This is a genomic window from Actinoplanes lutulentus (genome assembly GCF_003259845.1).
Taxonomy (GTDB): Bacteria; Actinomycetota; Actinomycetes; order Mycobacteriales; family Micromonosporaceae; genus Actinoplanes; species Actinoplanes lutulentus.
The window spans coordinates 1-115,343 of sequence record NZ_QLMJ01000025.1 but is presented as its reverse complement, the minus strand read 5'-3'; the positions used below and the strand labels follow the sequence as shown (position 1 = coordinate 115,343).

Genomic DNA, 115,343 nt, shown 5'->3' with positions numbered 1-115,343 from the left:
AGCGCCGCGAGCGGCTGGAGCACGTGGGCAAACGAGACGTTCTCGACATCGAGGTGCTCGGCGCCAAGGCCGCCCGGGCGATGATCGACTCAGGTGCGCTGCACGACGAGGGCGACCTCTTCGGCCTCACCGAGGATGATCTGCGCCGGGTCCCGTTCTTCGTGAAACAGAACGGCGATCTCAGCGCCAACGCCGGCAAGATGCTGCAGAGCCTGGCCGAGGCGAAATCCCGCCCGCTGGCGAAAATCCTGGTCGCGCTCTCGATCCGGCACGTCGGCCCGACCGCGGCCAAGGCACTGGCCGTCGAGTTCGGCTCGATGACGGCGCTGGAGGAGCTGCTCGCCAGGACAGCCGCCGAGCCGGCGATCGTGGAGGCCACAGCGGAGGCAGCGGAAGCCGTGCGGGCCGCATCGTCTGAGGGTGGTTCGCCTGACGCCTCGTTGGCCGAGGGTGAGGCGGCCGAGGGTGAAGCGGCCCAGGCGGAGGCGGCCGAGGCTGCCGTGGCCGCGGAGTCCGCGAAGCGGAAAGCCAAGGTCGTCGACCCGCTCGCCGCGGTCACCGACGTCGGCCCGATCATCGCGCACAGCCTCCGCGAGTGGTTCACCGTCGACTGGCACCGGGAGATCGTCCGCAAGTGGCGTGACGCCGGGGTGAGGATGGCCGACGAGCGGGTCGACACCGGTCCCCGCCCACTGGCCGGTCTGACCGTGGTGGTCACCGGCACGCTGAGCGGCTTCACCCGGGACCAGGCGTCCGAGGCGGTGACCTCGCGCGGCGGCACGGTGAGCGGCTCGGTGTCGAAAAAGACCGGCTTCGTGGTGGTCGGCGACAACCCCGGCAGCAAATACGACAAGGCGCTCTCGCTGAAGGTGCCGGTTCTCGACGCGGCGGGCTTCACGGTTCTGCTGAGCGACGGGCCGGACGCCGCCCGGGAGGTCGCCGAGCACGGCTGATCGGCCGTAACCCAAACGGGGGATTTAGGAGCATTCCCGCGTCTGGCGCCTTATGCCGGTTTAGTTACGCATAGGTAGTTTAACCTAGAAAGCGCCATGTGGATCTATGGTGTAGTCGATCGGTGATCGAGGCCATCATGGAGGTCGCATGGATGCCGCTCGCCTGCATATCGCCGGCTATGAGGCTGCCGTTGGTCCGTGCGCCGACACAGGCCCCGAGCAACAACAACCGGCCCCGGTCACACCGGGGCCGGACGCCACACGTCTGGACATTCACTGCTTCGACCCGGGAAAGCCGGAGCCGGAGCGGCCGGACAGCGCCCGCCCGCTGACCGGGACCCGGCGCCGCCGCACGATCGTCATCACCGCGATCGGGTCGGTCGCCGGAGGGCTCGTGCTCTGGGCCGCCGACCCCGGGGCGTTCGCCGGGCTCCCGGCCGCCTTCTGGGTGATGGCGGTCCTCGCGCTCATCGCGGACGCCCGGCCCTACCTGGTGCCCGGCCGCCGGGCCAGCGCGATCATCCTGCCGTCGATCTGCTTCACGTTCGCGATCCTGCTGGCGTGGGGCGGTCCGCCGGCTCTGGCGGTTCAGTTCGCGGCGGTCACCGTGGCCGGCGTACGGCTGCGGCATTCCGTCCGCCGGACTCTGCACCTGGCTCTGCAGCACGCGGTCGCGCTCGGTGCCGCCGCGGCCGTCGCTGCCCTCACGTCACTGCGCATCGGGCCGGAGGACCTGGCGGCCGGCCCGAGCTGGCACGATGCCGCCCTCACCTGCGCCACCGCTGCTGCCTGGATCGCGGCACGGTATGCGGCAGCGGCTGCCGTACGCCGCTGGACCGTCGACAGCCGGCCGCGCATCCACCGCCGGCGCGGGCACGCCGACCTGCTGGCCACCGCGGCACTGCTGCTGCTCGGGCCGATCCTGCTGGTCGCCGCGGTGGTGAGCCCGGCCCTGCTGCCGCTGGCCCTGCTCGCGCTGCACGCCGTGCACCGGATGGTCCGCTGGGCCGGTGAGTCGGAGCGGGCCGCCCGGTTCGACTCGCTCACCGGGCTGCCGAACCGCCGGGCGTTGCAGGCCGCGATCGCCGAGCGCTCCCCGGATCGGCGCCGCGCGCTGCTCCTGCTGGACCTGGACCGATTCCGTACGGTCAATGACGCTCTCGGCCACGGCGCCGGCGACCGCCTGCTGGCCCGGGTGGGCGACCGTCTCGCCGCCGTGGTCCCGGCACACGACCTGGTCGTCCGGCTCGGTGGCGACGAGTTCGCGGTCCTCGCCACCCGGGTGGAGGGCCCGGCCGCGGCCCGGCGGATCGCGCAGCACCTGTCCGAGGCGCTGAGCCGCCCGTTCCCGCTGGACGGCACGCCGGTGGAGCTGAGCGCCTCGATCGGGATAGCGCTCCAGTCCGGCCGCCGTGATGCCGGGACGCTGCTGCGCGAGGCCGAGGCCGCGATGTACGAGGCGAAGCAGCGCGGTGACCAGCTCGCCGTGCACGGCCCGGACGCGGCCCACCACTCGCCGGACCGGCTGGCGCTGCTCGCCGAGCTGCGCACGGCCCTGCGCAAGGACCCGGCCGACGACGGGATAGTGCTCTTTTACCAGCCGCAGATCGCGATCGCGACCGGCGAGGTGACCGGGGTGGAGGCACTGCTGCGCTGGTGTCACCCGCGGCGCGGAACGGTCGGCCCCGAGGAGCTGCTGCGGGCGGCCGAGCCGACCCCGGTGATGCGGATGCTGACGGCCCGCGTACTGGAAGAAGTGATCATCCAGCTGGCGCAGTGGTGCTCGCAGGGGCGGCCGTTGCGGGCCGCGGTCAACGTGAGCGCCCGGGACCTGCACGCCGGCGACATCGCCGACCGGGTCGGCGCCCTGCTGGAGCGGTACGCGGTCCCCGCCGAACTCCTCCAGCTGGAGATAACCGAGAGCGCGCTGATGGCCGACCCGCACCGGGTGCTGGAGACGACGACCCGGCTGAGCCGGATGGGCGTGGCGATCTCGCTGGACGATTTCGGCACCGGGTACTCGTCGTTGCAGCACCTGCGCCGGCTTCCGCTCGCCGAGGTCAAGATCGACAGGTCGTTCGTGCTGGGCATGGCGACCGACAAGGGCGACGCGGCGATCGTACGCTCGGTGGTGGGTCTGGCCGAGGCACTCGGCCTGCGCGCGGTCGCCGAGGGTGTGGAGGACGAGGCGACCTGGCGGCTTCTGGCCGCGGCAGGCTGTCACACGGCGCAGGGCTGGTTCCACGCGCGCCCGATGCCGGCGGCCGATCTCGCCGAGTGGCTGGCCCGGTACCGGCCGGTCCAGCCCCGGAAAATAGACTCAGGCAAACCGTCGAAACTATGAGGGGGCAGGATGGCCGCCATCTCCCGCGAAGAGGTAGCGCACCTGGCGCGCCTGTCGCGGCTCGCCGTGACCGAAGAGGAGCTTGATCGATTCGCGGGTCAGCTCGATGTGATCCTGCAGTCGGTCGCCCGGGTCGGTGAGGTGGCGGCGGATGACATTCCGCCGACGTCGCACTCGGTCCCGCTGACCAACGTGTACCGCGAGGACGTCCCTGCACCGAGCCTCACGCAGGAGGAGGCGCTCTCCGGCGCGCCCGACGCCTACGAGGGCCGCTTCCGGGTTCCGCGCATCCTGGACGAGGAGGACTGATCGTGACCGACCTGACCAGGCTGAGCGCGGCGTCTCTCGCCGCCAAGATCGCCAGCAAGGAGGTGTCGGCGGTCGAGGTGACCACCGCTCACCTCGACCGGATCGCGGCCGTCGATCCTCGCGTCCACGCGTTCCTGCACGTCGACCGGGAGGGCGCTCTCGACGCCGCCCGCAAGGTCGACGCCGGGGAGATCACCGGCCCGCTGGCCGGCGTTCCGATCGCGGTCAAGGACGTGGTGACGACCAAGGGCGTACCCACCACCGCCGCCTCCAAGATCCTTGAGGGCTGGAAGCCGCCTTATGACGCGACGATCGTCGAGCGTCTGAAAAAGGCCGGCATGCCGATCCTCGGCAAGACCAACATGGACGAGTTCGCGATGGGCTCCTCCACGGAGTACAGCGCGTACGGCGCCACGAACAACCCGTGGGACCTGGGTCGCATCCCGGGCGGCTCGGGTGGTGGCTCGGCCGCCGCGCTGGCCGCTTACGAGGCGCCGCTCGCGATCGGCACCGACACCGGTGGCTCGATCCGCCAGCCGGGCGCGGTCACCGGAACCGTCGGGGCGAAGCCGACCTACGGCGGCACCTCGCGGTACGGCCTGATCGCCTTCTCCTCGTCGCTGGACACCCCGGGCCCGTGCGGCCGGACCGTCGAGGACACCGCTCTGCTGCACTCGGTGATGGCCGGTTACGACCCCCGGGACTCGACGTCGATCAACCAGCCGGTGCCGGATGTCATTAAAGCCGCCCAGCTCGGCAAAAATGGTGACTTGTCCGGCGTCAAGCTCGGCGTCGTCAAGGAGTTCGCCGGCGACGGTTCCGAGCCGGGCGTCCTGAGCGCCTTCAAGGACTCGCTGGAAGCCCTGGTCAAGCTCGGTGCCGAGATCGTCGAGGTCTCCTGCCCGAACTTCCAGTACGCCCTCCCGGCCTACTATCTGATCGCCCCCAGCGAGGCGTCCAGCAACCTGGCCCGCTTCGACGGTGTGCGGTACGGCCTGCGCGAAGGCGACAACGGCAGCCACTCCCTCGAAGAGGTCATGTCGCTGACCCGCGAGGGCGGCTTCGGTCCCGAGGTGAAGCGCCGCATCATCATCGGCACCTACGCGCTCTCCAGCGGTTACTACGACGCGTACTACGGCCAGGCGCAGAAGGTCCGCACGCTGATCACCCGGGACTTCCAGTCCGCGTTCGAGCAGGTCGACGTGCTGGTCTCGCCGACCACCCCGTTCGTGGCGTTCCCGTTCGGATCCCGGACCAGCGATCCGTACCAGATGTACCTCGCCGACCTCTTCACCATCCCGACGAACCTGTACGGCGGACCGGCCATCTCGGTGCCGTGCGGTCTCTCCGAGGGCCTGCCGGTCGGCTTCCAGATCATGGCCCCGACGATGGCCGACGACCGGATGTACCGGGTCGCGGCAGCGCTGGAGTCCGCCGTCGGCTCTTTCACTCCTCCGGAGCTGTGAGATGACATACGAAGAGATCCTCACCAAGTACGAGCCCGTGGTCGGCCTGGAGACGCACGTCGAACTGGGCACCAGGACCAAGATGTTCTGCGGGTGCAAGACCGACTTCGGCGCCGAGCCGAACACCCAGACCTGCCCGGTCTGCCTGGCCCTGCCGGGTGCTCTGCCGGTGATGAACCGGGCCGCCATCGCGGCGACGATCCAGATCGGCCTCGCGCTGAACTGCGACATCGCCGAGTGGTGCCGGATGGCCCGGAAGAACTACTTCTACCCGGACATGCCGAAGAACTTCCAGACCTCGCAGTACGACGAGCCGCTCTGTGTCGAGGGCTACGTCGACGTGGTCGTCGACGGCAAGGAATACCGGATCGGCATCGAGCGGGTGCACATCGAGGAGGACACCGGTAAGACGCTGCACGTGGGCGGCGCCACCGGTCGCATCCACGGCGCCACCGAGTCGCTCGTCGACTACAACCGGGCCGGCATCCCGCTCGTCGAGATCGTGACGAAGCCGGTTCCCGGTCTCGGCTCGCTCGCCCCGGAGATCGCCAAGGCGTACGTGGCCGAGCTCCGCGACATCGTCCGCGCGCTCGGCGTCTCGGACGTGCGCATGGAGCAGGGCTCGATGCGCTGCGACGTGAACACCTCGCTGAACCTGCCGGGTGAGGAGTGGGGCACGCGTACCGAGACCAAGAACGTCAACTCGCTCCGCTCGGTCGAGCGCGCGGTCCGCTCCGAGATCATCCGCCAGGCGGCGATCCTGGACGACGGCGGCAAGATCTTCCAGGAGACGCGGCACTTCCAGGAGACCACCGGCGACACCCGCTCGGGCCGCTCCAAGGAGACCGCGACCGACTACCGCTACTTCCCCGAGCCCGACCTGGTGCCGATCGCACCGGCGCCGGAGTGGGTGGCCGAGCTGAAAGCGGCGCTCCCGGAGAAGCCCAGCGTGAAGCGGGCCCGCCTCCGCGAGGACTGGGGCATCTCCGAGGTCGACATGCAGTCGGTGGCGAACGCCGGCGCGGTCGAGCTCATCGAGGAGACCATCGCCGCGGGTTCCTCCGCGGCCGGCGCCCGCAAGTGGTGGATGGGCGAGCTGGCCCGCCGCGCCAACGAGCTCGACGTCGACCTGGCCGCGGTCGGCGCGACCCCGGCCCAGGTCGCGGCGCTGCAGAAACTCGTCGACGCCGGCAAGCTCAACGACAAGCTGGCCCGCCAGGTCCTGGAAGGCGTCGTCGCCGGCGAGGGCGACCCGGCCGAGGTCATGGCGTCCCGAGGCCTCGAGGTCGTCAACGACACCGGCGCCCTGACGAAGGCCGTCGACGAGGCCATCGCCGCCAACCCGGAGATCGCCGCGAAGATCCGCGACGGCAAGGTGGCAGCAGCCGGCGCCCTGGTAGGCGCCGTCATGAAAACCACGCGCGGCCAGGCCGACGCCAAGGCCGTCCGCGACCTACTCCTGGAGCGCCTCGGCGTCTCCTAACCCTTTCGGTACGCCCAACCGCCCGGTCCTGACTCCTTCAGGACCGGGCGGTGGCATTCCCGCCGGGGTGAGTGGCCGTCTGATCGCAGCGGGCAGTGAGCTGGGCGTTTGTGGGAGCGTTCCCAATGTTCACGTTAACAGCTGCTTGATCAGCTGAAACCTGCAACAAAATGCAACTGCGTCCTCTCTTGACCAGGGTATTTGTGAGCGACAACATCGATGAACGTCGGTCCCCCGAAATCCCCTGGAAATGTGCCCGCTTCCCCGGCGGGCAGAGAGGAACGACCCCATGAGTACGCCAGGAAGACGACGACGCTGGATGGCTGTGGCTGTCACGGCGATCACCACGGCGGCGCTCGGTGCTGCCGGGCTCGTCACGGCTCAGCAGGCGAGCGCCGCAAGCATCGACCTCAGTGCCTACTACGTGTTGAAGAACCAGAACAGCGGCAAGGTGCTCGACGTCTGGAACTACTCCACCGCCGACGGCGCCGTCATCAACCAGTGGACCCAGAACAACGGCGACTGGCAGCAGTTCAAGTTCCTCGACATGGGCAGTGGCTTCTACCGCCTGCAGGCCAAGCACAGCGGCAAGGTCCTCAACGTGCAGGGCGCCTCGACCGCCGACGGCGCGCAGGTCATCCAGTCCAACGGCGACCGGAACGCGACCAGCCAGCAGTGGTCGATCCAGGACATCGGCAGCAACATTCAGCTGATCAACCGGAACAGCGGCAAGGCCCTGGAGGTCTTCGAGTGGTCCACGGCCGACGGCGGCAACGTGGTCCAGTACGCCGACCAGAACTTCGCGAACCAGCAGTGGCAGCTGATCAAAATCGGTAGCAGCGGTGGCGGCACCGGCCCGACCACGCCGTGGCCGAGCGAGACCGGCAGCGTGAAGGTGGACGCCACCATCGCGGTGTCGTCGAGCGGCCTGGACGGCGGCAACAAGCGCTACTACGGCATCGGTGACGGCGGGCAGAGCGAGAGCCAGGACCCGATGTTCAAGCTCGCCAACGGCGCCACCCTGTCGAACGTGATCATCGGCGCTCCGGCCGGTGACGGCGTGCACTGCGACGGCAACTGCACCCTGCGCAACGTGTGGTGGCTGGACGTGGGCGAGGACGCGGCGACGTTCCGCGGTGGCAGCTCGACCGTGGCCACCGTCGACGGCGGCGGCGCGAAGTCCGCCTCGGACAAGGTGTTCCAGCACAACGGCGGCGGCACCCTGACCATCAAGAACTTCCAGGTGACGAACTTCGGCAAGCTGTACCGGTCGTGTGGCAACTGCTCGACCCAGTACAAGCGGACCGTGGTCATCCAGAACATCCGGGCCACCGCACCGGGCACGTCGATCGCCGGGATCAACACGAATTACGGCGACACCGCGACGCTCAGCGGGATCACCATCGTGGGCGACAGCTCCAAGAAGATCTCGATCTGCGACCGGTACACCGGCAACAGCAGCGGCAACGAACCCACCAAGACCGGATCGGGCGCGGACGGCACGTACTGCCGGTACTCGTCCTCGGACATCACCTACTCGTAACCACTGACGGCGACGGAGTCGGGCTCTCCTCCGGGGCGAGCCCGACCACGTTGCGCTGCATCTCCACGTTCGACTGGCCGGTGCCGCCCAGCTGGATGTCGTCGTACGCCTTCAGCTCTTTGTTCTCGTCGAAGTAGAGGACCGACAGCGTCAGCGGGGTCGGCTCCTCGTTCTCCAGGCCGCGCAGGCCGGCGCCGCCGGTCGAGCCCTCGATCATCAGGCGGGTGGTCATCAGTGGCTCGGCGACCGTCGCGGAGGGTGCCGGAGCGACCGAGGCCGACGCCGACGGGTCCGGCTCGGGTGCGACCGGCGCCGGCAGGATCGAGACCGACCGCTGATGTTTGTGACCGGCCAGCACCAGCGGGACCAGGCCGGACAGCGGCTGCGCCATCCCCGGGTCGTGGACCAGCGCGATGTCGACCTTGTTCGTGGAGCCGCGGACCGTGGTGGCCAGGGCCTCGCCGGCGACGGTGAGAAGCTCCGGACCGGCATCGTCGCCGGCCTCGTTGGTCTCGCTTTTGTCCGGGGTGAACTGCGGATCGCCGATGCCGGCGATGGTCAGGCCGTCGACCGTGGTCACCGCGTTGTCGAGGACGACCGCGTTGCTCTGCCGGCCGACGGCGGCCTGGATCGCGGACGAGTCGTGGTTGCCGCGCACGTAGATGTACGGCACCTGGATCGACGGGATCGACGAGACGTAACCGGTCTCGGCGTCGCTGCCCCAGTCGACGATGTCGCCGGTGTCGATCACCGCGTCGATCTCGAAGGTCTCCACGACCGTGCGGATCAGGCCCCAGGAAGCCGGGTTCAGATGCAGGTCGGAGACGTGCAGCAGCCGGGTGGTGTTGCCGGCCGGCTCGTAGACGGGCAGCGTCGAGATCGTCGCGTAGACCCGGCTCACGTTGCCGACGATCGCCTGGAGCTGCTCGGCGTACCGGCCGTAGTTGTCCGCGATGCGGCGCGCGTCACCGACCACGGCGGGCGCGTTGACCAGCAGTCCTTCGTACCGTGGCTCGCTGATCGCGTCCGGTCGCAGCGTGCCTGCCGCGAGGCCGAGGCTGCCGACCGAGACCACCAGGGCGGTGACTCCGGCCGCCGCGGTGCGGCGGACGTCGCGGAAGATCAGCGCGGCGCAGAGCAGCGCGCTCAGAACGGCAAGCCCGAGGGTACGCAGACCGAGGCGGGACACTCCTGCGGTGACCTCGTCGACCGCCCGGTCACCGGCTGTGGAGATCGCCGACGGGTTGTCGATGAGCGCCTCGGTGCGGCTCTGGTCGAGCGATCCGAGGGCGACCTTGAGATGCAGCGGGCCGCGATGGCTGTCCAGATGCAGGGAGCCCAGCGGCGGGATGTCGACCTCGGTGCCGCCGTGCACCGACGGCTTGATCGACATTTCGGCGCTGAACGGGCCGACATTGATGCTCGTCTGCGCGAAGAGCATCACGCCGATCATCGCGCCGATCACGCTGACCAGGCCGACCGCGGCGCCGACCCGGATCCGCCGGCTCCACTTGTTACGCCACATCCGGCCGGTGAAACGGCCGGCGGTCCCCAGGTGACGGGCAGCAGTGCCCAGGCGCCGGCGCCACACTGGCGCCGGCGGAGCGTTTTCCGATGTCATCGAGGGCTCACCTGCCCGAATCCCCGTCCGGTGAAACAGCCATGGGCGTCAACTCCGGCCGGCGCCGCCGTCCGAGAAGACCAGCCTGATCAGCCGGTCGTCCTCGGGGCCCGGCTCGCCGCCGTCCTCCTGGTTCGACGTGCTGAGCCAGAGCGAGCCGTCCGGCGCGGCGACCAGGGCGCGCAGCCGGCCGTACTCCTCGCTGAGCAGCTCCTGCGGGGTGCCGAGAACCGTACCGTTGGCGGTGACGGAGAGCAGGTAGAGCCGCTCGCCGACCAGGCAGGTGGTGGCAACGAGGCTGTCGACGGCGGCCACGCCGCCGCAGGCCGACTCGGTGGACGGCCAGAAGACCATCGGGTTTCGCAGTTTCGTGTCGGTGCTGTCGCCGTCGGCTTTCGGCCAGCCGTAGTTGCCGCCCTTGGCCACCACGTTCAGCTCGCTGGTCAGCGGCTGGGTGGTGTCGGTGGCGAACAGCCGGCCGTCGCCGTCCCAGGCGAGGCCCTGCACGTTGCGGTGGCCGGAGGACCAGACCGTCGAGTTCTTCACCGGGTTGCCGGTGGCGGGCTTGCCGGCCGTGGTGATCCGCAGGATCTTGCCGCCGAGGCTTTTCGGGTTCTGCGCGAGGGTGCCGGTGGGTGTGCCGTCACCGGTGCCGACGTAGAGGAAACCGTCGGGGCCGAAGGCGAGCGCCCCGCCGTTCTGATCGGGGGAGCGCGGGATGCCGGTCAGGATCGGCTGCAGCTTGCCGCCGGCCAGCTTGCCGACCCGGTTGTCGCGATCGGTGGAGTAATAGACGTACAGCGTCTTGTCGGTGTCGTAATCGGGGGAGACCGCGATGCCGAGCAGGCCGCCGTCGCCGGAGGCGCGCACCTCGTCGAGCCGGTCCAGCTCGCTGACCTTGAGACCCTCGGCGTCGGACTCCGGGCCCACCTTCAGAACGCGGGCCGTGTCGCGCTCGGTGACCACGGCCGAGCCGTCCGGCAGGAACGCGATGCCCCACGGGACCTCGAGGTCTTTCGCCAGGACGGTGAGCGCGGCCTCCCGGTCACCGGAGTCCTGGCCGGAGGTGGGCGCGGCCGAGGGCCGGGAGAGGTTGGGTGGTTCGCCGGCCTGGTCCGGTCCTGGCGGTCCGAAGCTGCATCCGGTGGTCAGCACCAGAACGGCACCGACCGTCGCGACCGCGGCACGGCGCGAGCGGGAACGCACGACCAGACCACCCCCTCAGGCTCTTGCCGACCAGGGTAGCCGTGCGGGCTGAGAGATCCCGGAGATCATTGATCCGTCGTGGCGGTGTCGCTGCCGACCCGGTGGCCGCCGGCGGCCAGCACGAGCGGAAGGTTGTTCTGGGTGACACCGGTCAGCCGGATGACGTTGCCGTTGTCGAGCAGGGCGGAGACCCGGCCGTGGGTGTCCGGGGCGAGCTCGGAGATCCGGCTCCACGGCACCCGGCTGCCGCCGAACAGGGCGCGGACCCGCAGCTCGTCCGGGTAGACGTCGGTGCCGGCCCGATAGGTCCAGATCAGCACAGCGAGTGGGATCAGCAGAATCGGGGCGAGAGCCCACGACTGGCCGGCCACCGGGAGCGCGCCGACGAGGGCGATCCCGGCCGCGACGAGGACGGCGCCGGATTTACGGACACGGAGGGCGGGACGACTGGACACCCGTCCATCCTCCCACCACGACCCGGGGCCGGACCGGCAGCATCGCTCGATTTGACCGCTGTCGCTGGATGGCAGACGATTCCGTTCATGGGACGGCGTCACACCGGCCCGTAACCCGATCCGGGGACAGTCGTTGACTCCGGTGCAGTTCCTCGCTTCCATGACCCCCACCTCGCCGGGGCTCACCGACCCTGCGGGGGAACACCGCAGAGGACACCCGTGGCTGTGTCGCACCCCGCGCCGGCCCCGCCCTGGATTCGCGCCCGGGCGGTACTGGTCACTGTGCCGAGCGCCGCTGCCGTGCTGCTCGCGGCCGGCGCCGCCGGCCTGCTGCCGGCTTCGCTCGCGCTCGCCTGCGCGGTGGGTTGCGCCGGTCTCTTCGCTGCGGCTTCCCTCTTGGGTACGGCATTAGCGCTGCACCGTGCCGAGCAGGCCTTCGCATCGTGTCGCGGCGCTGGACTGGTCGGCATGGGCACCCTCGTCGCGACCGCCACCGCCCTGGTGCCGTGGTGGAACCCGCCGGACGCGACCGGCTGGCTCACCACCGGCCTGGCCGTTGCCGCCTGCTGTTACGTGGCCGGCGTCTCGCTGCTGCCGGGCGCCGCACGCAGCTGGCCGGTCCGGCTGCGGCGGGCCTTCGACGGCGCCGGCCTCGGTGTCAGCCTGAGCTTCGCGGCATACCTGGTGCCGGGCGTGGCGACCCGGCCCGCGGCGGTGCCGGCCATGCTGATCGCGACCGGCGGCGTCGCGGTCGTCACGGTGGTCGTGCTGCGAGCGCGTCCCCGGCCGCGCCCGGCGATGTGGTGCGGCGGCGGCGCGGCCCTGGTGCTGCTGGCGCTCGGCGCAGTGGCCGCGCTGGTCGACGCGGGCCAGAGTGGTGCCGGCCAGAGTGGTGCGGGGCAGGGCGGTCCTCTTCTGGCGCTCGCCGGACTGCTGATCATCGCCGGGATGACCGCCTCGGCGCTCGGCGGTTCCCGGCGCGACATCCCGCTGCCACCGTTGGAGCCGCGCAACCCGGACCAGTACCTGGCGAGTTACCCACTGCTGGCGATCCCGGCGGCGGTCGGCGTGGTCGCGGCGGTCTGGCACTTGGTGACCGTCCGCCGGTTCGACAACCAGGCGATCATTTTCGGTCTCGTGATGGTCAGCGTCCTGGTGGTCCGCGAGCTGCTGGTGGTCCGCGACATCCGCCGGTACGCCGGCCGGCTCCGGATCGCCGAAGCGCACTTCCGTTCGCTCGTCGCCGGCGCGACCGATCTGACCCTCGTTCTCGACGAGCGGCTCACGGTCCGCTGGCAGTCACCGGCCGCGGCCCGGCTCTTCGGCCTGCGTGACGACGAGGTGATCGGCCGCGAGTTCAGCGACCTGATCCACCCGGAGGACGTCGCGGACGCCCAGGCGGTGATCGCCTCGGTCCTGGCCGGCGAGCACGAGGGCGGACCGCCGGTGCTGGTCAGCGCCCGGATGCGGGACGGCGCCCGGCTCTGGCGCGACACCGAGTCCACGATCTCCGACCAGCGTGCCGTCCCCGAGGTGGCCGCCCTGGTCGTGCACGTACGCGACGTCGGCGAACGCGTCCATCTGGAACGCACCCTGCACCGGCTCTCCTATCTGGACCAGCTGACCGGCCTGGCGAACCGGCGGGCGCTGATGCGCGACCTGCTGGCGCACCGCCGCCGTCCCGGTATGCGGGGCAACCTCATCGTGATCGACCTGCACGGGCTCGCCGAGGTCAACGACGCCCGGGGCCGCGAGGTCGGCGACGCCGTGCTGGTCGAGGTGAGCCGCCGGATCAAGCAGCTGATCGGCGAGGAGGACGTTGCGGCCCGGCTCGGCGGCGACGAGTTCGCGGTGCTCACCACGGAGTCGGCCGTCCCGGCGTACGCGCTGGCCACCCGGGTCGTGACGGTTCTCGGTGAGGCGTACCAGCTGCCCGGCGGGTCGGTGGACCTGCACAGCAGCGTCGGCCTGGCCGAGCTGGCCGGCGGCGCCGACTCCGACGAGGTGCTCCGGCACGCCGACATGGCCCGGCAGCGCGCCCGCCAGCTCGGCGTGAACCGGGTCGAGTGGTACGACCCGGACGTGGAGATCCAGCTGCACCGCCGGATGGAGCTGGAGCAGCAGCTGCTCGGCGCGGCCGGCCGGGGCGAGCTGGACCTGGCCTTCCAGCCGGTCACCGGGCTGCGTGACGGCCGGCCGGTCGGTGTCGAGGCGCTGCTGCGCTGGCGGCACCCGGACCTCGGCACGATCCTGCCGGAGGAGATCCTGCCGATCGCCCGGGCTCTCGGCATCACCGCGGAGCTGGACGAATGGGTGCTCGACGAGGCCTGCCGCAGCCTGACCGCCTGGGCCGGCGGTGACGAGGACTTCTGGCTCTCGGTCAACGTCGGGCCGCGCGAGCTGCTCACCGCCCGCTTCCCGGAACGGGTGGCGACCACCCTGAAACGGCACGGCCTCAACCCGGAACGCCTGGTCGTCGAGGTCGCCGAGACGTGGATCGCGGAGGACGTGCCGGCCATCGTCGCGGCCCTGTCGGGCCTGCGCAAACTGGGGGTACGCGCGGCGCTGGACGACTTCGGCGCCGGGCAGACGTCGCTGTCCCACCTGCGACGGCTGCCGGTCGACATGCTCAAGCTCAGCCAGTCCCTGATCACCGGCGGGCCCGGCTCGGTGCTGGACGTGGTGGTCAGTCTCGGTCGCCGGCTCGGCCTGGAGATCGTCGCGAAGGGCCTGGAGACCCAGGAACGCGTCGACCGCGCGGCCGCGGCCGGCTGCCGTTACGGCCAGGGTTTCGCTCTGGCCCATCCGGCACCCGCCGAGCGCATAGAGGCCTATCTGGACAGTCATCGCACCGGCTAAGTCCGCGCCATCTCACCGGTTACAAGGCAATCGCCGCGGAGCGAAGCGGAGCCAGCCAGCTCAGCGTGGGGGAGCGGTGCTTCCCCGGGGTGTGAGGTGGACGCGGCCGGCTTCGACGTTGCCGACGCGCTTGCCGTCGATGGCGTTGAGGAGTTCGCGCGCGGCCTGGGCGCCGTAAGCGGAGATGTCGCGGCTCAGCGCCGTCAGCGGTGGGTGGACCAGGCTGCAGAGTGGTGAGTCGTCCCAGGCCACGATGGACAGATCGCCGGGAACCGAGAGACCCATCTCCTGCGCGACGGCCAGGCCCGCGACCGCCATCACGTCGTTGTCGTAGATGATCGCGCTGGGCCGGTCGCCGCCGATCAGCAGCCGGCGGGTGGCACGGCTGCCCTCCTCGCCGGTGTAGTCGGCGGGCACGGTGATCGTGTTGTGCAGGCCGAGCGAGGCGCAGATGTCGTCGAACGCCTTGGTACGCACCTGGGTGTGCAGCAGATCGGGCACACCACTGACCCGAGCGATCCGGTCGTGTCCGAGAGCGACCAGGTACCGGACCGCCTCGGTGATCGCGCCGGCGTCGTCGGACCAGATCTGGGCGATGCTGCCCGTGTCGCCGGGGCCGCCGATCACCACGGCCGGTAGCTGCAGTTCCTGGAGCACCGGGATGCGCACGTCGTTCTCCCGGATGTCGGTGACGATCACCCCGTCGATCCGGCGCTCGCCCCACCAGCGGCGATAGACCTCGACCTCCTGCTCCGGGGTGGCGACCACCTGGAGGGTCAGGGCGTACGACTGCGCGCCGAGCTCAGCCTCGAAACCACTGATCAGGCCCATGAACCACGGTTCGATCCCGAGGATCCGGGCCGGGCGGCACAGGGTCAGGCCGACGGCACGGGCGCGGGCGCCGGAGAGCGCACGGGCCGCGCTGTTCGCGTTGAAACCGATCTCCTGGGCGATCGCGATGATCCGTTTCCGGGTCGCTTCGGAGACGCCGGGCTGGCCGTTCAGCGCGTACGAGACAGCGCCTTTCGACACGCCCGCCCGCCGCGCTATGTCGGCGATCGTGGGCCGCTTCACTCGATCTCCTCTGTCCCCACCGCTGCCGAGCTTATCGGCCGCTGAACAGCATCTAACGGAGTCCCTCGACCCGTAGCAGAAGCTTGATCGGTTCAGTGTTACGGCACTCGATGTGTCATGTAAACGGGTTGTCCGTTTTTACCGGGTTTTCGAGCCTTGGAATCACCGTTGTAACACGCTATTGACACTCCTCGAATCGAGGCTTACCGTTCCACCCACTTACCCGGTTCAGTGATGTAGCTCTCCTTGTTGGAGGTTTCGATGGGACGTTCGGTACGCCGCGTGGCGGCCGTGGGACTGGTGGCCGCCCTGGCCATCTCGGGCTGTAGTGGCCAGAGCCTGGAAGGTGGCAACGATGATGCGGCCGCCGGACAGGTCTCCCTGAAGATCAACTTCTGGGGCGACATGGGCCTCGACAAGCTCAAGGCCAAGTACGAGGCCGAGCACACGAACGTCAAGATCGTGCTGAACTCGGGCGAGTACAACGCCCAGCACGAGGACCTCCAGAAGAAGCTGGTCGCCGGCTCCGGCGCGCCGGACATCTCCGCGGTCGACGAGGGCTTCATCGTTCAGTTCCGCAGCCAGGCCGATCAGTTCGTCAACCTGGTCGACAAGGGCGCGTCGAGCTACGAGTCGAAGTACCTGGGCTGGAAGTGGAAGGCCTCGCAGTCCGCCGACGGCAAGCAGATCGGCCTCGGCACCGACGTGGGCGGCCTCGCCATGTGTTACCGCACCGACCTGTTCAAGGCGGCCGGCCTGCCCACCGACCGTGAGTCGGTCTCCAAGCTCTGGCCGACCTGGGACGAGTTCATCGCCACCGGCCAGAAGTACACGAAGGCGACCGGCAAGAAGTTCGTCGACTCCGGTACGAACCTGTTCAACCCGGTCCTCGCCCAGCAGCCGGTCGGCTTCTACGACGACCAGGAAGCCCTCCAGATGGAGGGTGGGCCCAAGGTCGCGTTCGACACCAGCATGAAGGCGATCGAGGCCGGCATCTCGGCGAACCTCGCCAGCTTCCAGCCGAACTGGGACCAGGGCTTCAAGAAGGACCAGTTCGCGGCCCTCGCCTGCCCGGCGTGGATGCTCGGCCACATCCAGGACACCGCGCCCGACCAGAAGGGCAAGTGGGACATCGCGTCGATCCCCGGCGGCGGCGGCAACTGGGGCGGCTCCTGGTGGACCATCCCGAAGCAGGGCAAGAACGTCGACGAGGCGTACAAGTTCGTCGAGTGGCTGATCCAGCCCGAGCAGCAGATCGAGGTCTTCAAGACGGTCGGCAACCTGCCGTCGCAGCCGGCGCTCTACAAGGACCCGGCCGTCCTCGACTTCAAGAAGGAGTTCTTCACCAACGCCCCGACCGGCCAGATCTTCGCGGCCACCGCGGAGAACCTCCAGCCGCAGTACCTGGGCAAGAAGAACGGACCGACGCGGGTCGCCGTGGAGAACGTGATCACCCGAGTGCAGCAGGGCGGCCTCAAGCCGGACGCGGCCTGGGCGGAAGCAGTCAAGGCAGCCGACAAGGCGTCCAAGGCCTGACATCCCGGTAGGCGAGACGGTCTCGGGCCGTCTCGCCTCCGCTTTGCTGAGGAGTACGCCGTGTCGCTCACCGAGATCCGCCCCGCCCCGCCGGGCCAGCCGAAACACGCGCCGCCGCCGCGCGCGAAGTTCTGGCTCTACCGCTTCGACACCAAGACCGTCCCGTACCTTCTGATCGCGCCGTTCTTCCTGCTCTTCGCGATCTTCGGGCTCTTCCCGATCGTCTTCAACGCCATCGTGGCGCTGCGTAACTGGCGACTCGACGAGCCGGACGAGCGAGGCTGGGCCGGCTTCGAGAACTTCTCCCGGCTGCTGACCGACGAGGACTTCTGGAACGCGCTCGGCAACACCTTCGGGATCTTCGTGCTCTCCACGATCCCGCAGCTGCTCATCGCGTTGATCATCGCGAACCTGCTGAACCGCAAGCTGCGCGGCACCACGTGGTGGCGGGTCGGGATCCTGCTTCCGTACGTCACACCGGTCGCCGCCTCGACCCTGGTCTTCGCGATGTTCTTCGCCCGCGACTACGGCCTGGCGAACTGGTTCCTGTCGCTTGTCGGCTTCGGCAACGAGAACCCGATCGACTGGCGTGCCGCGAAGTGGAGCAGCTGGATCGCCATCGCCACGATGGTCAACTGGAAGTGGATCGGCTACAACGCGCTGCTCTACCTCTCCGCCATGCAGTCGATCCCGAAGGACGTCTACGAGGCGTCCGCGGTCGACGGCGCCGGCCCGTGGCGTCAGCTGTGGCAGATCACCGTGCCGATGATCCAGCCGGTCATCCTCTTCACCGTGGTGCTCTCCACCATCGGCGGCCTGCAACTCTTCAACGAGCCGATGCTCTTCGACGAGAACCCGGCCTCCGCCTCCGGTGGCTCCGACGGCCAGTTCCAGACCATCGCCCAGCTCATCTACAAGGTCGGCTGGAAAGACCTCAACCTTGGGTACGCGGCCGCGATGTCCTGGGCGCTCTTCCTGATCATCCTGATCGTGGCCGCGGTGAACGCGCTCGCGACCCGTCGTCTCGGAGGCGACAAGTGACCAGCCTGGTGAACCGCGCACCGCAGGAGACGCGCGGTAATTGGAAGACCTATGCGGTCCTCGCCACGTTCATGATCCTCTCGGCCTTCCCGGTGTACTGGATGTTCGTCATCGCGACGAGCACCGACGAGAAGGTGATGGGCTTCCCGCCGACCGTGATTCCCGGCGACCAGCTGCTGGTGAACCTCAGCGAGGTCTTCGGGATGCAGGACGTGTTCTTCACCGCGTCCCTGATCAACAGCGTGATCGTCGCGGGCGTGGTCACCCTGACGACACTGTTCTTCTGCTCGCTGGCCGGGTTCGCCTTCGCGAAACTCCGCTTCCGCTATCGGAACGCGCTGATGATCATCGTCATCCTGACGCTGACCGTGCCCAACCAGCTGGGTGTGGTGGCGCTCTACATCCTGATGAGCAGGCTGGAGTGGAACGGCACGCTGCTCGCCGTCATCGCCCCGGGCCTGGTCAGCGCGTTCGGCGTCTTCTACATGCGACAGTTCATCGGGCACGCCATCCCGGACGAGCTGATCGAGGCGGCCCGGATCGACGGCGCGTTGACGCTGCGGATCTACTGGACCGTGGTCCTCCCGGCGATCCGTCCGGCGCTGGCGGTCCTCGGGCTGCTGACCTTCGTGGCGACGTGGAACGACTTCCAGTGGCCGCTGATCACCCTGAACGGCACCGACTTCCCGACGTCGATGGTCGCGCTGTCCGACCTGGCCAGCGGAAACTACGTGATTTACCGGCGGGTGCTGGCGGGCGCGTTCGCGGCAACGGTCCCCCTGGTGATCCTCCTGCTGATCGGCGGCCGCCAAATCGTCCGCGGAATCATGGAAGGCGCCCTGAAGTAACACCTGCTTGTCGAGCCGGGTCCTGCTGCGCGGGGGTGCGAGGAAGGATCCAGTCCGGCCGGCTCTCACTGTGATCGCGTTGTTGGGCTCGCTGTGGTCGCGCTGTTGGGCTCGCTGTGGTCGCTGTCGTCGAGGCAGCGTTGGTGGCGGTGGCAGCGCCGAGCACCTGCCGGGAGCGCCAGCCGGCCCGGCTGGCGCTCACTTTCGCGGTGGTGTGTCGAGGCGGGACGTGGTTGGAGCCTGCAGCCGACACGGGTGGCCGGTTTCGGGCGCGGGTGTCGAGTTCGGGTGTGAGTCGAAGCTCAAGTCGACACTTGTGCCCGTCCGGCCGGCGGCGATCTTCGTAGCGTTCGTTTGTTGCCGGCGCTCGGGCGGCCACAGATCTTGTGAGCTTGTGCCGTCATGCCGACCGCAACCTCACTAGGTCGCTTCGCGGGGGCTGGTAGGGCACCGCGGAGGCAGTGTTCTTGTGAGTTTGCGCCGCTATCCCGACCGAAAAGTCACTAGATCTCTGTGGGTGGGTGGGGGCGCACGGTGGGCGCTGGGCGTGGGTGGGCGGGGGCACACGGTGGGGTGCTGTGTGGGCTGGGCTGGCGTGGGGTGGGGAGTTCGGGCGGTGGGGGTTTGGGTGGCCTAGGGTTGGTTTGTGGCTACGCCGGAATTCATCCTGGAACTGCGCAAGCACATCGGGCACGCTCCGTTGCCTCTGCCCAGTGTCACCGCTGTCGTTTTTGACTCCGACGGACGGCTGTTGCTGAATCAGCGCAGCGATGATCGGCGGTGGTCGTTGCTTGCTGGTGTGCTGGAGCCGGGGGAGCAGCCGGCCGCTGGGGCCGCGCGGGAGGTTTTCGAGGAGACCGCTGTCGACATCGTCGTGGAGCGGATCGTCGCGGTCGAGGCGTTGCCCCTGCACACGATTGGCAACGGGGACCAGGTCTATTGGTTCGAGACCGTTTTTGCCTGTATAGCCGTTGGTGGGGACGCTCGTGTGAACGACGACGAGTCGCTCCAGGTGGCGTGGTTCGAGCCGGGGGCGGTGCCGGTGCTGAACGAACGGCAGACGCGATATCTGGCGATGGCTCGGGACGATTCCGCCCCGCCGTTCTTTGTTGCTTGACCGTGTTTATGGGGCCCGGTCACGCGTACCCAAGAAGAAGTAAGCGTGACCGGGACCGCCTGGAATGAGTTATTCGGGGACGCGGCGGTAGGCGCCGTCGCTGGCGCTGGTGGCCATCGAGGCGTAAGCGCGCAGCGCGGCCGAGACCGGGCGCACGCGGGTGGCCGGGGTGTAGGGCTTGGCGCGGCGTTCTTCCTCGTGGCGGCGCTGGGCGAGGACGTCGTCGTGGACGTTGAGCGTGATGCTGCGGCCGGGGATGTCGATGATGATCTCGTCGCCGGTTTCGACCAGGGCGATCAGGCCACCGGACGCCGCCTCGGGGGAGACGTGGCCGATGGAGAGGCCGGACGTGCCGCCGGAGAAGCGGCCGTCGGTGATCAGTGCGCAGGCTTTGCCGAGGCCGCGGCCTTTGAGGAAGCTCGTGGGGTAGAGCATTTCCTGCATGCCGGGGCCGCCGCGGGGGCCTTCGTAACGGATGATCACGATGTCGCCCTCGACGACCTCTTTGCCGAGGATGCCGGTGACCGCGTCGTCCTGGGATTCGTAGACCCGGGCCGGGCCGGTGAATTTCCAGATCGACTCGTCGACGCCGGCGGTTTTCACGACGCAGCCGTCGGGGGCGAGGTTGCCGAAGAGGATCGCCAGGCCGCCGTCGACCGTGTACGCGTGCTCGACCGACCGGATGCAGCCGCCCTCGCTGTCGGTGTCCAGTTTTGCCCAGCGATTGCGGGTGCTGAACGGTTCGACGGTCCGGACGCCGCCGGGGGCGGCGTGGAACAGTTCGAGTGCCTCGGCCGAGGGTGACCCGCCGCGGATGTCCCACTTGTCGAGCCAGGCGTCCAGGGACGGCGAGTGCACGGAGCGGACGTTCGTCTTCAGCGAGCCGCCACGGTTGAGCTCACCCAGCAGGGCGGGGATGCCGCCGGCCCGGTGAACGTCCTCCATGTGGTACTTCGGGCTGTTCGGCGCGACTTTCGACAGGCAGGGCACCCGGCGGGAGATGGCGTCGATGTCGGAGACGCTGAAGTCGAGCTCGGCCTCGCGGGCCGCGGCCAGCAGGTGCAGGATCGTGTTTGTCGAGCCGCCCATCGCCACGTCGAGGGCCACCGCGTTCTCGAAGGCGTCGCGGTTGGCGATCGAGCGCGGCAGGACCGACTCGTCGTCCTTCTCGTAGTAATCCTTGGCGATCTCGACGATCAGCCGGCCGGCCTCCTCGAAGAGGGCCTTGCGGGAGGCGTGCGTCGCCAGCGTCGAGCCGTTGCCGGGCAGCGACAGGCCGATCGCCTCGGTGAGGCAGTTCATCGAGTTCGCCGTGAACATGCCGGAACAGGAACCGCAGGTCGGGCAGGCCGACCGCTCGATCGTGTCCAGCTGGGCGTCGGTGACGTTGTCGTTCGCGGCGGCGCTCATCGCGTCGACCAGGTCGAGTTTCTCGTGCACGATGCCCTCGATGGCGACCGTCTTGCCGGCTTCCATCGGGCCGCCGGAGACGAAGACCGTGGGGATGTTGAGCCGCAGCGCGGCGATCAGCATGCCGGGGGTGATCTTGTCGCAGTTCGAGATGCAGACCAGGGCGTCGGCGCAGTGCGCGTTCACCATGAACTCCACGGCGTCGGCGATCAGCTCGCGGCTCGGCAGCGAATAGAGCATGCCGGCGTGGCCCATCGCGATGCCGTCGTCGACCGCGATCGTGTTGAACTCGCGGCCGACACCGCCGGCCGCGGCAATCGAGTCGGCAACGAGGCCGCCCATGTCCTTCAGGTGCACGTGCCCCGGTACGAACTGGGTGAAACTGTTGGCGATCGCGACGATCGGCTTGCCGAAATCGTCGTCAGTCATGCCGGTGGCGCGCCACAGGGCGCGCGCGCCGGCCATGGTGCGACCATGGGTCGAAGTCCGGGAGCGCAGCTCAGGCATGACTCCATACTGCCACCGGCTTCTCAGGAAATCGCCAAGGACGTCCACAGCGCGGGACGCCAGGACTGGTCGGATCGACGAAGATCGGGCAGAGTGTGTGCGTGCACTCACCGTCCGGTATGGAGCTGGCGGGTCTGGCCGGCTTGCTCGCCGCGGTGCCGGCGGTCGCCTATCTCAGGCAGTCCGGACGCCGGCACACGGGCGCGGCGCGGCGTGCGCACCTTCTGCTCGCGGCCGGTGGCGCGCTCACCACCGCGGCTGCCCTCGCCGGGCTGGCCAGCACGGTGCTGATGGGCCATCAGCATGATTCCGCGCACACCCAGACGCTGGCCACCATGGTCGCCATCGGGATGGGCATCGGCACACTCACCCTGCTGGCCGGGGCGGTGGCGCTGCCCGGCGCCACCCGCGGCCCGGCCGCCGCGCTGCGGCACGTGCTCGACGGCCTGGTGATCTCCGCCGCGATCTGGTTCGTCGGCTGGGTGCTGGTCGCCGAGCCGACCCGGATCCTCGGTGACGCCACTCCCGCCGAGTGCGCCGCGATACTGCTGCCCGCCGTGCTGGTGGCGCTCTCGCTCGGCCTGACCGCCGTGCTCGCCCTGCACGCGCACCGGCCCCGGAGAAACACGGTCCGGGTCGCCATCGGAGTGAGCGTCGTCTCGGTCGCGGCCGCGCTTCTCTCCACCGGCATATGCCGCCAGGACAACGGGTTCGCGCTCTCCAGCGTGCTGTTGCTCACCGCCGGGCTGATCATGGTGGCCCTCGCGGTCCGCGCCGCCGACCGGCCGGTCGAGGTGAGCGGCGACGTGCTGGAGCGCGGCGGGGGATACGTCGTGGTCCCGATGGTCGCCATGATCGGAGCGCTCGGTCATCACCTGGCGGTCGGCGGGGTGATGGACGCCTACGGCTACTTCGGCATCAGCATCGAGGGCCTGGCCCTGGTGGCCCGGCAATATCTCGCGCTGGACGACGTGCGGAGGTACACCACCCAGCTGCGCCAGCGGGAGGCGCACTTCCGCGAGCTGGCGCACACCGACCCGCTGACCGGGCTCGCCAACCGGCGCGGCCTGCAACGGGCGCTGCGCGCCTCGGCCGAGAACGCCGTCCTGATCGGCATCGACCTCGACGGCTTCAAGACGGTCAACGACATGCGCGGCCACGACGTCGGCGACAGCGTGCTCACCGAGGTCGCCGCCCGGCTGCGGCGCAACCTGCTGGACGGCGACGTGGCGGCCCGGCTCGGCGGCGACGAGTTCGCGGTGCTGATGCACGGCGACGCCGACGAGGCGATGCTCGCGGCACATCGGCTGCTCGCGGTGCTCGGCGAGCCGTACGAGGTCGACGGCGGCTCGATCTTCCTCTCCGCCAGCCTCGGCGTGGCCGACACCGGCGAGCTGCTGCGCGACGCCGACCTGGCCCTGCGGTACGCGAAACAGCGCGGCAAGAACCGTGTCGAGCGCTACCAGGCCGGATACGACGAGCTGCTGCGCCGCCGCGGCACCCTGCAGGGTGAGTTGCGGCACGCCATCGACCGCGACCAGCTGCGCCTGGTCTTCCAGCCGGTGGTGGCCCTGCCGTCGATGCGGCCGGTCGGCGCCGAGGCGCTGCTCCGCTGGACCCACCCGGAGCTCGGGGCGGTACGCCCGGACGAGTTCATCCCGGTCGCCGAGGAGTCCGGCCTGATCAACCGGATCGGCGCCTGGGTGCTGGAGCAGGCCGTCGTGCAACTCGCCGAGTGGCTGGCGAAGGGGCACGACGTCTGGGTCTCGGTGAACCTGTCACCGAAAGAGCTGCACAACGCCGATTACGCGGCACAGGTCGCCGACGTGCTGGCCGAGCACAGCGTGCCGCCGCAGCGGCTGGTCCTGGAGGTGACCGAGCACGCGGTCGCCACCGACATGGAGGAGCTGGTCCGCCGGCTCGCCGAGCTGCGCGAGACCGGGGTGCGGATCGCGCTCGACGACTTCGGCGCCGGTTATTCGTCGCTGACCCAGCTGCGGACCCTGCCGGTGGACATCCTCAAGATCGACCATGCGCTGGTGGCGGAGCCGGAGTCGCGTACCGGGACGGCGGCGCCCCTGGTCGACGTGGTGGTCCGGCTCGGGCACCGGCTCGGCCTCGAGGTGCTGGCCGAGGGGATCGGCACCACGGCCCAGCGCGAGGTGGTCGAGGAAGCCGGCTGCCGGCTCGGCCAGGGCTCGCTGTTCGGCTGGGGAGTGCCGGCCGAACACTTCGAATCCCGGCTGCGAACCCTCGTTCCGGTGGGCCGCCGGCCGCTTCCGGCGCCACGTTCCACTCCGCCGAGTGACGCACAAGCGCGCAGTCAGGTGGTACGCCTCGGACCAGGGATGCGGCAGGTCAGAGCACTGTTGCCGAGTGACCCGGCGTTCCGGACTGATCAAAATGTGGGATCTGTTGACTCAGGCCGTGAGATCGGGCAAGGTTAGCCGCATGTGCTTCGCGTCCCGAGTACTTATCTGAGCGCACTCTCCGCAACAGGAGGGTGCGCTAGGTCCCGTGCATTGGCACGAGGGCCTTTTTTGTTGCTCGAGTTTCCGGACGCCGACTTGTAAAGGCCTGAATTGCCATGACGAGACCCACTCCCGAATCACTGGCCCATCGAGCCACCCCGGCCACTGTGGCGGCGGCCGCGAACACCGCCCCCGCCGTCATCGCCCCGGTATCCACCACCGGCGCAGGCGCGCTCGTCCGGTCGCTCGAGGCGCTCGGGGTCGAGGTCGTGTTCGGCATTCCGGGCGGGACGATCCTTCCGGCGTACGACCCGCTGTTCGACTCCAAGGTCCGGCACATCCTGGTCCGCCACGAGCAGGGCGCGGGTCACGCGGCCACCGGTTACGCGCAGGCCACCGGCAAGGTCGGCGTCTGCATCGCGACCAGCGGCCCCGGCGCGACGAACCTGGTCACGGCGATCGCCGACGCGTACATGGACTCGGTGCCGATCGTTGCGATCACCGGGCAGGTGAGCCGGCCGTACATCGGCACGGACGCCTTCCAGGAGGCGGACATCCAGGGCATCACGCTGCCGATCACCAAGCACAACTTCCTGGTCCAGACCCCGGAGGAGTTGCCCCGGATCCTGGCCGAGGCGTTCCACCTGGCGTCCACCGGCCGGCCCGGCCCGGTCCTGGTCGACATCCCCAAGGACGTGCAGCAGGCGCAGACCACGTTCAGCTGGCCGCCGACGCTGGACCTGCCGGGTTACCGCCCGACGCTGCACCCGCACGGCAAGCAGATCCGCGAGGCGGCCCGGCTGATCGCCGCGGCCAAGCGCCCGGTTCTGTACGTCGGCGGCGGTGTGCACAAGGCCGGCGCCACCGACGGGCTGCGCAAGCTCGCCGAGCTGACCGGCATCCCGGTGGTCACCACGCTGATGGGCCTCGGCGCGTTCCCCGACTCGCACCCGCAGCACCTGGGCATGCCCGGCATGCACGGCACAGTTCCGGCGGTCTACGCGTTGCAGCGCTCCGACCTGCTGGTCACCCTCGGCGCCCGGTTCGACGACCGGGTGACCGGTCAGCTGGACTCGTTCGCGCCGGACGCCAAGGTGGTCCACGCCGACATCGACCCGGCGGAGATCGGCAAGAACCGGCACGCGGACGTCCCGATCGTCGGCGACGCCCGGCACGTCATCGACGAGCTGATCGCGGCGGTCTCGGCCGGCGCGGGCGGCACCGAGCAGTACGCGGCCTGGTGGAAGACGCTCAACGAGATCCGCGAGCGTTACCCGCTCGGGTACGACGAGCCGACCGACGGCAGCCTCGCCCCGCAGTACGTGATCGAGCGGATCGGCGAGCTCGTCGGCCCGGACGCGATCTACGTGGCGGGCGTCGGCCAGCACCAGATGTGGGCCTCCCAGTTCATCAAGTACGAGAAGCCGGGCACCTGGCTCAACTCGGGCGGCGCCGGCACGATGGGTTACGCCGTCCCGGCCGCCATGGGCGCGAAAGTGGCCCAGCCCGGCACCGCGGTGTGGGCGATCGACGGCGACGGCTGCTTCCAGATGACCAACCAGGAGCTGGCGACCTGCGCCCTGGAAGGCATCCCGATCAAGGTCGCCGTGATCAACAACGGCAACCTGGGCATGGTCCGGCAGTGGCAGACCCTGTTCTACGAGGGCCGTTACTCCAACACCGTGCTGGGCACCCACAAGCACCGGATCCCGGACTTCGTGAAGCTGGCCGAGGCGCTCGGCTGCGTCGGCCTGCGCTGTGAGTCGAAAGACGACGTCGACAAGATCATCAAGCAGGCCATGGAGATCAACGACGCGCCGGTGGTCATCGACTTCACGGTCGGCGAGGACGCCATGGTGTGGCCGATGGTCGCGGCCGGCACGAGCAATGACGAGATCATGTTCGCCCGGGACGTGCGCCCGACGTTCGAAGAGGACGACCTGTGATGACCAACAAGCACACGCTGAGCGTGCTGGTCGAGAACAAGCCGGGTGTGCTCGCCCGCGTGAGTGGCCTGTTCTCCCGCCGCAGCTTCAACATCGACTCCCTTGCGGTCGGCGAGACGGAGAACCCGGACGTCAGCCGCATCACGATCGTCGTCAACGCGGACTCCTCGCCGCTGGAACAGGTCACGAAGCAGCTCAACAAGCTGGTGAACGTCCTGAAGATCGTGGAGCTGGACCCCTCTCAGTCGGTCCAGCGTGAGCTCCTGCTGGTCAAGGTGCGTGCCGATCGGGCGCAGCGCAGCCAGGTGCTCGAGACCGTCGAGCTGTTCCGGGCGCGAGTGATCGACGTCGCTCCGGACACCCTGACGATCGAGGCCACCGGTAATCCCGACAAACTGGATGCGTTACTGCGCGACCTCGAGCCGTACGGCATCAAGGAGATGGTGCAGTCGGGCCTCGTGGCCATCGGCCGCGGATCCCGCTCCATCACCACCGGCCCCGCGCTCCGCGCCGCCTAAGTTCTAGACACAGAGAAGAAGGAAGTTCATGACCGCGGAAGTTTTCTACGACGCCGACGCCGACCTGTCGATCATTCAGGGCAAGAAGGTCGCCGTGATCGGTTACGGCAGCCAGGGTCACGCGCACTCGCTGTCGCTGCGTGATTCGGGCGTCGACGTGGTGGTCGGTCTGAAGGAGGGCTCGAAGAGCCGCCCGAAGGCCGAGGAGCAGGGCCTCACCGTGAAGACCCCGGCCGAGGCCTCCGCCTGGGCCGACGTGATCATGGTGCTGGCGCCGGACACCGCGCAGCGCAAGATCTACACCGAGTCGATCGCCCCGAACCTGACCGCGGGCAAGGCGCTCTTCTTCGGCCACGGCCTCAACATCCGCTTCGGCCTGATCGAGCCGCCGGCGAACGTCACCGTCGCCATGGTCGCCCCGAAGGGCCCGGGCCACCTGGTCCGCCGCCAGTACGTCGACGGCAAGGGCGTGCCCGCCCTGGTCGCCGTCGAGCAGGACCCGACCGGCGAGGGCCTCGCGCTCGCTCTGTCGTACGCGAAGGCGATCGGTGGCTCGCGCGCCGGCGTCATCAAGACGACCTTCAAGGAAGAGACCGAGACCGACCTCTTCGGCGAGCAGGCGGTCCTCTGCGGTGGCACGGCGGCGCTGGTGCAGACCGGTTTCGAGGTGCTCACCGAGGCCGGTTACGCCCCGGAGATCGCGTACTTCGAGTGCCTGCACGAGCTCAAGCTGATCGTCGACCTGATGTACGAGGGCGGCATCTCCCGGATGCGGTACAGCGTCTCGGACACCGCCGAGTTCGGTGACTACGTCTCCGGCCCCCGCGTGATCAACGCGGAGACCAAGAAGGAGATGCAGGCCATCCTCGCCGACATCCAGTCCGGCGAGTTCACCCGCCGCCTGATCGCCGACGACGAGGCCGGTGGCCCGGAGCTGGCGAAGTACCGCGAGCAGGGCGCTGCGCACCCGATCGAGATCACCGGTGCGAAGCTGCGCGGGATGATGAGCTGGGTGGACCGCCCGATCACCGAGACCGCCTGATTCTGAAGAGTTTCAGGAAGCGCCCGGCCGGATTCCCGGCCGGGCGTTTCCCGTGAGTGAACTGAACCGGCCGTAGCGCCCCTCCGTACCATTCGGCATCGTCAATGGCGACGATGCCTGGATGGAGGAACCATGACTTCTGTAGTCCTGGTAACCGAGGAACTGGCACAGCCCGCACTTGACCTGCTCGCCGTGGACTTCGAGGTCCGGCGAGCGGATGGAACGGACCGGCCGGCGCTACTGAGAGCGCTGGCCGAGGCCGACGCGGTGATCGTTCGCAGTGCGACCCGGATCGACGCGGAGGCGCTCGCCGCCGCGACCCGGCTGCGCGTCGTGGCCCGGGCCGGCGTCGGTCTCGACAACGTCGACGTCCCGGCCGCCACGGCTCGTGGAGTGCTGGTCGTCAACGCGCCGACCAGCAACATCGTCTCGGCCGCCGAGCAGGCGGTGGCGCTGCTGCTGTCGGTCGCGCGGCACACCGCGACGGCGAGCGCGACCCTCAAGGCAGGCGCCTGGCGGCGCTCCGCCTTCACCGGCGTCGAAGTGCATGGCAAGACCGTGGGAGTGGTCGGTCTCGGTCGCATCGGCGTCCTCTTCGCGCAGCGCATGGCCGCTTTTGGGGTACGCCTCATCGCGTACGACCCGTACGTCCAGCCCGCCCGTGCGGCTCAGCTCGGTGTGCACCTCACCAGCCTGGACGAGTTGATCCGGGAAAGTGACTTCATCTCGGTGCACCTTCCGCGTACCCCTGAGACCTTGGGTTTGATCGGGGAGAAGGAACTCGCCGTGGTCAAACCGGGGGTTCGCATCGTCAACGCGGCCCGTGGCGGCCTGGTCGACGAGAAGGCCCTGGCCGAGGCGCTCGCCGACGGCCGGGTGGCCGGCGCCGGGCTGGACGTCTTCGAGAACGAGCCGCTCACCTCGTCGCCGCTGTTCGCCTTCGACAACGTGGTGGCCACGCCGCACCTGGGCGCCTCGACCGTGGAGGCGCAGGACAAGGCCGGCCTCGCGGTGGCGCAGAGCGTCCGGCTGGCGCTGCACGGCGAGTTCGTCCCGGACGCGGTGAACGTGCGGGCCGGCGGTGCGGTCGACGAGGACGTACGCCCTCTGCTGCCGCTCGCCGAACGCCTCGGCCGGGTCTTCACCGCCGTGGCCGGTGGGGTGGCCTCCCGGATGACCGTCGAGGTACGCGGCGCCGTGGTCGCCCACGACGTCTCGGTCCTCGAACTGGCCACCATGAAGGGCCTGTTCGCACCGGTGACCGCCGAACGGGTGACGTACGTGAACGCGCCGCACGTCGCCGCCGACCGAGGCGTCGAGCTGGAGCTGTCGACCGCCGAGGGCGAGGAGACCACGCTGATCACGGTCCGCGGCGCGATGCCGGACGGCGGCGTCGTCTCGGTGGCCGGGACGTACGCCGAGACGGCGAAGCTGGTCGAGGTGGACGGGTTCGAGCTGGACCTGGCGCCGGAAGGCGCGCTGTTGTTCTTCCGGTACCAGGACCGGCCCGGCGTGGTCGGCAGGATCGGGACCACGCTGGGCCGGGCCGGTGTGAACATCGCGGCGATGCAGGTGGCCCGCAGAGCGGCCGGTGGCGAGGCCCTGATGGCCCTGCGACTGGACTCGCTGGTGGAGCCGGACGTGGTGGCCGAGGTGGCCGCCGAGATCGGCTCGTCGCGGACCGCCCTGGCCGACCTCTAGCTCGCCGCTCGCAGCGGCGGTGGGTACACCGTGCCGTCCTGGAGGTCGAGCAGATCCAGGTTGAGTTCGGCGGCCAGCCGCTCGATCGTCTCCAGGACCACATCCGGGCAGCCCTCGTCGAGCCGCATCTGGATGTGGTCCGCGGCGGCGTGCAGCGGAGCACTGGCCCAGGGTGATCCGGGCGCCGTCGCCCGTGGCCCCCTGTCCGGATAGGTGCTGGTCAGCGCGTCGTAGAAGGCGACGACACGGGGATCGGCGGGTCGCTGCGGGTGGTCGCCGCGGGCGCATCGGGCATTCGCGTCGCGTACGGCTTCCGGCGCCGACGACGGGGCCATGGCCCACACCACTAGGTCGAAACTCACCGGCGCATGGTGCCACCACCGAAGGGCTGGTACGCGGAAACCGTGGGCCGACACGCGGGGGCGCGTCTTGCATGTCTTTGGTCCGCATCGCTAGCGTTGTCCTTGCCGCACGACTCGGGTGGATCCGTCTTCGGGTGATGTGATCCGTCGCAGGGTCGTGTGTGTGAATCTGGCGGGACCGAACCACGTGTACTCGTCGCAACAACCCCTGTGCCGTTTGCCGCGGCCCAGGGGTTGTTCGCTTCCCCCCTGGTTGGCTTTTCACTTTGTGGGACTGGCGTACCGTGTTTCGGGACACCGGGCTACGGTGTCCCTGGTAGGTCGACAGTTGGGGAGTTTGACGTGAGCGTGTCGCGGATCGCAGTGGTCGCCGGTGACGGCATCGGGACCGAGGTCACCGCGCAGGCTCGCAAGGTCATCGACGCGGTCCTCCCCGGCGTTGAGTACAACGAGTACGACCTCGGCGCCCGCCTCTACAACCGCACCGGCGAGGTTCTGCCGAGCGCGATTCAGGACGAGCTGGCCGGCCACGACGCCATCCTGCTGGGCGCCATCGGCGACCCGAGCGTCCCGCCGGGCATCCTCGAGCGCGGCCTGCTGCTGAAGCTGCGCTTCGACTTCGACCAGTACGTGAACCTCCGCCCCTCCAAGCTGTGGCCGGGCACCTCCAGCCCGCTGGCCGGCGTCAAGCCCGGCGAGATCGACATGGTCGTGGTCCGCGAGGGCACCGAGGGCCTCTACGTCGGCGCGGGCGGCGTCCTGCACAAGGACACCCCCGCCGAGATCGCGACCGAGGAGAGCCTCAACACGCGTTATGGCGTGGAGCGCGTCATCCGGGACGCCTTCAACCGCGCGCAGCGCCGGGACCGCCGCCACGTCACGCTCGTGCACAAGACCAACGTGCTGACCCACGCCGGCAACCTGTGGTCGCGCGCGTTCGCCGCCGTGGCCGCCGAGTTCCCCGAGGTCACCACGGAGTACCAGCACATCGACGCCGCCAGCATGTTCATGGTGAGCAACCCGCAGCGCTTCGATGTCGTGGTGACCGACAACCTCTTCGGTGACATCCTCACCGACATCGCCGCTGCCGTCACCGGTGGCATCGGCATGGCGGCCAGCGGCTCCGTCAACCCGGAGCGCAAGTACCCGTCGACCTTCGAGCCGGTCCACGGCTCCGCGCCGGACATCGCCGGCAAGGGCATCGCCGACCCGGCTGCCGCGATCCTCTCCGCGGCCCTGCTGCTGGAGCACCTCGGCCGCCTCGACGAGGCCCGCCGAGTAACCGAGGCGGTCGCGGCTCATGTCGCGTCCCGGACCCCGGGCGCGTCGCTGCGTACCGCCGAAGTCGGCGACCTGGTGGCCGCGGCCGTCTGATCCGGCCCGGTTTCTCACCCAGCCCGCAAGGGCTTCCTCACCCGTGCGGTCATTGAACTAACGACCGTTCGGGGTAGATTTCATGCGCGGCACTACGGGTGCCCTCGCATGCCCTGATCTTTTCTGCAGAAAGCAGGTCTCCTTGTCATGAGCGGTGGTGACAACCTCGAATTCGAGATCCGTCCGAACCCGGCACCCGTAAGCGACGCTGACCGCGCCGCCCTGCTGGCCAACCCCGGTTTCGGCCGCATCTTCACCGACCACATGGCGACCATCCGGTACGCCGATGGCAAAGGTTGGTACGAGCCCCGGATCGAGGCCCGCGCCCCGATTCCGATGGACCCCGCGAGCGCTGTTCTGCACTACGCCCAGGAGATCTTCGAAGGGCTGAAGGCGTACACGCTTCCGGACGGTGGCGTCGCGATGTTCCGCCCCGACGCGAACGCCAACCGGTTCAACCAGTCCGCTCAGCGGATGGCGATGCCGCAGCTGCCGGTGGAGACGTTCCTCCAGTCGCTGCACGAGATCATCTCGATCGATCGGAACTGGATTCCGCAGGGCGAAGAGGGCAGCCTCTACCTGCGCCCCTTCGCGTACGCGAGCGAGGTCTTCCTCGGTGTGCGCCCGGCGACCGAATACCTGTACCTGGTCATCGCGTCGCCGGTCGGCCCGTACTTCTCCGGTGGCGTCAAGCCGGTGACGCTCTGGGCCTCGCCGGACTACACCCGGGCGGCTCCGGGCGGCACCGGTGCTGCGAAGTGCGGCGGCAACTACGCGGCCGGCCTCTCCGCGCAGGCCGAGGCCGCCGAGCACGGCTGCGACCAGGTGGTCTACCTGGACGCGGTGGAGCGTAAGTACATCGACGAGCTCGGTGGGATGAACGTCTTCCTGGTCCTCGACGACGGCACCCTGGTGACGCCGCCGCTGACCGGGACGATCCTGCCGGGTATCACCCGCGACTCGGTGATCAAGCTGGCGGAACGCGCCGGCCGCCGCGTCGAGGAGCGTCCGATCAGCCTGGACGAGTGGCGCGAGGGCGCTGCCTCGGGCCGGGTCCGCGAGGCGTTCGCCTGCGGCACCGCCGCGGTGATCACCCCGATCGGCGTGATCAAGAGCGAGGACGGCGAGTTCACCGTCGCCGACGGCGGTTCCGGCGAGGTCACGATGGGCATCCGCAAGCAGCTCGTCGACATCCAGCGAGGCCGAGCCGAAGACCCGTTCGGCTGGGTGCATAGAGTTCTTTAAAGACCCACTTGGGTACGCGTCAGCGCGTTGACGCGTACCCAAGAAGGCTCTTAGGGCTCTAAAAGGTTTTGCCGCAGGGCAGTGAGATCGTTGTCGGTCAGGCCGATCTGCTTCGCGAAGTTCTCCACGGAGCCGTGCAGCGCTCGCAGATCCTCCAGGAACATCATCATCGCCTCGGGTGGTGAGTCGAACATGTGCTCGTTGCCGAGGACCGACTCAGGGCTGCTGCGCAGCAGATAATCGGTGAGCGGCCGCATCGCCTCGGTGGTCAGGGCGTAATCGGCGGCGATCTCCTCGTCGCCGACGCCGACCAGCGACAGGGCCAGCGCGCAGACCGTGCCGGTCCGATCCTTTCCGGCCATGCAGTGCACCACGACCGGGGCGGCGTCGGCGCTGGCGATCACCCGCAGCGCCTCGGCGATGCCCTCGTGGCCGTCCTCGGCGAAGTTGAGGTAACGGTCGGCCAGCCAGCGTTCGTGCAGGACGTCCTCGGGGTGCTCGACGCCTTCCCAGTCCACGTGACGCAGGACCACGTTGCGGTAATCGACGCCGTGCTCCTCGGCGACCCGGCCGAACTTCTCGATCTCGAACGGCCGGCGCAGGTCGATCACCGTCTTGATGCCGAGCAGGGCAAACGCCTCGGTGTCCTGCTCGCTGAGCCGGTGCAGGGAGTCGGCGCGGAACAGCCGTCGCCAGCGCACGGTCCGTCCATCAAGGCCGGTGTAGCCGCCGACGTCGCGGAAGTTGTACGCCTTGGCGAAGGGCAGGTTTCGTGAGAACGATTCAGCGACCACGGACTTAACTTAGTCCCGAAAAGTGGAACGACGCTTCCCACGAACCCGGTTAGTGGCATGCTTCATCTCGTGACCCACTCTGTGCTGATTATTCGCACCCAGCGCGCCGGCAGCTGCTGACAGACGTCAGACGCCGACGCGCAGACCTCCCGCATCCGCGGGGGGTCTTTTTGTTGTGGTGGGTGACTACCCGAGAGGACTTCCCCGATGGACTACCAGGTGTTCGACACGACGTTGCGCGACGGCGGGCAGCGCGAGGGAATCAGCTACACGGTCGCCGACAAGCTCGCCGTGGCGCGCCTGCTGGACGAATTCGGCGTGGGGTTCATCGAGGGTGGCTGGCCGGGCGCGATGCCGAAGGACACCGAGTTCTTCGAGCGGGCCAAGACCGAGCTGGAGCTGCGGAACGCGGTGCTTGTCGCGTTCGGCGCGACCCGCAAGGCGGGCGTCGACGTGACCGAGGACAAGCAGGTCAAGGCGCTGCTGGACGCCGAGACGCCGGTCGTCTGCGTGGTCGCCAAGTCCGACATCCGGCACGTCGAGCGGGCCCTGCGCACCACCGGTGACGAGAATCTGAACATGGTCCGGGACACCGTGCGGCACCTGGTCGCGAACGGCCGCCGGGCGTTCGTGGACTGTGAGCACTTCTTTGACGGGTTCCGCTACGACCCTTCCTATACCGCCAGTGTGGTCAAGGCGGCCTTCGAGGCCGGCGCCGAGCGGGTCGTCATGTGTGACACCAACGGCGGCATGCTCCCGTCGATGATCACCGCAGCCGTCAATCAGGTGGCGGAGCTGGCCGGCGTCAGCGCCGACCAACTCGGGATCCACTGCCAGAACGACACCGCCTGTGCGGTCGCCAACACCGTCGCCGCCGTCGAGGCCGGCGTGAAGCACTTCCAGTGCACGGCAAACGGCTACGGCGAGAGGCCCGGCAACGCCGACCTCTTCGCCGTGGTCAGCAACCTGCAACTCAAGCTCGGGCTGAAGGTCCTACCGGACGGATGCCTCGAGAAGGCGACGCGGGTCTCCACCGCGCTCGCCGAGATCGCCAACATCGCCCCCGACACCCACCAGGCCTACGTCGGGGCTGCCGCATTCGCTCACAAGGCGGGGCTGCACGCGAGCGCGATCAAGGTGGATCCGCTGCTGTACAACCACGTCGACCCGTCGGTTGTCGGCAATGACATGCGGATCCTGGTGACGGAGATGGCCGGCCGGGCCAGCATCGAGCTCAAGAGCGCCGAGCTCGGACTGGACCTGGCCGGCCACCCGGAGACGACGACGGCCGTCACCAACAAGGTCAAGGAACTGGAGGCCGGCGGCTGGTCGTTCGAGGCCGCGGACGCCTCGTTCGAGCTGCTGGTGCGCAGCGAGCTGCCGGGCGCCGGCATCCCGAGCCCGTTCACGCTGGAGAGCTACCGGGTCCTGGTCGAGCACCGGGAAGACGGCAAGGTGATCTCCGAGGCGACCGTCAAGCTCCGCGTCGAGGGTGAGCGGATCATCGCGACGGCCGAGGGCAACGGCCCGGTCAACGCGCTCGACGAGGCGCTGCGAGTGGCGCTGTCCAACCACTACCCGCAGCTGAAGACGTTCGAGCTGACCGACTTCAAGGTGCGCATCCTGGAAGGCAGCCACGGCACCAACGCGATCACCCGGGTTCTGCTGGAGACCAGCGACAACCGGGGCGAGTGGACCACGGTCGGAGTGCACGAGAACATCGTGGACGCCAGCTGGACCGCGCTGGTGGACGCACTCACATTCGGTCTGGCTCGTTGAGCCGCTGGAACAGTATGTGGTCCTGCCACTCGCCGGCGATCTTCAGATAGCGAGGAGCCACGCCGAACCGGGTGAAGCCGTTGCGTTCGAGAACCCGCTGCGACCGTACGTTGTGGGTGAGCGTGCCGGCTTCCACCCGGTGCAGGCCGTGCTCGGTGAAGGCCTTCTTCACGGCCGCGGTGACCGCCGCGGTCGCGACACCGCGGCCGGCGGTGCTCTCGCCGACCCAGTAACCGAGGCTCGCGGACAGGAACGGCCCGCGAACCACATTGTTGAGGTTCACCCGGCCGACGATCTTCCCGTCTTCCACGATCACATACGGGTACGTGTTCCCGGCCCGCAACGTGTCCGAGATGATCTTCAGTTGGCCGGCCTCGGTGTAGTAGCTCTCGTCGCGGATCGGGTCCCACGGGGCCAGGTAGGCCCGGTTCACGGTCAACAGCCCGGCCAGCGCGCCGGCGTCCTCGATGGTGACCGGCCGGATCATTTCGCCGCCGGGATGGTCAGGGCCGCGATCAGCGCCCGGTGGTCGGATCCGGTCACGTCGTGCACCTCGACATCGCTTACCCCGATTCGCTCGTCGGCCAGTACATGGTCGATGGTGACAGGCGGAATGAGATCGCCGTCGTACGGTCCCCAGGTGCCGATCAGGCCCTTGCCGACCGTGGCGGCGGCATCCCGGTAACCGGATTTGATCAGGTCACGCAGCGGTCCGTGGTCCAGCGTCGCGTTGAAGTCACCGAGCAGGATCCGGGCCACGCCGTCCTTGTCGGCACGCGGCTCCTCCTCCAGGTCGGAACGCCAGCCGGCGAACGTGTCCGGCAGGGCCGGGGCGAGCGGGTGCGCCGACTCGACGAGCACCGGCGCGGCACCGGGGGCCTGGACCGTCGCGTACGCCTGCAGGAACCGCCAGCCGCCGTTGTTGCGGCGCGAGCCCGGGTCGCTGACCGGGTACCGGGAGTAGAGGCCCGAGCCGCTCGCACCCGCCTCCGCCGCGAACGAGTGGTACGGCAGCAGCTCGTCGAGACCGGCCGCCCGCAGACCCTCCCGGCCCTCGTCGGTGAACTCCTGCAGCGCCAGGACCGCGACGTCGTTTTCCCTGACCAGGCGCACGATCGAGGCCGGGTCGGCGCCGCCGAACAGCATGTTCGACGTCATCACGCTCAACGCGACACCGGTGCCGGGCCCGGCGTCCAGATCGGGGATGGTCCGCGGCAGGACCCCCATGGCGAGACCGAAAGCGGTCAGCACGGCCACAGCCGCGGCGGCCCAGCGCCGCGCGATCAGCGCGATCAGGGCCGGAATCAAGGACCAGAGAGCGACGTACGGAGTGAACGCGATCAGCTGGATCAACCGGCCGCGTTCGAGCCCGAAGCCCCGGACGACGAACCAGGCCGCGGCCGGCGCCACGAGCAACCAGACCAGCAGGGTCCGGGTGACAGCACGGCGATGGGCCGGCCGCGTCGAAGCAGGCGCGTCGGTGATCGTCATGGGCGAGACGTTAGCGGGCGGCCGCCAGAGGACCGTTCTCCCCTGGCGGCCGTCACGTGTCAGATCTCGCTGTCGACCAGGTCGCCGAACTCGGCCAGGTCGTCCCGGATCACCGCGGCGTCACCCTCGACGACCAGGGTCAGGCCGTCCACCGACAGATGCCGCGCGGCGGCCTCGGACACCTGCTCGACGCTCGCCTCCAGGTATTCGCGGCGCAGCGTCACGTAGTAGTCGTCCGGCAGGCCGTGCACCACGAGCGAGGCCAGCGCGCCGGCGATCGCGCCCGGCGTCTGCATCTCGACCGAGAGCTGACCGGCCCGCCAGGAACGCGCCACCTCCAGCTCCGCCTCGGTGACACCCTCTTCCTGGGTACGCCTGATCTCGCCGAGCGTGTCCGCGACAGCCGGCCCGGTCACCGCGGTCTGCACCCCGGCCGCCACCTCGAAACGGCCGGAGCGGCGGGTCATCCCGTACGAGCCCCGGATGCCGTAGGTGTAGCCCTTCACCTCGCGGATCAGGTGGTTCAGCCGGGAGGTGAAAGCACCGCCCAGCACCGTCGCGGCGAGCGTCATCGCCACGTAGTCCGGCGTCGCCCGCTCCGGGGAGCGGTGCCCGATCCGCAGCGTCGACTGCACCGAGCCGGGCCGGTCCACCAGGATCGTGCGGCGGCGGTCCGGCACCGGGACACCCAGCGGACCCTCCAGCGGCAGCGGGTCACCCGAGGTGCCCGCGAACGCCGCCTCGGCCAGCGCGTCCAGGTCCAGCGCGTCCAGGTCACCGGCGACCAGCAGCACACCCGGTCGCAGCATCCACGCCTCGTGGAAGGCGAGCACGTCCTCCACGGTCACCGCGGCCACACTCGTCGGATCGCCGTGCAGCGGCCGGGAGTAACGACCATCCGCACTGAACAGGGCCTTGCGCAGCGACGCGTCGGCACGCGGACCGGGCTGCGCCCAATCCATCCGCAGCGCGGTCACCTCGTCGTCGCGCACGCGCGCGACATCCGACGGATCCAGCCTGGGCGTCCGCGCGGCCTCGGCGGCCAGGCGCACGGCATCGGTCAGCATGGGTACGGGAGCCGACACACCCACCCGGAACGTGTCCCAGTCGACCGACGGCGAGAGTTCGGCGCCCAGTCCTTCGAGCGCGAGCGCGTACGCCGCCGAGTCGCGGCTCTTGGTGCCCTCCTCCAGCGACTTGGCGAGCACCGTGGCGGTGCCCTCGCGTCCCTCGGACTCCCGGGCGGCGCTCGCGTCGAGCAGCAGCACCGAGCTCGCGAGGATCTGCCCGGGCAGGTGGGCGGCGATCACGGTGCCGCCGTGCTTCTCCAGGCGGCGGACGCCGGGGAAGGCGTACGGACGGGCCGCTCCGGGGTTCGGCCGTTCGGTGATGAGGGTCATGCGGGCTCCCCGGGAACGTAGGTGAGAGTGACGCGGGACTCCGGCCGGAGCGTCTCCGCGGCGGCGTTCGTCACGTCCTCCGCGGTGACGGCGAGCCAGCGGGCCAGCCGATCCGCCGCGGCGGACGGGTCGCCGAACTGCGTCGTGTACCGGCCCAGGGTGTCGGCGCGGCCGCCGACCGTGGAGACCTGCCGCCACCAGGCGGTGGTGAGCAGCGCCTTCGCCCGGTTCAGCTCCTCGTCGGTGACCGGCTCGTCGATCAGGCTCTGGATCACGTCGGCCAGGCCGGCCTCCAGCGTCTCCAGCGACACACCGTCCTTCGCGGTCGCCGTGATGATCAGCGGAGCGGGCGCGTGCGCGAGGTCGACACCGTACGAACCGATGTAGTCGGGCTGGGCGATCCGCGAGCCGTCGGCGAGCCGCTGGTAGAGCCGGCTGCCGCGTCCGCTGCCCAGGATGGTCGCCAGCACGGTGACCGCGTCGTACCCGAGCGTGCCGAACGGGTACGTCCGGTACGACAGGTAGATCCGCGGCGCCGGGACGTCGGCGGTCACCGTCTCGACGGCCGGCTCGGTCGCCGGCTCGGGCAGGCTGCCGTCCGGCGCCGGCGGGATGCCGTCCACCGTGGCGATGCCGCCGAAGTACTTCTCCGCCAGCGCGAACACCTCGGCCGGCGTGGTGTCGCCGACGACCGTGAGCACGCAGTTGTTCGGCGCGTAGTACTGCTGGTGGAAGGCCTGGAACGTCTCCAGCGCGGCCGCGTTCAGGTCTTCCATCGACCCGATCGTGGCGTGGTGATAGGGGTGGCCCTGCGGGTAGAGCAGCGGCAGCAGGCGCAGCCACGCGTCGCCGTACGGCACGTTCTCGTACCGCTGGCGGCGTTCGTTCTTCACCACCTCGCGCTGGTTGTCCAGCGTCTCCTGGGTGAGCGCGGGCACCAGCCCGCCCATCCGGTCCGCTTCCAGCCAGAGGGCCAGCTCGAGGTGCTCGGACGGCATCGTCTCGAAGTAGTTCGTCCGGTCCGGGTTGGTGGTGGCGTTCAGTGAGCCGCCGTTACCCTGCACGAGCTTCATGTGCTCGGTCTTCTTCACGTGCTGCGAACCCTCGAACATCAGATGCTCGAAAAGGTGCGCGAACCCGGTCTGACCTGGGGGCTCGTGCCGGGAGCCGACGTCGTACCAGAGGTTGACGCAGACGACCGGGGCGGTCCGGTCCTCGCTGACGACGACCCGCAGGCCGTTCGCGAGCCGCGTTGTTTCGATGGGCCACGGATACCCGGTCGTGGCGACCGGTGCGGTTGGTGACGTCACCCCACCAATCATGCACTGCCGCCTGTTTCGTTGCTGCCAGCCCATCGATAACCGAATAGCGCATGATCGCGACTCGGTGCGATGCTGGGGGCGTGATGGAGGACGTACGTGTGAACGACCGCCTGACCATCCCGGCGGCCGAGCTCTCGTGGCGTTTCTCCCGAGCGAGCGGACCGGGTGGTCAAGGCGTCAACACCACCGATTCGAGGGTCGAGCTGTCGTGGGACGTGCTCGGCTCCGACCTGCTGCCCAATTCCCTCAAGGAGCGAGCCGTCGAACGTCTGGGCGCCCGCCTCGTCCAGGGTGTGCTCACGATCACCGCGTCCGAGCACCGCTCCCAGCTCCGCAACCGTGAGGCGGCCGCGGCCCGCCTGGGCGCCCAGATCGCCGGCGCCATCGCGGCCCCGCCCCGGCAGCGCCGCGCGACCAAGCCGTCCCGCGGCGCGGTCGAGCGCCGGATCGGCGAGAAGAAACGCCGCGGCCAGATCAAGCGTAACCGCCGCCCCGGCGCCGACGACTAGAGAAGTCCTCAGCGCTGGTTGAAGGGGGCGACCGCCTCGCGGTTCTGGGCGGCGTTCTCCGGGCCCAGCAGCTCCTCGCAGACCCGGATCAGGCGGCTGCGCAGGCCGGCCGCCCGGCGGGCGAACTCGCGCTGGCGGGCGACGTACTCCGCTTTGCCCTCCGGGGTCTCGATCTTCACCGGCGGGTGGCCGTACGAGGCCAGGTCGTACGGGCTGGCCTGCATGTCGAGCAGGCGGATCTCGCCGGCCAGGGCGAAGCAGTCCAGAGCCAGCGCGCCCGGCACGGCGGGACCCAGTTTCTGCGCCCACTTGTGCACGTCCATCGCGGCGTGCAGGCAGCCGGGCTGGTCCAGGTCGACCTGGGTGGCCCGGGTCGGCTGGAGCCGGTTGAGGCCGACCGCCTCCGGGGTGAAGAACCGGAACGCGTCGAAGTGGGTGCAGCGGATGGTGTGCTGCTCCACCACCTTGTCGGTCTCGGCCTGGCCCAGGCGCAGCGGCAGCTCGTGGCGGTGCTCCGGATCGCGGTAGACCATCGCCCACTCGTGCAGGCCGAAGCAGCCGGAGAAGACCGGGCGGGACGCGGTCGCGGTGAGCAGGCCGTGGATGTACCGCACGCTCTCGCCGCGGGCGGCCAGGAAGGCGTCCTGGTTGAGGGTGACCACGCCGTCCGGGTGGCTCACGTAGAACTTCCACCCGGCGTGCTCGGGCAGGCCGGCCGGCGCCGGGGCGAGGCCGGTGCCGACTCCGGGGTGCCAGCGGCGCAGCTGGTTGGGGCGTGTTCCGTAGTAGTCGTAGAGAAAATCCTCTATGGCGTGTTTCTCGTTCGCCGAACGGCGGGCACGGTGGCCCGCTGTCATGTCGTCGGCGCGCTCAGCGTGCGCTCGGGCTAGGGGTATCCAGGCGACCGAGGGCAGCGTGGTGGTGAGAGCCCTCACCTGCTTGATCCCCATCGCACCAATGTATATAGCCAAGGCGATCAACACGATCACCGTTTGGCGCGAATGAGTTCCGCCACCGTATGTACACCGATCAACTCACGCCGTCATGAAGTACGGCTGCTCGTACATGTAGCACATCTACTACAGACTTGATAACGTGCTGGACATGATTGAGGTTCAGGACCTCCGGATGAGTTACGGGCCCAAAGAGGTCCTGGCGGGCATCGACTTCACGGCGAGCCGCGGCGAGGTGCTCGTCCTGCTCGGGCCGAACGGCGCCGGCAAGTCCACCACCATCGAGATCCTGGAGGGCTTCCGCCATCGTTCGGCGGGCCACGTCCGGGTGCTCGGCGTCGACCCGGCGAGCGGCGACGAGCGCTGGCGCGCCCGCATCGGTGTGGTGCTGCAGTCCTGGCGCGACCACAGCAAATGGCACGTCCGCGAGCTGCTGCACCACCTGGGTGGGTACTACGCGGCGTACTCGACCGCGGAGCGCCGCCGCCCCTGGCCGGTGGATCAGCTGCTCGAGGTGGTCGGGCTGGCCGGGCAGGCGGGTACCCGGATCGTCCGGCTCTCCGGCGGTCAGCGGCGGCGGCTCGATGTCGCGATCGGCATCGTCGGCCGTCCGGAGATGCTTTTCCTCGACGAGCCGACGGTGGGTTTCGACCCGGAGGCGCGACGTGAGTTCCACGACCTCGTGCATCGGCTGACCGATGTGGAGGAGACGACGGTGCTGCTGACCACGCACGACCTCGACGAGGCGGAGAAACTGGCGGACCGCATCCTCATCCTGGCCGGCGGCCGGATCGTGGCGGGTGGCTCGGCCGACGAGCTCGCCCGTGAGGTGGCCGGCGAGACCGAGGTCCGCTGGACGCAGGACGGACGCCGGTTCGTGCACTCGGCCACCGATGCCACCTCGTTCGTGCGCGGGCTGTTCCAGCAGCACGGCGAGGCGATCGGCGGGCTGGAGGTGCGGCCCAGCAGTCTCGAGGAGACGTACATGAAGCTGGTGCGCGAGGCGGAGGGGAGCGCGAGATGAACCGGGTTTTCCGGCTGGGCCTGGCCCGCGGCGGCGTGGAGCTGCGGCAGACGCTGACCACCGGGCAGGACGTCTTCGGTTACCTGCTGCCCGCGCTGCTGCTGCTCGGCACGCTGGTGCTGATGCGTGGCTCCACGGTGCCCGGCACCGAGATCGCTCTCGGCGCGCACACGTTCGTCAGCTCGCTCGGCATGCTGACGGTGATCGCCGGGGTGATGACCATGGCGCAGTACCTGGCGATGGATCGGGAGGACGGCACCCTGCTGCGGGCGAAAGCGACACCCGACGGCATGTCCGGTTACCTGATCGGCAAGAGCGTGCTGGTCGCCGGGGTCAGCGTGATCAGCTGCCTGGTGGTGCTGCCCGGTGCGTTCCTCGTCGCGGGCGGCCTGGAGTTCGATGCTGCCGGCGCGTTCACGCTGCTGTGGCTGGTGCCGCTGGCATTCCTGTCGACGATGCCGTTCGGCGCGATGCTCGGGTCGCTCTTCGACAACGTACGGACGCTGTCGTTGTTGATGTTGCCGATCTTCGGACTCGTCGGTATCTCCGGCATCTTCTATCCGATCACCGCGCTGCCGGGCTGGCTTCAGGGCGTCGCGCAGCTCTTTCCGATGTATTGGCTAGGGTTGGGCCTGCGATCGGCTCTGCTGCCGGACGCCCTGGTCGTCGCGGAGCTGGGCGACTCCTGGCGGCACACGCGGACGTTCCTGATGCTGGGGATCTGGTCGGTGGCCGGGCTGGCGCTCGCGCCGGGCGTCCTGCGGCGGATGGCACGCCGCGAGTCCGGGTCGGCGGTGGCGGCTCGTCGCGAGCGGGCGATGACGCGGATGGGCGTTTGAGGGAGCGATGGGCAGCGAGGTCACGTTCAACCGGATCGCGATGCTGCGCGCCGAGCGGGGGATCAGCCGCCGGCAGCTCGCGGACGCGCTCGGGGTGCACTACCAGACGGTCGGTTACCTGGAGCGGGGCGAGTTCAGCCCCAGCCTGCACCTGGCGCTGCGCATCTCCGAGCACTTCGGGGTGCCTATCGAGGTGGTCTTCTCACTGCACCCGTTCCCGCGATTGGGAACCGGCTTGGGAACGGGTTTGGGAACGGGCTTGGGCGCGGGGTCGGGCGAGGCGTCACGCCCGGCGTAGATTTCGAGGCGAATCAGCGTTCCTAGAGATGGGGTTACCGTGCGTTTCGCCCGCTTTGTTCATGCCGGTGGAGTTTCTTTCGGCGTCGTCGAGGGCGACGGCTCCTCGGGCCTTACGGTGGCCGAGATCAACAGCCTGCCGTTCGAGGAGGTTCGCCTCACCGGGCAGCGCTGGGCGCTCGCCGACGTCCGGCTGCTCGCGCCGATCTTCTCCAGCAAGGTGATCGGAATCGGTCGCAACTATGCCGACCACGCGGCCGAGATGGGCAACGAGGTGCCCAAGGAGCCGCTCATCTTCATCAAGCCGTCGACCTCGGTGATCGGGCCGAACGACGCGATCCGCATCCCCAGCGTCACCGAGCGGGTCGAGGAGGAGGCCGAGCTCGCCGTCGTGATCGGCGCGACCGGCGCCCGCCGGGTCGACCGGGCCGGCGCCGAGAAAGCGATCTTCGGGTACACCTGCGGCAACGACGTGACCGCCCGTGACCTGCAGCGCAAGGATCCGCAGTGGACCCGGGCCAAGGGTTTCGACTCGTTCTGCCCGATCGGTCCGTGGATCGTCACCGGGCTCGACGTGAGCGACGTCGAGGTGCGATGCGAGGTCGGCCGTGATCCGCAGAACATGGAGGTGCGCCAGATCGGGCGTACCAAGGACATGGTCTTCGACATCCCGACCCTGATCTCGTACGTGTCGCACGTCATGACGCTGCTGCCCGGCGACATCATCCTCACCGGGACCCCGGCCGGCGTCAGCCAGATCGTCCCGGGCGACACCGTCTCGGTGAGCATCCAGGGCATCGGCGAACTGCGGAACCCGGTCGTCGCCCTCGACTGACCCGCCCATGATCCGCATTCTCCGTATAGCGTACGGAGAATGAGGATTCTGGTGACCGGCGCCACCGGCAATGTCGGCCGGATGGTTGTCGACGAACTTCTCGCCCTCGGCGCCACCGATATCCGCGCGCTCACCGTCGATCCCGTCAAGGCGAACCTGCCTGCCGGGGTCGAGGTGGCGCGCGGTTTCGTCGGACGGCCCGAAACCCTGACCGACGCCCTTGCGGGCGTCGACCGGATGTACCTCGCTCCGCACCCCGCTTCCGCTTTCGAGGTGTGCCGGCTCGCCGCACAGGCTGGGGTACGCGTGATCGTCGACATGGCCGGCGCGAAAGGCGAGCACTGGCAGGTGGTCGAGGACGCCGTGGAAGCGTCCGGCGTGCCGTGGACCCATCTGGAGCCCGGCGAGTTCATGGCCAACGCCGACCTGTGGGCGCCGCAGATCCGTTCCGGTGACGTGGTGCGGGACGCCTTCGGTGACGTCGTCAACGCCCCGGTGGCCCAGGAGGACATCGCCGCGGTGGCCGCCCGGGTGCTGCTGTCCGACGGGCACCTCGGGAAGGCGTACGAACTGACCGGTCCGCAAGCGCTGAGCCGCCGCGAGAAGGTCGCGGCGATCGGCCGCGCGCTCGGCCGGGAGTTGACGTACGTCGAGCTGACCGGCGACGAGGCCCGGGATCAGTTCACGGCCACGATGGGTGAGTACGGGCAGTGGTATCTGGACGGGCTCGCCCAGCTGCTGGAGTACCCGCAACCTGCGGTATCCACCGTTGCTGATCTTCTGGGCCGCCCGGCGACCACCTACGAAGAGTGGGCGCGAAGTCACGCGGATCTATTTCGGTAACCCGATTTGGTGGGCCGGGAGGGTTCAGGTAAAGTTCTCAACGGCTCAGCAAGCAGGGCCAAATGGGGTATGGGGTAATTGGCAGCCCAGCTGATTCTGGTTCAGCCAGTCTAGGTTCGAGTCCTGGTACCCCAGCGCATCACTTCCGCGAGGGAGTGGGCGCTGGATGTTCTACAGCGCAGTTGGTAACAAAGGCAGTACCTGGTCCCGTCGTCTAGCGGCCTAGGACGCCGCCCTCTCAAGGCGGTAGCGAGGGTTCGAATCCCTTCGGGACTACAGGCTGAAACGGCCCGCGTCACTCCGGTGATGCGGGCCGTTTCATGTTCCAGGCCAGATCCGGGGCGATTTCGGCTAAGGCGCTGGTCCTGATAGAGTTCAGCCCGCCGCACGGGGTGAAAACACCGAGCGGCAGGGGTCCCGTCGTCTAGCGGCCTAGGACGCCGCCCTCTCAAGGCGGTAGCGAGGGTTCGAATCCCTTCGGGACTACCAACGAGAACGGCCCGCATCAGCTGATGCGGGCCGTTTCGTTTACACGGTCTCGGCGATCCCGGGGGTCAGCCAGGTCAGCGTCGATGGCGGGAAAGCGGCCTCCGCCTCTGCCCGGCCCTCGTGGAAGTGCGACCACCCCTCGTAGTGCACCGGCACCACCCGGCGGGGCTTCAGCTCGGCGATGAGCTGGGCAGCGTCCCGGCCGTTCATCGTGTATTTGATCGGGCCGGTCAGGCCGAACTGCACCTTGCCCAGGTGCAGGAGCACCGTGTCGACGGTGAAGCGGGAGGCCACCTCGCGCGCGCCGCTGAAGAGCACGGTGTCGCCGGTCATCCAGATCACCGACGACGAGCCGGGCGGGCGGATCGCGAACCCGATGGCGTCGCCGACGAGCGCCCGGCTCAGCGGCGGGCCGTGCCGGGCCGGTGTGGCGGTGATCTCCAAACCGGCGACCGAGGCACTCTCCCAGGGCGCGAGGCCGACGGCCTTGCACGAGGAACCGAGACGGCCGGCTCCGCTCACCGTGGTGACCACCACCGGCACGGACGGCAGCAGCGCCCGGCCGGCGTCGTCCAGGTTGTCGGCGTGGTGGTCGTGGGAGAGCAGCACCCCGTCGATCCGGCCCAGTTCGCCGGGGCGCAGTGCCGGGCCGGCCACCTTGACCGAGGACGTGCCCAGGCCGAAGGCGTACCGGCGGCCCGGGTCGTCGAAGGTCGGGTCGGTGAGCAGGCGCACACCGTCGATTTCGATCAGTGCGGTCGGGCCGCCGATGTGGGTGATCCGCAGGTTCACCGCGACGGGAGGGCGTGCCGCAGCGCCCACTCCAGCACTTCGTCGGCGATCTGCTCCCAGCCCTTCTGTGCGGGCAGCAGGTGCGCGTAACCCTCGTACTGTTTGCGCTCGGTGATGGTGTTCGACTTGTAGTGCTTGGCGTTCGACTCCTGGATCGCCGGCGGCATGATGTGGTCCTCGGAGCCGGAGACGAACAGCAGCGGCGCCCGGTCGTCGTTGTGATAGTCGACCCAGGTGTCCTGGTGGCCGGGCTGGAAATTGGCGAGCACGCTGCCCCAGAGGATGCCGCCGTTGGCCGGGATGGCGTACCGCTCGTACAGGTAGCGGGACTCCTCCTCGGTGAAGGTGTTGGTGAACGCGTACGTCCACTCCTCGAACGAGAGCGGCACCGTCTTGTGCCGGTTCGCCGGGCTCTTCAGGACCGGGAACGTGGACTTCACCTGGGAGAGCGGCACTACCCGGACACCCTCGGTCGGCGCCGAGTTCATCGCGACGCCGGCCGCGCCGAACCCGTGGTCGAGCAGGATCTGGGTGAACGCGCCGCCGGCTGAGTGACCGATGATGATCGGCGGCTCGGGCAGGGCCTTGATGGCCTCTTCCAGGTGGGCGATGATCTGCGGCACGGTGACCGCCAGGATCGGCGCCGGGTCGGCGTTGAGCGACTCCACCTCGACCTCGAAGCCGGGGTACGCCGGTGCGATGACCTGGTGACCCTTGGCCTCGTAGTGCGCGATCCAGTTCTCCCAGCTGCGCGGTGTCACCCAGAAGCCGTGGACAAGAACGATCGGTTTCACGATCAATACCCCCTCATAGAACCTCGTTCGATCCTCATGGGAGCGATACCGCTCGCGAATCACGTGCGATGCGTAGTCGCGCGTGCGCGTCAGTCCTGGAACACCTCGCGCAGCTGCCGCCGGGAGGCGACACCGAGCTTCCGGAACACTTTGCGCAGGTGGTAATCGACGGTGCTGGCACTGAGGAACAGATGCGCCGCGATCTCGCCATTGGTAGCCCCGGCGCGCGCCAGGCGCGCGACGGCGGCCTCCTGCGGGGTCAAGGCCGTTTCGCCCTGCGAGGGTACGGGGGACCGCACGCTCTCGCCGAGGGCGGCGAGTTCCGATCGTGCCCGCTCCACGAAAGCGCCGGCCTGGATCGCCTCGAACATCTCCAGCGCCGTGGTCAGCTGATCCCGCGCGTCCCGGCGACGGCGGCGGCGGCGCAGCCATTCGCCGTACAGCAAGCGGGCCCGGGCCAGGTCGCCGAAGGACGCGGTCGCGCCGAGCAGGTCGATCGCCTCCCGGTAGAACGGCTCGGCCCGCTCCGGAGCGGCCAGCAGCGCGTCGGACCGGGCCAGAACGCCGAGCGCCAGGGGTGTCGCGCTGCTGCGGGCGGCCACGGCCAGGTCGTCCAGCGCCCGGGCCGCGGCCGGCCGGTCACCGGCGCGCAGCGCGGCTTCCACGAGGTCCGGCAGCGCGTACGCGTACCGGCGTGGGTGGCCCAGGTCGACGATCCGCAGCAGCAGGTCATGGGCCGCCGGGTAATCGCGGCTGGCGATCTCCAGGATGGCCGTGGCGAGCACGGTGACCGAGTGCATGGCGCCGAGGTGCAGCATCTCGAAGACCTGGAGGGCCTGCGCCGCGCTGTCCCGGAATCCGTCCGGCGCCCGCCAGGCCACCAGCTCGGGATGCCGCCAGACCTGTTCCTGGTCGGCGGTCTGGCCGATCGACCGGCGGATCCGCTGGCCGGTGGCGTCGTGCCGGTCGGCCTGGTCGAGCCGGCCGAGGGCGGCGTCGGTCATCGCGCTGACGAAGTGGACCAGGTCGAGCGCGTACAGGGCGCCGGTACGCCGCGCCGCCGACTCGGCCCGGTCCAGCAGGACCAGCCGGGACGCGTCGTCCCAGAGCAGGTTGCTGAAGTTGACCGCGACGACGAACCGCCGCAGCAGGGTCTCGTCGGGCACCGCCGGGTCGAGAACCGCGGCGACCGCACGGCGCATCGCGGGCGCGCCGGTCCGGTAACCGCCCAGGATGAAAGCGGAGTACCCGGCGAGCAGCAGCCCGTCCAGGCCGTCCGGATCGGTGCCGGCCAGCCGCGCGGCCTCGGCGGCGACCCTGGTCTCCTCGACACTGCCCAGGCGCTCGGCGCCGATCGCGTGGTCCACCGCCTGGACGGTGGCTCGCCGGGCCTGGACGTGGTCGGCCCCGAACGCGGCGGCCGCCTCCAGACAGAGGCCCGCCGCGTCCCGCAGGCCGGTCGGCGCCCCGGTGTTGACCGTGGCGAGGGCCCGGGTGAGCAGCGCCGAACCGAGCACCGGCCCGGCCAGTTGCGCCTCCTCCACGACGTCCAGCAGCGACAGCGCACGGGCCGGCGCCCCGGCCGTCATCGCGGCGGCAGCGGCGTCGACCTGCCGCCCGGCCCGGATCGCCGGGTCCGGGGTGAGCTCGGCGGCCCGGTTCAGGAAGGTGACCCGGGCCGCGTACCCGCCACGGGCGCCGGCCCGGCCGGCCCGGCGTTCCAACTCGGCGGCGACCTGCTCGTCCGGCGCGGCGGCCGCGGACGCCAGATGCCAGGCTCGGCGGTCGGCCTCGGCCGGGTCGATGGTCGCCGCGGCCAGGGCCGCGTGCACGGCCCGGCGCTGGGCCGGCGGCGCGTCGCCGTAGACCGCGGACCGGACCAGCGGGTGCCGGAAGTCGACCGGGGGAGAACCGGTCACCAGACGGTCGCCCTCGGCCGGGCCGGCGTCCTCGGGCCGGGTGCCGAGCAGACGGGCGGCGGCGAGCAGATGTTCGCCACGGCTCCCGGCGCCGGCGGCCGCGAGCAGCAGCCAGGTCCGGGTGGGTGGCGGGTAACCGCGTACCCGGGCGGAGTAGTGGCTCTCCAGCCGGCTGCCGATCGGCACGGGTTCGGGCAGCGGCGACGCGCCGCGCCACTGGTCGGCGGTGAGTTCACGGCCCAGATCGGTGAGCGCGAGCGGGTTGCCGCCGGTGGTCTCGGCGATGTGCTCGGCCAGGCTCAGGTCGATGTCGTCGGTGACCACGTCGGAGAGCAGCGCGATCGAGGCGTCCCGGGTGAGACCGCTCACGATCAGGTCGGGGATCCCGGCGAACAGGCCCGGGTCATCGCCGCGCAACCCGAAGAGGAGCACCACACCCTCGGCGTGCAGGCGGCGGGCGACGAAGGCGAGTGCCCGCGCCGACTCGTTGTCGAGCCACTGCACGTCGTCGACGACGCAGAGCCGGGGTGCGGTGGCGAGCAGGGTCAGCGACGCCAGGCTGACCAGGAACAGGTCGGCCGACGGGCCCTCGGTGAGACCGCAGGCCACTTCGAGGGCGGCACGCTGGGAGGGCGGGAGCCGGTCACGCTCCGGGAGCAGCGGGATGAGCAGTCGATGCAGGCCGGCGTACGGGAAACCGGACTCGGACTCGACGCCGCGGATGGTGAGGGCCTCGGGCACCTGGCTTTCCGCGTACCGAAGGAGTGCGGTCTTGCCGACGCCGGGCTCGCCGCGCAGCACCAAGGCCGCGCTGTGCCGCGATCGCGCCCCCGCGATCAGAGAATCGAGGGTGGCGCACTCGGATTCGCGTCCGAAGAGCCGATCATCCCGCCCGAAGAGCCGCACGGCGGCAGCCTATCGGGCGGTGATCGATGCGTTACAGATCGATGGGGCGAATATTGCGGAGAAGGGATTACAGGCCGGAGAGGCGCTGGCCGGCGCGGACCACGGCCATGGCGTGGCGCTCGCCGGGGCGGCGGCCGAGGCGTTCGATCGGACCGCTTATTGAAATTGACGCGATCACCCGCCCGGTGCGGTCGCGGATCGGCGCGGAGACGCTTGCCACACCGGGCTCGCGCTCGGCGACGCTCTGCGCCCAGCCGCGGCGGCGGACCTCGGCGAGGGTGCGTCCGGTGAACTTGCATCGCGGCAGCAGCGGCATGACCGCCTCGGGCGGCTCCCAGGCGAGCAGGATCTGCGCGGCCGAACCGGCGACCATCGGCAGCACCGAACCGACCGGGACGGTGTCACGAAGACCACTCGCGCGCTCGGCGGCGGCGACGCAGATGCGTTCGTCGGCGCGGCGCAAGTAAAGCTGCGCGCTTTCCCCGGTGGCGTCCCGCAATGCGGACAGCAGGGGTTCCGCGGCGGTCAGCAACACGTCCGGAGCGGCGTTCGCCAGCTCGCCCAGACGGGGGCCTGGACGCCACCTTCCCTGGGTGTCCCGGACCAGCATCCGATGGATCTCCAAGGCCTGTGCCAGGCGATGTGCGGTTGCCCGCGGCAGCTTCGTACGCTCGACTAACTCGGCCAGGCTGGCGCCGTCGACACAGGCCGCAAGAATGACGACCGCCTTGTCGAGAACGCCGACACCGCTCATACTGTGTCCCACAAGCCGAAACATACATTCCAGAATTTAGGATGTCCAGATGGTGGGAGTCACTCCCCAGAGCGGGAAACCCAGGACCCTGGCCGAGAAGGTCTGGGATGACCACGTGGTGCGCACGGCCGAGGGCGAGCCGGACCTGCTCTTCATCGACCTGCACCTGCTGCACGAGGTCACCAGCCCGCAGGCGTTCGACGGTCTCCGGATGGCCGGTCGCCCGGTCCGACGGACGGACCTCACGCTCGCGACGGAGGACCACAACACCCCGACCGGGTACGCGGATCCGTCCTTCAACACCCGCCGCGGCGATCTTCTGACGATCACCGACACCGTCTCGCGGACGCAGATCGAGACGCTGCGGAAGAACTGCGCCGAGTTCGGCGTGCAGATCCGCCCGCTGGGCGACGTGAACCAGGGCATCGTGCACGTGATCGGCCCGCAGCTCGGTCTCACCCAGCCGGGCATGACGATCGTCTGCGGTGACTCGCACACCGCCACCCACGGCGCGTTCGGCGCGCTCGCCTTCGGCATCGGCACCAGTGAGGTCGAGCACGTGCTCGCCACCCAGACGCTGCCGCAGGCGAAGCCGAAGACGATGGCCGTGACGGTCGTCGGCGAGCTGGCACCGGGCACGAGTGCGAAGGACCTGATCCTCGCCCTCATCACGCAGACCGGCACCGGCGGTGGCAACGGCCACATCGTGGAGTACCGCGGCGAGGCCATCCGATCCCTCTCCATGGAGGGCCGGATGACCATCTGCAACATGTCGATCGAGTGGGGCGCCAAGGCCGGCATGATCGCGCCGGACGAGACCACGTACGCGTACCTGAAGGGCCGCGAGCACGCGCCGCAGGGCGCTGAGTGGGACGCCGCCGTGGCGTACTGGAACACCCTCGCCACCGACGAGGACGCCGAGTACGACACCGAGATCATCCTGGACGCCTCGACGATCAGCCCGTTCATCACCTGGGGCACCAACCCGGGCCAGGGCGCCGCGCTCAACAGCGTCGTGCCGGCCCCCGAGGACTTCCTGGACGAGGTCGAGCGTGGCGCCGCCGAGCGCGCGCTGGCGTACATGGACCTCACGCCGGGCACCCCGTTCAAGGATGTCCCGGTCGACGTGGTCTTCGTCGGCTCGTGCACCAACGGCCGGCTCGAGGACCTGCGCGCCGCCGCCGACGTGATCCGCGGTCACAAGGTGGCCGACGGCGTCCGCATGATGATCGTGCCGGGGTCGTACCTGGTGCGGGAACAGGCCGAGGCCGAGGGTCTTGACCAGGTCTTCAAGGACGCGGGCGCCGAGTGGCGTTTCGCCGGCTGCTCGATGTGTCTGGGCATGAACCCGGACACGCTCAGCCCCGGCCAGCGTGCCGCCTCCACCTCCAACCGCAACTTCGAGGGCCGGCAGGGCAAGGGCGGGCGTACCCACCTCGTCTCGCCGCAGGTCGCCGCCGCCACCGCCGTGGTCGGCAAGCTGGCCGCTCCCGCGGACCTGTAGAGAAGGGGACTGAGACATGGACAAGTTCGTCACCCACAGCGGCACGGTCATGCCCCTGCGCCGCTCTGATGTGGACACCGACCAGATCATCCCGGCGGTCTATCTGAAGCGGGTCACCCGGACCGGTTTCGAGGACGGCCTCTTCAACGCCTGGCGTGAGGACCCGGACTTCGTGCTGAACAAGCCGGCCTACGCCGGCGCCACGATCCTGGTGGCCGGCCCGAACTTCGGCACCGGCTCGTCCCGGCAGCACGCCGTCTGGGCGCTGCGCGACTGGGGCTTCAAGGCGGTCATCGCCTCCCGGTTCGGCGACATCTTCCGGGGTAACTCCCTCAAGGAGGGACTGCTCCCGATCCAGCTCGACCAAAAGATCATCGAAAGCCTCTGGGATCTCGCCGAGAGCGAGCCGCAGAAGCAGATCACGGTCGACCTGGAAGCCCGCACGGTACGAGTCGACGACGCCGCTTACGGGTTCCCGATCGACGATTTCAGTCGCTGGCGCCTCATGGAAGGCCTCGACGACATCGGACTGACGTTGCGCCACGAAGAGACGATTACCGCGTACGAGAAGGGCCGTCCGGCTTTCAAGCCGGTCGTCGTCCTTTAGTCGATCTGAGTAGTCGAACTCTGCAATTCGCCCCTGCCGGGTCACCGGCAGGGGCGAATTCGTTGGGACACAACGGTTTTTTTGCGCGAATGTTTGTGTCTCCAGGTCACAGGGCATACCGTGCGCGCAGAATGGCCCGTGACGGGCCAGTTCTCACGTCCGGGAGGAAAACCGTGAACAAGGCCGAGCTCATCGAGGCGCTCGCTGTCCGACTGGGTGACAAAAAGATCGCGACCCAGGCACTGGACGCGTTCATCAGCGAGGTGCAGAACGCCGTCGCCAAGGGCGACAAGGTGGCCCTCACCGGCTTCGGCTCTTTCGAGAAGCGAGTGCGCAATGCGCGTACCGCACGGAATCCGCGAACCGGTGAGGCGGTAAAGGTCAAGAAGACGTCGGTCGCAGCATTCAAACCGGGAAGCACGTTCCGGGATCTCGTTGCGAGCGGCAAACCGGCAAAGGCCGCCACCGCTACGAAGACCACGGCGGCTAAGAAGACCGCTGTTTCCAAGGCGGCTCCGGCAGCTGCCAAGAAGACGGCTGCCAAGGCGACCGCTACCAAGGCGACCGCTACCAAGGCTGTTTCCAAGGCCGCGCCGGCCACCGCCAAGAAGACGGCTGCCAAGGCGACCGCTACCAAGGCGACGGCTACCAAGGCGACGGCGGCTAAGTCGACGGCGGCTAAGTCGACGGCAGCCAAGGCGACCGCCACTAAGGCGACCGCTTCAAAGGCGACCGCTTCAAAGGCGACCGCTTCTAAGGCCACTAAGGCGACCGCTGCCAAGCCGGCCGCGGCCAAGGCGACTGCCACCAAGTCAACGGCGGCCAAGTCGACCGCGGCCAAGTCCACGGCGGCCAAGTCGACAGTGGCCAAGGCCGCTCCGGCCAAGACGGCCGCGGTCAAGACCACGGCCGCCGCCGCCAAGAAGACGACGTCCCGCAAGACGGCCAGTCCGGCGGCCGCGCCGGCTCGGGCCCGCACCACCGCCACGGCACGCACGGCGTCGTCGCGAAAGGCTCGCTGAGCCGATAGCGGGCTCACCGAGCCCGTAGATATACGAGGGCGTCCACCCGTTGGGTGGGCGCCTTCCGTGTTCCCGCACGCCGCCGCCCGGCCCGTCCTACGGTCCGGGCATGGAACGGTGGGTACACAGGTCAGCGCCACGTGGTCTGGTCGCGCGCTCGTCCATCGCCGCGGTGCTGTTCGTCGTCGCCGTCCTGCCCGGATGGACACTCGGCGACCTGGCCGAGCACCGCACCGGTCAGCCGGTGCTGGACTGGCTGATCACCTGCGGATGGTCCGGGCTCGCGGTGGCCGTGTGCGCGCCGTGGTGCTCGTACCGGCGGCGGGACGGCTGGCTCGGCGCGGTCCCGCTGTACGGCTGGTACCTGCTGAGTGTGCTCAGCTGGCGGCTCGCGCTGTTGCCGTACCGGGACTGGGAGCCGCGGCGTGACGAGCTGTGGCGGGCCCGCTGGCTCACCGGTGACCTGCTCGGTTACTGGCGGTCGGACCCGCCGGCGGCCCGCGCGGTCACAGCCGCGAGGCGCCCAGCAGCCGCTCGCCGGACCAGGTGAGAAGCCAGCCGTCGCCCTTGCGGGTCTTGAACTCCTCGTGGTCCTCGCCACCGTGCAGCAGCGCCAGCAGCTGCGGCATCACCTTGCCCTGGCTGCACACCACGACCCGGCCGGCTTTGCGCAGGTCGGCGAGCCGGGTCCGGGCCATCGACAGCCGGGTTGCCAGATCCGTCGTCTCGGACGGCTCGGCGAACGCGGCGTCCAGGATGATCGGTGCGGCGCCGAGCGCGGCGGCCAGCGGTTCCAAGGTCTGCGAGCAGCGCAGCGGGGGAGCCGCCACCAGCCGGCGCGGCCGGAACGATGTCAGCGTCGCCGCGATCCGGTCGGCCTGCTTGGCGCCTTCCGGGTCGATCGGGCGCAGCGCGTCGCGCCCGTTCCACTTTTTCCGCTCGCCCGCGTGGGCGTGCCGGACCAGCGCGATCACCGAGGTCACCGGCGGCAGGGCGGCCACGTGGTCCAGCAGCTCCTGCTCCGCCGGATAGGTGAGCCGTTCCCGGGCCTCCGCCAGGGGCAGCCAGACGCGCTCGTCGACCTCGTCGGCGTCCTGCACCGGCCCGTCGCTCTCGGCGGGTGCCTGCAGCAGCCAGTACGCGACGTTCTTGGGCCGGCCGTCCGCCAGCGTGTAGTCGATGTCGGGCAGCCGCAGCAGCGGGATCCCGGCCGTGCCGGTCTCCTCCTCCACCTCGCGCAGCGCGCCGAGCAGGGCCGGCTCGCCGTCGGCCAGCTTGCCTTTCGGCAGGCTCCAGTCGTCGTATCGCGGGCGGTGCACGAGGCAGACCTCGGCACCGTCCGGGCGCGGGCGGTGGAGCACCCCGCCCGCGGCGAACTCGGCGTCCGGCATCAGGTCTTCTTGATGACGCGGCGGAGCAGGGCGTCCTGGAGGTGGACCTGCGGGCGGCCGGGCGTACCGAGGTTGCGCTGCCAGATGCCGTCGCCGTCCAGGTCCCAGCCCTCGGTCTGGTCCCGCATCGACATCTCGAGGACGTTGCGCATCTCCTCGCGGGCCGACGTGAGCGTGACCCGGACCAGGGCCTCCACCCGGCGGTCCAGGTTGCGGTGCATCAGGTCGGCGGAGCCCATCCAGTACTCGGAGTCGGGGCCCGGGCCGAACCGGAAGATCCGGGAGTGCTCCAGGAACCGGCCCACGATCGAGCGGACCCGGATGTTCTCCGACATGCCCTCCACACCCGGTCGCAGCGCGCACATCCCGCGGATGACCAGGTCGATTTTCACGCCGTCCTGGGAGGCGCGGTAGAGCGCGTCGATGGTCTCCTCGTCCACCAGCGAGTTCACCTTGATCTGCACCAGGGCCTCGCCGCCGGACCGGGCGATCCGGGCCTGTTCCTCGATCCGCTCGACCAGACCACGGCGTACGCCGTGCGGGGCCACCAGCAGACGCCGGAACGTGGTCTGCCGGCTGTACCCGGTGAGCACGTTGAACAGGTCGGTGACGTCCGCGCCCACCTCGGGGTCGGCGGTCAGCATGCCGAAGTCCTCGTAGAGCCGGGCGGTCTTCGGGTGATAGTTGCCGGTGCCGATGTGGCAGTACCGGCGGATCTGGTTGCCCTCCTGGCGTACGACGAGGGCGGTCTTGCAGTGCGTCTTCAGGCCGACCAGGCCGTAGACGACGTGGCAGCCGGCCCGCTCCAGGGTGCGTGCCCAGGCGATGTTCGCCACCTCGTCGAAACGGGCCTTCACCTCGACCAGGACCACCACCTGCTTGCCGGCGGCCGCCGCGTCCACCAGGGCGTCCACGATCGGCGAGTCACCCGAGGTCCGGTACAGCGTCTGCTTGATGGCCAGCACGTTCGGGTCGGCGGCGGCCTGCTCGATGAAGCGCTGCACGCTCGTCGAGAACGAGTGGTACGGGTGGTGCACCAGGATGTCGGACTCCCGCAGCCGGTTGAAGACGCTGCGTGGCACCTCGCCGTCGGCCAGCTGCGGATGGGTCGCCGGGACGAAAGGGCGGTCCTTCAGATCATCGCGGTCGCACTCGCCGAAGACCTGCCAGAGCGCCGACAGATCGAGCAGGCCGGGCACCCGCAGTACGTCGTGGCTGTCCATGTCGAGCTCACGGACCAGCAGGTCGAGCACGTGGTCGCTGATCGAGGCGGCCACCTCGAGCCGGACCGGCGGGCCGAACCGGCGCTGCGCGATCTCCCGCTCCAGCGCCTGGAGCAGGTCCTCGTCGCGGTCCTCGTCGACCTCCAGCTCGGCGTTGCGGGTCACCCGGAACGCGTGCACCTCCAGGATCTGCATGCCCGGGAAGAGCTGGTCGAGGTGGTTGGCGATGAGCTCCTCGATCGGCAGGAAGCGCACACCGCGGCTGTCGTTCTGCACGGTCACGAAGCGGGGAACGTTGTTCGGCACCTTTATCCGGGCGAACAGCTCGGGCGCGTCGCCGTCCGGGTACCGCAGGGCCACCGCGAGGTTCAGCGAGCGGCTGGAGATGTACGGGAACGGGTGCGCCGGGTCGACCGCGAGCGGCGTCAGCACCGGGAAGACCTGCTCACGGAAGAACGTCCGCAGCCGCCCCTGCTCGGGTGCGTCCAGTTCCCGCCAGCTGACCACCTCGATGCTCTCGGCGGCGAGTTTCGGCCGGACCTCGTCGGAGAAGCAGGCGGCGTGCCGGGTCACCAGGTCCGCGACCCGCTCGGTGATCATCTCGATCTGGTGGCGCAGCGGGGAACGGTCACCGCCGCGGACCGGCAGACCGGCGCTGAGCCGACGCTTCAGGCCGGCGACCCGGACCATGAAGAACTCGTCCAGGTTGCTCGCGAAGATGGCGAGGAATTTCGCCCGCTCCAGCAGCGGGGTGCCGGGGTCCTCGGCGAGGGCCAGCACGCGGGCGTTGAAGTCCAGCCAGGAGAGTTCCCGGTTCAGGAAGCGGTCGGACGGCAGGTAATAACGCTCGTCGATGATGGGCTCGACGTCCTCGTCCGTCACGTCGGTCACTTCCGTCACTATCTCCACGACCTGTTCCTCCGGTTTTGCCTCAGCCTCCACAGTCGTCTCGACAACGGCTGCGGGCTCGATCACCTCGACAGGTTGCGTCTCGGCGGTGTCAGGGGGGAGAAAGCGGCCGTTCGGGCCACGCCTGCGGGGCTCGGGGGTCCGGGGCGGGGTCTGCATGAGCCTATTCTTGCCGCTTCCGACGAAACGTGAAACGAACTACCGGATGATCAATTCAGACAACTCCGGGAATCGTCACCCGTGCGATCGTGCCGTCGGCGGCGGCCTCCACGGTGACCCGCTGCCCCAGACGTAGCAGCCGCAGGCCGGACCGTGCGAAGGCCTCCGCTGCGAACCCCAGTTCAGAGCCGTCGTCGAGCAGCAGCGTGCCGCTGCGGTTTTCCGGGTCGAAGGTCGCGATCGTCCCCTGCATAACGCAGAACGCTACCTGTTCCCGGCGGCTGTCATGCGGCCGATGTGCACGCCGCCGTGAGTCCGAGATCACGCAGGAGCTCACAGGTCCGCCGGCCGGCGCCGAGACCCAGCACGGTGCCGAGATCGGCGGCGGTGTCCACGTCCTGCCGCAGACCGGGCCAGTCGCCGGTGAGCGCGGTGGCGCCGGAGCCGGCGTGCGCCCGCGCCGAGTGCGGGCCGAACAGCGGCCGGAGCGGCTCACCCGGCGGCACCGCGAGCAGGACCGTGCCGGTGCCGGCCGCGTCCGGTACGAACGCCCGCCCGGCCACCCGGCCCAGCGCCTCGTCGAGCTGCTCGGGACGCAGGGCCGGCAGGTCGCCGGTGAGCACGGCCCGGTGGGTGGCGAGCCCGGCCACCTCGTCGGCGCCGTGCCGCATGGCGCCGTTCAGCCCGTCGCCCGGGTCCGGCGCCACCCGGGCGCCCAGCCGGCGGACCGCCACGGCGACCGCCGGATCGTCGGTGACCACCACGAGCCCGGCCACCGACGGGGTCGCCAGCACCGCGGCCACGGTGTCGCGCACCATGGCGAGCGCCAGCTCCGGATGCCGGTCGGCGGGCACCGCGCCCCGCAACCGCGTCTTGGCCGACCCCAGCCGCTTGACCGGGATCACCACGGTCCACTTCCGCACCACCACCAGATCAGTCTGCCCCACGACCTCCATCTGCGGTTTTGCGCACTTCGTAAGACCCCTCCCTGGTCGTGCCGGTTCCCAGCGGGCATGATTTCGTCGCAGGTGAACGTGGTGCGGCGCGGATACGTCGCCGATCGAGGGACGGGGGATGCCGTGGCGCAGCTCAGGCTCGGATTCTGGCAGCGTTTCGCGGTGATGCTGGTGGTGCCCGTCATGACCGCGCTGACCACGAAGACCTGGATCGGCCGGGCGAACGTGCCCAAGACCGGGCCGGTCATCCTGGTGCCGAACCACGTCTCGCACTTCGATCCACTCGTGGTCGCCCACTACGTCTACCGGGCCGGCCGCTGGCCCCGGTTCCTCGGCAAGGCCAGCGTCTGGCGGGTGCCGGTCATCGGGTTCCTGCTGCGCAAGACCCGGCAGATCCCGGTCGAACGAGGCAGTGTCGAGGCGGTGAAGTCGCTGGAGACGCTGGTCACGGCCCTGAACGAGGGCGATGCCGTGGTGATCTACCCGGAGGGCACAACCACCCGGCACCCCGACCTCTGGCCGATGCGCGGCAAGACCGGCGCTGCCCGGCTGGCCCTGCTCACCGGCGCTCCGGTGGTGCCGATGGCCGCCTGGGGACCGCAGGTGATCTTCGATCCGCGTACCAACAAGCTGAAGCTGCGGCGTACCCACATCACGGTCACCACCGGCAAGCCGATCGATCTGGCGCGCTGGTCCGGCGCCACGCCGAGCCGGGCGGTGCTGGAAGAGATGACCGAGGCGATCATGCTGGGTGTCCGGGATCTGCTCGGTGAGATCCGCGACGGCGAACCGCCGGCGCTCTATGAACGGCCCGCCCGCCGGGCCTCGACCTCGGAGGACGCACCATGAAGGCCGCCGTCATCGGATCCGGATCGTGGGGTACGGCGTTCGCGAAGGTGCTCGCCGACGCCGGCTCGGACGTGACCATGTGGGCACGGCGGGAAGCGGTCGCCACCGAGATCCGGGAGCAGCGGACCAACGAGGGGTCGCTTCCGGGCGTACGCCTGGCGCAGAACGTCACCGGCACGACCGACCTGGCCGAGGCGGTGTCCGGCGCCGAGCTGATCGCCATCGCGGTGCCGTCGCAGACCCTGCGCGCCAACCTCGCCGACTGGGCCTCGGCCTTTCCCCGCGACGCCACAGTGGTCTCGCTCATGAAGGGCATCGAGCTCGGCACCCTCAAGCGGATGAGCGAGGTGATCGTCGACACGGCCGGCGTCGCCGCGGACCGGGTGGTGGTGGTCTCCGGACCCAACCTGGCACCCGAGATCGCCGCGAACCAGCCCACCGCGACCGTGGTGGCCTGCTCCGACGAGGGCCGCGCCAAGCAGGTGCAGCACGCGCTGGCCACGCCGTACTTCCGGCCGTACACCAGCGACGACGTGATCGGCTGCGAGCTCGGCGGCGCCACCAAGAACGTGATCGCGCTGGCGTACGGCATGGCCGTCGCGATCGGCCTCGGCGACAACACCCGCGCTTCGCTGATCACTCGCGGTCTCGCCGAGACGGCCCGGCTCGGTGTCGCCCTCGGCGCCGACCCGCTGACCTTCGCCGGCCTGGCCGGGCTCGGCGACCTGGTCGCCTCCTGCTCGTCGCCGCTGGCCCGCAACCGCACCTTCGGCGAGCACCTCGGCCGCGGCGAGTCGCTGGAGCAGGCGCAGGTCGCCACCCGGCAGACCGCCGAAGGCGTGAAGAGCTGCCTCTCCCTCCGCGACCTGGCCCGGGCGAACGGCGTCGAGATGCCGATCGTCGAGCAGGTCGAACGCGTCTGCCACGAGGGCGCCGACCCGCGGGTCGCGGTGAAACTGCTGATGACACGAGAGATGAAACCCGAGTGACTTACTCCGACGGCACCCGTTCGGTCCACGCCGGTCTGCCCGCGCCCGTGGTCGGTGAGCCTTTCCTGCCCGGTCCGGTCTTCGCGGCGCCGTACCACCTCGATCCGGCCACCGGGCCCGGCGAGCACGGTTACGCCCGCACCGAGCACCCCACCCGGGAGCTTCTGGAATCAGCGATCGGCGCGCTCGAAGGCGCGCCCGCCCTGGTCTTCGCGAGCGGCCAGGCGGCGATCACCGCCCTGCTCCTCGCGGTGCTTCGCACCGGCGACACGGTCGCGCTCCCCGCGGACGGATATTTCACGGTACGCGCATTCGCCGAAACCACGCTTCGTGACCTGGGCGTCAAACTCGTACTGATTCCAACGGCATCGCACCCATACCCTGATCTGACGGGCGTGCGGCTGGTGCTGCTGGAAACGCCGGCCAACCCGGGCCTCGACGTCTGTGACATCCGTGCGATCTCCGCGGCTGCCCACGCGGCCGGCGCGCTCGTGGCCGTCGACAACACCACTGCCACGCCGCTCGGGCAGAACCCGCTGGCCCTCGGCGCCGACCTGGTCGTCGCCTCCGGCACGAAGGCGTTGACCGGGCACTCCGACGTGCTGCTCGGTTACGTCGCGGCCACCGACCCGGAGCTGCTCGGCAGGGTGGAGACGTGGCGCAAGCAGACCGGCGCGGTACCGGGCGCCTTCGACTGCTGGCTGGCCCACCGCTCGATCGCCACCCTGGACCTGCGGCTCGCCCGGCAGAGCCAGAACGCGGCAGCCGTCGCCGAACTGCTGCTCACCCGCCCCGACGTGACCGGCGTGCGGTGGCCGGGCCTGCCGTCCGACCCGTCGTACCCGATCGCCTCGACCCAGATGCGCCGCATCCCCGGGGTGGTCTCGTTCGACCTGGGCTCCGCCGAGCGCGTGGCCCGCTTCCTGGAGTCGGCCGAACTGGTCTTCGCGGCGACAAGCTTCGGCGGGGTGCACACCACAGCGGACCGGCGAGCACAGTGGGGTGACGACACGGCACCGGGCTTCGTCCGATTCTCCTGCGGCATCGAGGACACCACCGACCTGATCGCGGACATCACGGCGGCCCTGGACTCCTCCCGATGACCGGCAGCTTCAGCGCCGATGAGGTGGCAGCGCTCACCCAGGGCGAGAGCTTCTTCCTGTCGCCGGGGGAGCGGGACTGCCCCGGCTGCGGCGAGCGCCGGCTGCGGGCCTATTTCACGACACCGGAGAATGCCCGCCGCCCCACCCTGGTGAGTTACGTGTGGTGCGCCGGATGCGCCAAGTTCGTCGGCACCCGCGCCAAGCACCCGGACGGCCTGATCTTCTCCGACCCGCTCGCGGCCCTGCCACCGTCCGAGCGCCGCGAGCTGGAGCGCAGCCTCACGGGCTTCCTGTCCCACCTGGACACCCTCTGGGACACCGGCGTCCTCCCACAGACCTTCGCCGCCTGACCCCGCCGAGACAGCACCCCTACCCGACCCGACACGCAGCAGCGGCGGGTCGCTCGCGTGGCGTCGACTCCGACCCCGACCCCGACCCCGACTCCGCCGACTCCGCTGGCCCGGCCCGGCCCGGCTCGGCAGCCGAGCGCCCGCTGAACGAGCCGAGCCGTAGTCTAGCCATGTAATCGGACCCTCATTACATGGCTGAGCTACGGCTCGCGCATGGCCTACGAGCCTGAACACCCCGTCACCCCGTCACCCCGTCACCGTGTCGCGAAATGGGCCTGGGCGGAGATGCGGCGGCCCGTTGGGTTGAGCTCGGGGGATTTCAGGGGTCGGCGGCGGAGTGCGCCGGGGGGAGGGGCGTCAGGGCCTCGGGCTGACGGTAGGACGTTGATGCGTTTGTGGGCCTTCGATGTGCGTATCAAAAAGGGGTTGGAGGACGCACCCAGCCGGCGCGAAGGACGGGACGCGCTCAGCCGGTGGTTTATCCGTGGGTGGAGACGAAGTCGTGGAGCCAGTTGCGGGGGACTTCGGAACTGGCGCGGGGGCCGATGCGGCGTAACGCTTCGGCGGGGCGGATGCCCAGCAGGGTGAGGGTCATTGTCGACAGGAGTGTGGAGCGGCCTACGCCGCCGGTTGACTGGGTGACCACGAAGCGGCCGGAGCGGACGTCCTGAGCGAGGCGGGCGGCGAGCGCGACCACCTCGGTGGCCTCCTCGCGCTTCACCGGATCCGCGGCGTCCGGGAAGGAGACCAGCTCGATGCCGGCGGTATCGCCCTCGGCGCCCATGCCGGTGAAGACCAGAGTTTGTACGCCTGACCGGGCCAGAGCGCCCAGTTCCAGAGCCGACCACGGCTCCTGTGGTGAGTGCGCGATCGTCGCCAGCTGGCCCGGACCGGGGCCGGCGATCACGTGGAGTGCTGGAGCCATGACCTGTTCGTTCCCCTGCCTCGCCAGATCCCATATTCGGCTTACGCAGAGTAGGGTCACCCCCGGCATGACCGCTAGCGAAAGGCACCGAGTTCAGTGACGACCCCCCGGAAGACCCGCGTCGCGATCGTGTTCGGCGGTCGTAGTACTGAGCACGCCATTTCCTGCGTGAGCGCGGGCGCCATCCTCGGCGCGCTGGACCCGGATCAGTACGAAGCGGTCCCGGTCGGAATCACCCGCGAGGGTCGCTGGGTCCTGCCCACCGGCGAGCGGTCGCAGCTGGCGATCTCCGGTAACAAGCTGCCGGAGATCACCGCATCGTCGGGCGACGGTGTGGTGCTCGCCGCGGACCCCACCACTTCTTCGTCGCTGGGCGACGTGGACGTGGTCTTCCCGGTGCTGCACGGCGCCTACGGCGAGGACGGCACGATCCAGGGGATGCTGGAGATGGCCGGGATCCCCTATGTCGGGGCCAACGTCTTCGCCTCCGCCGCGGCCATGGACAAGGAATTCACCAAGAAGCTCGCGATCGCCGAGGGCATCCCGGTCGGGCCCTACGCCGTCCTGCGCGCCGGTGTCTCGCTCTCCGAGGCGGACAAGGAACGGCTCGGCCTTCCGGTCTTCGTGAAGCCGTCCCGGGCCGGTTCGTCCACCGGCATCACCAAGATCTCCGACTGGGCCGATCTGGACGCGGCGGTCGCCACGGCCCGGCAGATCGACCCGAAGGTGCTCGTCGAGGCCGCGATCGTCGGCCGCGAGATCGAGTGTGGTGTTCTCGAGGGTGAGACCGGTGGCTCGCCCGAGGCGTCGCTGCTCGCCGAGATCCACGTGGACGACGCCGAGTGGTACGACTTCGAGACGAAGTACCTGGTGGGCAGCCGGTTCACGATCCCGGCCTCGCTCCCGGACTCCATAGCGAAGCAGGTCCAGGAGTACGCGCTGCGGACCTTCACCGCTCTGGACTGTGCCGGTCTCGCCCGGGTCGACTTCTTCGTGACGGAGTCCGGTGAGGTCTTCCTGAACGAGATCAACACGATGCCGGGGATGACGCCCACGTCGATGTTCCCGATGATGTGGGCGGCGACCGGGCTGGAGTACCCGAAGGTCGTCGACCGGTTGATCCGCACCGCGTTGCGGCGCGGAACCGGCCTGCACTGAGACCGGCTTCGCGCTAGCTGATCTGGCAGCCGCTCGGCATCGTGTCGAGCGGCTTCGACTTCACTGTCTTCACGACCGTGTCGGAGAACTCGTTCGCCCACTGTGCCGGGTTGTCGTAGTGATCAGGAACGGTCACCTGGACCGGGACTTCGCGGTCCATCGTGGTGATCGTGGCTCCGGTGCCGCCTGACTTGGCGTACCAGCAGACCCTGTTCATGATCAGGAGCTCGGTGTCCATCGGGACGCAGCCCGGGGTCGCGTCCTGCAGCGACTCGCACATGACGGGCGCGGGCACGCCGCAGGAGACCGTGATCGGCGGCTCGCCGTACGCGGCGTTCTGCTCGTGCCCGGCCGTCACCGTGCGGGCCGGCAGGTCGCGGATCTTCGCCGGGAGCTGGGACGTGACCGCCAGGCAGACGGTGGCGGTGCGCTCGTCCAGTTTCGGGGCGTCGATGGTGACGGCGGTACTGGGAACGGGCAGCGATTGGGATTTTTCCGACTTTTCGGAATTATCGGGTTGAATAGTGATGAAAGCTAGCACGCCGACCAGTAGGGTCACCGGTACCGCGATCGCGGTCGCCCAGATGGCGGCCGCCCGCTTCACCGGGTCCTTCTTCTCTGGGGTTTGCTGCGGCGTGTCCAGATTCACCATGGTCAGAGGTTTACCACGGAGCATGTGAGCGTCCGCGTGATACCCGGTACGTACTGGACCTTGCTCACAATCAGCCCGCCGAGCTCGTCCACGGTGTGCGCCTCGGTCAGGACGACAACGTCGTACGGCCCGGTCACGGCGTCCACACGGACTACCCCCGGTATCTTCTCGATCGCGGCGGCCACGTCACGGGCCTTACCGACCTCAGTTTGGATGAGGATGTATGCCTGGACCACGATCGACTCCAATCCGCCACCGTCGGTGATCCCTCGGTCGTGAAACTACCGTACGAAGCGGCCCGGGAGCGGGACGCCACCATCGAAGGACTTTGACGTGAGCATCCCAGAAGGCGGCGAGTTCGGACTAATCGGCCGAATCGTCTCTCGGCTCGGCTCCGGCCCGGCCACCATCCTCGGCCCGGGGGACGACGCCGCCATCGTGCGCGCTCCCGACGGGCGGGTCGTCGCCTCCACCGACGTGCTCGTCGACGGCCGCCATTTCCGCCGCGACTGGTGCGGTCCCGAAGACATCGGGCACCGGGCCGCGGCCGCCAACCTCGCCGACATCGCCGCCATGGGCGCGGTGCCGACAGCGCTGCTGGTCGCGCTCTGCGTACCGCCCGGCGTCGACACCGAATGGATCGAAAGCCTCGCCGACGGCCTCAGCGCCGAAGCCGCCGTCGTCGGCGCGAGCGTGGTGGGCGGCGACACCTCCTCCAGCCCGACTCTGACGATCGCGGTCACCGCACTGGGAGACCTGGGCGGCGCGGCTCCGGTCCGCAGGGACGGGGCACAGCCAGGCGACATTCTCGCCCTTTCCGGCCGGATCGGGTACGCGGCCGCGGGACTCACGGTTCTTTCGCGAGGATTCCGTACGCCGAAGAAGCTCGTCGAGGCGTACCGCCGCCCGGAGATCCGGTACGCGGCCGGTCCGGAGGCAGCGGCCCTGGGCGCCACCTCGATGATCGACATCTCCGACGGGCTGCTGCAGGACCTGGGACACATCGCGTCGTCCAGCCTCGTGGCGATCGACATCGACCCGGAAGCCTTCGACGTGCCGGCCCAGATGCGGGACGCGGCCAAGGCGCTCGGCGTCGACCCGTACCAATGGGTCCTGGCCGGAGGCGACGACCACCCGCTCGCGGCGACGTTCCCGCCGGAGGTTTCCTTGCCGCCGGAGTGGCAGGTGATCGGCACGGTGCACGACGGCTCCGGCGTGACCGTCGACCGCAAGCCCTGGAGCGGGGGCCTGGGCTGGGACCACTTCCGCTGAGTTCTAGTCTTTGCTGGTGTCAGAGATCTCGATAAGGTCGGCGGAATTCGACGACCCGGATGTGCAAGTGTTGGTCGCGGCGAACCTGCGTGACCTGTCCGAGAGATACGGCGGCACCGGGGACGACACCCCGATCTCCGGGAAGGACTTCACCCCGCCGGCCGGGGCGTTCTTCGTAGCCGTGCTCGACGACAAGCTGATCGGAAGCGCGGGCTGGCGCCGCCACGGCTCATCTGACGCCGAGCTGAAGCGAATGTTCACGCTTTCGGCAGCCCGGGGTCGCGGCGTGGCCCGGCGGATGCTGGCGGTCATCGAAGAGTCGGCCCGGGAGGCGGGGTGTGCCCGGGTGGTGCTGGAAACCGGCGACAAGCAGCCGGAGGCGATAGCGCTTTACGAGTCGGCGGGGTACGTGAGGATCCCGGACTTCGGGTTTTATCAGGGGCACGAGGGCGTGTTGTCGTACGCGAAGGCGTTGTAGGAGTTCGCTGGCACTCGGCGCCGGCCAGTCGCCGTCCGCGTGGCCCCTGCCATCCGCGCGGCCCCTGCTGTTCGGGTGGCCCCTGCTGTTCGGGTGGCCCTGCTGTTCGGGTGGCCCTGCTATTCGGGTGGCCCTGCTATTCGGGTGGCCCTGCTATTCGGGTGGCCCCTCCCATCCGTGCGGCCCGCACCGATCGTCAGCGGGCCGGGGTCCCTCCGCCGATCTTGAGCGATTTTCCACCCAATAGAGTCGAAAGTCGCTCAAGATCCGCGGGGTGCGGCGCCGAGTGGACACCGAGCGTTCGAGGACTTGCCGCAGCCGCCCGCCGCAACCGCCCGCCGCAACCGTTCCGCTGCGGTCCGTCGCCGTGACGTCCGCCGCGGTCCTCCGCTGTGACGTCCGCTGCGGTCTGCTGCTTGGCTTCCGCTGCTTTGTGCTCGCTGCGGACCGGCAGGCCCCCGATCTTGAGCGATCGTTGACCCTTGGCGGTAGAGAATCGCTCAAGATCGGGGGCCGACGGACGGGTGCCAGCTGAGCCGATCGGCGCCTGCCGCTGCCGCTGGCCCGCCCGCCCGCTGCTGCTGCCGCCACCGCCGCCACCGCCACCGCCACCGCTGGCCCGCCCGCTGCTGCTGCCGCCACCGCTGGCCCGCCCGCTGCTGCTGCTGTTGCCGCCGGCCCGCCTGCTGTTGCGCCCGCTGCTGCCCGCGCGGCTGTTGCCCGCTGGCACTCGTCGCTGCTGCGAGCCCAGCCCTTTCGGCGATCTTGAGCGAATTTTCACCCTTGGGAGTCGAGAGTCGCTCAAGATCCGCGGGCGACGGCGACGGCGACGGCGACGGCGACGGCGACGGCGACGGCGACGGACAGGCGGACAGGCGGACAGCCGGACAGACGGACAGACGGACGGGCGGCGACGGCGACGGACGGGGGCGACGGGCGGGCGGCTGGCGGACGGGGGAGCTGCGATGGGGCTTTCGCAGGCTTTGCCGCAGTTTCCGTTGTGGTCCGCTGCTGTTGGTGCTGACGCCCGCTTCCTGCTCGCGCGACCTTCCCCTCGGGATCTTGAGCGATCTTCTACCTCGGAGGGTGGGGATTCGCTCAAGATTGGCGGGGGTGTGTGCCGCGGCGTGCCGTTGCGGTTGCGGCATGCGGGTGGATGCGCTTCTCCTGCGGATCTTGAGCGATCTTCCACGCTCGGGTGTCGAAGATCGCTCAAGATTGCCGAAGCGGCGAGGCGTGATGGCGGTGCTGCGGGCGTTACGGGCGTTTCGGGCGTGGGGCGTCCGACAGGGCCTGGCGTAGCTGGGCCACCACCTCGGCAGGGGCGTGGCGGATGGCCCAGGCTGGGAAGCGGAGTACCCGCTCGCCCGGGAGCCACAGCTCGTTCTGGCGGCGCATGTCGATCCACCACTGCCGAATTTCCATGTGGTGGCTGCCGTCGATCTCGACGTGTACGCCGTGGTCGGGGAAGTAGGCGTCCAGGTAGTTGCGGCGGCCCGCGTGGTCGCGGCGTGGCTTCTGCAGCTCGGGTTCGGGCAGGCGGGCGGTTCGGCACAGGCGTACGAACTCGGCCTCGGGAAGGGACCGCACGCCGTTCGCGGCGTCGCCGATTGTTTCCCGGATCACCGCACGGTGGCGTATGCGGGGCATGGCGGCCACGGCGGCGGACATCTCCTCGGCGCGCACCAGGCGCTGCTGGAACCCGGCCAGGATGATCGTCGCGGCGCGGCGTTCTGACGGCTGCCACTGTGCGGCGTCGAGCAGAGAACGGGCCGGCCTCGTGCTCGGTGGGGAACTCGCCGGATGGAGTTCGGAGCGGAGCATCCTGGTGGTGCGGTGCACGGTTACGCCGGGCGGCGGTCGTTTCGGGACCAGGCGGGCCGGCACGATGACGTGGATCGTCGGGTCCGGGAAGCCACGAAATCCGAGGATCTCCAGGGCGGAGAGGCCGCCCAGGCTTGCCAGATGGCCGTTGACGGCGCCCAGGACGGCGATCCACCGGCGTTCGGCGGGTCCGATCGGGCCGGAATGCGCGACGTACACGCCGGGATGTGCGGTCTGCCATCGGCCGGACGTGAGCCGATGACGTAACGCCCGTTCGGTCAGATGGTGGAGTGCCTGAGCTCGGGTGATCACCTGGCACTGCCGTTCCAGCAACAGCATGGCGACGGATTCTGGCCGATCGGCAACGCTGCCGCAGACAGGCCTGTGGAAAACTCCGGGCTGCAGAAACCCCGGGCTGTGGATAACGCGATGTAGCCGCCGACCCGAAGGGCGGCGGCTACATCTTTAGAATTGTTGGGTCAGGTCAGGCGCGGACAACCTTGCCAGCCTTGATGCACGAGGTGCAGGCCTTGACCTTCTTGGTGGTCCCGCCACCGGCCGGGGTGCGCACCGACTGGATGTTCGGGTTCCAGCGGCGGTTGGTCCGCCGGTGCGAGTGGGACACGTTGTGGCCGAAGCCCGGTCCCTTGCCACAGACGTCGCACACGCTAGCCACGGGATACTCCTGGGTTTGATACGAACTTTGATACGAAACTGGAGGGGCCCGGCTGACAAGCATGGCCAGGCAACCCGGCGAGCTTACCCGACCCATGGGGGTAAGAACCAATCGCCCCCGCTCAGGGTGCGTGCCGGGCGATTGTCAGGGGTGGTTAGTACGATTTTCGCGTGCTGGAGACCCTCGATGCCGCTGCCGTACGCCGCTGGTGCGGTGGTGGGCTCGAGTCGTTGCGGGCGCACCAGCGCGAGATCGACGAGCTGAACGTCTACCCGGTGCCCGACGGCGACACCGGCACCAACCTGGTCCTGACGCTGACGGCGGCCTATGAGGCGCTGGACGAGGAGACCCACGAGACCAGGGACTCCTACGGGAGCTCGGATCCGGGCCGGCCTCTCGACCGGCTGATGCGCCGGATGGCCCGGGGCGCTCTGCTGGGCGCCCGGGGCAACTCGGGCGTGATCGTGTCGCAGATCCTGCGGGGGATGGCCGACACGTTCGCCGACGCGGTCTCGGTGCGGGGCAAGGAGCTGGCACGCGCGTTGCGCATGGCGAGCGACGCGGCGTACGCGGCGGTGGCCCGCCCGGTCGAGGGCACGGTGCTGTCGGTCGTGGCCGCCGCGGCCGAGGGGGCCGGCCGGATCAAGTCGGACAACCTGGTGGCCGTGGCGCGAGCGGCGGCCCGGTCGGCGGCCGAGGCGCTGGCGCGTACGCCGCAGCAGCTTCCGGTGCTGGCCCGGGCCGGTGTGGTTGACGCCGGGGGCCGGGGCCTCTGCCTGCTGCTGGACGCCTTGGTCGAGGCGGTGGCCGATGACGGACATGCAGGACAGGTCGGAAATGTTCGGGAAGTCGAATTGAGCGATGCGGACGAGCGCTCCGATCCAGGCCGAGATCAGCCTCGCCGAGCCGCCCCCGCCGCGCTGGACGCCGTGCCTGCCGCGCTGGACGCCTCGCCCGCACCGCCGGACGCCGCCCCCGCCGGCCATGACCAGGCTGCGGACTGCGCTGGTTACGGCTTCGAGGTTCAGTTCCTGATCGACGCCTGGCCCGAGGCTGTCGCCAGCCTCAGGGCGGCTCTGGAGGCCGTCGGTGACTCGCTGGTCATCGTCGGGACCGGGGACGGGGAGCCACCCACGTGGAACGTTCACGTGCACGTCACCGACATCGGCCCTGCGATCGAGGCCGGAATCGCGGCGGGTCGGCCGTACAAAATCAGTGTGACCCAGCTGGAGGAGAAACGGCCTGGACGTGATCTCCGGGCCGCGGTGGTCGTCGCCGACGGCGACGGGCTCACCGCGCTCTTCGAGGGGGAGGGCGCCACGGTGGTCGATCGAAACCCGTCGACGGCCGAGCTGCTTGCCGCGATCGCCGCGACCGGCGCGGGTTCGGTGGTGCTGCTGCCGAACGATGCGAACACGCATGCCGTGGCCAGTTCGGCGGCGCGCGAGGCGTCGGTCGGGGGTGTGCAGGTCAGTGTGGTGCCGACCCGTTCGCCGGTGCAGGCGCTCGCCGCGCTCGCGGTGCGTGACCAGCAGCGGCCGTTCGCTGACGACGTGATCGCGATGGCTGAGGCGGCCGGTGCGTGCCGATCCGGCGAGGTCTGCACGGCACAGCGGGATGCGCTCACGGTGGCCGGTCCGTGCCGCTCAGGCGATCTGCTCGGGCTGGTCGACGGTGAGGTGCATGTGATCGGCGAGGACGTGACCGAGGTGAGCCGCCGGCTGTTGGACCGGATGCTCGGCGGCGGCGGTGAGCTGGTCACCTGTGTGCTCGGCGCGGACGCCCCGCCCGGCCTCGAGGCGAAACTGAGAGCGCACGTGCACCGGACCTGGCCGTTCATCGAGATGCAGTGCTACACGGGCGGACAGCCCCGATATCACCTTCTGGCAGGAGTCGAATGACCACGACCGGCACCCCGCTGACCAAGGTGCTCGGCGCCAAGACCGCGAAAGCTCTCGCCGACCACCTGGACCTGCACACGGCGGGTGACCTGATTTATCACTTCCCGCGACGGTACGACGAGCGTGGCGAGCACACCGACCTGCGTCGTCTGGAGGTGGACGAGCAGGTCACCGTGCTGGCGCAGGTTCAGGGGATCAGCCTCAAGCCGTTCCGGGCACGCAAGGGCAACATGCTGGAGGTCACCATCGGTGACGGCACGGGCGCGACGCTGAGCTGCACGTTCTTCAACCAGGCGTGGCGTGAGCGGGAGCTGCGCAAGGGTGTGTGGGGCCTGTTCGCCGGCAAGGTCACCGAGTTCCGGGGCAAACGCCAGCTGAACGGCCCGGCCTATCAGCTGCTCAAGGCGGACGCGACGCAGGACGACGCGGCCGCCGAGATCGAGGAGTTCGCCGGCGCGCTGATCCCGGTCTACCCGGCGGCGCAGGCCGTGCCGACCTGGACGATCGCGAAATGCGTGCGGACGCTGCTGGACACGCTGGAGCCGCCGGCCGACCCGATGCCCGGTGACGTACGGGGCAAGCGGGGCCTGGTCGGCATCGGCACGGCCCTTCAGGAGATCCACCGGCCCAGTTCCGAGGAGGCGCTGTACCGCGCGAAGCATCGGCTCAAGTGGGACGAGGCGTTCGCCGTACAGCTGACGCTCGTGCAACGCCGGGCACGCGCGGCCGCGGCGCCCGGCACCGCCCGGCCGCGCGCCGAGGCCGGGCTGCTGGCGAAATTCGACGCTTCGCTTCCCTATGAGCTGACCGAGGGCCAGCGCGAGGTGGGTGAGGAGATCGCGGCCGATCTCTCCCGGCCTCACCCCATGCACCGGCTCCTTCAGGGCGAGGTCGGTTCCGGCAAGACCCTCGTTTCGGTACGCGCGATGCTGCAGGTCGTCGACGCCGGCGGACAGGCCGCATTGCTGGCACCGACCGAGGTGCTCGCCACCCAGCACGCCCGCGGGATCAGCGCCCAGCTCGGGGCGCTCGCCAGGGCCGGTGAGCTGGACGGCGACCCGGAAGGCACCCAGCTCACCCTGGTCACCGGCTCGCTCGGCGCGGCGGCCCGGCGTGCGGCGCTGGCCAAGCTCGCGGACGGGAGCGCCGGCATCGTCGTGGGCACGCACGCCCTTCTGTACGAGGGAGTCGACTTCAAGGACCTGGGACTCGTGGTCGTCGACGAGCAGCACCGGTTCGGGGTGGAGCAGCGCGACGCGTTGCGGGCGAAAGCGGCCCGCCCGCCGCACGTGCTGGTGATGACGGCGACGCCGATCCCGCGCACGGTGGCGATGACTGTCTACGGCGACCTGGAGACGTCGATCCTGTCGCAGCTGCCGCGCGGCCGGTCGCCGATCGCGTCGCACGTGGTGCCCGCCCTGGACAAGCCGGCGTTCCTGGACCGGGCCTGGGTGCGGATCAAGGAAGAGGTGAAGGCGGGCCATCAGGCCTATGTGGTGTGCCCGCGGATCGGAGACGACGAGGACGCTCCTCCGAAAGAGGGGGAGGACGGCGCCCGGCGCCCGCCGCTCGCCGTCACCGAGGTGCTGCCGCTGCTGGAGCACGACTATCTCAAGGGCCTGCGGATCGGCATGCTGCACGGCAAGATGCCGGCCGAGGACAAGGACAAGGTCATGCGTACGTTCGCCGCCGGCGACCTGGACGTGCTGGTGGCGACCACTGTCATCGAGGTGGGCGTCGACGTTCCGAACTCGACGGTGATGCTGATCCTGGACGCCGACCGGTTCGGTGTCTCCCAGCTGCACCAGCTGCGCGGCCGGGTGGGCCGTGGCTCGGCGCCCGGCATCTGCCTGCTGCACACCGAGGCGGCGGAGGGCTCGGCGGCCCGGGAGCGGCTGGACGCGGTGGCGTCGACCACGGACGGCTTCAAACTGTCCGAGATCGACCTGGAACAGCGTCGGGAGGGTGACGTGCTTGGTGCGTCCCAGTCCGGGAAGAACTCGCACCTGCGGCTGCTCTCGCTGCTCCGGGACGAGAAACTGATCAAGGAAGCTCGAGCGGAGGCGTCGGAGCTGATCGGCGACGATCCCGACCTCACCCGCTACCCGGCGCTGGCCGCTTCGGTGTCCGCGCTGGTCGACGAGGAACGCGCCGAGTACTTGGAGAAGGGTTGATCGTGCACATCTGTCCGGCCGACGCGTGGAATTCCGCGCTCGCGGCCGGCTCATACGACGGCGACACACTCGCCACCGAAGGCTTCATCCACTGCTCGCCGGTGGACTGGGTGCACGTGCCGGCGACGCTGCGGTTCCGGGGGCGTACCGACCTGCTGGTCCTGGAGATCGACGAGTCGCTGGTGGACGTCCCGGTGGTGTGGGAGGACGGGGTCCCGCCGTCGCCGGACGGCCGGCAATTCCCGCACATCTACGGGCGGCTCCCGGTTGCGGCGGTGACCTCGGCAAAGCCGTATCTGCCGCTTGAGGACGGGTCGTTCCCGGCTCTTGGATAGCAAAAAGGGGCGCGCCGACCGGCGCGCCCCTTTTCAGTGGTTCTTTATCAGGCCTTGAAGTTCAGCTTGCGCCGACGGGCCATGAAGAAGAGACCCGCACCGACGGCGACGAGCAGCGCAGCGCCGCCCGCGACGCCACCGGCGGCCGCACCGGTCACCGGCAGCGACTCGTCGTTGTCGCTGACCGGGGTGGTGGCGACCGGCGTGGTGCTGGTGCTGGCGCTCTCCGACGGGGTGGCGGTGCTCTCCGACGGCGTGGCCGACGGGGTCTCGGCCGGGGTGCTCACCGAGGGGGAGGCACTCGGGGTGCCCTCGGTCGGCGGCGTGGTCGCGCAGTCCTCCGGCTTGGTCCAGCTCACGATGCCGTTGGAGTTGGTGAGGTCACCGGAGACGGTGACGGCCAGGTTCTCCTTGGCCGGGAAGCTGACGTCGGTGGTCTCGCCGGCCTTCACGGTGACGGTCTTGGCGTCGCCGTTGCCCTCGTTCGGGGTGAAGGTGACGGTCGCGTCCTTGCCACCGGCCGGGTTGACGACCTTGAAGGTCAGCTCGTCGCAGGTGCTGGCCGAGGTGAGCACAGCCGGAACCGGCTCCGGGGTGACACAGCCTTCCGGCTTGGCCCAGCTGCCGGCGTAAAGCTCCTTGCCGGCGGCCTTCACCGAGATGTTGGTGGCGTTGGTGGCCGGAACCGTGACGCTGCCCAGGCTGTTCGGCTCGACGGTGACGGTCTCGCTGTAGCCGCCGTCCGCGGTGATCTCGAACTTGGTGGCGTCGGTGGTCTTCGGGTTGACCAGGCTGATCTTGACGTTGCCGTCACAGTCCGAGACCGGCTCGGCGACCGGCTTGGCCGAGCAGACGCCCTGGCCGCCGTTCCAGTGCGCGAGCTTACGGGTCCCGTAGAGGTCGTCGTTGCTGACCAGCGGGTTGATGATGCGCTTGCCGCGGACCAGGTCGACCTGGGCGTAGCAGTCCGGAACCGGGACGCCCGAGAAGGTCAGGGTGCCGGAGGTCGCGTCCTTGTTGATCTGCTGGGTCTGGCTGCCGAAGAGGTACTGCGGCAGCGCGAACTTCGCGGACGTCGCGGTGTAGCTGAGCATGTTGACGACCAGGTCGTCACAGAGCGGAGCCGCGTCCTTGTAGGTGACGACGGCGTTTGTCTTGCCGCCTTCCCAGCCCGAGACCTCAAGCTTCGCGTCGGTGGAGCTGACACAGCCGGGCAGCGGTTCGGTGTTGTCCGTGGCGCTGGCGGGGGAGGCGACGCTCATCAGGCCGGTCAGGCCCAGCAGAGCGCCGGCCGCGACGAGTGCGACGCGGCGGAGGGGGGTGTATCGCAAGATCTTCTCCAGGGGAAACGGGAGGGATGTACGAAGGGCGCGCCGACGAATTCCGTCGACGCGCCCCCCGGTTGTTGCTGTGATCGAACTAAGTGGTGCGAGTGCCTATCAGGCGGTGAACTTCAGCTTCCGGCGGCGGGCCGCGAAGAAGAGGAAGCCACCGATGGCCAGCAGGGCCACGGCGCCGGCGGCGACGCCACCAGCGGCGGCACCGGTGACGGGCAGGCCGCCCTCGTCGCCTTCGCCACCAGCTGCGCCACCCTCGTCACAGTCGGCCGGAGCCTCGTACGCGATGGTCGCGGCCTCGTCCTCGTAGCCCTGCGGGGTCGCGACGACCTCGAGGCCCTCGGAAGCGGGGAAGTCGGCGGTCTTGGTCTCACCCGGCTGCGCGGTGACGGTCTGGGTCTCGCCCGTGGTCGGGTCGAAGGTGACCGTGATGGCCTCGGGCCAGTCGGACGGAACCTCGATGCCGACGGTCAGGGTGTCGCACGTGGTGTCGTAGACGAAGATCGGCTCGGTGGCCGGGATCTCCGCCGGGACGGACTCGCTCGGAGTCGGGGTGGCGCTCGGGGTCACGCTGACGGTCGCGCTGGGCGACTCGGAGACCGGGGTGCTCGGGGACTCCGACACCGGGGCGCTGGCCGACGGGGACTCCGACGCCGGCGTGCTGGGCGACTCGGAGACCGGCGTGCTCGGGGACTCGGAGACCGGGGTGCTCGGGGACTCCGACACCGGGGTGCTCGGGGACTCGGAGACCGGCGTGCTGGGCGACTCGGAGACCGGGGTGCTCGGGGACTCGGAGACCGGGGTGCTCGGCGACGTGGTCGGCGCGCACTTCTTGATCTTCTTGCCCTTGTGGCCGGTCGGCAGGGTGGCCGTGCCGGAGCGGGTGCCGGTGTACGTCCACTTGTTGCTCTGCCACTCACCGGTAACGGTGAGCTCGGCCTTGGTCGAGGTGGTCTTGATGGTCTGCTTGACCTCGAGGCCGCCGCGAGCCGGGATGACCGTTCCGACCTCGATGCCGCTCACGCTGACGGTCTCAGCGGTGGGTGCGGCGGTGTAGGAGGTGACCTTCCCGTCGAACTTCTCGCTGCTGTCCACCTCCCACGTGACGGTCCAGGTCTCGCCGTCGCCGCTGATGCAGATGTTCTTGTCGTTGATCTCCGGGTGGCACGCCAGGGCGGGCACGCCGGTGGTCAGCACACCGAGCAGACCGAGGGTCGCACCAGCGACCAGCGTTCCGGTCCGCTTGAGCGCGGTGGAGGACAGGTTCACGCCATCTCCTGTGTAAGGGGTCAGGAAGGAGTGCGCGAGGAAAGCCGGCTCTGGCCACATGTGGACGGAGTGACCTGCGACGACGCCTCCCCGCGTCATCAAGCGGGAACGATAGAACGGACCCGCAACGTCGCCCGACCATAGTCACTTCAGGAGATCAAAGAAACCGCCCAGCGCCCGCTAAGGCTCTTGATATCAATCCGAGATCTTCCATGTACCGAACGGAACGGTCCCGTCGCGCGGCGTGCCCGCCACGAGGGAAATCTCTCCTGCTCAGTGGATTGACTTGGCTGGTGAAGTAGCGTCAGCGGCGATGACGAGGATTATCGCGGGCACTCTTGGCGGCCGCCGGCTGACTGCACCGGCCGGCGCACAGACAAGGCCCACTTCGGACCGCGTACGCGAAGCGTTCTTCAGTTCATTGGCGACGATGACCGACATTCCCGATGCGCGGTTCGCTGACCTTTATGCCGGTTCTGGAGCGGTTGGCCTGGAAGCGTTGTCCCGTGGGGCCTCGCACACTCTTCTGGTCGAATCGGACGCGAAGGCGGCACGGGTCATCCGTGACAACATCGTCGCTCTCCGTGTCGGCCAGGCGGCCAGAGTCGTCACCGGGCGGGTGCTCCAGGTTCTCGCGAGCCCACCGGACGGCGGACCGTACGACGTGGTCTTCGCCGATCCGCCGTACGCCGTGGAGTCGACCGAGATGGACACCGTTCAGGAGCTCCTGGTGTCGCAGGGCTGGCTGGCGCCTGATGCCGTCGTGGTCTTCGAGCGATCCAAGCGCAGCAGGATGAGCTGGTTGGACGGTCTGATCGAAGAACGCACCCGGCGTTACGGGGAGACCACTCTTTGGTACGGTCGCCGATCATGAGACGAGCGGTGTGTCCCGGCTCCTTCGACCCGGTCACGAACGGGCATCTCGACATCATCGGAAGGGCCAGCCGGCTCTTCGACGAGGTCATCATCGGTGTGCTTATCAACCAGTCGAAGGTGGGACTCTTCACCATCGAGGAACGACTCGAGATGCTGCGCGAGTCGACGGCCCAGTACGGCAACGTCCGGGTCGCCGCGTTCCACGGCCTGCTGGTGGATTTCTGCCGTGACCAGGGTGCCGCCGTCGTGGTCAAGGGACTGCGCGCGGTGAGCGACTTCGATTACGAGTTGCAGATGGCGCAGATGAACATCGGCCTGTCGGGTGTGGAGACGCTGTTCATGCCGACGAATCCGCTTTACTCGTTCCTTTCGTCGAGCTTGGTCAAAGACGTGGTCAAATGGGGTGGCGACGCATCGGCGTACCTTCCGGACCCGGTCCTGGAACGCCTGATCAGCCGCCTCAAGCAGAACTGAACGGTCCCGGCGCGCCGGGACCGAGCTGGTGCGTGAAGCAGTAACGTGATCGGACCACGCTGCGAAACCGGAGGAGTGAGGTGGCGGTGGACCCGCTCGACCGCATCGACGAGATCATCGATTTCGTGCAGGACGCGCGCTCCGTTCCGATGTCCCGTACGAATTTCATGTTCGACCGCGCCGAGATGATCGACCGGCTCGAGGTTCTGCGGGCCGAGCTCCCGTCGGAGCTACGGAAGGCCGCCGCGGTGCTTGAGGAGCGCGACCGGATCATCGATGCCGGCCGCCGCGAGGCCGATCGGATCGTCAGCGAGGGTGAGGCTGAACACGCCCGGCTCGTCTCGGTCAACGAGATCACGGTCTCCGCGGAGCACGAGGGTGCCCGGATCATCGCCGAGGCGCGTACCGAGGCTCAGCGGCTCCGTGAGGAGGTCGACGACTACGTCGACACTGCTCTCGCCAACTTCGAGCAGTTCCTGACCAGGGCGCTGGCGTCGATAGAGCGTGGCCGTGACAAGATGCATGCGCTCCGCGAGATCGGCACCTTCCAGGGTGAGGACGCGGAGCGCCCGCTGCCGTTCTGAGCTGGGGCCGATTCGACGGTTCACGGCAAGCTCAGGTAATGTTTTCGGTCGGCCTACCTATGGCTGAGGAATCACGATGCCCAAGTCACCGCAGAGTCACCTGGACCCCAGGCGCCCGCTTGTCGTAGACACGATCAAGCTCCCACGGCAGCCTGGTGCGACGCGTGCCCTGAGTCGGGTGGTACCGGCGCCGGCGGACCTCGGTCTGGAGCTGATCTCGGTTCTCGAAGGGTCCGACCTCGAGCTCGATCTGAGCATGACGTCGGTCTCCGAAGGGGTCTACATCAGCGGCACCGTTCGTGGCTCACTCTCGGGTGAGTGCGGGCGTTGCCTCAACGAGATCGGCGAGTCGTTCGAGGTTCCCCTGGCGGCGATGTTCGCATACGTGGACAGCACCACCGAGGAGACCACGGATGATGACGAGGTGGGGCGGATGTCGGGCGACCTGCTCGACTTGGAACCGGCGGTTCGGGACGCCATCGTTCTGACTCTGCCGGTCACCCCGCTGTGCCGGCCGGATTGCCCAGGGCTGTGCCCCGAGTGTGGGGTACATCTCGACGACCTTCCGGTGGACCACAACCACGAAGACGTCGATCCCCGCTGGGCTGCATTGCGCAACCTGACGAATTCTGAGGAGTAGTACCGTGGCCGTCCCCAAGCGCAAGATGTCGCGCAGCAACACCCGCTCGCGTCGGGCGAACTGGAAGGCGACCGTGGTTTCGACCACGGCGTGCCCCCAGTGCAAGTCGCCGAAGCTGCCGCACACCGCCTGCTCGGTCTGCGGTACCTACAACGGTCGTCAGGTCCTCGAGGTCTGACGTCGCCGCGTGACACGCCCGATCATCGGGCGGGTCGCACCAGAGCGGTGGCGAACGAACGGTGCAACGGCTCCCGGACAGCGGACTGTCGGGGAGCCGGGCACCGCGCGGATCGCCGTCGACCTCCTCGGCGGGGACCAGGCTCCCGCCGTCGTGGTTGACGGCGCTCTGCGTGCCGCTCAGGCCGATCCGTCCCTGCACCTGACTCTCGTCGGCCCGGCTGAAGCCGCCGACGCGGTTCTCGCTGCCCTCGATCCACCGGACCGGCAGCGCATCACGACGGTGGTCACCACCGCCGGAACAGTCCGTGGCGCGGCTCACGCTGTCGCCGAGGGACGTGCCGACGCGCTCGTCTCGGCCGGTGACACCGGCGCCACGGTCCTCTCCGCTGCTCGGGAGCTCGGCCGCTGGCCCGGCGTACGCCGCCCGGCCCTCGCCGCGGTGCTCCCCACAGCCGCCGGACGACTTGTTCTGCTCGACGTCGGTTCGAGCGTCGATCCGGACGAGGAAGCCCTCCTGGTGCACGCGCGGCTCGGTTCCGCGTACGCATCAATTGTCTTTGATCTTAAAAATCCCCGGGTCGGTCTGCTCACCATCGGCAGTGAGCCCGGCAAGGGTGATCGCCTGCGCCGCTCGGCGCCCGCGCTGTTCGCATCGCGTCCCCTGCCCTCGGGCGCGCGTTACGTCGGCCTGGTCGAAGGCGGCGACGTTGTCCTCGGTACCGCCGCTGATGTGGTGGTGACTGATGGTTTCACCGGAAATGTCCTTCTTAAAGGCTTGGAGGCCGGGTACGCACTCACCGGCCCTCCGAAGCCCGGCACCACCCTTCCCCCACGTGCCGCCGTCCTGCTCGGTGTCGGCGGCACCGTCGTGGTCTGCCACGGCGCGGCCACCGGTTCCGATCTCGCCGCGGGCATCGCCTACGCGGCGGACCTGCATCGCCGCGCCTCGGTCGCGGCCATCGCCGATCTGCTCAGATACAGCGAGGTATCGCATGATTGACAAGCGTCGCCGCCCATCCACCGAGCCGCTGGAGGAGGCCTTCGGCATCCCCCTCAAGCCGGAGCTCCTGGAGCGCGCGCTGACCCACCGTTCGTACGCCTACGAGAACGGCGGCCTGCCCACCAACGAGCGGCTGGAGTTCCTCGGCGACTCGGTGCTGGGCGTCGTGATCACGTCGGCTCTCTTCCACAACCACCCGGACCTTCCCGAGGGGCAGCTCGCCAAGCTGCGGGCCAGCGTGGTCAACATGCACGCGCTCGCCGAAGTGGCGCGCGGCCTGGGCCCGCTGGGTCTCGGCCCGCACCTGCTGCTCGGCAAGGGCGAGGAGACCACCGGCGGGCGGGACAAGGCGAGCATCCTCGCCGACACCCTGGAGGCCCTGCTCGGCGCGATCTACCTGGAGCACGGGCTGGAGGTCGCCGGCGAGGTGGTCCACCGGCTCTTCGACCCGCTGATGCTCGAATCGGCGAGCCGTGGCGCGGCCCTGGACTGGAAGACCAGCCTCCAGGAGCTGACCGCGGCGCTCGGCCTGGGCGTGCCGGATTACGAGATCGAGGACTCCGGCCCGGACCACGCCAAGACGTTCACCGCCTGGGTGGTCGTCGCCGGTGAGCGGTACGGCGGTTCCGAGGGCCGCAGCAAGAAGCAGGCCGAGCAGCGTGCCGCCGCGGCGGCGTGGCGCACGCTGACCGACCGTGCCGAGGCTGAGGAATCCGTCCCGGACATGCCATGATCCCGGGCGTGGAGACCGAGACCCTCGTGGAGCAAAAAGAGCGACTGTGGGACAAAGCGGGCGCCGCTAGGGGTGTCGGCACCGCGGTCGGCATCCTGGCTCTCACCCGAGTGGGCCAGCTGCTCATGATCTGGTGGCTCGGCGGCGCGACCGCCGAGCCCCGCAGCGTCTGGGACCGGCTGCTCGTCTGGGACGCCGGCTGGTTCCTCCGGGTCGCGATGGACGGTTACCCGCGTGGGTACACGTTCGACGCGAACGGCGTGCTCCAGGGCAACGAGCTGGCGTTCTTCCCGGTCTACCCGATCCTGATCCGGTTCGGGGCGGCGATCGGACTGCCCGCGTCCACGGCGGCGGTCCTGATCGCCTGGATCGCCTCGATCGGCGCGGCGGTCGCGCTGCACCTGCTCGGCACCAGCCTGTACGGCAAACGGGCCGGCTGGGCTCTGGTGGCGATCTGCTGCTCTGCCCCGGCTTCCGTGGTGCTCTCGATGGCGTACTCGGAAAGTATCTTCCTCGCCCTGGTGGCGGGGATGTTCGTGGCCGCGCACCGCAGGGTCTGGTGGGCGGCCGGCCTGCTCGGCCTGTTCACCGCGCTGAGCCGGCCGACCGGAGCGGCGGCCGCGCTGGCGCTCGCGGTGGCTGCGGTCCTCGCGGTGCGTGAGATCCGCGCCGCGGAGGGCCGGATCGCCTGGCAACCGCTGATCGCGGCGGGGGCGGCCCTCTCCGGAGTGCCGCTGTTCCTCGGATGGGTGGCCTGGCGGGTCGGCGAGCCCGACGCCTGGTTCAAGATCCAGACGGCCGGCTGGGGCACCTCGTTCGACTACGGCAAGAGCACATTCGAATTCTTGAAGACCACCTTGCGTACGGGTGACGGCTGGATCTCGATGAGCGTGGCCCTGATCCTGCTCGTGGCGCTGGCCGCGGCCGGGGTCGCGCTGGCCGGGAAACCCTGGCTGCCGCTCGCCGTCTACGGGGTGGTGGCGATGGTCCTGGTCTATGGGCAGGCCGGTTTCTACCACTCCAAGCCGCGTCTGCTGCTGCCCGTACTCTTGACGCTGCTGCCGGCTGTCGTGGCGGCGTCCCGTGCCCGCCCCCGGGTCGCGATCCTGGCGATCACGGCCTGGGCCGCGTTCGGCCTCTGGTACGGCGCCTACCTGGTCACCGTCTGGCCGTACACGCTCTAGTTCGCTCCAGTTCCGGAAGGACCGTCGCCGTGCCCGAGCTTCCCGAGGTCGAGACCGTTCGGCAGGGCCTGGCCAAATGGGTGGCCGGCCGCACGATCGCGGCCGCCGAGGTGCACCACCCCCGTGCGATCCGCCGGCATCTGCCGGGTGACGTCCACTTCGCCGCTGTGCTGGCCGGCCGGACCGTCCTGGACATCTCCCGGCGGGGCAAATACCTGTGGCTGCCCCTCGACTCCGGTGACGCGATCATCGCGCATCTGGGGATGAGTGGTCAGCTGCTGATGCAGCCCGACTCGGTGCCGGACGAGAAGCATCTGCGGGTCCGCTTCACGTTCACCGATGGTGGCCCGCAGCTGCGGTTCGTCGATCAGCGGACGTTCGGTGGGCTGTCGGTCTCCGAAGGCGGCGCGGAGCTGCCTGACGAGATCTCGCACATCGCCCGTGATCCGATGGATCCGCTGTTCGACGACGAGGCCTTCTCGGCCCGCCTGCGCGGCCGGCACACCGAGATCAAGCGGGCGCTGCTCGACCAGAGTCTGATCTCCGGGGTGGGGAACATCTACGCCGACGAGGCGCTGTGGCGGGCGAAACTGCACGGTGCCCGTGCCACTGACCAGCTGACGCGTCCCGGGGTGAAGCGGTTGCTCGGGCATGTGCGGGAGGTGCTCTCGGAGGCGATCGTGGCCGGGGGGACCAGTTTCGACGAGCTCTATGTGGATGTGAACGGGGAGAGCGGCTATTTCGATCGGGCGCTGAACGCCTACGGGCGGGAGGGGGAGCCGTGCTCGCGGTGCGGGTCGTTGATCCGGCGCGAGCAGTTCATGAACAGGTCGTCGTTCAGCTGCCCCCGCTGCCAGCCCCGCCCCCGCCCAACCCTCTGAGCAGTCGTCGCGGCGTTCGGGGGGCGGGGCTTCCCCGGAAACTCGTGAGTTTGTGGTCGATCGGCCGGCCAAACCGCACAAGATCCGCCCGAACACCACCCCGCCACCCCGCCACCCCCGCTCAATCGGCCGCGTGCGCCCCCCGCCCCGACGCGGTCACGCTCACCCGCGGCCCCAGATCCGTGGCCAACCCGAACCCGGCCCCCCGCCGCCCCATCAACCTCCGGGCAGCGGTCAGCATCTCCGGCGGAACCCCGTGCACGATGTGGCCGTCACCAGCACGAACCCCGTCACCGTCCCAGTTCTGATAGGCCTCCCAGGGCCCCTCGAACGAACAGATCCGCACCCCGAGGTCCCGATAGAGCGGATGGGTGGGCACCCCGGGATTCAGCACCACCCGATGCAAGCCCCGCCGCGCGGCCAGCCGGATCGTCAACGCGACCGGCCCCACCCCGCCCGACCCGGCGGGAGCCCGGTCGAGGAACAACCCCTCGACCCCGTCGGCCCGCCAGGCGTCGACATCGGTCAGCACGTCGGCGAGCGACCGGCTACCCCAGTCCAGGTCGATCCGGCCCAGCGACTGATGCAAAGTCCGCCGGTCACCAGGCTCTTCACGAACAATCCAGGTTTCAGCGTCCAGCTCCAGCGAGGGAGACGGGTGGGCGTACGACGGGAACAGTGTCTTCACGGCGTCCTCCGTAAATCGGCAGCGGTCAGGGCGACGATGAGCAGTCCGGCCAGGTGTGCCGTGGCGAGTACGCCAACAGCGGCCGGCAGTGGTCCGTTGGATGAGGGAAATAGGGCGATGACGACCGCGGCCAGCGGCGGCGCCACGGCGAGCGTCGCGGCGATGCCGTGCCGGAACCGGGCCGCGAGCAGGGACGTCACGGCGAACACCCCGCCGAGCAGGGTTCCGGCGGCGAGGGCGAGCACACCGTCGCGCATGCCGGGCAGCCCGAAGGCGGCGACGGCGAGCCCGATGCCGGCGGCCAGCGGCGGCAGGAACCCGGCGAGCGTGATCGCGGTGACGTTGCGGATGTGCCGGCCGAGTTCGGCGGCGTCCTCCGCGGAGTCGAGGCCGGCGTCGAGCCGTTCGATGTGCCAGCCGATCAGCGCTTCCAGCATCGGAACGGCGAGCAGCACCGGCAGCACGACGGGCAGTGGCGTGTCCGCCGGCCCGCCGTGCCAGAGCAGGGTCACGCAGGTCGCCTGTGCCGCGCCGATGACCATGTAGGACAGGCCCCGGCGACGATCAGCAACGGTCAGCCGGCTCCGGCCGATGCGTCCCGGGAGCACCGCCGGACGGAATGCCCGCACGGTCACCGCGACGATCGCGCCGGGCACCATCGTCTCCACCGGAACGGCCGCGGCCCAGCTCACACCCAGACTGCCGGCGCAGGCGAGCGCGGCGAGAAGCCAGCACGGCAGGTACCAGGCGGCGACCGCTCCTTCAGCCCGGGTGACGAGCGCGGCGGTCACGCTGCCCATGGCGAGCAGCCCGCAGACCCCGACGGTGGCGGCGAGCGCGCGATCCGGTCCGAGCAGCGAGGCCGGCGCGATCCACACGAGCGCGCACCAGATCCCGCTCGCCGCGGCGAAACCGGTCACCACGAGCCGTGCCGCGGCCGCCTCTCCGGCCCGCTGGAAGGCGACCACTCCCACGCTGGTCAGCGCCTGCGCCGCACTCCATCCGAGCAGCAGCATCACCGCGGTCACCGGCCACGCGACCAGCCTCAACGACGGCGCCGCGGCCACCGCCACGCTCAGCGGCCCCACATAAAGACAACACCGCACCACAGCGCCTGCGAAAAACCCGCGCTTCGCGCGTCTCTTCCTCTTGATCCGGTACGCCTTATCGGCGCTCACATCATCGAAGAAGGCCGACTCGCCCCCAGCATGCAAAGGCATTGCACCGGCTGCCTCGTCGGCCACCACCGGCCCGGCCACCTCTTCGGCGACCTCCCCGGTGATCGGCTGATCCCAGAACCCCTCGACAACGGCCTCGTCGTCAGCCACCGCCAAGCCACCGAACAGGATCCGCGGCTCGACCGCGTGCCGTCCCGGCCCCGTACTGCGGCGCCGGGGAGCCGAAAGTTCTTCGAGGTCGTGCCGTGGTTCACCGGCGCTCGCCCGCCGCCGGGCACGGTTGCGCGCCGACAGCGTCTGATGAACCGGCGCCTGCGCGGCACCGGTGCCACGTTCTGGAGTGATGGTCATCAGTCCTCCCGGGTCAGCCAGCGCACGGTGGCCGGCGTCGTGGTCCGTGGCGCCGCGACGGCGAGCGCCAGCTCGAAAGCGGGCGCGGGCGGCGGCGCGGCGAGGTCGGTGTAGAGGGCGCCGTAGACGCGTACCACCCGGTCGACGGTGAAGTGGCTGAGCGCCCGCTGCCGTGCCGCGTCGCCGAGCGTGCGGCGCCGGGCCGGGTCGCGGAGCAGGTCGACGATGGCGATGGCGAGTTCGGCCGGATCGTTCGGCGGCACCAGGATCCCGGTGTCACCGAGGGTCTCGCCGGCCGGCCCGATGTCCACGCCGACCACGGCCCGGCCCGACATCATGGCCTCGACCAGCCGATACGGCGGATCAGCCGGCCCCGGAACGTGCGCGACGACCTGCCCGGCGGCGTACCGGTCGCGGGGGTCGGCGGGCAGCGGGTGCAGGCGTACGGCCCGGCCCAGCCCGGTGCGCTCGATCTGCTCGGCGCAGTGTTCCTCGTGCGCCGCGGTGACGCCGACCAGGTGCAGCACGGTCCCCGGGATGGCGCCGGCGACGTCCGCGAACGCCTCCAGCACGACGGCGAGCCCGCTGTCCGGCCCGCCGCTGCCGGCCCAGACCACGGTGGGCGCCGCGCTGAGCTCGACCGCTCCGGGATAGTCGCGCGGGTCGACCCCGGCGGGAACCTGCACGAGCCGGGCCGGCCGCGCGCCGTGCTCCAGCGCCCACCCGTGGTGATACGTGCTCAGGGGCGCGATCAGCTCGGCCTCGGCGTACCCGGTCCTCGCCACCGAGCTGCGGAAACGCCGCAGCACGGTCCGGACCGCCGCGGAGAGCCGATCCTCGGCGGGCCGTTGCCGCGGCACCGGCGTACGCGCCTCGGTCAGCAGCAGCGGCACCCCGCTGCGCCACCGCCCGGCGAGAGCGGCGAGCAGCGGCGTGGTCCCGCCGACGCAGTGCACCAGCTCCACTTCGGGCAGTTCGACGGCGAGCGCGCGCATGGCGTGCCGCAGCAGCATCGCCGCGGTACGCGCATCGCGCACGCTGAGCCGGGGCAGCGGCGGGGTGTCCGGTCCACGCGTCACCTGCCGCAGCCGCCAGGCCTCGATCAGCGCCTCGGTGAGCGGCACCCCGCCGAACGGATCAGGCCCCCCGGCGAACTCGGCAAGCCGCCGCAACCCCTCGGCGAACCGCCCGCCGGCCGGCCCGTCGGGGTCGAGCAGCCCGTCATCGTCGAGCAGACCACGGCAGAGCAGGGCGGCGGCCTCGTCCTCGTCCGTGGTGGCGGCGCGGACCGGAGCGTTGGTACGGCGGCGCCCAGGCCGGGCGTCGTCACGGCCCAGCGCGACAGTGCGCGCTGAACCGACGTTGAACGGAAGCGGGTACGCCGGCGCGGACGGCAATTCACGGTCCGTGACGGTCAGCAGCTCGAAGCGGAATCGGTGCAGACCCTCGACGAGGGTCCGGCACCAACCACCGAGTGCGTCCCGCCGGTAGGGGTACCCGCCGCCGGTCAGCAGACAGATGCGCTCACGCGACGGGGTCGGATTCACGGTGGGGGCAACGACACAACCGACCGAAGTTGCCGGATGCTGTCAGCTAGGCGACACAATTACGCACCTTTTGAACCGTTATGTCCGTCGCCTTTGCCCGTTTTTGCCCGGAAGGGGCATTGATGCGACGGCAAATTCTGGCGAGCGGACCCCTCAGGAGGCCGGTGCGCTCGCCGATGAGGGGGATCGACGCTGACCGCCGGAATGGGCATTGTGTGACGCCGAACCGGCCCGCACGCTGTCTCGCAAACTGGCAGAAGGCACATAACAGCAGCTAAACCGTGTTGGTGGCGTGATTCACTGAGAAGAAGCGCCGAACCACGAATGCCTCGGCTTGACGGAGGGTGGGTATCGGCGGACTATGGAGGTGTCGCCAGTCGCGCCCACTCATGCCCCGGTCCGTTCGTGGCTTGAGCTTTCGCACCAGAGAATCTTGTTGATCGATTAGCAGGGTTCTGCGCTCACGCGTGCCCGTGAGTCCTGGGGCTGTGCAAAATTCCTGGGCGGACGTTGGCCGGCCTATCCGGCAAAGAACACAACGAGACGCAGCGCGTCACAAGGAGTCACGATGGCTAAGGCCCTCTACGGCCACGTAGGTGCGGCGCCCGACCGGCGCCTCCTCGACGAGGTCACCCGACTGCGTTCCAGGGTGCAAGGCCTGGAGTTCGAGGTCACCCGCCTCCGGGCGGAAAACGATCGTCTCGCGGCCGCTGCCGCGGAGGCAGACGATTTCGCGCGGCTCACCGAGCCCGCTCTGACCTGAGCCCCACCCGGCCGCCGGTGAAGTCCGCGGGGTGACATACCGGCGTTCATCCCCTCGCACTACTCGCACCCAGCGAACAGCAGGGCACTGAAGAAGGCACCGAAGAAGAGTAGGAAAGAAAAAGCGCGCCTCCACATCCGTGGCGGCGCGCAGCTTTTTGTCCGTTTTTTCGGCTCCGGCGCGCGCCTCTGGCGCGGCGTGTCACTGCTCATCCGACCCCCTGCGGGTAGCCTGCCACCAGCAGACCACCGCCGACCCTCGGAGATCCGTGCACCTCAAGAGCCTGACGGTCAAGGGCTTCAAGTCCTTCGCCTCCGCTACCACGTTGCGGCTGGAGCCGGGCATCACCTGTGTCGTGGGCCCGAACGGATCCGGCAAGTCCAACGTCGTCGACGCCATCGCCTGGGTGCTGGGCGAGCAGGGCGCGAAAGCACTGCGCGGCGGCAAGATGGAGGACGTCATCTTCGCCGGCACCTCCGGCCGCGCGCCGCTGGGCCGCGCCGAGGTGACGCTCACGATCGACAACAACGACGGTGCCCTGCCGATCGAGTACACCGAGGTCTCGATCACCCGCCGGATGTTCCGGGACGGCGCCAGCGAGTACGAGATCAACGGCAACGCGTGCCGGCTGCTCGACATCCAGGAGCTGCTCAGCGACTCCGGCATCGGCCGGGAGATGCACATCATCGTCGGCCAGGGCCGGCTCGACGCGATGCTGCACGCCAAGCCGGAGGACCGCCGCTCCTTCATCGAGGAGGCGGCCGGCGTCCTCAAGCACCGCAAACGCAAAGAGAAGGCGATCCGCAAGCTCGACGCGATGCAGGTCAACCTGAACCGCTTGGGTGACCTCACCACCGAGTTGCGCCGCCAGCTCAAGCCGCTCGGCAAGCAGGCCGAGGTGGCCCGGCGCGCGGCCGGCATCCAGGCCGACCTGCGTGACGCCCGGCTCCGGCTGCTCGCCGACGACCTGCACACCCTGCGCACCACTCTGGACAAGGAGATCGCCGACGAGTCGGCGATGCGCGACCGCCGTGGTCAGGTCGAGGGGGAGAACCGCGAGATCCAGCGCTGGCTCGCCGACCTGGAGACGCAGCACGCCGAGGACGCTCCGCTGCTGGCGGCCGCGCAGGACGCCTGGTACAAACTCTCCACCCTGCAGGAACGCTTCCGCTCCACCGAGCAGCTCGCCACCGAACGACTGCGTCACCTCGCCGCGACTCCGGACGAGGAGCGCCCGGGCCGCGACCCGGAGATGCTCGAAGCCGAGGCGGAGAGTGTTCGCGAGCAGGAAGAAGAACTGCGCGAGGCGCTGACCGAGGACCAGATGCGCCTGGCCGAGGCGGTCGAGCAGCGGCAGGACCTGGAACGGCAGCTGGCCGCGGCCGAGGGCGCGCTGCGTGCGGCCGCCAAGGCGATCGCCGACCGGCGCGAGGGCCTGGCGAAACTGACCGGCAACGTGAACGCCGCCCGCGCGCGTACCGAAGGTGTCGCCGAGGAGATCGAGCGTCTCGCGACGGCGCACAGCGACGCGCTGATGCGTGCCGAGGCCGCACAGGCCGAGGTGGACCTGGTCGCCGACGAGACCTCGGAGGCCGACCGGGACAACGCCGACCTGGACGCGCAGCACGACGAGGCGGTCGCCGCACACGACCGGGCCGCCGCCGTGGTCCGCGAGCTCTCCGACGCCGAACGCGCCGCGGAGAAGGACGCCGCCAGCTGGAAGGCCCGCGAGGAGGCGCTCGCCCTCGGCCTCAAACGCAAGGACGGCGCCGGCGCGCTGCTCGCCCGGGCCGGTCAGGTGCCGGGTCTGCTGGGCAGCCTCGCCTCACTGCTGACCGTCCGCCCGGGGCACGAGGTCGCGCTCGCCGCGGCACTGGGCGGGCTGGCCGACTCGGTCGCACTGTCCGGTGTCGACGAGGCGATCGAAGCCATGCGTACCCTCAAGATCGCTGACGCGGGTCGCGCGGATCTCGTGGTCGCCGGGTCCGCAGGACCCGGAATGCGGGGCTCTCTGGAGAGCCTGCGCCCGGAGTTGCCGGAAGGCGCGGTCTGGGCGCCGGAGATCGTCGACTGCCCGGAGCAGATCCGCCCGGCGCTCAACCGGGTGCTGCGCGACATGGTGCTCGTTCCCGACCTGGCCGCCGCGGCCGCGCTCGTGGCGGTCAACGCCGAGCTGCGCGCGGTGACGCCGGACGGTGACGTGGTCGGCGCCTGGGCGTCGGCCGGCGGTTCGGCGAAAGCAACCAGTTACATCGAGGTGCAGGCCGCGGTCGACGAGGCCAAGGCCAAGCGTGCCGCCGCCGAGGAGGCGATCGCCGAGCTCAAGGACCAGCTCGGCGCGGCCCGGGCCGAGGTGGCCGAGCTCAAGCAGACGGTGAACGTTGCCGCGCAGGCGAAGCGCGCCGCCGAGGGCGAGCGCAACGCGTCCGCCCGGCGGCTCGCCGAGCTGGGCGCGGCGGCCCGGTCGGCCAAGGCGGAGACCGAGCGCCTCGGCGCGTCCCGGCAGAAAGCCGAGGCGGCCCGGGAGACCGACGTGCTGCGCCTCGCCGAGCTGGAGGAACGTCTCCGGCTGGCCGAGGACACCCCGATCGACGAGGAACCCTCCACCGAGGAGCGTGACCAGCTCGCCGCGATGGTGCCGCAGGCCCGGCAGAACGAGATGGAGGTCCGGCTCGCGGTGCGTACCGCTGAGGAACGGGTCTCCTCGATCGCCGGCCGCGCCGACTCGCTGATGCGCCAGGCCAACGCGGAACGACAGGCCCGGGAGCGGGCCGCGGCCCGCCGGGAGGCCCGCGCCCGGGGCGCGAAGATCGCCCAGTCGGTCGCGCTCGGCGCGGCCGGCGCGCTGGAGCACGTCGCCGTCTCGCTGGCCGGCGCGGCCGGCCACCGCGACGAGCTGGCCCAGGCGCGCACCAGCCGGGAAGCCGAGCTGCAGGAGGTACGCGCCACCGCGAAACGCCTCGTCACCGAGCTGGAACGGCTCACCGGCGAGGTGCACCGCGACGAGATGGCCCGTGCCGAGCAGCGGATGCGCATCGACCAGCTGGAGGCGAAAGCCGCCGAGGACTTCTCGCTCGACGTCGAGACGCTGATCCTGGAGTACGGCCCGGAGCAGCTGGTGCCGCCGACCCAGGCCGACGTGGCGCTGGCCGAGAAAGACGGCAAGCCGGAACCGGAGCCGGTCCCGTTCCACCGGCCGACCCAGGAGAAACGGGCGAACAAGGCGGAGCGCGACCTCACCCTGCTCGGCAAGGTGAACCCGCTGGCGCTGGAGGAGTTCGCCGCCCTGGAGGAGCGGTACAAGTTCCTCTCCGACCAGCTCGAGGACCTCAAGGCCACCCGCAAGGACCTGCTCACCGTCGTCAAGGACGTCGACGACCGGATCCTCGAAGTCTTCGCCTCGGCGTTCGAGGACACCGCGCGGGAGTTCCAGGCCGTCTTCCAGGTGCTGTTCCCCGGTGGTGAGGGCCGGCTCGTGCTGACCGACCCGGAGGACATGCTCACCACCGGCGTCGAGGTCGAGGCCCGCCCGCCGGGCAAGAAGATCAAGCGGCTGTCGCTGCTCTCCGGTGGCGAGCGCTCGCTGACCGCGGTCGCGATGCTCTGCGCGATCTTCCGGGCCCGCCCCTCGCCGTTCTACATCATGGACGAGGTCGAGGCGGCCCTGGACGACGTCAACCTGGGCCGGTTGATTACGCTCTTCCGGCAGCTCCGGGAGAAGAGCCAGCTGCTCATCATCACGCACCAGAAGCGCACGATGGAGGTCGCTGACGCCCTCTACGGCGTCACGATGCGCGCGGGTGTCACCCAGGTGATCAGCCAGCGGCTGGTACGCGAGGAAGAAGAGGACTAGACAGACATGCGCGATCGCGCCAGGGCCCTGCTCATCGACCTGGACGGCGTGCTGCGCCGCTGGGATCCGGCCCCGATGATCGCCGTCGAGGTGCAGTACGGGCTGAAGCCGGCCTCGTTGCTCGAGACGTCGATGTCCTGGGACATCTACCGGCCCGCGATGGCCGGCGAGATCACCGACGCGGAGTGGATGAGCCTGGTCGCGAGCCGGCTCCCGCTCGACGAGGCGGAGTCGGCCGCCGCTGTCGCCGCCTGGCAGGCGTACCGGGGTGAGGTTGATCCTGAGGTTCTGGCGTTCGTCCGTGAGGTGCGCGCGGCGGGCCGCCCGGTGGCGATCGCCACGAACGCGACCGACCGGCTCCGCGGCGACCTGGACGCGCTCGGCCTCACCGGCGAGGTGGACGAGGTGATCAGCTCCTGGGAGCTGAAGACGCACAAGCCGGCGAAGGAGTTCTTCACGCAGGCCTGCCTCAAGGTCGGCAAGCTGCCGAAACACGTGCTCATGGTGGACGACGACGACCGCGCGGTGCAGGGCGCCCGGACTGCGGGACTCACCGGTTATCGCTGGGCCGGGCCGGAGCATCTTCCGTACCTGCGCAAGGTTCTTGATCTTCCGGAGTGATCGGCATCTTTCCGGGATGTCGGCTTCGGCCCGGCTCCCGGAAGGATGAAGGCATGTCTCGTCTCGGCAGGATCGTCGCGTTTACCGGTGGGTGTGCCCTGGTGCTGGCCGTTTCGGCCTGCTCCTCCGCTGCCACCCCGTCTGCTTCTCCCACGTCGCCTGCCCCTGCTGCGTCCTCCGCAGCGCCTCCAGTGACGTCAAAACCCACTGAAGCCGCGACCACGGAAGCACCCACCGAGGCTCCGGCTGGGCCGGGCAGTCTTCCCGGTCTCGGCCGGCAGGTCGTCTTCACGACTGTCGCGTCCGCTGGCGGCGACGCTCTCACCGTCGGCTCGGACGGCATCCTCGAGCTGGCGAAGCCCGGCGACCGTTCGCTGTTCGTGACCGTCCCGATCAGCCCCGGCGCCGAGAAGTTCCTGCTCAAGACCGGCAAGCTGCGGGCCGGCGGCGATACGTACTGCCTACAGGTCCACTCGCCGGGTGGCTCCCAGTCGCTGCAGATCAAGATCGAGTCGTGCGACGCCTCCGAGAAGGACCAGATCTTCACGTTCCCCGCACCGGCCGCCGACAGCCCGGGCCGCCTGATCGAGGTGGCCGGCCTCTTCGTGCAGACCACCAAGGAGGGGAAAGTGATCGCCGAGGAGAGCGGCGACAACGAGTTCCTCACGAATTACGCCGTCGAGGACCGGGGCAAGTCGAACATCCCGGCCCTCGACTGAGCGATCAGTACTTGACCTCGGCCACGTCGAAGAGGTCGCCGTCCTTGGAAGTGCCCTCGATCCGGGCGGTGGCGGACCGGCCCTCCAGCTGAAGGGTGCCGACCGCGTTGCCGAAGTACGGCCCGGCCACCCGCTTCCAGCGCAGCGCCGGTTTCGCTACCCCGGCCGACTTGGACAGACCCCGGGCCACCCGAGCCACCGCCCGTGACCAGCTGAAACGCATCAGCGGCCGCATCGGCGCCGGAACCTGGTTGTGGATGGGGGAGCAGGTCAGCTGCATCACCGGCGTGGCGAGGGCCTGACCGAAATCGGCCTTCGCCACGTACGAGTGATGCACATCACCGGAGAGCACGCTGATCGAGGCGGGTGCGGCGTACGCCCCGCCCGCCCCGACGCGGCGGCTCGGAGCGTCCGGGTTGCCCTCGCCGAGCCGCCGGAAGAGCTCGCCGAGCGCCGCGAACGACTTGCCGAATGCCGCCCAGTGCTCCAGGTCGAACGCGCGCCGGATCTGCTCGCCGAACGCGGCAGTGCGGGCGTGCCGTGACTCGGCGATCCGCTCGTTCCACGCCTCGAGGTGGTGGATGGCCGGCGGCATCAGCCACGGCAGCGACGAGCCGACCACCAGGTGGTCGTAATCGCCGTGTGCGCGGTCCAGGAACCAGTCCCACTCGCTTGCCGGGAGCATGGCCCGCGCGCCCGGGGTGAGCACCCGGTTGCACCGGTTGTCCAGCACGACCAGACGGGTCCGGCCGACGTCGAGCGCGAAGCTCCACTGGTACGGCTGGTCGGTGTTCTCCGCCGACCCCGGCTCGTCGACCCGCAACCCGAACTCGTGCAGCAGTTCGGTGGCGTCGCCGGACGAGGACACCTTCTGGAACAGCGGGTCGGCGGCGAGCTCGTCCGGGCTCAGGTTGCCCAGGTGCTGGTAGATCCAGTACGACGCGAGGCCGTCCGCGATCCGCTTGCGCCACCAGGAGTTCCGCGCGATGTCGGCACGCCAGGAGGCCGAGGTGTTCCAGTCGTCGATCAACTCATGGTCGTCGAAGATCATCACGCTGGGCACGGTGGAGAACAGCCACCGCACCTCCGGGTCGCGCCATGACTCCAGGTAGAGCTTCGTGTACTCCTCGAAGGCGACGACCTGGTCGTCCGGGCCGTCGTGGCCGTTGCGGCGGCGCTTCTTCAGGTACCGCTTGACCTTCGCCGAGGTCTCGTCCGCGTACACCTGGTCGCCGAGCAGCACCAGCAGGTCGGGCCGATCGTGCGTACCGGCCATCAGCCGCCGGGCGAACGCGTCGAGCGCGTCCGGCGGCAGCCGTCGCCCGCTCGACTGCGGCGTCCCCTCACGGCAGGACCCGAAGGTCAAGCTCACCGGTTGGTCACGGTCGTCGGTGGCCCGGGTCCGGATCACCGAGGGAGGGTACGTGGAACCGGCCGCCGGCCACACCGAACGCCCGTCGAGAGTGACCGTGTAGGCCTGTGACGAGTCCGGGACCAGGCCGGTCACGACGATCATGGCGTAGTGGTGCCCGTACGCGGAGAAGGTCGGGGCGGAGCCGGTGGCGCCGCCCTCGGCCTCGATGAGCACCTCGGCCGGCTCACTGGTCTCCAGCCAGATGGTGGCGCGATCGCCGGTGACTCGCCGCAGCATCGGGCCGATGAGTAACTGAGCGGTCACCGGATGACGCCGGGGAATTGCCGCATGCGAATGCCTTCCGTGCTGGTACCAAGGGGGTTACCCATCCTCCGTCGGGAGGCCCGGAATCGCCAGTGCACGACCCGAGCCACGTGGGTACGGCTCATCTGTAAGGATTCGGGCATGGAATACGTGGTCGCCGCAGTGATCCTGCTCGTCGTCCTGGTCGCGGGCGCGGTCGGGCTGGTGGTGCCGAGGATGCGCCGCAAGGAGCTCCCGCCGCCGCCCTCCCCGGGCTCGACGACCACCCTGGAGCGCCCGCCGACGGCGCCGGCGGTGCCGGCCGAGGACGAGTTGCCGCCGCTCATCTCACCCGCGCCGGTTGTCGAGGAGGCACCGGCTCCGGTCGTTGACGAGGCGCCCCCGGTCGTCGAGGAAGAGATTCCCGAGATCGAGCAGCCGGCGCCGACCGCCGGCCGGCTGGTCCGGCTGCGTGCCCGGCTGGCCCGCTCGCAGAACGCCCTCGGCCGGGGCCTGCTCACTGTTCTCTCCCGGGATCACCTGGAGGAGGAGGACTGGGAGGAGATCGAGGAGAGCCTGATCGGCGCCGACGTCGGCGTGGAGGCCACCCAGGTGCTCGTCGAACGGCTCCGGGAGCGGGTCCGGATCCTCGGTACGCGTTCCGTCTCCGAGGTCCGTGAGCAGCTCGCCGAGGAACTCGTCGCCGCGTTGGAGCCCGACCTCGACCGCAGCCTGAAGACCACTCCGCACGACGGCCGCCCGGCCGTCGTGATGGTCGTCGGCGTGAACGGCGCCGGCAAGACCACCACCTGCGGCAAGATCGGCCGGGTGCTGATCGCGGACGGGCGCACCGTGCTCTTCGGCGCGGCCGACACCTTCCGGGCGGCCGCCGCCGAGCAGCTGGCGACGTGGGGTGAGCGGGTCGGCGCCGAGACCGTGCGCGGTCCCGAGGGCGGCGATCCGGCGAGTGTGGCGTTCGACGCCGTGAAACGGGGTATCGAGGTCGGCGTGGACACCGTGCTGATCGACACCGCGGGCCGGCTGCAGAACAAGGTCGGCCTGATGGACGAGCTCGGCAAGGTCAAGCGGGTCGTGGAGAAGCACGGCCCGGTCGACGAGACGCTGCTGATTCTCGACGCCACGACCGGTCAGAACGGTCTTGAGCAGGCCCGCGTATTCACTGAGGTGGTGGATGTCACGGGTGTCGTTCTGACCAAGCTGGACGGCACGGCCAAGGGCGGCATCGTCATCGCGGTGCAGCGCAAGCTGGGTATCCCGGTGAAGCTCGTGGGTCTCGGCGAGGGTCCGGACGACCTCGCGCCGTTCGAGCCCGCGGCTTTCGTGGAGGCTCTGCTTGGCGGGGACGCGTAGGCTCGCAAAGTGTATGAAGGAGATCCGGGGAGGACGTTGGTGACGCAGGAACCGGTGCGCGAGATCCCGCTGCACGGTGGCAACGTCAGCACGGTGTCCCGGATCGGTGACACGGTCCGGCGTAACGCGGGTCCCTGGACCCCGGCCGTGCACGCCCTGCTGAACCATCTGGAGCGGGTCGGTTTCACCGGGTCGCCGTCCGCCCTCGGCATGGACGAGAAAGGCCGCGAGGTCCTCTCCTACCTGGATGGCGAGTGCGGCGAGTACCCCTTGGCCCCGCACTGGGTCACCGAGGAAGCGCTGGTCACGGTCGGCACGATGCTGCGGATGTTCCACGACGCCCAGTACGGTTTCGTGCCCCCGCCGGGGTCGGTCTGGCGCTCGTTCGGGCCGCCCCCGCCGGACACCGAGGTGATCTGTCACCACGACGCCGCCCCGCACAACGTGGTCTGGCGTCCGGACGGCACCCTTGCCCTGATCGATTTCGACCTCGCTTCGCCGGGCTCACGCCTGTACGACGTGGCGTACGCGGCCTGGACCTGGGTGCCTCTCTTCAGTGACCGGGATTCGTACACGCTCGGCTGGAAGCGGCCGAACCGTCCGCGCCGGCTGCGCCTGTTCGCGGACGCGTACGGCTTGATTCCCCGCGACCGGCATCGGCTGGTTCGGACCATAAGGAAACGGATCGTCGACCACGTCGAGGGGATCCGGCGGATGGCGGCCGCCGGCGATCCGGCATTCGTCCGGATCGTTCATAAAGGTCACCTTCGCCGTCCGATGCGTGACCTGCGGCTGCTCGACTACGAGCGGCACACGCTGGAGTACGCACTGCGGTGAGTGGCCTTCTTTAGCGTTTGGCATCCATGATCGTCTTGCCTGTGAGAGTTTCTTCACACGTCGGAAACATGCCGTCACTCGCCGGTAATCGCCTGAAGACCGTGTGCGAAACAGGGGGGCGGAAAGCTTCCGCGCATCCGGCCAGGGGCGATGTAGCCACGCTGCGCCGTGAGGAGGGAATCCTACTTAGGAGGCCAGCGTGCCTGACGCACCGACGATTGATACTGGCAACACCGCGTGGCTGCTGATCTCCAGCGCGATCGTGTTGCTCATGACCCCTGGACTGGCCCTGTTCTACGGTGGCCTGAACCGTTCCAAGGGCGTTCTGAACATGATGATGATGAGCTTCTCCGCGATGGGGCTCATCTCTGTACTTTGGCTCTTCTACGGCTTTTCGTTGGCCTTCGGCACCGACCAGGGCAGCGTCATCGGCAACATCGGTGACTACCTGGGCACCAAGACCTTCCTCGGCGAGGGCGACCTGTGGGGCGCCACCGCTGAGAACCCGAGCGGTACCGGTATCCCGCTCTACGTCTTCATGGCCTTCCAGATGATGTTCGCCATCATCACCGTCGCTCTGATCAGCGGCGCGATCAGCGACCGCGCCAAGTTCGGCGGCTGGCTGGTCTTCGCCGGTGCGTGGGCCACCCTGGTCTACTTCCCGGTCGCCCACTGGGTCTGGGGCGGTGGCTTCATCTACGACCTCGGCGCCCTGGACTTCGCAGGTGGTACCGCGGTTCACATCAACGCCGGTGCTGCGGCTCTCGCACTGGTTCTGGTGCTCGGCAAGCGGGTCGGCTGGCCTCGTGAGTCGATGAAGCCGCACAACGTGCCGTTCGTGGCGCTGGGCGCGGGCCTGCTGTGGTTCGGCTGGTTCGGCTTCAACGCCGGCTCCGAGCTGACCGCGGACAGCATCACCGGTCTCGCCTTCATCAACACCCAGGTCGCCACCGCTGCGGCGGTCGTCGGCTGGCTCATCGTGGAGAAGTTCCGCGACGGCAAGCCCACCCTGGTCGGCGCCTCCTCCGGTGCGATCGCCGGTCTGGTCGCCATCACGCCGGCCTGTGCCTTCATCGCCCCCTGGGCCGCGACCCTGCTGGGTCTGGTCGCCGGTCTGGTCTGTGCCCTGGCGATCAGCCTGAAGTACAAGCTCGGTTACGACGACTCGCTCGACGTGGTCGGCGTGCACTTCGTCGGCGGCTGGATCGGCTGCCTCTGGATCGGCCTCTTCGGTGACAGCGCGGTCAACGCCCTGGTCGCCAACGACGGCCTGTTCGTCGGCGGCGGTGTCAAGCAGCTCGGCATCCAGGCGCTGAGCGCCCTGATCGTCACGGTCTACTCGTTCGCGGTCGCCTTCATCCTCGGCTTCCTGATCAACAAGACCATCGGCTTCCGGGTCTCCCCGGAGGCTGAGGTCGACGGGATCGACGTCGCGGAGCACGCTGAGAGCGCCTACGACCTTCAGCCGGCTTCGGGTAGCGGTGGTGGCGCCTTCGCCATGGCGGGTATCAAGCCCGGCGCGGCCGAGGGTTCCCCGGTCAGCGAAAAAGTTAACGGTTAAGTTCTGATGGCTGCTCCGATGGAGGGACTGAGCATGAAGCTGGTGACCGCGGTCATCAAGCCGTACCAGCTCGACGCGGTGAAGGAGGCTCTGCACGCCCTTGGCGTTGCCGGGCTCACCGTGAGCGAGGTACAGGGTTACGGCCGGCAGAAGGGCCACACCGAGGTGTACCGGGGTGCCGAGTACACCGTCGAGTTCCTGCCCAAGATCAAGGTCGAGGTGCTGACCGACGAGATCGACGTCGAGAAGATCGTCGACGCCGTGATCACCGCTTCGCGGACCGGCAAGATCGGTGACGGCAAGGTCTGGGTCACGTCGGTTGACGACGTGGTCCGGGTCCGCACCGGCGAGCGCGGCCTCGACGCCCTGTAATCACATGACTAACCCGTTGAGTGAGCCGCCGGCCCCGCCGGCCCGTCCGGCAGCTGGTGGCTCACTCGACAAACTGCGTGACCACATCGGCGCCGTCGCCCGCCATGAGCGGGCGGCGGCGCTCGACGTGTGGCTGACCGAGCTCTTCCCGTCCCACCTGCCCGGCGTCAGCCTGGTCGCGGTGGGCGGCCTGGGACGCCGCGACTGCGCGCCCTACAGCGACCTCGACCTCGTGCTGGTGCACAACGGCACCGCCGGGATCGACCGGATCGCCTCCTCGCTCTGGTACCCCATCTGGGACGCCCGCCTCGGGCTGGACCACTCCGTGCGTACGCTTCCGGAAGCTCTTTCCGTCGCGCACGACGACGTCAAGGTGTCGCTCGGCCTGCTGGACGCCCGGCACGTGGCCGGCGACGCCGCACTCTCCGCCGAGCTGATCGCGGCCACCGGTGACCAGTGGCGGCGTACCGCCGTGCGGCTCCTGCCGCAGCTGCGCGAGATCACCACGGCCCGCTGGACCCAGCACGGCGAGCTCGCGTTCCTCCTTGAGGGTGACCTCAAGGAGGCCGCCGGCGGCCTGCGCGACCTGACGCTGCTGCGTGGCATCGGCCGGGCCGGCATCGCCGACACCATGCGTCCCGCGGTCCGCGCGGCCGGCCTGCGGCTGCTGGACACCCGCGACGCCCTGCACCTGGCGGTCGGCCGCCGGGTCGACCGGCTGGTCGCACAGGAACGTGCCGCCGTCGCCGACCTGCTCGACATCGAGGACGCCGACGCGCTGCTGCGGAGGGTGTCGGGCGATGCGCGTACCGTCGCTCATGCCGTTGACGACGCCTGGCGCGCGGTGGACCGCCTGCGCACCGGCCGCCGCCGTGGCGGCGTGCCGGTCGCGCCCGTCCGCCGCCCGGTCGCCCGCGACGTGGTGGAGCAGGACGGTGAGCTGGTCCTCGCCCGGACCGCGATCGGCCCGGTCCCGGACCCCAGCCTCTCGCTGCGGGTGGCCGCGGCCGCCGCCACCGTGCAGCTGCCGATGGCCCGCGCCACCTGCGAGTGGCTCGCCGCGTTCTGCCCGCCGCTGCCGACACCGTGGCCGGCGTCCGCGCGGGCCGCGCTGGTCTCGCTGCTCGGCTCCGGCCAGGGGCTGCTGCCGGCCTGGGAGACCTGCGACCGGTACGGGCTGATCGACGCCTGGCTGCCCGAGTGGGCCCGGATGCGCAGCCTGCCGCAGCACCACCCGATCCACCGGTACACCCTGGACCGGCACCTCGTGCAGGCCGCGTACGAAGCGACCACGTACACCCGTGAGGTGGACCGGCCCGACCTGCTGCTGCTCGGCGCGTTCCTGCACGACGTCGGCAAAGGCCTGCCCGGTGACCACAGCATCGTGGGCGCGCCGATCGCCGCCGACATCGCGGCCCGGATCGGCCTGCCGCCGGCCGACGTGGCGACGATCGAGAAGATGGTGCGGCTGCACCTGCTGCTCCCGGACGTGGCGACCCGCCGGGACCTGAGCGACCCGAAAACCATCTCCGCCGTGGCCGAGGCCGTCGGCGACCGGGCCACCCTCGACCTGCTGCACGCGCTCGCCCGCGCCGACTCGCACGCCACCGGCCCGGCCGCCTGGTCGGACTGGAAAGGCCGGCTGATGGCCGAGCTGGTCCGCAAGGTGCACACCGCGCTGGACACCGGTGAGCTGCCCGAACCGCCTCAGCCGGACCCGGAGCTGCTGGAGGGCGGCCTGCCGGTGGTCCACCTGGACGGTGACCGGGTGGCGGTCGCCGCGGCCGACCGGCGGGGTCTGCTCGCCGGAGTGGCGGCCTGCCTCGCCATGCACCGGCTGGACGTGGTGGCCGCCAACACGTCGACCGTGGACGGCCGGGCCATCGTGGAGTTCTACACGTCGCCGCGGTACGGCTCGCCGTACGATCCGGTCGCCCTCGCGGCGGACCTGCGCCGCGTCGCCTCCGGCGACGTCTCGGTGACCCAGCGGGTACGCGCACGCGCCATGAGCGCCCGAGGCGGCACCGCCTCGCCCCGGGTCGTCTGGCAGCGTGCCGTGGCGACCGACGCGGTGGTGCTGGAGTTGCGGGCCGCCGACTCGGCCGGCCTGCTCTACCGGGTGACCGCCGCCCTCGACGAGGCCGGAGCGGAAATCCGCGCCGCTCGCATCTCCACGCTCGGAGGCGACGTCGTGGACGCCTTCTACCTCGTGGGCACCTGGTCGGAGTCCGCCGAACGAGACCGTGTGGAGGCCGCCGTCCTGGCAGCGGTCTGATCGCTCTCGTCACCCCGGGCCACCGCGTCGCGTTGAGCTGATCGACACCGCGGGGTACACGGACGGAGAGTCGATGGCCGAGGCGCAGCCGGTCGCGTTGCTGGACGATCACGTAACTTTGGCCGGTGCGGGAGCGGAGCTGTCGCTACCGCACACCGCCATGCGTAACCGCTCGGTCGCGGCCAGACGGGTGCTCGCCCGCGCGGCGGCCGGCACCAGGGGAACTCTCGAGGAGTTGATCGAGGCGGCCCGAACGGGGGACACCCGCCGCCTCAAGAGATTCCGGCGCAGGGTCGATCCGGCGCTCTTCGCCGGGTTGGCACAGACCATCGCCATGCAGGACGAGCTGCCCGGTGACCGGGAGGACGCGCTGGCGCTCTACGCGCTGCTGCGTACCGCGCTCGGCGCACGGGCGGTGCCTCCGGCACATCAGGCGTTGCACGCCCAGCTGGCGTACGCGTGGCAGGGGCCGACCCAGGCCCGTGACCTGCTCGCGGCATACCGGCGGATACCGCAGCCGGCCCGGGAGACGCTGGAGATCGACCTGGCCAACCCGTACGCGGGTGGGTCGGTGGCCGAGGAGACGTGGCTGGGCCGGTTCGGCCGGCTCTTCCCGGCGCCCGTCCCGGCCCTGATGGCAGCGCCCGAACGGCTGCCGTTCGACCGGCTCACCACCACCGCGCCGGCCGCCGCGCCCGCTTTCGTCGCCGAGGCGGATCAGCGGGTCACCGTGGTGGTCACGGCGTACCGGCCGGGGGTCGGGCTGATCACCGCGGTCCGTTCGGTGGCCGAGCAGACCTGGCGCAACCTGGAGATCGTCGTGGTCGACGACGCCTCGCCGCCGGAGTACGACGCGGTGCTGGCCGAGGCCGAGGCGCTCGACGACCGGGTCCGGGTGCTGCGACTGGCCGAGAACAGCGGGACGTACGCGGCCCGCAACGCCGGTGTCGAGGCCGCGCACGGCGACTTCGTCACGTTCCAGGACTCCGACGACTGGTCGCATCCGCGCCGTGTCGAGCTGCAGATCCAGCCGATGCTCAAACGCGCCGAGGTGGTCGCCACCACCTCGGAGGGAATCAGCGTCACCGACCAGCTCGTGATGACCCGCCCGGGCATCCGCCGGGGCCGGGTCAACGTCTCCTCGCTGCTGTTCCGGCGAACGGCAGTGACCGAGCGGATCGGCTGGTTCGACACGGTACGCAAGGCGGCCGACTCGGAGTTCATGGAACGGATCGAGACGGCGTTCGGACCGGGTTCGGTACGCCGGGTGGCGAAACCGCTGGCCCTGATCCGGCTCTCCGAGGGCTCGCTGTCCCGGGCCGAGATCCGTGCGTACTGGATGCATCCGGCGCGGACCGCGTACATGTCGGCCTATCGCTGCTGGCACGCCTCGGGCGCGCCGCTGCGCCGGGAGCCCGGGGTGCGCGAGCGCCCGTTCGTGGCGCCACCGCACCTCACCGGCGGCTCGGCCGCGCCCGGCTGGGACGTGGTCATCGCCGCTGACTGGCGGTTCCTGACCGGCACCCAGCGGGCCGCCCTGGCCGAGGTACGAGCGCTGCGCCAGGCCGGCCTCTCCGTAGCGATCATGCACCTGGAGTCGCTGCGGTCGGTGAACCGGCAGCGCCGCCTGCTCAGCCCCGGCGTGCAACAGCTGATCAACACCGGTCAGGTGACGCAGGTCCTGGAGAGCGACCGGATCGAGGCCGGCCTGCTGATCGTGCGGCAGCCGGAGGTCCTCCAGTTCGCTCCGGAGGGTGGCTGCGGGCTGCGGCCACGCCGGGTCATGGTGGTCGCCGACCGCGCGCCGGCCCGGCAGGACGGCAGCGACCGCCGGTACACGGTGGACGCCGCCACCGAGGCGGTGCGGCGGCTCTTCGGGGTGGAGCCGCTGTGGTGCCCGCAGGACGCGGGGATCCGGCAGGCCCTGCCGGAGGGTGCGGAGCTGACTGATTTTGATCTGCCCGCGGTGGTCGAGCAGCAGGACGTCCGCCGGCCGCTGCCCGATCCGGCCGGCCCGCCGGTGATCGGCGCCGACCTCTGCGACTCCGGGGAATGGCCCGGTGACCTCGCCACGGCGCTCGCCGTGCCACGCCGCTGCCGCGGGGCCGACGTGCGGCTGCGACTGCCCGAGAACCCGCTGCGGCCCGGCACGCTGCCGGTGTCCTGGCTGGTTTACGAGCCGGGGGATCTCGATCCGCGTACCTTCGCCGCGCAGATCGACTTCTACCTGCACTTCCCGTCCGAACAGACGCCCGAGCTGCTCTCCCGGGCAGCTCTCGAAGCGGCCGCGACCGGGTGCGTCGTGCTCGTGCCGGAACGGCTCAAGGACGCGTACGGCCACCTCGCGGTGGCCTGTGACCCGGCAGCGGTGCCCAGGGTGATCCGCCGCTTCCAGACCGAACCACGACGGTACGCGGAACAGAGCCGCCGTGCCCGTGCGGCGATCGCCCGTGATCATCGGCCCGGTGAGTTCGCCGACCGGATCGGAGCCCTGGCTCGCCCACCGGCCGGAACCCCCTCCCAGCGGGTGCCCGCCGCCGGGGCGTAACGGGGGCGTGTCCACCGCCGTTACCGAGGTGAACGCAGCGATGAGGAGTGCCCGGATGAGTTCCCTGACCCGTATCGGCCGGCGTGCCGCACGCCGGCTGCCGAGCCTTTCAGGACGGCAGGCCGCCGCCCTGTGCGGCGCCGGCGTCCTCTGTGCCGGCGTCGCGGCCGCCGCCGTCACCGGGTACGCCCAGGTGGCGACCGCCCTGCTCGGCCTGCTCGCCGGCCTGACGCTGGCGGTGCTGCTCGTGGTGCTGCGCCGGCTGGCAGGCGTACAGAAGGCGGGGCTTGCCGCCCAGCGTGACCTGCGCACCACCGTCGAGGAGATGCAGCGCCGCCTGGTCGCCGCCGTGGAGCGGGAGCGGCTCACCGCCGGCGACCGCCACATGGAGCTCGCCGAGGCGATCGGCCGGGTGAAGCAGGTCGCCGACCGTAAGGCCAGCTCCGCGCAGGTGCTCGGCCTGCCCCGCGAGCTGGAGGCGACCGTCCAGTTGTTCCAGGGCTTCGTGCCCCGTGCGCCGATGCCGTCCTCCGGCGACTGGGCGCTCAATCCGACCGACCTGCTGGAGCTGCTGCACCTGATCCGGGTCCGGCAGCCGCGCCTGGTGCTGGAGCTCGGCAGCGGCACCTCGTCGGTGTGGATCGCGTACGCCCTGGAGCAGTCCGGCGGCCGGTTGATCTCACTGGACCACGATGTGGAGTTCGCTCGGCGTACCCGGGCGGTGCTCGCCGCGCACGGCCTCAACGAGGTCGCCGAGGTGCGGGACGCGCCGCTCACGCCGGCGTCGATCGACGGCCGGGACTACCCCTGGTACGACCCGGAGACCCTGTCCGACCTGCACGACATCGACTTCGTGCTGATCGACGGGCCGCCCGCGGCGATCGGGGCGGACGCCCGGTTCCCGGCACTGCACATGATCGAGAAGCGGCTCGCGGACCGCGCGACGCTGGTCTTCGACGACGCCGGCCGCAAGGACGAGCAGGCCGCGCTGGCCGCCTGGACCGAACGGTTCGAGGGGCTGACCAGGGAGGGCGAGATCCTCGGCCGGCACGCGGTGCTGGCGTTCGCCCGTCCACCCGCGATGGCCGCCGCGCACGGCTGACCCGATGACCACGACGTTGTCGCGACCCGACGTCCGTCCGGCGCCCGCCACGGCGCCCAGCCGCCCCCGGTACCGGGCGGACATCGAAGGCCTGCGGGCCGTCGCCGTGCTGCTCGTGGTGCTCGCCCATGTGGGCGTGCCCGGAGTGGCCGGCGGCTTCGTCGGCGTCGACGTCTTCTTCGTCATCTCCGGCTTCCTGATCACCTCGCTGCTGCGGGCCGAACTGCTCAACACCGGGCGCCTCGACCTGCCCCGGTTCTACGCGCGCCGGGCGGTCCGGCTGCTGCCGCTGGCCACCCTGGTGATCGCGGCGACCCTGGCCGGCGCCTGGTGGCTGGCACCGCCGCCCCGATTCGGCGGATACGCTGCCGACGCGGTCGGCGCGGCCACGTACACGATGAATCTGCGGCTGGCCGACGCCGGCACCGATTACTTCGCGGGTGAGGTGCCCTCGCCGTTCCAGCACTTCTGGTCGCTCGCCGTCGAGGAGCAGTTCTACCTGGTCTGGCCGGTGCTGATCGCGGTGCTCGCGATCGGCGCCCGGCGCTGGCGGTGGCTGCCCGGCACGGTGCTCACCCTCGGCGTGCTCGCGTCGCTGGGCTGGAGCGTGTACGAACTGGAGCGGTCCGCGCCGTGGGCGTACTTCGGCTCACTGAGCCGGGCCTGGGAACTCGGCGTCGGCGCGCTGCTCGCCCTCGCGGTGACCGGCGCCGGACGACGCCGCCCGATGCTCGGCTGGCTCGGCGTCGCCGCGGTGGTCGCGGGCGCGCTGATCTACAAGGAGAGCACGCCGTTCCCCGGCACGGCGGCGCTGCTGCCGGTGGCCGGCGCCGCCGCTGTCATCGCGTCCGGCGGGAACCGCCTCCTGGAGACCTGGCCGATGCGCTGGGTCGGCCGGATGTCGTACGGCTGGTACCTCTGGCACTGGCCGCTGCTGTTCCTGGCCCCGGCCGGGCTGTGGGAACGAGCAGGGGTGGCCGCCGGCGCGCTCGGCCTCGCCGCGCTGAGCCATCACCTGCTGGAGAACCCGGTGCGCCATCATCGCTTCTGGCAGCCGTACCCAAGAAGGGGTTTGGGTTTCGGTTTTGCTCTGTCCGTCGTGGCAGCGGGTCTCGCCGCGCTCGGCATGATCTTCCCGCCGCTGGTGCCGACCGGCGACGCGGTCCCGGACGCGCGCAAGCTGATGGCCCGCGCGGTCGATCCGGCCGCCGAGCTCAAGCACATGATCGCGGACGCGCAGACCGCCACGAAGGTGCCGGAGAACCTGACGCCCGCGTTCGAGACGGCCGCCGGCGAGCGATCCGCGCCGCAGGAGGAGGGCTGCCACGTCGGCCTGACCGGCCCGTTCCGGCCGGAGACCGATTGTGAATATGCCAACGTGGACGCCGACCGGACCGTCGTGCTCTTCGGCGACTCGCACGCCCTGCAGTGGTTCCCGGCCTTCGAGGACCTCGCGCGCAAGCGGGACTGGCGGCTGATCGTCTACACCCGCAGCGCGTGCAGCCCGGCCGGGCTGGAGCTGCAGGAACGGCGTGCCCAGCGCCGGTACACCGAGTGCGACACCTGGCGCCGGCAGATCCTCCGGAAGATCGGCAAGCTGAAGGCCGATCTCGTGGTGGTCTCGTCGAGTGTCAATTACCGGGCGCTGCTGACCGGCGACCCGCCCGATCCGGAAGCCGTGTGGCGCTCCGGCTGGGCCCGCACCTTGGCGACGCTGAAGCGCAGTTCGGGGGCGGTAGCGGTACTGGGTGACACGCCGTTCCTCGCCGGCGATCCGGCGGACTGCCTGGCCACCAGGCCGGCGGCGATCGGCACGTGCGCGCCGCCGGCGGACATGGTGGTGCTGGAGCCGGGGTGGAGAGCGATCCAGCGGGCCACGGCGAACGCGGCCAAGGTACCGACGATCGATCCGTTGCCGTGGTTGTGCGCGGAACGGTGCCCGTTGGTGGTCGGCAACAGGCTGGTCTATCGCGACAGCAACCACTTGACCGCGGCGTACGCCAGGCTGGTGGCGCCGCTGCTGGACCACAAACTCCCGTGGGAAGGCCCTCGCCAATAGGGGGCTGTGGGTGCACGGCGCTGTCGTCCCGAAAGGTCCAGGGCCGCGGCGGACCTGACCGTCGGCTTGTCCAGGGGGCGGGCTCGCCCAGGGGTCGGCTTGTCCGGCGGTCGGCTCGCACAGGAGTGGCTCGGGTGGCGGCCGGTTTCCGTCTGGGGTCGAAGCCGGCGCGCTGGGAGCGCCCCGCCCATGTGTGTCGAGTTTGGGGGCGTAGTGAACCCGAAATCGACACAGCCGCCCTGATCCGCGCGATCGTGGGCCGCGGCGGGACGGGCTGCGGGACAAAAGGCTGATTTAGGTCGCGTCCGGCGACGCTTCTAGCTGTGGAAACGTGGATCAATCAGCAGGGTCGGCCGTCAGAGTCGGCCGGGCCAGATTTTGGGTCTCGGGCGGGTGGCTGGCCGTGACGCGGGCACACCCAAGGGGCCGGCAACGGTGATGAGGCCTCACCGAGCGCCTGTGTGAGCTCCTGTCTCGGCCTGGACGTGGATGAGGTCGCACAGTGTCGTTGCGTGCGACTTCATCTCGACAATCGGGTCGTTGCGTGCGACCTCATCCCCGCCGATTGTGTCGGTTCCGAAGCGCCGGTACTTCGCTCGGCGCGCCTTGAGGCAACCAGCGCACGCAGAACAGTTGCGTGTGCGTTCACCGCACCCATAGCGGCCCCGCGCCTACCCTGCCCGGCCCTGCCCCGCCAGATTTGCCGGCTCAGTCCCGTCCGGCTCCCGATTGACGTCCGGCTCCCGATTGACCCTGCCCCGCTAAGACTCGCCTCGCCTGGCGGGTGGGGTGATGCGGGGCAGAAGGGGCGAGCGGTCTCCCCGGGCACTGCGGCCCGGGCACTGCGGCCCGGGGGGCTGGTCAGGGGATTTTGTCGGGGGTCAGCAGGGCGGTGATTGACTCGGCGAAGCGGCCGTGGTGGTGGGCCAGGCGGACCAGGTCGCGGCCTCGGCGGCTCTGCTGGGCCAGTGTGTCGGGGCGGCGGTGCAGGCGGGACACCGTGGACGCGACCTCTTCCGGTTCGCAGTAGATCGCGGCCGGCCCCAGCAGCGGCCGATATCGGTGCGGCAGGACCGGGACGCAGCCCGCTGCCAGGGCGGCCAGCAACTCCGGGTCCAGGGCGGTGGTTCGCTCGTCGGCCGGGAGGTGCAGATAGAAGTCGAGCTGGTTCAGGAAAGCGCGAGGTCCCAGGTCGGGGCGGCCGTAGACCAGCCAGCCCTTCGGGAGCTTCGCGGGCGGTTCGGGGGCGAGGACGCGTACGTCCAAACCCGCTGAAGCGGGCAGCGCCTCGCGCAGGCGCAGCCATTCGGCGGCGGCTGTCGCGCCGGGGCGGTCCAGCAGGATCCGGCCGATCACCGGGCGGTCGGAGCGGGAGCCGGTGCGGTGCAGGCGCCAGCGTTCCGGGTCGACGGTGCCGGGCACGTCCGCCTTCGCGAGCCGGATGCCGAACGGGCCGCCTGCCAGCTGGTGGCGTTCGGCGGCGCCGGCGGGTGCCCACCAGGGTTCGACGCCGAACAGGCGGCGCGCTTCGGCCTCGCAGTGGAAGGCGGCGTCGCCCCAGACCGGGTCGGCCTCGATCACCACGCGGTCGGCGCGGATCGCTGACGGATAGCCGGGTGCGAACGCGACCAGCGCCGGGTCCTGCACCAGGACCAGCGTGGCGGTCACGTCGTCGGAGAGCACGACCTGGTCCACCCGTCCGGAATTGATCATTTCCTGGACGTCCGGGTCGAGGTTTGCGGGTTTGCCGGTCACGTTCCGCAGCAGGTTCAGGTGCAGCACCGCCACCGAGCGTCCCGGCACGGCGACGGCCCGCAGCCGCTCGCCGGACGGCCGGGCCATGCTCTCCGGCGTGCTCCAGTCGGCCGCCATGATCAGGTCGTAGTCGCGCTCCGGGAGCACTACATATTCCGGGACCACGTCGTCCACCTGCGAAGACGTCCCGAGGACCAGCGCCTGAGACTCCGGCCTGCCCGCATGGACAGCCAGATCCTGCGAAGCAACGACCAGCGCGTCGACGATCGAGCCCTCAACCACCGGAGCCGAGGCCAGAGACTGCATTTCAGTAGTCACGGCCGTCAAAGAGAGCGACGGCTCCGAGAGAACCACCGGCTCGTCCACTGAAGGCGGCAACGGCTCACCCACCGTCACGTTCACGAACGGGCGGCGTGCGGCGCCCGGCGCGTCTCGCAAGCGCCGCGGCGCGGCGAACGGACGAGCGCCGACCTCGCGGGGGCGCCAGGCCTCCGCGCGGCCTGCGGCCACGTGGGTGTGCCAGCTTTGAAAGGCCGAGAGGTACGCGTGCCGCGCCGGATGCATCCACCCCGGCAGGATGTCCGCACTGGACAACGAGCCGGCCGACAACCGGATCAGGGCCAGCGGCTCGCCACCCAGGTGGTGCACGGCGGGCCGGCCGAAGACGGCGCGAGCCCGTTCCACGTACTCGGCGTCGGCGCCCTTGCGGACCGTGTCCAGATATCCGAGGCGGGCCAGCGCGGCCTCCCGGCGGATCATCAGCGAGGACAGGTTGTACGACCGGTGCTCGGCGACGCCGGGGCGGGTCACCACCAGGTTCTCGGTGACCCGGATGCCGCTTGACGTGGTGGCGAAGAGCGCGGCGTCGGCGACCAGCGGCGCGGCCTGGCGTTCCAGCCGCAGCGGGTGCGACCAGTCGTCGGAGTCCTGGAACGTGACGAACTCGCCGGTGGCCGCGTCCAGCCCGGCGTTGCGGGCCAGGTACGTGCCGCCGTTCTCCGGCATGCGCAGGATCCGTACCCGCGGGTCGAGCGCGGCGGCGCGGGCGAGCACCGCGTCGTGGCCCGGCCCGGAGCCGTCGTCGACGACCAGGATCTCGTGGTTGGTCCAGGTCTGCGCGACGAGCGACCGTACGGTCGTGAGCAGCGCCAGCCCGGGCTGGTACGTCGTGACGATCGTGCTGATCCGGTGTGCCGACCCGACCCGGTCGACCCGGTCGGCGCGGATCCGGTCGAACCGCGGCCCGATCTCACCGTCCAGGGTGAATCCGGGTGCCGGCAGCAGGCCCAGGAACCGGCCGATCCAGTCATCGCCGCTGGTCAGGTCGACGACCAGCGCTGTGCGTACCGAATCGGGGATCTCTGGATAGTCGGCTAGCAGTTTCTCGGTGCGGGTGAGGTCGCCGGTCGCGTACGCCAGCTGGACGTGCAGGCCCTGGTGCTGCGGCGCGACGCCGACGGCGCCGAAGGTGCGCAGCAGCGAGTCGAGCAGGACCATGGCGTCGGCCCGGTCCTCCGGCCACAGATCCTGAAGCGTGATCACCCGGGCGAGTTCGCCGAAGATCCACGGGTCGGCGTCCGGGAACAGCCGCCCCTCGTAGGCGCCGCCGATCAGGTCGTCGACCGATCGGCGAGCCGCCGCATATGCCATCACCGCGCGGGCCGAGGCCGACCGGGTGTGCAGAGCGGCCGTGGCTGGTCCGGCGGGTGATCCGCCGGCGATTTCCTGCCACTGCCGTTCGAGCAGCTCGGTTCCGTACGCGTCCGGTGTCGTGTGCTGCCTGCGCATGTGCTCCTGCCGGGTGATATCGCGGTGCCTAGGAGGATCAACGCCCGGGTGGGTGGGAGCGTGACGCTGGGCGAGCGCCGTTCGTTGTGGAGCAGTCAGGCCTGACACCGACGGCCGCCAGGCACCGGACGCTGAACATCGGAGTACATCGCATGACCGAGAACGTCCATGACGTGGCGATCCTCTCGGATTTCCGCTACCCGGGCGGCACTTCGGCCAGCATCGCCGCCGAGGTACGCGCACAGGCCCGGGCCGGGCTCTCCACAGTGCTGGTCCAGGTCCGGTCGCCGCACCTCAAGCGGGATCGCCCCTTCAATCCCCTGATCGTGGAGCTTCTCAAGGACGGTTCGGCGCACCTGGCCGTCGAGGGTGAGCAGACCCGCGCGAAGCTCTTCGTCCTCCGCCAGCCCCGGATCTTCACGGCCGATCTGGCGTCGGTGCCCCGGGTGGCAGCGGATCGCACCGTGATGGTGCTGAACCAGGCGCCCGGCGACGCGGGCGATCCGGCCCTCTACTACGACTTCGCGGCGGTCCGGGAGCGGATCGAGGGCTACTTCGGTACGAACATCGAGTGGGCGCCGATCAGCCCACAGGTCCGTACCGAAGTACTGCGCTCGGCGCCGGACGCCCCGCTGACCGCCACCGACTGGCACGAGATCATCGACGTGGCCGAGTGGTCGAGCCGGCGCCCCGAAGCAACAAGAGACAAACCGGTCATCGGTCGGCACGGCCGCCCCGATCCGGTGAAGTGGCCACGCACCACCGAGGAACTGCTCCAGGCCTATCCCGACGACCCGGGCGTGCGGGTACGCGTACTCGGCGGCGGCGAGCTGGCCGTCGAGAAACTGGGCCGCAAGCCGGCCGGGTGGGAGATCGTCGAGTTCGGCTCGATGCCGCCCCGGGCGTTCCTCGGCACCATCGACTTCTTCGTCTACTTCCACGACCCGGACCTGGTCGAGGCGTTCGGCCGGACGATCATGGAGGCGATGTCAGCGGGCGTCCCGGTGCTGATCGGCGAGCACTTCCGGCCGATCTTCGGCGACGCGGCGCTCTACACGACTCCGGCCGGTGTGCTCCCGCTCGTCCGGGAGCTGCACGCCGACCAGCAGCGGTACCGCGAGGTGGCGCAGCGGGCCCGGGACTTCGTCGAGTCCCGCTTCGGGTACGCCTCGCACCTGGACCGGCTCGCCGAGCGCGGGGTGCGACCGCCCGGTCCCGGCACCGACGTGGAGGTACGCCGCCCGGCCACCCCGGGTGCGTCCGGCCGGTCCCGGGGTGTGCTCATGGTCAGCGACAACGGTGTCGGCCTGGGCCATCTGTCCCGGCTCATGGCGATCGGCCGGCGGCTGCCGCAGGGCACGCCCACGGTGATCGCCACCCAGTCGCACGGCGCCTCGGTGGCGCACCGGGAGGGTTTCCTCACCGAGTACATCCCGTCCCGCAGCGTGCTGAAACTGCCCCGCCAGCGCTGGACCGACATGCTCAGCAGCCGGCTGGAGCAGCTGATCGACCTGCACGAACCGGCAGTGGTCGCGGTCGACAGCGTTCCGCACGACGGCATCGTGGCCGCCATCCGGGCACGCCCGGACATCACCTGGGTCTGGGTGCGGCGGCCGATGTGGCGGCGTGACACCGGCACCGAGTGGATCGAGCGGGGCGGGTACTTCGACGCGATCCTGGAGCCGGGCGAGTTCGCGGCCGCCGCCGACGAGGGCCCAACCGTCACCGACCGGGCCGGGGTGCACACGGTCGACCCGATCACCTATCTCGACGCCGACGAGCTGGTTGATCCGGCCGCCGCCCGGCAGGCTCTCGGCCTCTCGCCGGACCGGCCGGCCGCGCTGCTCCAGCTCGGCGCCGGCAATATCAACGACATCTCGTCGCCGGTCGCGCGGATCGCCGTTCACCTGCGCGAAGCCGGCTTCCAGATGGTGCTGGCCGAGTCCGCGATCGCCACCGAGCCGATGCAGCCGGTACCCGGTGCCCATCTGGTGAAGCTCTACCCGATCAGTCGGTATCTGCGCGGGCTGGACCTGGTGATCAGCGCGTCCGGATACAACTCGTTCCATGAGCTGCTGGCGTTCGGCGTACCGGCGGTGTTCGTGCCGAACCGGGAGACCTCGCTGGACGACCAGGTGAGCCGGGCCCGGTTCGCGGCGGCCGCCGGCGCGGCGCTGATCATCGAGGATCCCGACGGCGAGGACCTGGACCGGGTTCTGGCCCGGGCGGTGCGTCCCGACGTGCGCGAACAGCTGAGCAGCCGCTGCGTCGAGGTGGCACCCGGTAACGGCGCCGCGGAGGCCGCCCGCTGGCTGTCCGAGCTGGCCGACCGACGAACCTCCCGGAGGGTGACCCATGTCTGACGACACGACCGAACTCACCGAGCGGGCAGCGGTCGACGCTCTCGTCGTCCGGCTGCGCACCATCGAGCAGCAGCGCGACGCGTGGCGGACCCGGTTCGAGGGGATGGCCGGCGAACGGGACACCGAACGGGAGACGGTCCGCAAGATCCGGGCCAGTGGGTCGTACCGGTTAGGGCGTACCCTCGTCTCTTTTGCTCGTAATCCGTTGCATTCGTCCCGGCGGATCGTCAGGAAGGTGAGGCGTAAGCCGGCGAAGCCGGCGAGCCGGAAGAAGGTTCCGGCGACGCCGCTGCCGACGCATCTGTACGTGGCGATCGGGCTGGACCTGGACGCGCTGCGTGACTTCGTGCTGGCGGTGCGGCGGCGGCTGCTGGTCGAAACTGATCACCGGGCGGTGGTGCTCACCGACGAGCCGGCGTTCTCGCTGCTGCGCAAGGCCGGGCTGATCCTTGAGTACCTGCCGGACCGCGTGACCTGGGAGAAGCATCGGCCGGACCGGCCGTGGGACGGTGTGCTCGCGGAGCGGCTCGCCAACCTGTCGCGCGATCACGGTGCCGCGCAGGTGATCTTCGTCGATCCGGATGCGCCGCCGAACCTGCCGGATCTGCTGTCCGAGATCGACACAACCCCACCCGTGCACGTGTCGTTGCCTCAGTCGTGACCGCTCAAACCGTGACATTGCCCCAGCAATCGGAAGGTCGCTCGGGTTCGCAGCGGCGATCCGTGCCGGGACCCCGGCTCTGGGGTCACGTCCTGCGCCGCTGCCTGCTGCTGCCGATGATCGTGCTGCTGCCGCTCATCGCGGTCGCGCCCCGCGGCGATCACCGGTTCAACATCTACTGGCACGGCGGGCTCTTCCTCGACCACCCGCAACGGATCATCACGCACACCATCGGCACCGGCGAGACGTACCTGCGGCTCGGCAACTTCCGCCCGCTCGGCCGGATGCTGGAGAAGTTCCTCGACCTGCTGGTCCTGCTCGGCGCGGAACAGCTGCACATCTCCCCGGCGATCATGCTCCGGGTGGTCACGGCCGGCGCCGCCGTCGCGCTCACCACCGCTGTCGTGATCTTCGCGGAGAGCGTGCTGACCCGAGGACCGCTTTTCGGTTCCGCGCCGTCGCTGGTCGCGCTTCTTCTTCCGTACGCCGTAGCGAGCGGCCTGGTCGCCGCCGGAACCAACAGCACGACGACGCTGTTCGGCGGGCTGTACCTGAGCACGTCGGCGCTGGTCCTGCTGGTCGCCGCGGCGGCCTGCCGGCTCGAACGGCTGCGCTGGTGGCACGCCGTGCTGGCGGTCACCATCGGCGGCGCGCTGGCCGTCTTCAACGAGCCCGCGTACTTCGCCGTGCCGCTGGCGACCGTCGCCGTCCTGGCCCGCGGCTGGTTCGTCCTCGGGCAGCGGTCCCGGGAGCTGCTCATGTCCTCGGGCGTACGGCTCGCGGCGCTGCTGTGGGCCGGGTTCCTGCCGGTCTTCGCGGTGGTCCGCTGGATCATCCGGGGGTACTGCTCGGACGGTGGCTGCTACCACGGCTCGGACGTCGTCGTCGACGCCCGCTCACTGCTGGTGCTGCCCGCGCGGATGCTGGCCTGGCTCCCACCGGCACAGTGGCAGTCCGCCACCGAGAAGAGCACCGGGAACTGGCTCTGGGGCGTGCTGCCGATCGTGGCGTTCCTGCTGATCGCGGGGCTTTCCGTGCGTACCCTCAAGGTCTTTTCGGAAGCGACGCGACCCGGCGGCGGACCGCTTCGCGGCCTGGCAATCGCCGCCCTGGCCTTTCTGGGATTCGGCGCGTTGCCGGCGGCGCTCAGCGTCGAGGTGCACGACTACTTCGACGTGCGGGCGCTGATCGAGCAGGGCTGGCGGGACTCGGCGGTCACCGTGCCGGCCGGGATGCTGCTCGCGGTCGCGGTGTTGTTGCTGGTCGCGCGCTCGTCACGGTCCGCGCCAGCGGTGATCCTGGCCGCGCTGGTCCTCTGCGCGACGGTCTCCACCACCGCGAATCGGGCGTACGCCAACACCTCGGCGTCCTGGGCGTCGGCGCAGCTCGACAACCGGATCGCGCTCGCCGTCGGCGGCTTCGAACGAAGCCCGGCCGGCAACGAGCGGCGGTGTGCGCTGCTCGACGAAGGACTGCGCAATCTCGACGGGGAGCCGGTACGTCAGAAACGGCTCACCGAATCACTCGACGCCGCCGCCAACGCGCTCGCCGGCGTTCCGTTCTGTCAGGTCTTGAGGCTTCGATGAATGATCCGTTGATCTCCGTGGTGGCACCGATCTACAACGAGGGCGACGGCGTCGACCGGTTCCTGGAACGCGTCGGCGAGATCCTCGCCGGCGCCGGCCTGCGACACGAGTTCGTGCTGATCGACGACGGGTCGACGGACGACTCCTGGTCGCGCATCGCGCATCACTCACGGTTGGATTCCCGGGTACGCGGAATGCGGCTCTCCCGTAATTTCGGCAAAGAGGCCGCCCTGCTCGCGGGGCTGGAACAGGCGTCCGGCGACGCCGTCGTGGTGATCGACTCGGATCTCCAGCACCCGCCGGCCGCGATCCCCGCGATGGTCCGGCGCTGGCAGGACGGCGCGCACGTGGTGGAAGCGGTGAAGCGGAACCGGACCGGGCAGTCACTCGGCAACCGGCTCAGCTCCCGCGTCTTCAACAAGGCGTTCACCGGGCTGACCAAGGTAGATCTTGTGGACGCGACGGATTTCCGGCTGCTCGGTCGTCCCGCGCTTGACGCGCTGTTGCGGATGCCGGAGCACTCGTCGTTCTTCCGCGGCACGAGTAGCTGGATCGGCTTCACCCGGGCGACCGTGGAGATCGACATCGATCATCGGGAGGGTGGTGCGTCCCGCTGGTCGGTGCGCGGGCTGTGCCGGCTCGCGGTGAACGGGCTGACGTCGTTCACGTCGGCGCCTCTGCATCTGGTGACGATGGCGGGGATCGGGTTCGCGCTGTTCTCGGTGGTGCTCGGAGTGCAGACGCTGGTCCGGTGGGTCAGTGGCGGGTCGGTGGCGGGGTTCACCACGGTGATCCTGCTGTTGCTGGTCACCGGGACGTTTGTGCTGCTCGGGCTCGGGGTGATCGGGGAGTACCTGGCCCGGATCCACGAGGAGGTCCGGGGTCGGCCTCGTTATCTGGTCCAGGAGCGAACTGTTTTCTCGGGGCCGGGGGAGCCTGCTGTGCCGGAGCAGTGGGTTGTCGAGCAGCATGCTGACCGGTGATTTCGGGCGTCTTTTTCGGTACGGGGTTAGTGGCGGGTTGAGTGCGGTCACTCATCTCGGGGTGGGGTTCGCGTTGGTGCGGGTTCTGCCGCCGGTTGTCGCTTCGGCGGTGGGTTTCGTGGCTAGTGTGGTGGTTTCTTATGTTTTGCAGCACGCGTGGGTTTTCCGGTCGGCGCGGGGGCATGGGGATGCTGGGGCTCGGTTTCTGGTGGTTACTGGGGCTGCGTTCGCGTTGAACTGTGTGGTGTTGTGGGTTGGTGCGGAAGTGCTGAACGGGCCGTTTCCGGCGGTGCAGGCGGTGGCGATCGTGCTGATTCCGGTGCTGAACTACGCCCTCAACTCGAGATGGACATTCGCAGACTGAGCCGGCGCTGTCGCCGGTGCTTCTGGTGCTGGTGCCGCCGCCGTTGCCGCAGGTGCTAGTTGCTAGCGCTGTGGGTGCCGCCGCCGGTGTGTCGATTTTGGGTGCGTATCGGACCTGAAGTCGACACGTTGTGGCGGTGCCCGCCGGGGGTTGACTGCGAGCCTTCGCCTGGTGTCACGGGGTGTGAGGGCGTTCTAGGGGCTGAGTGCGGATCTTGGAGGTTCGTGGCCGCTCTGACCCCAGCAGGACTCCACAAATGCGAGCGCTTCACCGCCGATGATCACAGGGCGACCACTCCGTGTAACTGCCGAACTGTGGCACGCATCAGCGTGATCCATTTCGGTCTCGCCACCGCCAGCTGGGTCGGATTCACGGCCGGCTGGCCGACGGCCGGGTCCCGCGTGGCGTAAGCCTGATCGGCTGCACTCCGCCGAGGCATGGCCTGGTCGTCCGCTCGGCACGGTCACGTCCGCTGGCGTGGTGTAAGAGGCGGCCAGCACTGATCCGTGTGTGTTGATCTTAAGCGGCGATTGCGGTTGTCTCGACGATTTCGGT

Annotated in this window: 97 protein-coding genes and 3 tRNA genes (1 of these 100 running past the window's edge); 68 read left to right on the top strand and 32 right to left on the bottom strand. The window is 69.9% G+C overall.

The genetic code is table 11. The annotated features are described in order from the left end of the window. The 6 genes from ligA to B0I29_RS39560 all read left to right on the top strand — a co-directional run. Positions 1-953, top strand: partial view of an NAD-dependent DNA ligase LigA gene (gene ligA, locus B0I29_RS39585; RefSeq protein ID WP_111654375.1) — the 3' portion only. It extends 1,312 nt beyond the left edge of the window; only the last 953 of its 2,265 coding nucleotides appear in the window; the start codon falls outside the window, past its left edge; the stop codon is at positions 951-953. A 148-nt stretch (positions 954-1,101) separates the two neighbouring features. Further along, complete coding sequence (locus tag B0I29_RS39580) at positions 1,102-3,297, top strand: putative bifunctional diguanylate cyclase/phosphodiesterase (RefSeq protein ID WP_111654306.1); 2,196 nt, start codon at positions 1,102-1,104, stop codon at positions 3,295-3,297. 9 nt (positions 3,298-3,306) lie between these two features. Further along, positions 3,307-3,606, top strand: a complete 300-nt coding sequence (gene gatC / locus B0I29_RS39575) for an Asp-tRNA(Asn)/Glu-tRNA(Gln) amidotransferase subunit GatC (RefSeq protein WP_111654305.1) — start codon at positions 3,307-3,309, stop codon at positions 3,604-3,606. Between the two features lie 2 nt (positions 3,607-3,608). Continuing rightward, complete coding sequence (gene gatA, locus B0I29_RS39570) at positions 3,609-5,072, top strand: Asp-tRNA(Asn)/Glu-tRNA(Gln) amidotransferase subunit GatA (RefSeq protein ID WP_111654304.1); 1,464 nt, start codon at positions 3,609-3,611, stop codon at positions 5,070-5,072. Position 5,073: 1 nt separating this feature from the next. After that, positions 5,074-6,555: an Asp-tRNA(Asn)/Glu-tRNA(Gln) amidotransferase subunit GatB gene (gene gatB / locus B0I29_RS39565; RefSeq protein ID WP_111654303.1), complete on the top strand. Its 1,482-nt coding sequence runs from the start codon at positions 5,074-5,076 to the stop codon at positions 6,553-6,555. A 319-nt stretch (positions 6,556-6,874) separates the two neighbouring features. Beyond that, positions 6,875-8,098, top strand: a complete 1,224-nt coding sequence (locus B0I29_RS39560; protein ID WP_245973133.1) for a pectate lyase — start codon at positions 6,875-6,877, stop codon at positions 8,096-8,098. On the opposite strand, the gene B0I29_RS39555 is transcribed toward B0I29_RS39560, so the two are convergent. Genes B0I29_RS39555 through B0I29_RS39545 form a run of 3 tightly spaced genes read right to left on the bottom strand, consistent with a single transcriptional unit; the run spans position 8,085 to position 11,380 of the window. Continuing rightward, on the bottom strand, positions 8,085-9,719 hold the full coding sequence (locus B0I29_RS39555) for a metallophosphoesterase family protein (protein ID WP_111654301.1): 1,635 nt from the start codon (positions 9,717-9,719) through the stop codon (positions 8,085-8,087). The genes B0I29_RS39560 and B0I29_RS39555 overlap by 14 nt on opposite strands. A 48-nt stretch (positions 9,720-9,767) precedes the next feature. Further along, positions 9,768-10,931, bottom strand: a complete 1,164-nt coding sequence (locus B0I29_RS39550) for a PQQ-dependent sugar dehydrogenase (RefSeq protein ID WP_181558219.1) — start codon at positions 10,929-10,931, stop codon at positions 9,768-9,770. Between the two features lie 59 nt (positions 10,932-10,990). Next, positions 10,991-11,380 carry a PH domain-containing protein gene (locus B0I29_RS39545; RefSeq protein ID WP_111654300.1) on the bottom strand — a complete coding sequence of 130 codons (390 nt, stop codon included), beginning with the start codon at positions 11,378-11,380 and terminating at the stop codon, positions 10,991-10,993. A gap of 219 nt (positions 11,381-11,599) precedes the next feature. On the opposite strand from B0I29_RS39545, the gene B0I29_RS39540 reads away from it, so the two are divergent. Further along, positions 11,600-14,239 carry a putative bifunctional diguanylate cyclase/phosphodiesterase gene (locus B0I29_RS39540; protein WP_181558212.1) on the top strand — a complete coding sequence of 880 codons (2,640 nt, stop codon included), beginning with the start codon at positions 11,600-11,602 and terminating at the stop codon, positions 14,237-14,239. A gap of 60 nt (positions 14,240-14,299) precedes the next feature. Here B0I29_RS39540 and B0I29_RS39535 read toward each other — a convergent pair whose 3' ends face one another. Further along, on the bottom strand, positions 14,300-15,313 hold the full coding sequence (locus B0I29_RS39535; protein WP_111654299.1) for a LacI family DNA-binding transcriptional regulator: 1,014 nt from the start codon (positions 15,311-15,313) through the stop codon (positions 14,300-14,302). Between the two features lie 261 nt (positions 15,314-15,574). Between B0I29_RS39535 and B0I29_RS39530 the strand changes: the two genes are divergently transcribed. The 4 genes from B0I29_RS39530 to B0I29_RS39515 all read left to right on the top strand — a co-directional run bounded on the left by B0I29_RS39530 (position 15,575) and on the right by B0I29_RS39515 (position 19,855). Then, a complete protein-coding gene (locus B0I29_RS39530) occupies positions 15,575-16,849 on the top strand; it encodes an ABC transporter substrate-binding protein (RefSeq protein WP_111654298.1) in 1,275 nt (424 codons plus the stop codon). Positions 16,850-16,909: 60 nt separating this feature from the next. Beyond that, on the top strand, positions 16,910-17,890 hold the full coding sequence (locus B0I29_RS39525) for a carbohydrate ABC transporter permease (RefSeq protein WP_111654297.1): 981 nt from the start codon (positions 16,910-16,912) through the stop codon (positions 17,888-17,890). After that, entirely contained in the window at positions 17,887-18,738 is an 852-nt protein-coding gene (locus B0I29_RS39520; protein ID WP_111654296.1) for a carbohydrate ABC transporter permease, read from the top strand. Before B0I29_RS39525 ends, B0I29_RS39520 begins: the two co-directional genes overlap by 4 nt. A 646-nt stretch (positions 18,739-19,384) precedes the next feature. After that, positions 19,385-19,855 (top strand): NUDIX hydrolase, encoded by a 471-nt coding sequence (locus tag B0I29_RS39515; protein WP_111654295.1) that lies wholly within the window; start codon positions 19,385-19,387, stop codon positions 19,853-19,855. 69 nt (positions 19,856-19,924) lie between these two features. On the opposite strand, the gene ilvD is transcribed toward B0I29_RS39515, so the two are convergent. After that, positions 19,925-21,772, bottom strand: coding sequence for a dihydroxy-acid dehydratase (ilvD, locus tag B0I29_RS39510; RefSeq protein WP_111654294.1), 1,848 nt, complete (start codon positions 21,770-21,772; stop codon positions 19,925-19,927). A gap of 101 nt (positions 21,773-21,873) precedes the next feature. On the opposite strand from ilvD, the gene B0I29_RS39505 reads away from it, so the two are divergent. From B0I29_RS39505 to serA, 5 genes are all read left to right on the top strand, one after another. After that, positions 21,874-24,219 carry a putative bifunctional diguanylate cyclase/phosphodiesterase gene (locus B0I29_RS39505; RefSeq protein ID WP_375790590.1) on the top strand — a complete coding sequence of 782 codons (2,346 nt, stop codon included), beginning with the start codon at positions 21,874-21,876 and terminating at the stop codon, positions 24,217-24,219. Between the two features lie 140 nt (positions 24,220-24,359). Further along, complete coding sequence (locus tag B0I29_RS39500; RefSeq protein ID WP_111654292.1) at positions 24,360-26,189, top strand: acetolactate synthase large subunit; 1,830 nt, start codon at positions 24,360-24,362, stop codon at positions 26,187-26,189. Beyond that, positions 26,189-26,707: an acetolactate synthase small subunit gene (gene ilvN, locus B0I29_RS39495; RefSeq protein ID WP_014447226.1), complete on the top strand. Its 519-nt coding sequence runs from the start codon at positions 26,189-26,191 to the stop codon at positions 26,705-26,707. Before B0I29_RS39500 ends, ilvN begins: the two co-directional genes overlap by 1 nt. 28 nt (positions 26,708-26,735) lie before the next feature. Next, positions 26,736-27,749 (top strand): ketol-acid reductoisomerase, encoded by a 1,014-nt coding sequence (gene ilvC, locus B0I29_RS39490; protein ID WP_111654291.1) that lies wholly within the window; start codon positions 26,736-26,738, stop codon positions 27,747-27,749. Positions 27,750-27,881: 132 nt separating this feature from the next. Further along, positions 27,882-29,450, top strand: a complete 1,569-nt coding sequence (serA, locus tag B0I29_RS39485; protein WP_111654290.1) for a phosphoglycerate dehydrogenase — start codon at positions 27,882-27,884, stop codon at positions 29,448-29,450. On the opposite strand, the gene B0I29_RS39480 is transcribed toward serA, so the two are convergent. Further along, on the bottom strand, positions 29,447-29,785 hold the full coding sequence (locus tag B0I29_RS39480) for a hypothetical protein (protein ID WP_221402077.1): 339 nt from the start codon (positions 29,783-29,785) through the stop codon (positions 29,447-29,449). The two genes, serA and B0I29_RS39480, sit on opposite strands and share 4 nt — an antisense overlap. A 375-nt stretch (positions 29,786-30,160) precedes the next feature. Here B0I29_RS39480 and B0I29_RS39475 point away from each other — a divergent pair, with 375 nt between their 5' ends. After that, entirely contained in the window at positions 30,161-31,186 is a 1,026-nt protein-coding gene (locus tag B0I29_RS39475) for a 3-isopropylmalate dehydrogenase (protein WP_181558218.1), read from the top strand. Positions 31,187-31,333: 147 nt separating this feature from the next. Continuing rightward, complete coding sequence (locus tag B0I29_RS39470; protein WP_111654287.1) at positions 31,334-32,431, top strand: branched-chain amino acid aminotransferase; 1,098 nt, start codon at positions 31,334-31,336, stop codon at positions 32,429-32,431. A gap of 50 nt (positions 32,432-32,481) precedes the next feature. On the opposite strand, the gene B0I29_RS39465 is transcribed toward B0I29_RS39470, so the two are convergent. Further along, a complete protein-coding gene (locus B0I29_RS39465) occupies positions 32,482-33,225 on the bottom strand; it encodes a tyrosine-protein phosphatase (protein ID WP_111654286.1) in 744 nt (247 codons plus the stop codon). Between the two features lie 207 nt (positions 33,226-33,432). On the opposite strand from B0I29_RS39465, the gene cimA reads away from it, so the two are divergent. Next, positions 33,433-35,004, top strand: coding sequence for a citramalate synthase (gene cimA, locus B0I29_RS39460; protein WP_111654285.1), 1,572 nt, complete (start codon positions 33,433-33,435; stop codon positions 35,002-35,004). Here cimA and B0I29_RS39455 read toward each other — a convergent pair. From B0I29_RS39455 to B0I29_RS39440, 4 genes are read right to left on the bottom strand one after another with little or no spacing between them, the layout of a single operon-like run. Further along, the gene (locus B0I29_RS39455) at positions 34,982-35,491 is read right to left on the bottom strand and encodes a GNAT family N-acetyltransferase (protein ID WP_111654284.1); all 510 of its coding nucleotides are present in this window, start codon (positions 35,489-35,491) and stop codon (positions 34,982-34,984) included. The two genes, cimA and B0I29_RS39455, sit on opposite strands and share 23 nt — an antisense overlap. Continuing rightward, on the bottom strand, positions 35,488-36,495 hold the full coding sequence (locus tag B0I29_RS39450) for an endonuclease/exonuclease/phosphatase family protein (protein WP_111654283.1): 1,008 nt from the start codon (positions 36,493-36,495) through the stop codon (positions 35,488-35,490). Before B0I29_RS39450 ends, B0I29_RS39455 begins: the two co-directional genes overlap by 4 nt. A gap of 59 nt (positions 36,496-36,554) precedes the next feature. Continuing rightward, positions 36,555-37,895, bottom strand: a complete 1,341-nt coding sequence (locus B0I29_RS39445) for a M16 family metallopeptidase (protein WP_111654282.1) — start codon at positions 37,893-37,895, stop codon at positions 36,555-36,557. Then, positions 37,892-39,217, bottom strand: coding sequence for a M16 family metallopeptidase (locus B0I29_RS39440; RefSeq protein ID WP_111654281.1), 1,326 nt, complete (start codon positions 39,215-39,217; stop codon positions 37,892-37,894). The genes B0I29_RS39445 and B0I29_RS39440 overlap by 4 nt, the downstream gene beginning before the upstream one ends. Positions 39,218-39,300: 83 nt before the next feature. Here B0I29_RS39440 and arfB point away from each other — a divergent pair, with 83 nt between their 5' ends. Continuing rightward, complete coding sequence (gene arfB, locus B0I29_RS39435; RefSeq protein ID WP_111654280.1) at positions 39,301-39,726, top strand: alternative ribosome rescue aminoacyl-tRNA hydrolase ArfB; 426 nt, start codon at positions 39,301-39,303, stop codon at positions 39,724-39,726. Positions 39,727-39,734: 8 nt separating this feature from the next. On the opposite strand, the gene B0I29_RS39430 is transcribed toward arfB, so the two are convergent. Continuing rightward, positions 39,735-40,676, bottom strand: coding sequence for a 3-methyladenine DNA glycosylase (locus B0I29_RS39430; protein WP_111654279.1), 942 nt, complete (start codon positions 40,674-40,676; stop codon positions 39,735-39,737). A gap of 154 nt (positions 40,677-40,830) precedes the next feature. Here B0I29_RS39430 and B0I29_RS39425 point away from each other — a divergent pair, with 154 nt between their 5' ends. From B0I29_RS39425 to B0I29_RS39390, 8 genes are all read left to right on the top strand, one after another. Further along, positions 40,831-41,703: an ABC transporter ATP-binding protein gene (locus B0I29_RS39425; protein WP_111654372.1), complete on the top strand. Its 873-nt coding sequence runs from the start codon at positions 40,831-40,833 to the stop codon at positions 41,701-41,703. Then, on the top strand, positions 41,700-42,542 hold the full coding sequence (locus B0I29_RS39420) for an ABC transporter permease (protein ID WP_111654278.1): 843 nt from the start codon (positions 41,700-41,702) through the stop codon (positions 42,540-42,542). Before B0I29_RS39425 ends, B0I29_RS39420 begins: the two co-directional genes overlap by 4 nt. A gap of 7 nt (positions 42,543-42,549) precedes the next feature. After that, positions 42,550-42,840, top strand: a complete 291-nt coding sequence (locus B0I29_RS39415; protein ID WP_111654277.1) for a helix-turn-helix transcriptional regulator — start codon at positions 42,550-42,552, stop codon at positions 42,838-42,840. A gap of 39 nt (positions 42,841-42,879) precedes the next feature. Further along, positions 42,880-43,674 (top strand): fumarylacetoacetate hydrolase family protein, encoded by a 795-nt coding sequence (locus tag B0I29_RS39410; protein ID WP_111654276.1) that lies wholly within the window; start codon positions 42,880-42,882, stop codon positions 43,672-43,674. 39 nt (positions 43,675-43,713) lie between these two features. Continuing rightward, entirely contained in the window at positions 43,714-44,517 is an 804-nt protein-coding gene (locus B0I29_RS39405; protein ID WP_111654275.1) for an NAD(P)H-binding protein, read from the top strand. Positions 44,518-44,580: 63 nt separating this feature from the next. After that, positions 44,581-44,652 (top strand) — tRNA-Gln (locus B0I29_RS39400). Between the two features lie 68 nt (positions 44,653-44,720). Next, positions 44,721-44,793: transfer RNA gene (locus B0I29_RS39395), tRNA-Glu, on the top strand. A gap of 137 nt (positions 44,794-44,930) precedes the next feature. After that, positions 44,931-45,006 (top strand) — tRNA-Glu (locus tag B0I29_RS39390). 39 nt (positions 45,007-45,045) lie between these two features. Here the strand turns inward: B0I29_RS39390 and B0I29_RS39385 are convergent. The 4 genes from B0I29_RS39385 to B0I29_RS39370 form a co-directional block, all read right to left on the bottom strand. Next, positions 45,046-45,828, bottom strand: a complete 783-nt coding sequence (locus tag B0I29_RS39385; RefSeq protein WP_245973132.1) for an MBL fold metallo-hydrolase — start codon at positions 45,826-45,828, stop codon at positions 45,046-45,048. Next, positions 45,795-46,592 carry an alpha/beta hydrolase gene (locus B0I29_RS39380; protein WP_111654370.1) on the bottom strand — a complete coding sequence of 266 codons (798 nt, stop codon included), beginning with the start codon at positions 46,590-46,592 and terminating at the stop codon, positions 45,795-45,797. The genes B0I29_RS39385 and B0I29_RS39380 overlap by 34 nt, the downstream gene beginning before the upstream one ends. Before the next feature lie 89 nt (positions 46,593-46,681). Continuing rightward, entirely contained in the window at positions 46,682-49,417 is a 2,736-nt protein-coding gene (locus B0I29_RS39375) for a helix-turn-helix transcriptional regulator (RefSeq protein ID WP_111654274.1), read from the bottom strand. A 67-nt stretch (positions 49,418-49,484) separates the two neighbouring features. Further along, the gene (locus B0I29_RS39370) at positions 49,485-50,171 is read right to left on the bottom strand and encodes an IclR family transcriptional regulator (protein WP_014447202.1); all 687 of its coding nucleotides are present in this window, start codon (positions 50,169-50,171) and stop codon (positions 49,485-49,487) included. A 49-nt stretch (positions 50,172-50,220) separates the two neighbouring features. Here B0I29_RS39370 and leuC point away from each other — a divergent pair, with 49 nt between their 5' ends. The 4 genes from leuC to B0I29_RS39350 all read left to right on the top strand — a co-directional run bounded on the left by leuC (position 50,221) and on the right by B0I29_RS39350 (position 53,854). After that, positions 50,221-51,675, top strand: a complete 1,455-nt coding sequence (leuC, locus tag B0I29_RS39365) for a 3-isopropylmalate dehydratase large subunit (protein WP_111654273.1) — start codon at positions 50,221-50,223, stop codon at positions 51,673-51,675. A 16-nt stretch (positions 51,676-51,691) separates the two neighbouring features. After that, the gene (leuD, locus tag B0I29_RS39360; protein WP_111654272.1) at positions 51,692-52,282 is read left to right on the top strand and encodes a 3-isopropylmalate dehydratase small subunit; all 591 of its coding nucleotides are present in this window, start codon (positions 51,692-51,694) and stop codon (positions 52,280-52,282) included. Between the two features lie 173 nt (positions 52,283-52,455). After that, positions 52,456-53,304 carry an HU family DNA-binding protein gene (locus B0I29_RS39355; RefSeq protein WP_111654271.1) on the top strand — a complete coding sequence of 283 codons (849 nt, stop codon included), beginning with the start codon at positions 52,456-52,458 and terminating at the stop codon, positions 53,302-53,304. Between the two features lie 109 nt (positions 53,305-53,413). Further along, a complete protein-coding gene (locus tag B0I29_RS39350) occupies positions 53,414-53,854 on the top strand; it encodes a hypothetical protein (protein ID WP_111654270.1) in 441 nt (146 codons plus the stop codon). Here B0I29_RS39350 and B0I29_RS39345 read toward each other — a convergent pair. The 4 genes from B0I29_RS39345 to cofC are packed head-to-tail and all read right to left on the bottom strand — an operon-like array spanning position 53,811 to position 57,933. Further along, positions 53,811-54,695 carry an NUDIX hydrolase gene (locus B0I29_RS39345; RefSeq protein WP_111654269.1) on the bottom strand — a complete coding sequence of 295 codons (885 nt, stop codon included), beginning with the start codon at positions 54,693-54,695 and terminating at the stop codon, positions 53,811-53,813. The genes B0I29_RS39350 and B0I29_RS39345 overlap by 44 nt on opposite strands. Next, positions 54,695-56,986, bottom strand: a complete 2,292-nt coding sequence (locus tag B0I29_RS39340; RefSeq protein WP_111654268.1) for an RNA degradosome polyphosphate kinase — start codon at positions 56,984-56,986, stop codon at positions 54,695-54,697. Before B0I29_RS39340 ends, B0I29_RS39345 begins: the two co-directional genes overlap by 1 nt. Positions 56,987-57,041: 55 nt before the next feature. Further along, positions 57,042-57,239: a cold-shock protein gene (locus B0I29_RS39335; RefSeq protein WP_111654267.1), complete on the bottom strand. Its 198-nt coding sequence runs from the start codon at positions 57,237-57,239 to the stop codon at positions 57,042-57,044. A 31-nt stretch (positions 57,240-57,270) separates the two neighbouring features. Then, positions 57,271-57,933: a 2-phospho-L-lactate guanylyltransferase gene (gene cofC / locus B0I29_RS39330; RefSeq protein ID WP_375790591.1), complete on the bottom strand. Its 663-nt coding sequence runs from the start codon at positions 57,931-57,933 to the stop codon at positions 57,271-57,273. Positions 57,934-58,065: 132 nt separating this feature from the next. Here cofC and B0I29_RS39325 point away from each other — a divergent pair, with 132 nt between their 5' ends. The 4 genes from B0I29_RS39325 to B0I29_RS39310 are packed head-to-tail and all read left to right on the top strand — an operon-like array spanning position 58,066 to position 61,233. Next, positions 58,066-58,791, top strand: a complete 726-nt coding sequence (locus B0I29_RS39325; RefSeq protein ID WP_111654266.1) for a lysophospholipid acyltransferase family protein — start codon at positions 58,066-58,068, stop codon at positions 58,789-58,791. After that, positions 58,788-59,780, top strand: a complete 993-nt coding sequence (locus tag B0I29_RS39320) for an NAD(P)H-dependent glycerol-3-phosphate dehydrogenase (protein ID WP_111654265.1) — start codon at positions 58,788-58,790, stop codon at positions 59,778-59,780. Before B0I29_RS39325 ends, B0I29_RS39320 begins: the two co-directional genes overlap by 4 nt. Next, complete coding sequence (locus tag B0I29_RS39315) at positions 59,777-60,883, top strand: cystathionine gamma-lyase (RefSeq protein ID WP_111654264.1); 1,107 nt, start codon at positions 59,777-59,779, stop codon at positions 60,881-60,883. The genes B0I29_RS39320 and B0I29_RS39315 overlap by 4 nt, the downstream gene beginning before the upstream one ends. Beyond that, entirely contained in the window at positions 60,880-61,233 is a 354-nt protein-coding gene (locus B0I29_RS39310) for a hypothetical protein (protein WP_111654263.1), read from the top strand. The genes B0I29_RS39315 and B0I29_RS39310 overlap by 4 nt, the downstream gene beginning before the upstream one ends. Positions 61,234-61,711: 478 nt before the next feature. On the opposite strand, the gene B0I29_RS39305 is transcribed toward B0I29_RS39310, so the two are convergent. Next, positions 61,712-62,158, bottom strand: coding sequence for a hypothetical protein (locus B0I29_RS39305; RefSeq protein ID WP_111654262.1), 447 nt, complete (start codon positions 62,156-62,158; stop codon positions 61,712-61,714). A 96-nt stretch (positions 62,159-62,254) separates the two neighbouring features. Here B0I29_RS39305 and B0I29_RS39300 point away from each other — a divergent pair, with 96 nt between their 5' ends. Continuing rightward, on the top strand, positions 62,255-63,316 hold the full coding sequence (locus tag B0I29_RS39300; RefSeq protein ID WP_111654261.1) for a D-alanine--D-alanine ligase family protein: 1,062 nt from the start codon (positions 62,255-62,257) through the stop codon (positions 63,314-63,316). 13 nt (positions 63,317-63,329) lie between these two features. On the opposite strand, the gene B0I29_RS39295 is transcribed toward B0I29_RS39300, so the two are convergent. Further along, a complete protein-coding gene (locus B0I29_RS39295) occupies positions 63,330-63,968 on the bottom strand; it encodes a DUF3515 domain-containing protein (RefSeq protein ID WP_111654260.1) in 639 nt (212 codons plus the stop codon). A gap of 2 nt (positions 63,969-63,970) precedes the next feature. Further along, positions 63,971-64,204, bottom strand: coding sequence for an Lrp/AsnC ligand binding domain-containing protein (locus B0I29_RS39290; protein WP_014447186.1), 234 nt, complete (start codon positions 64,202-64,204; stop codon positions 63,971-63,973). A gap of 97 nt (positions 64,205-64,301) precedes the next feature. On the opposite strand from B0I29_RS39290, the gene B0I29_RS39285 reads away from it, so the two are divergent. Together B0I29_RS39285 and B0I29_RS39280 are read left to right on the top strand one after the other, a co-directional pair. Next, the gene (locus B0I29_RS39285) at positions 64,302-65,240 is read left to right on the top strand and encodes a thiamine-phosphate kinase (RefSeq protein ID WP_111654259.1); all 939 of its coding nucleotides are present in this window, start codon (positions 64,302-64,304) and stop codon (positions 65,238-65,240) included. A gap of 16 nt (positions 65,241-65,256) precedes the next feature. Continuing rightward, a complete protein-coding gene (locus B0I29_RS39280; RefSeq protein ID WP_111654368.1) occupies positions 65,257-65,718 on the top strand; it encodes a GNAT family N-acetyltransferase in 462 nt (153 codons plus the stop codon). Positions 65,719-66,975: 1,257 nt separating this feature from the next. Here B0I29_RS39280 and B0I29_RS39275 read toward each other — a convergent pair. Both B0I29_RS39275 and rpmB read right to left on the bottom strand, forming a co-directional pair. Then, positions 66,976-67,881 (bottom strand): PDDEXK family nuclease, encoded by a 906-nt coding sequence (locus B0I29_RS39275; protein WP_111654258.1) that lies wholly within the window; start codon positions 67,879-67,881, stop codon positions 66,976-66,978. A 145-nt stretch (positions 67,882-68,026) separates the two neighbouring features. Further along, the gene (gene rpmB, locus B0I29_RS39270) at positions 68,027-68,218 is read right to left on the bottom strand and encodes a 50S ribosomal protein L28 (RefSeq protein WP_111654257.1); all 192 of its coding nucleotides are present in this window, start codon (positions 68,216-68,218) and stop codon (positions 68,027-68,029) included. 170 nt (positions 68,219-68,388) lie between these two features. Here rpmB and B0I29_RS39265 point away from each other — a divergent pair, with 170 nt between their 5' ends. The 3 genes from B0I29_RS39265 to B0I29_RS39255 are packed head-to-tail and all read left to right on the top strand — an operon-like array spanning position 68,389 to position 72,628. Next, on the top strand, positions 68,389-70,119 hold the full coding sequence (locus tag B0I29_RS39265) for a DAK2 domain-containing protein (protein WP_111654256.1): 1,731 nt from the start codon (positions 68,389-68,391) through the stop codon (positions 70,117-70,119). Further along, positions 70,116-72,293, top strand: coding sequence for an ATP-dependent DNA helicase RecG (recG, locus tag B0I29_RS39260; RefSeq protein WP_111654255.1), 2,178 nt, complete (start codon positions 70,116-70,118; stop codon positions 72,291-72,293). Before B0I29_RS39265 ends, recG begins: the two co-directional genes overlap by 4 nt. A 2-nt stretch (positions 72,294-72,295) precedes the next feature. Further along, positions 72,296-72,628 carry a DUF952 domain-containing protein gene (locus tag B0I29_RS39255; protein WP_245973131.1) on the top strand — a complete coding sequence of 111 codons (333 nt, stop codon included), beginning with the start codon at positions 72,296-72,298 and terminating at the stop codon, positions 72,626-72,628. Between the two features lie 47 nt (positions 72,629-72,675). On the opposite strand, the gene B0I29_RS47180 is transcribed toward B0I29_RS39255, so the two are convergent. Together B0I29_RS47180 and B0I29_RS46145 are read right to left on the bottom strand one after the other, a co-directional pair. Beyond that, positions 72,676-73,959 (bottom strand): hypothetical protein, encoded by a 1,284-nt coding sequence (locus tag B0I29_RS47180; RefSeq protein WP_111654253.1) that lies wholly within the window; start codon positions 73,957-73,959, stop codon positions 72,676-72,678. Positions 73,960-74,067: 108 nt separating this feature from the next. Then, positions 74,068-75,234 (bottom strand): hypothetical protein, encoded by a 1,167-nt coding sequence (locus B0I29_RS46145; RefSeq protein ID WP_181558210.1) that lies wholly within the window; start codon positions 75,232-75,234, stop codon positions 74,068-74,070. A gap of 313 nt (positions 75,235-75,547) precedes the next feature. Between B0I29_RS46145 and rsmD the strand changes: the two genes are divergently transcribed. From rsmD to mutM, 9 genes are all read left to right on the top strand, one after another. Beyond that, complete coding sequence (gene rsmD, locus B0I29_RS39230; protein ID WP_111654250.1) at positions 75,548-76,108, top strand: 16S rRNA (guanine(966)-N(2))-methyltransferase RsmD; 561 nt, start codon at positions 75,548-75,550, stop codon at positions 76,106-76,108. Beyond that, positions 76,105-76,584 carry a pantetheine-phosphate adenylyltransferase gene (gene coaD / locus B0I29_RS39225; RefSeq protein WP_111654367.1) on the top strand — a complete coding sequence of 160 codons (480 nt, stop codon included), beginning with the start codon at positions 76,105-76,107 and terminating at the stop codon, positions 76,582-76,584. Before rsmD ends, coaD begins: the two co-directional genes overlap by 4 nt. An 86-nt stretch (positions 76,585-76,670) precedes the next feature. Continuing rightward, positions 76,671-77,168, top strand: a complete 498-nt coding sequence (locus B0I29_RS39220; protein WP_111654366.1) for an SPFH domain-containing protein — start codon at positions 76,671-76,673, stop codon at positions 77,166-77,168. 76 nt (positions 77,169-77,244) lie between these two features. Further along, a complete protein-coding gene (locus B0I29_RS39215; protein WP_111654249.1) occupies positions 77,245-77,808 on the top strand; it encodes a YceD family protein in 564 nt (187 codons plus the stop codon). Between the two features lie 4 nt (positions 77,809-77,812). Further along, positions 77,813-77,986: a 50S ribosomal protein L32 gene (rpmF, locus tag B0I29_RS39210; RefSeq protein ID WP_111654248.1), complete on the top strand. Its 174-nt coding sequence runs from the start codon at positions 77,813-77,815 to the stop codon at positions 77,984-77,986. A 111-nt stretch (positions 77,987-78,097) separates the two neighbouring features. Beyond that, the gene (locus B0I29_RS39205) at positions 78,098-78,988 is read left to right on the top strand and encodes a phosphate acyltransferase PlsX (RefSeq protein ID WP_245973137.1); all 891 of its coding nucleotides are present in this window, start codon (positions 78,098-78,100) and stop codon (positions 78,986-78,988) included. Next, positions 78,981-79,721 (top strand): ribonuclease III, encoded by a 741-nt coding sequence (gene rnc / locus B0I29_RS39200; protein ID WP_111654246.1) that lies wholly within the window; start codon positions 78,981-78,983, stop codon positions 79,719-79,721. Before B0I29_RS39205 ends, rnc begins: the two co-directional genes overlap by 8 nt. Before the next feature lie 8 nt (positions 79,722-79,729). Then, on the top strand, positions 79,730-80,905 hold the full coding sequence (locus tag B0I29_RS39195; RefSeq protein WP_245973130.1) for a mannosyltransferase family protein: 1,176 nt from the start codon (positions 79,730-79,732) through the stop codon (positions 80,903-80,905). Positions 80,906-80,934: 29 nt separating this feature from the next. Next, a complete protein-coding gene (gene mutM / locus B0I29_RS39190; RefSeq protein WP_111654244.1) occupies positions 80,935-81,786 on the top strand; it encodes a bifunctional DNA-formamidopyrimidine glycosylase/DNA-(apurinic or apyrimidinic site) lyase in 852 nt (283 codons plus the stop codon). 121 nt (positions 81,787-81,907) lie between these two features. Here the strand turns inward: mutM and B0I29_RS39185 are convergent, their stop codons facing one another. From B0I29_RS39185 to B0I29_RS39175, 3 genes are read right to left on the bottom strand one after another with little or no spacing between them, the layout of a single operon-like run. Further along, positions 81,908-82,474 carry a spherulation-specific family 4 protein gene (locus B0I29_RS39185; protein WP_111654243.1) on the bottom strand — a complete coding sequence of 189 codons (567 nt, stop codon included), beginning with the start codon at positions 82,472-82,474 and terminating at the stop codon, positions 81,908-81,910. Continuing rightward, the gene (locus B0I29_RS39180; RefSeq protein ID WP_221402019.1) at positions 82,471-84,003 is read right to left on the bottom strand and encodes a hypothetical protein; all 1,533 of its coding nucleotides are present in this window, start codon (positions 84,001-84,003) and stop codon (positions 82,471-82,473) included. The genes B0I29_RS39185 and B0I29_RS39180 overlap by 4 nt, the downstream gene beginning before the upstream one ends. Continuing rightward, the gene (locus B0I29_RS39175; protein ID WP_111654242.1) at positions 84,003-85,550 is read right to left on the bottom strand and encodes a DUF3492 domain-containing protein; all 1,548 of its coding nucleotides are present in this window, start codon (positions 85,548-85,550) and stop codon (positions 84,003-84,005) included. The genes B0I29_RS39180 and B0I29_RS39175 overlap by 1 nt, the downstream gene beginning before the upstream one ends. Positions 85,551-86,118: 568 nt before the next feature. On the opposite strand from B0I29_RS39175, the gene B0I29_RS39170 reads away from it, so the two are divergent. The 4 genes from B0I29_RS39170 (at position 86,119) to B0I29_RS39155 (ending at position 91,506) form a co-directional block, all read left to right on the top strand. Next, positions 86,119-86,313 (top strand): hypothetical protein, encoded by a 195-nt coding sequence (locus B0I29_RS39170; RefSeq protein WP_111654241.1) that lies wholly within the window; start codon positions 86,119-86,121, stop codon positions 86,311-86,313. A 268-nt stretch (positions 86,314-86,581) separates the two neighbouring features. After that, on the top strand, positions 86,582-90,166 hold the full coding sequence (smc, locus tag B0I29_RS39165) for a chromosome segregation protein SMC (RefSeq protein ID WP_111654240.1): 3,585 nt from the start codon (positions 86,582-86,584) through the stop codon (positions 90,164-90,166). Positions 90,167-90,172: 6 nt separating this feature from the next. Next, a complete protein-coding gene (locus B0I29_RS39160) occupies positions 90,173-90,787 on the top strand; it encodes an HAD family hydrolase (RefSeq protein WP_111654239.1) in 615 nt (204 codons plus the stop codon). A gap of 53 nt (positions 90,788-90,840) precedes the next feature. Beyond that, a complete protein-coding gene (locus B0I29_RS39155; RefSeq protein WP_146617043.1) occupies positions 90,841-91,506 on the top strand; it encodes a hypothetical protein in 666 nt (221 codons plus the stop codon). 4 nt (positions 91,507-91,510) lie between these two features. Here B0I29_RS39155 and B0I29_RS39150 read toward each other — a convergent pair whose 3' ends face one another. Next, positions 91,511-93,184, bottom strand: a complete 1,674-nt coding sequence (locus B0I29_RS39150) for an alkaline phosphatase D family protein (protein WP_181558209.1) — start codon at positions 93,182-93,184, stop codon at positions 91,511-91,513. 141 nt (positions 93,185-93,325) lie between these two features. Here B0I29_RS39150 and ftsY point away from each other — a divergent pair, with 141 nt between their 5' ends. From ftsY to B0I29_RS39110, 8 genes are all read left to right on the top strand, one after another. Beyond that, the gene (gene ftsY, locus B0I29_RS39145) at positions 93,326-94,534 is read left to right on the top strand and encodes a signal recognition particle-docking protein FtsY (protein WP_111654237.1); all 1,209 of its coding nucleotides are present in this window, start codon (positions 93,326-93,328) and stop codon (positions 94,532-94,534) included. A 39-nt stretch (positions 94,535-94,573) separates the two neighbouring features. Continuing rightward, on the top strand, positions 94,574-95,371 hold the full coding sequence (locus B0I29_RS39140; protein ID WP_111654236.1) for an aminoglycoside phosphotransferase family protein: 798 nt from the start codon (positions 94,574-94,576) through the stop codon (positions 95,369-95,371). Between the two features lie 199 nt (positions 95,372-95,570). After that, positions 95,571-96,932 carry an ammonium transporter gene (locus tag B0I29_RS39135; RefSeq protein ID WP_111654235.1) on the top strand — a complete coding sequence of 454 codons (1,362 nt, stop codon included), beginning with the start codon at positions 95,571-95,573 and terminating at the stop codon, positions 96,930-96,932. A gap of 33 nt (positions 96,933-96,965) precedes the next feature. Then, complete coding sequence (locus tag B0I29_RS39130; RefSeq protein WP_041830256.1) at positions 96,966-97,304, top strand: P-II family nitrogen regulator; 339 nt, start codon at positions 96,966-96,968, stop codon at positions 97,302-97,304. A gap of 4 nt (positions 97,305-97,308) precedes the next feature. Beyond that, positions 97,309-99,579, top strand: coding sequence for a [protein-PII] uridylyltransferase (locus B0I29_RS39125; protein WP_111654234.1), 2,271 nt, complete (start codon positions 97,309-97,311; stop codon positions 99,577-99,579). A gap of 73 nt (positions 99,580-99,652) precedes the next feature. Continuing rightward, positions 99,653-102,127 (top strand): glycosyltransferase family 2 protein, encoded by a 2,475-nt coding sequence (locus B0I29_RS39120; protein ID WP_111654233.1) that lies wholly within the window; start codon positions 99,653-99,655, stop codon positions 102,125-102,127. A gap of 55 nt (positions 102,128-102,182) precedes the next feature. After that, positions 102,183-103,229, top strand: a complete 1,047-nt coding sequence (locus B0I29_RS39115; RefSeq protein WP_245973129.1) for an O-methyltransferase — start codon at positions 102,183-102,185, stop codon at positions 103,227-103,229. A 4-nt stretch (positions 103,230-103,233) separates the two neighbouring features. After that, positions 103,234-105,288, top strand: coding sequence for an acyltransferase family protein (locus tag B0I29_RS39110; protein WP_111654232.1), 2,055 nt, complete (start codon positions 103,234-103,236; stop codon positions 105,286-105,288). Positions 105,289-106,149: 861 nt separating this feature from the next. Here B0I29_RS39110 and B0I29_RS47175 read toward each other — a convergent pair. Continuing rightward, positions 106,150-108,831, bottom strand: coding sequence for a glycosyltransferase family A protein (locus B0I29_RS47175; protein ID WP_245973128.1), 2,682 nt, complete (start codon positions 108,829-108,831; stop codon positions 106,150-106,152). 152 nt (positions 108,832-108,983) lie between these two features. On the opposite strand from B0I29_RS47175, the gene B0I29_RS39095 reads away from it, so the two are divergent. From B0I29_RS39095 to B0I29_RS39075, 5 genes are all read left to right on the top strand, one after another. Beyond that, positions 108,984-111,194, top strand: coding sequence for a glycosyltransferase (locus B0I29_RS39095; RefSeq protein WP_111654231.1), 2,211 nt, complete (start codon positions 108,984-108,986; stop codon positions 111,192-111,194). Beyond that, the gene (locus B0I29_RS39090) at positions 111,187-111,855 is read left to right on the top strand and encodes a hypothetical protein (protein ID WP_111654230.1); all 669 of its coding nucleotides are present in this window, start codon (positions 111,187-111,189) and stop codon (positions 111,853-111,855) included. Before B0I29_RS39095 ends, B0I29_RS39090 begins: the two co-directional genes overlap by 8 nt. Positions 111,856-111,917: 62 nt before the next feature. After that, positions 111,918-113,441 (top strand): hypothetical protein, encoded by a 1,524-nt coding sequence (locus B0I29_RS39085; protein ID WP_111654229.1) that lies wholly within the window; start codon positions 111,918-111,920, stop codon positions 113,439-113,441. After that, a complete protein-coding gene (locus B0I29_RS39080) occupies positions 113,438-114,424 on the top strand; it encodes a glycosyltransferase family 2 protein (RefSeq protein WP_111654228.1) in 987 nt (328 codons plus the stop codon). Before B0I29_RS39085 ends, B0I29_RS39080 begins: the two co-directional genes overlap by 4 nt. Continuing rightward, positions 114,411-114,788: a GtrA family protein gene (locus B0I29_RS39075; protein ID WP_111654227.1), complete on the top strand. Its 378-nt coding sequence runs from the start codon at positions 114,411-114,413 to the stop codon at positions 114,786-114,788. The genes B0I29_RS39080 and B0I29_RS39075 overlap by 14 nt, the downstream gene beginning before the upstream one ends. Positions 114,789-115,343: the final 555 nt, after the last annotated feature.

What these genes read in the sequence shown, in the direction of transcription:
- B0I29_RS39580 (WP_111654306.1), top strand. Translation starts at nt 1,102, where the DNA reads ATGGATGCCGCTCGCCTGCATATCGCCGGCTATGAGGCTGCCGTTGGT.
- gatC (WP_111654305.1), top strand. Translation starts at nt 3,307, where the DNA reads ATGGCCGCCATCTCCCGCGAAGAGGTAGCGCACCTGGCGCGCCTGTCG.
- gatB (WP_111654303.1), top strand. Translation starts at nt 5,074, where the DNA reads ATGACATACGAAGAGATCCTCACCAAGTACGAGCCCGTGGTCGGCCTG.
- B0I29_RS39560 (WP_245973133.1), top strand. Translation starts at nt 6,875, where the DNA reads ATGGCTGTGGCTGTCACGGCGATCACCACGGCGGCGCTCGGTGCTGCC.
- B0I29_RS39555 (WP_111654301.1), bottom strand. Translation starts at nt 9,719, where the DNA reads ATGACATCGGAAAACGCTCCGCCGGCGCCAGTGTGGCGCCGGCGCCTG.
- B0I29_RS39530 (WP_111654298.1), top strand. Translation starts at nt 15,575, where the DNA reads ATGGGACGTTCGGTACGCCGCGTGGCGGCCGTGGGACTGGTGGCCGCC.
- ilvD (WP_111654294.1), bottom strand. Translation starts at nt 21,772, where the DNA reads ATGCCTGAGCTGCGCTCCCGGACTTCGACCCATGGTCGCACCATGGCC.
- B0I29_RS39500 (WP_111654292.1), top strand. Translation starts at nt 24,360, where the DNA reads ATGACGAGACCCACTCCCGAATCACTGGCCCATCGAGCCACCCCGGCC.
- ilvN (WP_014447226.1), top strand. Translation starts at nt 26,189, where the DNA reads ATGACCAACAAGCACACGCTGAGCGTGCTGGTCGAGAACAAGCCGGGT.
- ilvC (WP_111654291.1), top strand. Translation starts at nt 26,736, where the DNA reads ATGACCGCGGAAGTTTTCTACGACGCCGACGCCGACCTGTCGATCATT.
- serA (WP_111654290.1), top strand. Translation starts at nt 27,882, where the DNA reads ATGACTTCTGTAGTCCTGGTAACCGAGGAACTGGCACAGCCCGCACTT.
- B0I29_RS39480 (WP_221402077.1), bottom strand. Translation starts at nt 29,785, where the DNA reads ATGGCCCCGTCGTCGGCGCCGGAAGCCGTACGCGACGCGAATGCCCGA.
- B0I29_RS39470 (WP_111654287.1), top strand. Translation starts at nt 31,334, where the DNA reads ATGAGCGGTGGTGACAACCTCGAATTCGAGATCCGTCCGAACCCGGCA.
- cimA (WP_111654285.1), top strand. Translation starts at nt 33,433, where the DNA reads ATGGACTACCAGGTGTTCGACACGACGTTGCGCGACGGCGGGCAGCGC.
- B0I29_RS39455 (WP_111654284.1), bottom strand. Translation starts at nt 35,491, where the DNA reads ATGATCCGGCCGGTCACCATCGAGGACGCCGGCGCGCTGGCCGGGCTG.
- B0I29_RS39450 (WP_111654283.1), bottom strand. Translation starts at nt 36,495, where the DNA reads ATGACGATCACCGACGCGCCTGCTTCGACGCGGCCGGCCCATCGCCGT.
- B0I29_RS39445 (WP_111654282.1), bottom strand. Translation starts at nt 37,895, where the DNA reads ATGACCCTCATCACCGAACGGCCGAACCCCGGAGCGGCCCGTCCGTAC.
- B0I29_RS39440 (WP_111654281.1), bottom strand. Translation starts at nt 39,217, where the DNA reads ATGATTGGTGGGGTGACGTCACCAACCGCACCGGTCGCCACGACCGGG.
- arfB (WP_111654280.1), top strand. Translation starts at nt 39,301, where the DNA reads ATGGAGGACGTACGTGTGAACGACCGCCTGACCATCCCGGCGGCCGAG.
- B0I29_RS39430 (WP_111654279.1), bottom strand. Translation starts at nt 40,676, where the DNA reads ATGGGGATCAAGCAGGTGAGGGCTCTCACCACCACGCTGCCCTCGGTC.
- B0I29_RS39425 (WP_111654372.1), top strand. Translation starts at nt 40,831, where the DNA reads ATGATTGAGGTTCAGGACCTCCGGATGAGTTACGGGCCCAAAGAGGTC.
- B0I29_RS39420 (WP_111654278.1), top strand. Translation starts at nt 41,700, where the DNA reads ATGAACCGGGTTTTCCGGCTGGGCCTGGCCCGCGGCGGCGTGGAGCTG.
- B0I29_RS39415 (WP_111654277.1), top strand. Translation starts at nt 42,550, where the DNA reads ATGGGCAGCGAGGTCACGTTCAACCGGATCGCGATGCTGCGCGCCGAG.
- B0I29_RS39405 (WP_111654275.1), top strand. Translation starts at nt 43,714, where the DNA reads ATGAGGATTCTGGTGACCGGCGCCACCGGCAATGTCGGCCGGATGGTT.
- B0I29_RS39370 (WP_014447202.1), bottom strand. Translation starts at nt 50,171, where the DNA reads ATGAGCGGTGTCGGCGTTCTCGACAAGGCGGTCGTCATTCTTGCGGCC.
- leuC (WP_111654273.1), top strand. Translation starts at nt 50,221, where the DNA reads ATGGTGGGAGTCACTCCCCAGAGCGGGAAACCCAGGACCCTGGCCGAG.
- leuD (WP_111654272.1), top strand. Translation starts at nt 51,692, where the DNA reads ATGGACAAGTTCGTCACCCACAGCGGCACGGTCATGCCCCTGCGCCGC.
- B0I29_RS39350 (WP_111654270.1), top strand. Translation starts at nt 53,414, where the DNA reads ATGGAACGGTGGGTACACAGGTCAGCGCCACGTGGTCTGGTCGCGCGC.
- B0I29_RS39345 (WP_111654269.1), bottom strand. Translation starts at nt 54,695, where the DNA reads ATGCCGGACGCCGAGTTCGCCGCGGGCGGGGTGCTCCACCGCCCGCGC.
- B0I29_RS39340 (WP_111654268.1), bottom strand. Translation starts at nt 56,986, where the DNA reads ATGCAGACCCCGCCCCGGACCCCCGAGCCCCGCAGGCGTGGCCCGAAC.
- B0I29_RS39335 (WP_111654267.1), bottom strand. Translation starts at nt 57,239, where the DNA reads ATGCAGGGGACGATCGCGACCTTCGACCCGGAAAACCGCAGCGGCACG.
- B0I29_RS39320 (WP_111654265.1), top strand. Translation starts at nt 58,788, where the DNA reads ATGAAGGCCGCCGTCATCGGATCCGGATCGTGGGGTACGGCGTTCGCG.
- B0I29_RS39310 (WP_111654263.1), top strand. Translation starts at nt 60,880, where the DNA reads ATGACCGGCAGCTTCAGCGCCGATGAGGTGGCAGCGCTCACCCAGGGC.
- B0I29_RS39305 (WP_111654262.1), bottom strand. Translation starts at nt 62,158, where the DNA reads ATGGCTCCAGCACTCCACGTGATCGCCGGCCCCGGTCCGGGCCAGCTG.
- B0I29_RS39295 (WP_111654260.1), bottom strand. Translation starts at nt 63,968, where the DNA reads ATGGTGAATCTGGACACGCCGCAGCAAACCCCAGAGAAGAAGGACCCG.
- B0I29_RS39275 (WP_111654258.1), bottom strand. Translation starts at nt 67,881, where the DNA reads ATGCTGTTGCTGGAACGGCAGTGCCAGGTGATCACCCGAGCTCAGGCA.
- recG (WP_111654255.1), top strand. Translation starts at nt 70,116, where the DNA reads ATGACCACGACCGGCACCCCGCTGACCAAGGTGCTCGGCGCCAAGACC.
- rsmD (WP_111654250.1), top strand. Translation starts at nt 75,548, where the DNA reads ATGACGAGGATTATCGCGGGCACTCTTGGCGGCCGCCGGCTGACTGCA.
- coaD (WP_111654367.1), top strand. Translation starts at nt 76,105, where the DNA reads ATGAGACGAGCGGTGTGTCCCGGCTCCTTCGACCCGGTCACGAACGGG.
- B0I29_RS39215 (WP_111654249.1), top strand. Translation starts at nt 77,245, where the DNA reads ATGCCCAAGTCACCGCAGAGTCACCTGGACCCCAGGCGCCCGCTTGTC.
- rnc (WP_111654246.1), top strand. Translation starts at nt 78,981, where the DNA reads ATGATTGACAAGCGTCGCCGCCCATCCACCGAGCCGCTGGAGGAGGCC.
- B0I29_RS39180 (WP_221402019.1), bottom strand. Translation starts at nt 84,003, where the DNA reads ATGACCATCACTCCAGAACGTGGCACCGGTGCCGCGCAGGCGCCGGTT.
- B0I29_RS39170 (WP_111654241.1), top strand. Translation starts at nt 86,119, where the DNA reads ATGGCTAAGGCCCTCTACGGCCACGTAGGTGCGGCGCCCGACCGGCGC.
- B0I29_RS39160 (WP_111654239.1), top strand. Translation starts at nt 90,173, where the DNA reads ATGCGCGATCGCGCCAGGGCCCTGCTCATCGACCTGGACGGCGTGCTG.
- B0I29_RS39155 (WP_146617043.1), top strand. Translation starts at nt 90,841, where the DNA reads ATGTCTCGTCTCGGCAGGATCGTCGCGTTTACCGGTGGGTGTGCCCTG.
- ftsY (WP_111654237.1), top strand. Translation starts at nt 93,326, where the DNA reads ATGGAATACGTGGTCGCCGCAGTGATCCTGCTCGTCGTCCTGGTCGCG.
- B0I29_RS39130 (WP_041830256.1), top strand. Translation starts at nt 96,966, where the DNA reads ATGAAGCTGGTGACCGCGGTCATCAAGCCGTACCAGCTCGACGCGGTG.
- B0I29_RS39125 (WP_111654234.1), top strand. Translation starts at nt 97,309, where the DNA reads ATGACTAACCCGTTGAGTGAGCCGCCGGCCCCGCCGGCCCGTCCGGCA.
- B0I29_RS39120 (WP_111654233.1), top strand. Translation starts at nt 99,653, where the DNA reads ATGGCCGAGGCGCAGCCGGTCGCGTTGCTGGACGATCACGTAACTTTG.
- B0I29_RS39115 (WP_245973129.1), top strand. Translation starts at nt 102,183, where the DNA reads ATGAGTTCCCTGACCCGTATCGGCCGGCGTGCCGCACGCCGGCTGCCG.
- B0I29_RS39110 (WP_111654232.1), top strand. Translation starts at nt 103,234, where the DNA reads ATGACCACGACGTTGTCGCGACCCGACGTCCGTCCGGCGCCCGCCACG.
- B0I29_RS47175 (WP_245973128.1), bottom strand. Translation starts at nt 108,831, where the DNA reads ATGCGCAGGCAGCACACGACACCGGACGCGTACGGAACCGAGCTGCTC.
- B0I29_RS39095 (WP_111654231.1), top strand. Translation starts at nt 108,984, where the DNA reads ATGACCGAGAACGTCCATGACGTGGCGATCCTCTCGGATTTCCGCTAC.
- B0I29_RS39090 (WP_111654230.1), top strand. Translation starts at nt 111,187, where the DNA reads ATGTCTGACGACACGACCGAACTCACCGAGCGGGCAGCGGTCGACGCT.
- B0I29_RS39080 (WP_111654228.1), top strand. Translation starts at nt 113,438, where the DNA reads ATGAATGATCCGTTGATCTCCGTGGTGGCACCGATCTACAACGAGGGC.
- B0I29_RS39075 (WP_111654227.1), top strand. Translation starts at nt 114,411, where the DNA reads ATGCTGACCGGTGATTTCGGGCGTCTTTTTCGGTACGGGGTTAGTGGC.